Source organism: Polluticoccus soli, assembly GCF_029269745.1.
In the GTDB taxonomy this organism is placed as follows: Bacteria; Bacteroidota; Bacteroidia; order Chitinophagales; family Chitinophagaceae; genus Polluticoccus; species Polluticoccus soli.
On record NZ_JARJHT010000001.1, the window covers coordinates 1,956,169 to 2,071,511 of the forward strand.

At 46.7% G+C, this 115,343-nt stretch carries 111 protein-coding genes, 2 tRNA genes and 1 other RNA gene (2 of these 114 only partly in view); 65 read left to right on the top strand and 49 right to left on the bottom strand.

Features of this window, described 5'->3' with window-relative positions; genetic code table 11:
* From rnc to P2W83_RS08590, 4 genes are all read right to left on the bottom strand, one after another.
* Positions 1-589, bottom strand: the 5' portion of a protein-coding gene (rnc, locus tag P2W83_RS08575) for a ribonuclease III (RefSeq protein WP_276133305.1). 128 nt of this gene lie to the left of the window's left edge; the window shows 589 of its 717 coding nt (coding positions 1-589); its start codon is at positions 587-589; its stop codon lies off the left edge, out of view.
* Positions 590-592: 3 nt separating this feature from the next.
* The gene (gene fabF, locus P2W83_RS08580) at positions 593-1,852 is read right to left on the bottom strand and encodes a beta-ketoacyl-ACP synthase II (RefSeq protein WP_276133306.1); all 1,260 of its coding nucleotides are present in this window, start codon (positions 1,850-1,852) and stop codon (positions 593-595) included.
* A 30-nt stretch (positions 1,853-1,882) separates the two neighbouring features.
* The gene (locus P2W83_RS08585) at positions 1,883-2,119 is read right to left on the bottom strand and encodes an acyl carrier protein (protein WP_276133307.1); all 237 of its coding nucleotides are present in this window, start codon (positions 2,117-2,119) and stop codon (positions 1,883-1,885) included.
* A 110-nt stretch (positions 2,120-2,229) separates the two neighbouring features.
* Positions 2,230-2,901, bottom strand: a complete 672-nt coding sequence (locus P2W83_RS08590) for an ABC transporter ATP-binding protein (RefSeq protein WP_276133308.1) — start codon at positions 2,899-2,901, stop codon at positions 2,230-2,232.
* A gap of 214 nt (positions 2,902-3,115) precedes the next feature.
* On the opposite strand from P2W83_RS08590, the gene P2W83_RS08595 reads away from it, so the two are divergent.
* From P2W83_RS08595 to P2W83_RS08605, 3 genes are all read left to right on the top strand, one after another.
* A complete protein-coding gene (locus P2W83_RS08595; protein ID WP_086100095.1) occupies positions 3,116-3,337 on the top strand; it encodes a DUF2795 domain-containing protein in 222 nt (73 codons plus the stop codon).
* A gap of 445 nt (positions 3,338-3,782) precedes the next feature.
* Entirely contained in the window at positions 3,783-5,255 is a 1,473-nt protein-coding gene (locus P2W83_RS08600; protein ID WP_276133309.1) for a fatty acid cis/trans isomerase, read from the top strand.
* Between the two features lie 47 nt (positions 5,256-5,302).
* The gene (locus tag P2W83_RS08605; protein WP_276133310.1) at positions 5,303-5,500 is read left to right on the top strand and encodes a hypothetical protein; all 198 of its coding nucleotides are present in this window, start codon (positions 5,303-5,305) and stop codon (positions 5,498-5,500) included.
* Here P2W83_RS08605 and P2W83_RS08610 read toward each other — a convergent pair.
* The 3 genes from P2W83_RS08610 to truB all read right to left on the bottom strand — a co-directional run bounded on the left by P2W83_RS08610 (position 5,497) and on the right by truB (position 8,451).
* Positions 5,497-6,225 carry a phosphatase PAP2 family protein gene (locus P2W83_RS08610; protein ID WP_276133311.1) on the bottom strand — a complete coding sequence of 243 codons (729 nt, stop codon included), beginning with the start codon at positions 6,223-6,225 and terminating at the stop codon, positions 5,497-5,499. The genes P2W83_RS08605 and P2W83_RS08610 overlap by 4 nt on opposite strands.
* A gap of 67 nt (positions 6,226-6,292) precedes the next feature.
* Positions 6,293-7,309: a c-type cytochrome gene (locus P2W83_RS08615; protein WP_276133312.1), complete on the bottom strand. Its 1,017-nt coding sequence runs from the start codon at positions 7,307-7,309 to the stop codon at positions 6,293-6,295.
* A gap of 392 nt (positions 7,310-7,701) precedes the next feature.
* Positions 7,702-8,451 carry a tRNA pseudouridine(55) synthase TruB gene (gene truB / locus P2W83_RS08620; RefSeq protein WP_276133313.1) on the bottom strand — a complete coding sequence of 250 codons (750 nt, stop codon included), beginning with the start codon at positions 8,449-8,451 and terminating at the stop codon, positions 7,702-7,704.
* Positions 8,452-8,555: 104 nt separating this feature from the next.
* Between truB and P2W83_RS08625 the strand changes: the two genes are divergently transcribed.
* Together P2W83_RS08625 and P2W83_RS08630 are read left to right on the top strand one after the other, a co-directional pair.
* On the top strand, positions 8,556-9,653 hold the full coding sequence (locus P2W83_RS08625) for a bifunctional 3-deoxy-7-phosphoheptulonate synthase/chorismate mutase type II (RefSeq protein ID WP_276133314.1): 1,098 nt from the start codon (positions 8,556-8,558) through the stop codon (positions 9,651-9,653).
* Between the two features lie 25 nt (positions 9,654-9,678).
* Positions 9,679-10,473 carry a class I SAM-dependent methyltransferase gene (locus tag P2W83_RS08630; RefSeq protein ID WP_276133315.1) on the top strand — a complete coding sequence of 265 codons (795 nt, stop codon included), beginning with the start codon at positions 9,679-9,681 and terminating at the stop codon, positions 10,471-10,473.
* On the opposite strand, the gene P2W83_RS08635 is transcribed toward P2W83_RS08630, so the two are convergent.
* Together P2W83_RS08635 and P2W83_RS08640 are read right to left on the bottom strand one after the other, a co-directional pair.
* Entirely contained in the window at positions 10,455-11,201 is a 747-nt protein-coding gene (locus P2W83_RS08635; RefSeq protein WP_276133316.1) for a shikimate dehydrogenase family protein, read from the bottom strand. The two genes, P2W83_RS08630 and P2W83_RS08635, sit on opposite strands and share 19 nt — an antisense overlap.
* A 53-nt stretch (positions 11,202-11,254) precedes the next feature.
* Positions 11,255-12,049, bottom strand: coding sequence for a phosphosulfolactate synthase (locus tag P2W83_RS08640; RefSeq protein ID WP_276133317.1), 795 nt, complete (start codon positions 12,047-12,049; stop codon positions 11,255-11,257).
* A gap of 100 nt (positions 12,050-12,149) precedes the next feature.
* On the opposite strand from P2W83_RS08640, the gene P2W83_RS08645 reads away from it, so the two are divergent.
* Entirely contained in the window at positions 12,150-12,443 is a 294-nt protein-coding gene (locus tag P2W83_RS08645; RefSeq protein WP_276133318.1) for a hypothetical protein, read from the top strand.
* Positions 12,443-13,537 carry a lipid-A-disaccharide synthase gene (gene lpxB / locus P2W83_RS08650; RefSeq protein ID WP_276133319.1) on the top strand — a complete coding sequence of 365 codons (1,095 nt, stop codon included), beginning with the start codon at positions 12,443-12,445 and terminating at the stop codon, positions 13,535-13,537. The genes P2W83_RS08645 and lpxB overlap by 1 nt, the downstream gene beginning before the upstream one ends.
* Here lpxB and P2W83_RS08655 read toward each other — a convergent pair.
* Entirely contained in the window at positions 13,526-13,684 is a 159-nt protein-coding gene (locus P2W83_RS08655; RefSeq protein WP_276133320.1) for a DUF6728 family protein, read from the bottom strand. The two genes, lpxB and P2W83_RS08655, sit on opposite strands and share 12 nt — an antisense overlap.
* 76 nt (positions 13,685-13,760) lie before the next feature.
* Here P2W83_RS08655 and P2W83_RS08660 point away from each other — a divergent pair.
* The 4 genes from P2W83_RS08660 (at position 13,761) to P2W83_RS08675 (ending at position 16,090) form a co-directional block, all read left to right on the top strand.
* Positions 13,761-13,834, top strand: a tRNA-Ala gene (locus P2W83_RS08660).
* A 132-nt stretch (positions 13,835-13,966) separates the two neighbouring features.
* Positions 13,967-14,695: a MarC family protein gene (locus P2W83_RS08665; RefSeq protein ID WP_276133321.1), complete on the top strand. Its 729-nt coding sequence runs from the start codon at positions 13,967-13,969 to the stop codon at positions 14,693-14,695.
* 55 nt (positions 14,696-14,750) lie between these two features.
* Positions 14,751-15,302 (top strand): serine O-acetyltransferase, encoded by a 552-nt coding sequence (locus tag P2W83_RS08670; protein ID WP_276133322.1) that lies wholly within the window; start codon positions 14,751-14,753, stop codon positions 15,300-15,302.
* A gap of 83 nt (positions 15,303-15,385) precedes the next feature.
* Positions 15,386-16,090: an FkbM family methyltransferase gene (locus P2W83_RS08675; RefSeq protein ID WP_276133323.1), complete on the top strand. Its 705-nt coding sequence runs from the start codon at positions 15,386-15,388 to the stop codon at positions 16,088-16,090.
* A gap of 2 nt (positions 16,091-16,092) precedes the next feature.
* On the opposite strand, the gene P2W83_RS08680 is transcribed toward P2W83_RS08675, so the two are convergent.
* Together P2W83_RS08680 and P2W83_RS08685 are read right to left on the bottom strand one after the other, a co-directional pair.
* Entirely contained in the window at positions 16,093-16,758 is a 666-nt protein-coding gene (locus P2W83_RS08680) for a PspC domain-containing protein (RefSeq protein WP_276133324.1), read from the bottom strand.
* Between the two features lie 10 nt (positions 16,759-16,768).
* A complete protein-coding gene (locus tag P2W83_RS08685) occupies positions 16,769-17,101 on the bottom strand; it encodes a PadR family transcriptional regulator (protein WP_276133325.1) in 333 nt (110 codons plus the stop codon).
* A 144-nt stretch (positions 17,102-17,245) separates the two neighbouring features.
* Between P2W83_RS08685 and P2W83_RS08690 the strand changes: the two genes are divergently transcribed.
* The 7 genes from P2W83_RS08690 (at position 17,246) to hpt (ending at position 24,686) form a co-directional block, all read left to right on the top strand.
* Entirely contained in the window at positions 17,246-18,652 is a 1,407-nt protein-coding gene (locus P2W83_RS08690) for an FAD-binding oxidoreductase (protein WP_276133326.1), read from the top strand.
* A 95-nt stretch (positions 18,653-18,747) separates the two neighbouring features.
* Positions 18,748-19,392, top strand: coding sequence for a hypothetical protein (locus P2W83_RS08695; RefSeq protein WP_276133327.1), 645 nt, complete (start codon positions 18,748-18,750; stop codon positions 19,390-19,392).
* 69 nt (positions 19,393-19,461) lie between these two features.
* The gene (locus P2W83_RS08700; protein ID WP_276133328.1) at positions 19,462-20,931 is read left to right on the top strand and encodes a sodium:solute symporter; all 1,470 of its coding nucleotides are present in this window, start codon (positions 19,462-19,464) and stop codon (positions 20,929-20,931) included.
* A gap of 2 nt (positions 20,932-20,933) precedes the next feature.
* Complete coding sequence (locus P2W83_RS08705) at positions 20,934-21,632, top strand: LOG family protein (protein ID WP_276133329.1); 699 nt, start codon at positions 20,934-20,936, stop codon at positions 21,630-21,632.
* A gap of 2 nt (positions 21,633-21,634) precedes the next feature.
* Positions 21,635-22,288 (top strand): O-methyltransferase, encoded by a 654-nt coding sequence (locus tag P2W83_RS08710; RefSeq protein ID WP_276133330.1) that lies wholly within the window; start codon positions 21,635-21,637, stop codon positions 22,286-22,288.
* Between the two features lie 15 nt (positions 22,289-22,303).
* Entirely contained in the window at positions 22,304-24,145 is a 1,842-nt protein-coding gene (locus P2W83_RS08715; RefSeq protein ID WP_276133331.1) for a glucosaminidase domain-containing protein, read from the top strand.
* A 1-nt stretch (position 24,146) separates the two neighbouring features.
* Complete coding sequence (hpt, locus tag P2W83_RS08720; RefSeq protein ID WP_276133332.1) at positions 24,147-24,686, top strand: hypoxanthine phosphoribosyltransferase; 540 nt, start codon at positions 24,147-24,149, stop codon at positions 24,684-24,686.
* Here the strand turns inward: hpt and P2W83_RS08725 are convergent.
* Positions 24,665-25,507 carry a 1,4-dihydroxy-6-naphtoate synthase gene (locus tag P2W83_RS08725; protein ID WP_276133333.1) on the bottom strand — a complete coding sequence of 281 codons (843 nt, stop codon included), beginning with the start codon at positions 25,505-25,507 and terminating at the stop codon, positions 24,665-24,667. The genes hpt and P2W83_RS08725 overlap by 22 nt on opposite strands.
* Before the next feature lie 165 nt (positions 25,508-25,672).
* On the opposite strand from P2W83_RS08725, the gene P2W83_RS08730 reads away from it, so the two are divergent.
* From P2W83_RS08730 to P2W83_RS08740, 3 genes are all read left to right on the top strand, one after another.
* Complete coding sequence (locus P2W83_RS08730; RefSeq protein WP_276133334.1) at positions 25,673-26,416, top strand: nucleotidyltransferase; 744 nt, start codon at positions 25,673-25,675, stop codon at positions 26,414-26,416.
* 3 nt (positions 26,417-26,419) lie between these two features.
* Positions 26,420-27,160, top strand: a complete 741-nt coding sequence (locus tag P2W83_RS08735) for a metallophosphoesterase family protein (protein WP_276133335.1) — start codon at positions 26,420-26,422, stop codon at positions 27,158-27,160.
* Between the two features lie 360 nt (positions 27,161-27,520).
* The gene (locus tag P2W83_RS08740) at positions 27,521-29,413 is read left to right on the top strand and encodes a chloride channel protein (RefSeq protein WP_276133336.1); all 1,893 of its coding nucleotides are present in this window, start codon (positions 27,521-27,523) and stop codon (positions 29,411-29,413) included.
* A 52-nt stretch (positions 29,414-29,465) separates the two neighbouring features.
* On the opposite strand, the gene P2W83_RS08745 is transcribed toward P2W83_RS08740, so the two are convergent.
* Positions 29,466-30,731 carry a DEAD/DEAH box helicase gene (locus P2W83_RS08745; RefSeq protein WP_276133337.1) on the bottom strand — a complete coding sequence of 422 codons (1,266 nt, stop codon included), beginning with the start codon at positions 30,729-30,731 and terminating at the stop codon, positions 29,466-29,468.
* Positions 30,732-30,867: 136 nt separating this feature from the next.
* Complete coding sequence (locus P2W83_RS08750) at positions 30,868-32,196, bottom strand: DEAD/DEAH box helicase (protein WP_276133338.1); 1,329 nt, start codon at positions 32,194-32,196, stop codon at positions 30,868-30,870.
* Positions 32,197-32,287: 91 nt separating this feature from the next.
* On the opposite strand from P2W83_RS08750, the gene P2W83_RS08755 reads away from it, so the two are divergent.
* The 5 genes from P2W83_RS08755 (at position 32,288) to P2W83_RS08775 (ending at position 35,067) form a co-directional block, all read left to right on the top strand.
* Positions 32,288-32,364 (top strand) — tRNA-Pro (locus P2W83_RS08755).
* 73 nt (positions 32,365-32,437) lie between these two features.
* Positions 32,438-33,232: a HipA family kinase gene (locus P2W83_RS08760; protein ID WP_276133339.1), complete on the top strand. Its 795-nt coding sequence runs from the start codon at positions 32,438-32,440 to the stop codon at positions 33,230-33,232.
* Positions 33,210-33,593 carry a DUF3037 domain-containing protein gene (locus tag P2W83_RS08765; protein WP_276133340.1) on the top strand — a complete coding sequence of 128 codons (384 nt, stop codon included), beginning with the start codon at positions 33,210-33,212 and terminating at the stop codon, positions 33,591-33,593. Before P2W83_RS08760 ends, P2W83_RS08765 begins: the two co-directional genes overlap by 23 nt.
* A 60-nt stretch (positions 33,594-33,653) precedes the next feature.
* Positions 33,654-34,355: a BON domain-containing protein gene (locus P2W83_RS08770; protein ID WP_276133341.1), complete on the top strand. Its 702-nt coding sequence runs from the start codon at positions 33,654-33,656 to the stop codon at positions 34,353-34,355.
* Positions 34,356-34,425: 70 nt separating this feature from the next.
* Entirely contained in the window at positions 34,426-35,067 is a 642-nt protein-coding gene (locus P2W83_RS08775) for an START domain-containing protein (RefSeq protein ID WP_276133342.1), read from the top strand.
* On the opposite strand, the gene folE is transcribed toward P2W83_RS08775, so the two are convergent.
* Together folE and P2W83_RS08785 are read right to left on the bottom strand one after the other, a co-directional pair.
* Positions 35,064-35,660, bottom strand: a complete 597-nt coding sequence (folE, locus tag P2W83_RS08780; RefSeq protein WP_276133343.1) for a GTP cyclohydrolase I FolE — start codon at positions 35,658-35,660, stop codon at positions 35,064-35,066. The two genes, P2W83_RS08775 and folE, sit on opposite strands and share 4 nt — an antisense overlap.
* A gap of 28 nt (positions 35,661-35,688) precedes the next feature.
* The gene (locus P2W83_RS08785; RefSeq protein WP_276133344.1) at positions 35,689-36,099 is read right to left on the bottom strand and encodes a 6-pyruvoyl trahydropterin synthase family protein; all 411 of its coding nucleotides are present in this window, start codon (positions 36,097-36,099) and stop codon (positions 35,689-35,691) included.
* 67 nt (positions 36,100-36,166) lie between these two features.
* Between P2W83_RS08785 and mqnB the strand changes: the two genes are divergently transcribed.
* Together mqnB and P2W83_RS08795 are read left to right on the top strand one after the other, a co-directional pair.
* Positions 36,167-36,841 carry a futalosine hydrolase gene (mqnB, locus tag P2W83_RS08790; RefSeq protein WP_276133345.1) on the top strand — a complete coding sequence of 225 codons (675 nt, stop codon included), beginning with the start codon at positions 36,167-36,169 and terminating at the stop codon, positions 36,839-36,841.
* A gap of 184 nt (positions 36,842-37,025) precedes the next feature.
* Complete coding sequence (locus P2W83_RS08795) at positions 37,026-37,445, top strand: DUF3276 family protein (protein WP_276133346.1); 420 nt, start codon at positions 37,026-37,028, stop codon at positions 37,443-37,445.
* 71 nt (positions 37,446-37,516) lie between these two features.
* Here P2W83_RS08795 and P2W83_RS08800 read toward each other — a convergent pair whose 3' ends face one another.
* Together P2W83_RS08800 and P2W83_RS08805 are read right to left on the bottom strand one after the other, a co-directional pair.
* Entirely contained in the window at positions 37,517-37,804 is a 288-nt protein-coding gene (locus P2W83_RS08800) for a DUF3098 domain-containing protein (RefSeq protein ID WP_276133347.1), read from the bottom strand.
* A gap of 24 nt (positions 37,805-37,828) precedes the next feature.
* Complete coding sequence (locus tag P2W83_RS08805; RefSeq protein WP_276133348.1) at positions 37,829-38,686, bottom strand: cell division protein FtsX; 858 nt, start codon at positions 38,684-38,686, stop codon at positions 37,829-37,831.
* A gap of 747 nt (positions 38,687-39,433) precedes the next feature.
* On the opposite strand from P2W83_RS08805, the gene P2W83_RS08810 reads away from it, so the two are divergent.
* From P2W83_RS08810 to P2W83_RS08825, 4 genes are all read left to right on the top strand, one after another.
* On the top strand, positions 39,434-41,395 hold the full coding sequence (locus P2W83_RS08810) for a PKD domain-containing protein (protein ID WP_276133349.1): 1,962 nt from the start codon (positions 39,434-39,436) through the stop codon (positions 41,393-41,395).
* A gap of 343 nt (positions 41,396-41,738) precedes the next feature.
* Positions 41,739-42,872 carry a formimidoylglutamase gene (locus tag P2W83_RS08815; protein WP_276133350.1) on the top strand — a complete coding sequence of 378 codons (1,134 nt, stop codon included), beginning with the start codon at positions 41,739-41,741 and terminating at the stop codon, positions 42,870-42,872.
* Between the two features lie 65 nt (positions 42,873-42,937).
* Positions 42,938-44,125, top strand: a complete 1,188-nt coding sequence (gene hflX, locus P2W83_RS08820) for a GTPase HflX (RefSeq protein ID WP_276133351.1) — start codon at positions 42,938-42,940, stop codon at positions 44,123-44,125.
* Between the two features lie 139 nt (positions 44,126-44,264).
* Positions 44,265-44,510 carry a hypothetical protein gene (locus tag P2W83_RS08825; protein WP_276133352.1) on the top strand — a complete coding sequence of 82 codons (246 nt, stop codon included), beginning with the start codon at positions 44,265-44,267 and terminating at the stop codon, positions 44,508-44,510.
* Here P2W83_RS08825 and P2W83_RS08830 read toward each other — a convergent pair whose 3' ends face one another.
* Positions 44,511-45,167: a DUF2461 domain-containing protein gene (locus tag P2W83_RS08830; protein WP_276133353.1), complete on the bottom strand. Its 657-nt coding sequence runs from the start codon at positions 45,165-45,167 to the stop codon at positions 44,511-44,513.
* 151 nt (positions 45,168-45,318) lie between these two features.
* Here P2W83_RS08830 and P2W83_RS08835 point away from each other — a divergent pair, with 151 nt between their 5' ends.
* The 5 genes from P2W83_RS08835 to P2W83_RS08855 all read left to right on the top strand — a co-directional run bounded on the left by P2W83_RS08835 (position 45,319) and on the right by P2W83_RS08855 (position 50,313).
* A complete protein-coding gene (locus tag P2W83_RS08835; protein WP_276133354.1) occupies positions 45,319-46,485 on the top strand; it encodes a 1-deoxy-D-xylulose-5-phosphate reductoisomerase in 1,167 nt (388 codons plus the stop codon).
* Between the two features lie 56 nt (positions 46,486-46,541).
* A complete protein-coding gene (rseP, locus tag P2W83_RS08840; protein ID WP_276133355.1) occupies positions 46,542-47,885 on the top strand; it encodes an RIP metalloprotease RseP in 1,344 nt (447 codons plus the stop codon).
* Between the two features lie 111 nt (positions 47,886-47,996).
* Positions 47,997-48,367, top strand: a transfer-messenger RNA (tmRNA) gene (gene ssrA / locus P2W83_RS08845).
* A gap of 56 nt (positions 48,368-48,423) precedes the next feature.
* The gene (locus P2W83_RS08850) at positions 48,424-48,852 is read left to right on the top strand and encodes a thiol-disulfide oxidoreductase DCC family protein (RefSeq protein WP_276133356.1); all 429 of its coding nucleotides are present in this window, start codon (positions 48,424-48,426) and stop codon (positions 48,850-48,852) included.
* A gap of 129 nt (positions 48,853-48,981) precedes the next feature.
* Entirely contained in the window at positions 48,982-50,313 is a 1,332-nt protein-coding gene (locus P2W83_RS08855) for a T9SS type A sorting domain-containing protein (RefSeq protein WP_276133357.1), read from the top strand.
* A 48-nt stretch (positions 50,314-50,361) separates the two neighbouring features.
* Here the strand turns inward: P2W83_RS08855 and P2W83_RS08860 are convergent, their stop codons facing one another.
* Positions 50,362-52,053 carry a hypothetical protein gene (locus P2W83_RS08860; RefSeq protein ID WP_276133358.1) on the bottom strand — a complete coding sequence of 564 codons (1,692 nt, stop codon included), beginning with the start codon at positions 52,051-52,053 and terminating at the stop codon, positions 50,362-50,364.
* A 61-nt stretch (positions 52,054-52,114) separates the two neighbouring features.
* Here P2W83_RS08860 and P2W83_RS08865 point away from each other — a divergent pair, with 61 nt between their 5' ends.
* From P2W83_RS08865 to galE, 8 genes are all read left to right on the top strand, one after another.
* Positions 52,115-53,446: a dihydroorotase gene (locus P2W83_RS08865; RefSeq protein WP_276133359.1), complete on the top strand. Its 1,332-nt coding sequence runs from the start codon at positions 52,115-52,117 to the stop codon at positions 53,444-53,446.
* Positions 53,446-54,780, top strand: coding sequence for a MutS-related protein (locus P2W83_RS08870; protein ID WP_276133360.1), 1,335 nt, complete (start codon positions 53,446-53,448; stop codon positions 54,778-54,780). Before P2W83_RS08865 ends, P2W83_RS08870 begins: the two co-directional genes overlap by 1 nt.
* Positions 54,781-54,893: 113 nt before the next feature.
* Positions 54,894-55,778, top strand: coding sequence for a rhomboid family intramembrane serine protease (locus tag P2W83_RS08875; protein ID WP_276133361.1), 885 nt, complete (start codon positions 54,894-54,896; stop codon positions 55,776-55,778).
* Positions 55,779-55,795: 17 nt separating this feature from the next.
* On the top strand, positions 55,796-56,701 hold the full coding sequence (locus P2W83_RS08880) for a rhomboid family intramembrane serine protease (protein WP_276133362.1): 906 nt from the start codon (positions 55,796-55,798) through the stop codon (positions 56,699-56,701).
* A gap of 63 nt (positions 56,702-56,764) precedes the next feature.
* A complete protein-coding gene (locus tag P2W83_RS08885) occupies positions 56,765-57,859 on the top strand; it encodes an endonuclease/exonuclease/phosphatase family protein (RefSeq protein WP_276133363.1) in 1,095 nt (364 codons plus the stop codon).
* Between the two features lie 27 nt (positions 57,860-57,886).
* Entirely contained in the window at positions 57,887-59,377 is a 1,491-nt protein-coding gene (gene cysS, locus P2W83_RS08890) for a cysteine--tRNA ligase (protein WP_276133364.1), read from the top strand.
* Between the two features lie 6 nt (positions 59,378-59,383).
* Positions 59,384-61,183, top strand: a complete 1,800-nt coding sequence (locus tag P2W83_RS08895) for an ABC transporter ATP-binding protein (protein ID WP_276133365.1) — start codon at positions 59,384-59,386, stop codon at positions 61,181-61,183.
* Positions 61,184-61,215: 32 nt separating this feature from the next.
* Positions 61,216-62,256 carry a UDP-glucose 4-epimerase GalE gene (galE, locus tag P2W83_RS08900; RefSeq protein ID WP_276133366.1) on the top strand — a complete coding sequence of 347 codons (1,041 nt, stop codon included), beginning with the start codon at positions 61,216-61,218 and terminating at the stop codon, positions 62,254-62,256.
* 35 nt (positions 62,257-62,291) lie between these two features.
* On the opposite strand, the gene P2W83_RS08905 is transcribed toward galE, so the two are convergent.
* From P2W83_RS08905 to P2W83_RS08915, 3 genes are all read right to left on the bottom strand, one after another.
* Positions 62,292-63,287: a sugar nucleotidyltransferase gene (locus P2W83_RS08905; RefSeq protein WP_276133367.1), complete on the bottom strand. Its 996-nt coding sequence runs from the start codon at positions 63,285-63,287 to the stop codon at positions 62,292-62,294.
* 106 nt (positions 63,288-63,393) lie between these two features.
* Positions 63,394-63,777 carry a hypothetical protein gene (locus P2W83_RS08910; protein ID WP_276133368.1) on the bottom strand — a complete coding sequence of 128 codons (384 nt, stop codon included), beginning with the start codon at positions 63,775-63,777 and terminating at the stop codon, positions 63,394-63,396.
* 46 nt (positions 63,778-63,823) lie between these two features.
* Entirely contained in the window at positions 63,824-65,734 is a 1,911-nt protein-coding gene (locus P2W83_RS08915) for a menaquinone biosynthesis decarboxylase (protein WP_276133369.1), read from the bottom strand.
* Between the two features lie 16 nt (positions 65,735-65,750).
* On the opposite strand from P2W83_RS08915, the gene P2W83_RS08920 reads away from it, so the two are divergent.
* Complete coding sequence (locus tag P2W83_RS08920; RefSeq protein ID WP_276133370.1) at positions 65,751-66,497, top strand: C40 family peptidase; 747 nt, start codon at positions 65,751-65,753, stop codon at positions 66,495-66,497.
* A 33-nt stretch (positions 66,498-66,530) separates the two neighbouring features.
* Positions 66,531-67,028, top strand: coding sequence for a DUF4878 domain-containing protein (locus P2W83_RS08925; RefSeq protein WP_276133371.1), 498 nt, complete (start codon positions 66,531-66,533; stop codon positions 67,026-67,028).
* Positions 67,029-67,084: 56 nt separating this feature from the next.
* Here P2W83_RS08925 and P2W83_RS08930 read toward each other — a convergent pair whose 3' ends face one another.
* The 4 genes from P2W83_RS08930 to P2W83_RS08945 form a co-directional block, all read right to left on the bottom strand.
* Entirely contained in the window at positions 67,085-68,578 is a 1,494-nt protein-coding gene (locus tag P2W83_RS08930; RefSeq protein WP_276133372.1) for a nucleoside recognition domain-containing protein, read from the bottom strand.
* A 73-nt stretch (positions 68,579-68,651) separates the two neighbouring features.
* Positions 68,652-69,695: a serine hydrolase domain-containing protein gene (locus P2W83_RS08935; RefSeq protein ID WP_276133373.1), complete on the bottom strand. Its 1,044-nt coding sequence runs from the start codon at positions 69,693-69,695 to the stop codon at positions 68,652-68,654.
* 4 nt (positions 69,696-69,699) lie between these two features.
* Positions 69,700-70,320 carry a hypothetical protein gene (locus P2W83_RS08940; RefSeq protein ID WP_276133374.1) on the bottom strand — a complete coding sequence of 207 codons (621 nt, stop codon included), beginning with the start codon at positions 70,318-70,320 and terminating at the stop codon, positions 69,700-69,702.
* Between the two features lie 3 nt (positions 70,321-70,323).
* Positions 70,324-71,199 (bottom strand): GNAT family N-acetyltransferase, encoded by an 876-nt coding sequence (locus tag P2W83_RS08945; protein ID WP_276133375.1) that lies wholly within the window; start codon positions 71,197-71,199, stop codon positions 70,324-70,326.
* A gap of 112 nt (positions 71,200-71,311) precedes the next feature.
* On the opposite strand from P2W83_RS08945, the gene P2W83_RS08950 reads away from it, so the two are divergent.
* Complete coding sequence (locus P2W83_RS08950; RefSeq protein ID WP_276133376.1) at positions 71,312-71,569, top strand: autorepressor SdpR family transcription factor; 258 nt, start codon at positions 71,312-71,314, stop codon at positions 71,567-71,569.
* An 18-nt stretch (positions 71,570-71,587) separates the two neighbouring features.
* Positions 71,588-72,274 (top strand): SdpI family protein, encoded by a 687-nt coding sequence (locus P2W83_RS08955; protein WP_276133377.1) that lies wholly within the window; start codon positions 71,588-71,590, stop codon positions 72,272-72,274.
* Between the two features lie 19 nt (positions 72,275-72,293).
* Here the strand turns inward: P2W83_RS08955 and P2W83_RS08960 are convergent, their stop codons facing one another.
* From P2W83_RS08960 to acs, 6 genes are all read right to left on the bottom strand, one after another.
* The gene (locus tag P2W83_RS08960; protein ID WP_276133378.1) at positions 72,294-73,439 is read right to left on the bottom strand and encodes an acyltransferase family protein; all 1,146 of its coding nucleotides are present in this window, start codon (positions 73,437-73,439) and stop codon (positions 72,294-72,296) included.
* A 7-nt stretch (positions 73,440-73,446) separates the two neighbouring features.
* Positions 73,447-74,523: an alpha/beta fold hydrolase gene (locus P2W83_RS08965; protein ID WP_276133379.1), complete on the bottom strand. Its 1,077-nt coding sequence runs from the start codon at positions 74,521-74,523 to the stop codon at positions 73,447-73,449.
* A gap of 95 nt (positions 74,524-74,618) precedes the next feature.
* Positions 74,619-75,137 carry a 5' nucleotidase, NT5C type gene (locus P2W83_RS08970; protein WP_276133380.1) on the bottom strand — a complete coding sequence of 173 codons (519 nt, stop codon included), beginning with the start codon at positions 75,135-75,137 and terminating at the stop codon, positions 74,619-74,621.
* Between the two features lie 3 nt (positions 75,138-75,140).
* Positions 75,141-75,722: an LOG family protein gene (locus P2W83_RS08975; protein ID WP_276133381.1), complete on the bottom strand. Its 582-nt coding sequence runs from the start codon at positions 75,720-75,722 to the stop codon at positions 75,141-75,143.
* Positions 75,723-76,017: 295 nt separating this feature from the next.
* Positions 76,018-77,229, bottom strand: a complete 1,212-nt coding sequence (gene lysA / locus P2W83_RS08980) for a diaminopimelate decarboxylase (protein ID WP_276133382.1) — start codon at positions 77,227-77,229, stop codon at positions 76,018-76,020.
* Between the two features lie 75 nt (positions 77,230-77,304).
* Positions 77,305-79,215: an acetate--CoA ligase gene (acs, locus tag P2W83_RS08985; protein WP_276133383.1), complete on the bottom strand. Its 1,911-nt coding sequence runs from the start codon at positions 79,213-79,215 to the stop codon at positions 77,305-77,307.
* 123 nt (positions 79,216-79,338) lie between these two features.
* Between acs and P2W83_RS08990 the strand changes: the two genes are divergently transcribed.
* Positions 79,339-84,006: a PKD domain-containing protein gene (locus tag P2W83_RS08990; protein WP_276133384.1), complete on the top strand. Its 4,668-nt coding sequence runs from the start codon at positions 79,339-79,341 to the stop codon at positions 84,004-84,006.
* 18 nt (positions 84,007-84,024) lie between these two features.
* On the top strand, positions 84,025-85,080 hold the full coding sequence (locus tag P2W83_RS08995; protein WP_276133385.1) for a PorP/SprF family type IX secretion system membrane protein: 1,056 nt from the start codon (positions 84,025-84,027) through the stop codon (positions 85,078-85,080).
* 74 nt (positions 85,081-85,154) lie between these two features.
* On the opposite strand, the gene groL is transcribed toward P2W83_RS08995, so the two are convergent.
* The gene (groL, locus tag P2W83_RS09000) at positions 85,155-86,792 is read right to left on the bottom strand and encodes a chaperonin GroEL (RefSeq protein ID WP_276133386.1); all 1,638 of its coding nucleotides are present in this window, start codon (positions 86,790-86,792) and stop codon (positions 85,155-85,157) included.
* A 73-nt stretch (positions 86,793-86,865) separates the two neighbouring features.
* Positions 86,866-87,147 (bottom strand): co-chaperone GroES, encoded by a 282-nt coding sequence (locus P2W83_RS09005; RefSeq protein ID WP_276133387.1) that lies wholly within the window; start codon positions 87,145-87,147, stop codon positions 86,866-86,868.
* A 225-nt stretch (positions 87,148-87,372) separates the two neighbouring features.
* Between P2W83_RS09005 and P2W83_RS09010 the strand changes: the two genes are divergently transcribed.
* The 4 genes from P2W83_RS09010 to P2W83_RS09025 all read left to right on the top strand — a co-directional run bounded on the left by P2W83_RS09010 (position 87,373) and on the right by P2W83_RS09025 (position 90,718).
* Positions 87,373-87,843, top strand: coding sequence for a redoxin domain-containing protein (locus P2W83_RS09010; RefSeq protein WP_276133388.1), 471 nt, complete (start codon positions 87,373-87,375; stop codon positions 87,841-87,843).
* Between the two features lie 705 nt (positions 87,844-88,548).
* Entirely contained in the window at positions 88,549-89,493 is a 945-nt protein-coding gene (locus P2W83_RS09015; protein ID WP_276133389.1) for a ketopantoate reductase family protein, read from the top strand.
* 170 nt (positions 89,494-89,663) lie between these two features.
* The gene (locus P2W83_RS09020; RefSeq protein WP_276133390.1) at positions 89,664-90,197 is read left to right on the top strand and encodes a Riean_0653 family protein; all 534 of its coding nucleotides are present in this window, start codon (positions 89,664-89,666) and stop codon (positions 90,195-90,197) included.
* A gap of 5 nt (positions 90,198-90,202) precedes the next feature.
* Positions 90,203-90,718 carry a Riean_0653 family protein gene (locus P2W83_RS09025; protein WP_276133391.1) on the top strand — a complete coding sequence of 172 codons (516 nt, stop codon included), beginning with the start codon at positions 90,203-90,205 and terminating at the stop codon, positions 90,716-90,718.
* 362 nt (positions 90,719-91,080) lie between these two features.
* Here the strand turns inward: P2W83_RS09025 and P2W83_RS09030 are convergent, their stop codons facing one another.
* Both P2W83_RS09030 and P2W83_RS09035 read right to left on the bottom strand, forming a co-directional pair.
* Complete coding sequence (locus P2W83_RS09030) at positions 91,081-91,623, bottom strand: hypothetical protein (RefSeq protein WP_276133392.1); 543 nt, start codon at positions 91,621-91,623, stop codon at positions 91,081-91,083.
* Between the two features lie 313 nt (positions 91,624-91,936).
* Positions 91,937-92,395, bottom strand: coding sequence for a hypothetical protein (locus P2W83_RS09035; protein WP_276133393.1), 459 nt, complete (start codon positions 92,393-92,395; stop codon positions 91,937-91,939).
* A gap of 237 nt (positions 92,396-92,632) precedes the next feature.
* Between P2W83_RS09035 and P2W83_RS09040 the strand changes: the two genes are divergently transcribed.
* The 4 genes from P2W83_RS09040 (at position 92,633) to P2W83_RS09055 (ending at position 96,454) form a co-directional block, all read left to right on the top strand.
* Entirely contained in the window at positions 92,633-93,811 is a 1,179-nt protein-coding gene (locus tag P2W83_RS09040; RefSeq protein ID WP_276133394.1) for a murein L,D-transpeptidase catalytic domain family protein, read from the top strand.
* Positions 93,812-93,931: 120 nt separating this feature from the next.
* Positions 93,932-94,273: a PadR family transcriptional regulator gene (locus tag P2W83_RS09045; RefSeq protein ID WP_276133395.1), complete on the top strand. Its 342-nt coding sequence runs from the start codon at positions 93,932-93,934 to the stop codon at positions 94,271-94,273.
* Positions 94,273-95,379, top strand: a complete 1,107-nt coding sequence (locus P2W83_RS09050) for a hypothetical protein (protein ID WP_276133396.1) — start codon at positions 94,273-94,275, stop codon at positions 95,377-95,379. Before P2W83_RS09045 ends, P2W83_RS09050 begins: the two co-directional genes overlap by 1 nt.
* 136 nt (positions 95,380-95,515) lie before the next feature.
* On the top strand, positions 95,516-96,454 hold the full coding sequence (locus tag P2W83_RS09055; RefSeq protein WP_276133397.1) for a T9SS type A sorting domain-containing protein: 939 nt from the start codon (positions 95,516-95,518) through the stop codon (positions 96,452-96,454).
* 2 nt (positions 96,455-96,456) lie between these two features.
* On the opposite strand, the gene P2W83_RS09060 is transcribed toward P2W83_RS09055, so the two are convergent.
* Positions 96,457-97,098, bottom strand: coding sequence for a DUF47 domain-containing protein (locus P2W83_RS09060; RefSeq protein ID WP_276133398.1), 642 nt, complete (start codon positions 97,096-97,098; stop codon positions 96,457-96,459).
* Between the two features lie 213 nt (positions 97,099-97,311).
* Here P2W83_RS09060 and P2W83_RS09065 point away from each other — a divergent pair, with 213 nt between their 5' ends.
* Together P2W83_RS09065 and P2W83_RS09070 are read left to right on the top strand one after the other, a co-directional pair.
* Positions 97,312-100,128, top strand: coding sequence for a TonB-dependent receptor (locus P2W83_RS09065; RefSeq protein ID WP_276133399.1), 2,817 nt, complete (start codon positions 97,312-97,314; stop codon positions 100,126-100,128).
* An 82-nt stretch (positions 100,129-100,210) separates the two neighbouring features.
* Positions 100,211-102,085 (top strand): T9SS type A sorting domain-containing protein, encoded by a 1,875-nt coding sequence (locus tag P2W83_RS09070; protein ID WP_276133400.1) that lies wholly within the window; start codon positions 100,211-100,213, stop codon positions 102,083-102,085.
* Positions 102,086-102,242: 157 nt separating this feature from the next.
* Here the strand turns inward: P2W83_RS09070 and P2W83_RS09075 are convergent, their stop codons facing one another.
* The 6 genes from P2W83_RS09075 to P2W83_RS09100 form a co-directional block, all read right to left on the bottom strand.
* Positions 102,243-103,124, bottom strand: a complete 882-nt coding sequence (locus P2W83_RS09075) for a Ppx/GppA phosphatase family protein (RefSeq protein ID WP_276133401.1) — start codon at positions 103,122-103,124, stop codon at positions 102,243-102,245.
* Positions 103,121-105,196 carry a polyphosphate kinase 1 gene (gene ppk1 / locus P2W83_RS09080; protein ID WP_276133402.1) on the bottom strand — a complete coding sequence of 692 codons (2,076 nt, stop codon included), beginning with the start codon at positions 105,194-105,196 and terminating at the stop codon, positions 103,121-103,123. The genes P2W83_RS09075 and ppk1 overlap by 4 nt, the downstream gene beginning before the upstream one ends.
* An 83-nt stretch (positions 105,197-105,279) precedes the next feature.
* Positions 105,280-105,774, bottom strand: coding sequence for a D-glycero-beta-D-manno-heptose 1-phosphate adenylyltransferase (gene rfaE2 / locus P2W83_RS09085; protein WP_276133403.1), 495 nt, complete (start codon positions 105,772-105,774; stop codon positions 105,280-105,282).
* Entirely contained in the window at positions 105,746-106,756 is a 1,011-nt protein-coding gene (locus P2W83_RS09090) for a lysylphosphatidylglycerol synthase transmembrane domain-containing protein (RefSeq protein WP_276133404.1), read from the bottom strand. The genes rfaE2 and P2W83_RS09090 overlap by 29 nt, the downstream gene beginning before the upstream one ends.
* A gap of 18 nt (positions 106,757-106,774) precedes the next feature.
* Positions 106,775-107,119 (bottom strand): aspartate 1-decarboxylase, encoded by a 345-nt coding sequence (gene panD / locus P2W83_RS09095; RefSeq protein WP_276133405.1) that lies wholly within the window; start codon positions 107,117-107,119, stop codon positions 106,775-106,777.
* 61 nt (positions 107,120-107,180) lie between these two features.
* The gene (locus P2W83_RS09100; protein WP_276133406.1) at positions 107,181-109,286 is read right to left on the bottom strand and encodes a T9SS type B sorting domain-containing protein; all 2,106 of its coding nucleotides are present in this window, start codon (positions 109,284-109,286) and stop codon (positions 107,181-107,183) included.
* A 279-nt stretch (positions 109,287-109,565) separates the two neighbouring features.
* Between P2W83_RS09100 and P2W83_RS09105 the strand changes: the two genes are divergently transcribed.
* Positions 109,566-109,982 carry a VOC family protein gene (locus P2W83_RS09105; protein WP_276133407.1) on the top strand — a complete coding sequence of 139 codons (417 nt, stop codon included), beginning with the start codon at positions 109,566-109,568 and terminating at the stop codon, positions 109,980-109,982.
* Positions 109,983-110,069: 87 nt separating this feature from the next.
* Here P2W83_RS09105 and rplI read toward each other — a convergent pair whose 3' ends face one another.
* The 3 genes from rplI to rpsF are packed head-to-tail and all read right to left on the bottom strand — an operon-like array spanning position 110,070 to position 111,173.
* On the bottom strand, positions 110,070-110,516 hold the full coding sequence (gene rplI / locus P2W83_RS09110; protein WP_276133408.1) for a 50S ribosomal protein L9: 447 nt from the start codon (positions 110,514-110,516) through the stop codon (positions 110,070-110,072).
* 7 nt (positions 110,517-110,523) lie between these two features.
* Complete coding sequence (gene rpsR, locus P2W83_RS09115; RefSeq protein ID WP_276133409.1) at positions 110,524-110,790, bottom strand: 30S ribosomal protein S18; 267 nt, start codon at positions 110,788-110,790, stop codon at positions 110,524-110,526.
* Between the two features lie 20 nt (positions 110,791-110,810).
* Positions 110,811-111,173 (bottom strand): 30S ribosomal protein S6, encoded by a 363-nt coding sequence (gene rpsF, locus P2W83_RS09120; protein WP_276133410.1) that lies wholly within the window; start codon positions 111,171-111,173, stop codon positions 110,811-110,813.
* Positions 111,174-111,448: 275 nt separating this feature from the next.
* On the opposite strand from rpsF, the gene P2W83_RS09125 reads away from it, so the two are divergent.
* From P2W83_RS09125 to P2W83_RS09135, 3 genes are all read left to right on the top strand, one after another.
* Positions 111,449-111,820 (top strand): VOC family protein, encoded by a 372-nt coding sequence (locus P2W83_RS09125; RefSeq protein ID WP_276133411.1) that lies wholly within the window; start codon positions 111,449-111,451, stop codon positions 111,818-111,820.
* Between the two features lie 65 nt (positions 111,821-111,885).
* Positions 111,886-112,746: an AraC family transcriptional regulator gene (locus P2W83_RS09130; RefSeq protein WP_276133412.1), complete on the top strand. Its 861-nt coding sequence runs from the start codon at positions 111,886-111,888 to the stop codon at positions 112,744-112,746.
* A gap of 76 nt (positions 112,747-112,822) precedes the next feature.
* Positions 112,823-114,082 (top strand): T9SS type A sorting domain-containing protein, encoded by a 1,260-nt coding sequence (locus tag P2W83_RS09135; RefSeq protein WP_276133413.1) that lies wholly within the window; start codon positions 112,823-112,825, stop codon positions 114,080-114,082.
* A gap of 59 nt (positions 114,083-114,141) precedes the next feature.
* Here the strand turns inward: P2W83_RS09135 and P2W83_RS09140 are convergent, their stop codons facing one another.
* A protein-coding gene (locus P2W83_RS09140; RefSeq protein ID WP_276133414.1) for a T9SS type A sorting domain-containing protein crosses the window boundary here: on the bottom strand, positions 114,142-115,343 show its 3' portion. 184 nt of this gene lie beyond the right edge of the window; the window shows 1,202 of its 1,386 coding nt (coding positions 185-1,386); the start codon falls outside the window, past its right edge; its stop codon occupies positions 114,142-114,144.

Sequence of the window (115,343 nt, forward strand, 5' to 3'; positions counted from 1 at the left end):
AACCTTCTACTTTCTCATCCAGTGTGTCGAACGTGAGCACATAATTATTTTTCTGTGCCCAGCTCAATAGCTGGTTCTTGTAGTTGGTATCGGTGCTCTCCAGCGTTTCGATATCTATATAAGGTTTGATCACCTGTTTGAGGATGAACTTGCGTGTACGCGAAAATCCCTGGTCCAGGTACACCGCGCCTATCAAAGCTTCCAGGGCATTACCGAAGATGTGACTGCGGCTCAGGCCACGGTCATTTTGATTGTACTGTACCAGTTTGTTAAGGCCCATGCGTAGCGCTACGTTGTTCAACGTCTCGCGGCGCACGATGCGTGAGCGCATTTCTGTCAGGTAACCTTCAGGCTGCGTGGGATATTTTTTGAACAGGTATTCGGCTACAATAGAGCCTAAAATAGCATCGCCCAAAAATTCAAGACGCTCATTGTTTTGAGCCAGTTCTTCAATTTTTGAGCGGTGCATTAAAGCAAGCTGGTAATACGGTAGATGCTTGGGGGTGTAACCCAGCAAGTGCTCCAGTTGTAATACCAGCTGCTTGTTTGGAGAAAAAAAATGTAGTATCCGTGCCGTAAACCGACGCAAAGCTTAGTCCTCGTATTTTTTGAAGATCACAGATGCATTATGGCCGCCAAATCCAAACGTATTGCTGAGTGCCGCGCGTACTTTCTTTGGCTGTGCTTTATGAAATGTGAAGTTCAATCGTGGATCAAAAGCCGGATCGTCTGTAAAATGGTTTATCGTAGGCGGAATCAGGTCATTGACCGTTGCCATGATGGCGGCAATGGCCTCTATGGCTCCGGCAGCACCCAACAGGTGACCGGTCATAGATTTGGTAGAACTGATATTCAGGTTGAACGCATGGTCGCCGAATACACGTTGTATAGCGGTCGTCTCGCTGATGTCGCCCAGAGGTGTTGAAGTTCCGTGCACATTGATGTAGTCAATGTCTTCAGGTTTCATACCCGCGTCTTCCAGCGCGTTCTTCATTACATTATAAGCGCCCAGTCCTTCCGGGTGGGGAGCTGTAAGGTGGTGTGCATCTGCACTCATACCGCCACCAGCTACTTCTGCATATATCTTCGCACCGCGGGCCTTAGCGTGCTCAAGCTCTTCCAGTATCAGGCTTCCCGCACCTTCACCCATCACGAAACCATCCCTGTTCAGATCGAATGGGCGGCTGGCTGTTTTGGGATCGTCGTTGCGTTCAGACAGCGCTTTCATAGCATTGAAACCGCCAATACCTGCTTCTGTAACTACAGCTTCAGAACCACCACATACAATAGCATCAGCTTTACCCATTCTTACATAGGTAAAGGCATCTATGATACCGTTGGTAGACGAAGCGCAGGCACTTACAGTAGCGAAGTTGGGACCGCGGAAACCATACTTCATAGAAATATGACCCGGAGCAATGTCCAGGATCATCTTAGGAATGAAGAATGGGTTGAACCTTGGTGTACCATCGCCGGCGTTGAACTGGCGCATCTCTTCGATGAAGGTGATCATACCGCCGATACCTGATGCCCAGATGACACCAACACGGTCTTTATTGATACCTTCTCCGTTGATGCCGGAGTCGTTTACTGCTTCAGCAGCAGCAACCAGTGCGATTTGAGAAAAACGGTCGAGTTTACGAGCTTCCTTGCGATCCAGGTAGTCTTCCGGATTGAAGTTCTTCAGCTCGCACGCAAACCTTGTCTTAAACTTGCTTGCGTCAAATTGTTTAATGAAATCGGCGCCCGAAACTCCATTAATCAATCCTTGCCAATATTCGGGCAGCGTGTTGCCTAATGGCGTAAGGGCACCGATACCGGTAACGACAACGCGTTTTAACGGTAAATTCATTAAGTACAATTCAGAGTTAGTGTAGAAAAATTACTTTACGTGTTCTTCCAGATACGCGATAGCCTGGCCAACTGTTGTGATGGTTTCAGCTTGCTCGTCGGGGATAGAGATGTTGAATTCTTTTTCGAATTCCATGATCAGTTCTACTGTGTCAAGAGAGTCAGCGCCAAGGTCGTTGGTAAAGCTGGCTTCAGGAGTAACTTCTGATTCGTCAACACCTAACTTATCAACGATGATTTTCTTAACGCGATTTGCAATTTCAGACATGGCTATGCAATTTAATTTTATGGTGCAAAAATATACTTTTTGGTAAAAACGAAAAGATATTCTCAATAATCTCCTAAAATCCTTGTTTGATAAGGGTTTCGGGCTAGTTATTAGTGCTTATTTATATGTTCTTCCACAATGTTGCCATCCCGCATTTCCAGGGTCCGGTCGGTCATTTCGGCCAGTTCTTCGTTGTGGGTGATCATCACAAAGGTCTGCCCCAGCTGGTCGCGAAGATCGAGAAAAAGCTGGTGGATGGCCTTGGCATTGGCGCTGTCCAGGTTGCCGGTAGGCTCATCGGCCATTACTATCGATGGTTTGTTGACCAGCGCCCGGGCTATGGCTACCCTTTGCTGCTCTCCGCCCGATAATTCGGAAGGTTTGTTCTCCAGCCTGCCACCTAACCCTACGGTCTCGAGCATCTTGGCAGCCGCATCCAGGGCTTCTTTCTTGCCGCTTCCGCCTATCCACAGGGGGACGGCTACATTCTCTATAGCGCTAAACTCGGGCAGCAGGTGATGAAACTGGAATACGAAGCCTATATGCTTATTTCGGAACTGTGCCTGCTTTTTGGCCGGCAGCTTGAAAATATCGGTACCGTCTATTAATACACTGCCGCTGTCGGGTTTATCCAGCATGCCCAGCAGGTGCAGCAAGGTACTCTTTCCGGCGCCCGAGGGCCCCGTTACCGATACGATCTCTCCTTTGGCCACCTCAAGCGATACGTTATTTACTACAGTCAGCGTGGAATACTTTTTGATTAGGTTACTGGCAGAGAGCATAGTGTAAAAATGTCTCAATTTAACAGTAATACAAAATAGTTTGGCAGTAAGATTGTGGCTATGAGATTTATGAGGACCTCGAAAAATAGCCGGTTAGATTAAGCAGGTATTAACTATTGGACCATATACACACCGCAAAACCTAAAAAATTTGTATTTCTTGTTTGAAAACTTACATTTGCCAAAATTAACTATACAATAAAACGTTTTATAATATGTTTTGGACACTAGAATTGGCATCACACCTCGAAGACGCACCATGGCCTGCTACTAAAGACGAGCTGATCGACTACGCTATACGTTCAGGCGCTCCGCTGGAAGTGGTAGAGAACTTACAGGAACTGGATGACGAAGGAGAGATCTACGAAGGTATCGAAGACATCTGGCCTGACTATCCAACACAGGAGGACTTCTTCTTCAACGAAGATGAATACTAAAAGCACAACAATATTTTGAAGATCCCCGTTGCGATGCGGGGATTTTTTATTTTGTCACCCGATCAATCCCGCTTACAGGTGAAAACTCTATACCGTATTCTTACTATCCTGTTTTGGATTTCTGTTGTGTTCAGCACCATAATTTTTGTGCGCACTATATTGGGTGGACCCCAAACTTCCGATCCGGTTTTCAAAACAAGTTTTATTATAGGTGCACTTCTCGGCGCATTGTGTATGCCAATTGCTATTTGGTTTGTTCGGTATTTTGTGGGCAAGGCAATCGCTAAGCATGCAGCTAAATAAACCGAAGCGCATCATGGAGCCACTTGTCTATAGCTTAATTCGGAGATTTAAGTGTTGTCAAACATTTTATGTGCTGTCAGGTGTTCCACCTGACAGAGGATAACTTTTAAAATTTCGTATATTGTAGTATAACCTATTCTCTATGTTACTACGCCTTATCGTTTTCGGTGCCAGCTGCCTTCTTTTCATAGCAGCCTGCAAGCACAAATATCCCGTACCAAGAAAAAATCCCGTATCTATCGACACTACCACTTATGGTGGCTTCCCGGATGAGGTTGGGAAGATAGTCCGCTCTAAATGTGTGGATGGTTGCCACGATGCCGTCGCGCATCTAAGCGATCTGCGACTCGATACCTGGGACAACCTTTTTTATGGCGGCGCTCATGGAGCCTCGGTTGTACCTTACAGTACAGCATACAGCCTGTTGCTTCACTACATCAACACCAATCCTGCCAACGGCCCGGTGGCAACACCTGGCATGCCCTACGAACTACCACCCCTTAGCGATGAAGAATATAATACCATAAAAGAATGGATAGCCAAGGGCGCACCCGATCGCAACGGTAGGATCGCTTTTGCAGATAATCCCGACTCACGGCAAAAGATATACGTCACGCAGCAGTGCGACCAGCTAGCGGTGATAGATGCGGAACGTATGGTGGTGATGCGCTATATCCCTATTGGTAAAACACCCGGCGTTGCTGAGAATCCGCATTGTGTCAGGGTTAGTGAGGACGGGCGATTTGCTTTTGTAAGTTTCAGAAGTGGAACTTTTCTTCAAAAAATAGACACCCGCATAGACAGCGTAGTAGATGAAGTTGACCTCGGCGATGTGAATTGGGAGATATTATTGCCGTCGCCCGATGGAGATAGCGTAATGGTAAGTAATATGTCGGGAGGGTATACGAGCATCGTCGACGTTGTCGCTAAAAGCAGGATAAAGATCCCACAAGGTGGTGATCCACACGGACTGGCTGCACTACTTGGGTTTGACAAGTTTTTTATTGCTATTCAAACAGGTAATAAAGTAAAGAAGATATCGTTGCGCAATCCAACTGTCAATAAAGAATACACTTTGGACGGGAGGCCGCCGTCTGCAGTACCTTCTTATGATTCGCACGAGATAATATTGTCGCCAGACAATGATAAGGTGTTCATTACCTGCCAGGGCGTAGACTCATTAGCCGTAGCTGATACCTCGATGAATATCCTGAAGAAGATCAAGCTGGGCAACTACCCCCAGGAAATGGCTATTTCGAAAAAGCACAATTACCTGTTTGTTTCCTGTATGAATGATCCATCGCCAAAAGCAACGGCGCAGGTTGAGTATAAAGGCTCTGTGTATGTGTTCAATTATAGAACGTTTGAGCAGGTAGCTAAGATCGAATGGGCCTTTATGGATGTGCACGGCATTTCGGTTGATGACCGCAATGACAAGCTGTATGTTTTTAGTCGCAATATTGGTCTGAAAGGTCCGGCGCCGCATCATATCTATGGCTGTGGAGATAAGAATGGTTTCTTTCATGTGTATGACATGGCCAATTTTACCGAGCCCTTGCAAGGCAAGAGGGAATTGCTGACCAACCCTTATTCTACCGACGTGAGATTTAAGTAAAGCGTAGTCGCTACATTTGCAGCACTATGGGTGTTTATTTTTTATTGATGGCAGCTGCGGTAGCCATTGTTGCCTTGGTGGTGATCAGGGTGATAACTGTAATAGTCGCTTCTGTTCGCAAAAAGAAATACCTGAATGCCGTTATCACTACAGCTATTTTACTAGGTTTCTTTGCATTTGTATACTTTGTAGCAATTAAAATGATAGACCTCGCCGATAAAGTGCTTCATGAAGGTCTTCGTTAAGGAGTAACGATAGTTTCCTTGATCATAGGATCCACTTTGTGGCGGGTGTATTTTTCCAGCTTGCGCAACAGCTTGAGCGAAATATATAACCAGAGCACGCCCATACAGTATCCCGCCAGCACATCGCTGGTATAATGCACATGCAGGTATATCCGGCTGATGCCTATCATCAACACAATGACAACAAAGACTGAAAACATCAACGCACGGGCTGTATTGTTTTTCACGGTATGCCAAGTGATGTAGCCCATCAACCCATAAAAAGTGACTGCATTCAGCGCATGGCCGCTGGGGAAGCTTAAGCCCTTAGCAGCTTCAAGCAGCGGCTCCAATGGCCGGGTACGGCCGAAAAAACTTTTCAAAAGGAACATAAGCATCACACTACTCAGTGCTATTACACCGATCTTCAGCGAATGCCACCTGTGCTTGTGGATGAACAGGAAATATGTTACTAAAACAAGGTTGGCAGGTATCAAAAAATAGTGAGTGCCTAAAAAAGTGAAAAACAACATGATGCTGTTGGTAGTAGGATTAACGAATTGGTGCATGAATTCATACACCGTTTGATCGAATGTTGTATCCTTCAGTATGAATACCCGCCTTACGAGATAAACGAACGCGACCAGTGCCAGGTAGAACAAGGCGGTCACGATCACCATCTCAACGCCAAACAGCGCCAGCTGTGCCCACAATTTTTTGGTTTTGTCTCTTACTACCCTGATCATCTGCACATGAGATAAAAAAAGTATGCTAGCACAAAACAAAAGCCGGTTACTTGTAACCGGCTTTATGTTAAAATATTACGGGTAGGTTATTAGCCTTGTGATAATCTATTATTGGTTGATACGGACCGAACTTATGTTGCATTTCGGAGAATGTATCTCTGTAAGGCCCCGTACCATAATCAATAGGTTTTACATCAATGCGTGAATAATCGGGATAGACAAGCGTCCTGGGTTTACCTGGTCTGGGGTGTATCTGGTCATCATTTACAAAAGCTGCAACATCTATCGCTTCTTCGTCCGTAAGCACCGGCTTGTCCCATTTAGCAATGTTATGCGGCATGTTGGCTTTTACAAATCGAGCCATTTTCAATACACGGTGTGTACTGGACCCCGACTGGTACGAATTCATACCCCAAAGAGGCGGGTATTGGTAGCTCGACGAATCGGGTTTCAGTAGACCTTGTCCCTCGGGTTGGTGACACGACGCGCAGTGTTTTTGATAGATCACTCTGCCATTTTCAGGCGATGCAGGCCTGTTGGGATATTCCAGTTCCAGCGCGCCATCGCCGGGTACATGACCGCCAATAGGTACAGAGTTGCCCAGCCATTTGATGTAACATTCCATGGCAATGATCTCCCTGCTGTTGAGCGACAAAGGTTTGCCATTCAACGGACGCTCAACGCAATTGTTGATCCGCTGTCCAAGCGACAATATTTCGTTTTCACGGCCGCGGTATTGGGGGTAGTTGGCGTGCGTGCTGAAATAATTGAAGCCGAATGGCCTTGTTCCACCATCCAGGTGACAGCTGCCACAGTTCAGTTTATTGCCTGCGTATTTGCCCACAATACCATTTGGGCCTATATAATGCGCTGTGTTAACGATCAGCTCCCTGCCGTAACGCACCAGCTCGCCAAAGGGAGTATTGGGTATAGTGCTTGTGTCCGGAGGTGTGAAAACGGCCAAAGTATCTTCAGGCGTCCTAGCTGTAGTAGCCGGAGGCACAACCGAGCTGTTGCACGAGTATAGTATTGCGGCAAGACCAGTAATACAGATGCATAGGGCTATTTTGAATCTGGGTATCATTCTTCTGAATCGTAACTAGTTTACTAGCAAGGTGTTCGTATAGCAAATTACGAAAAACAACGAACAAATGCGATAAGGCAGGAAGTAGAGGGAAATGGACGTCCACGAACAGGGCAAATTAAGATGTTGTATTGTGGATATTTTTTAGTAAATTTGTTATTGTAAAAGCCTAAAGTTTTCTGCTTGGCTGTGAATTTTTTTAAAAAGCGCTAACAATGCTAACAAATGTTAACAGTCGTAAAGGACACAGGTTGACTTACCATGTGTTATGATTGTGCGGTCTTTTGAATATGTGTGAGGAAATGTCCAAAGTTGTTAGCAGTGTAAACAACGACCAGGTTGTTGCCCCCTTTAAAAGACCCCAATTCGGCAACAACCGGCAACAAAATTGATTACGGGCGCTTGTCGAAGTTCTTCCTTGGCTGGTTTTTCTGTTTGGGAGGTTTGGGGGGCAGAACGCCATCCGGGTACCATAGTTCTCTCCATTTCTCGGGCTCCATGGCGTTGACTACATCAAACTCGCCGATCTTGGTACGCCTCAGTTCCTGGAGGTATCCGCCGCATCCAAGGGCTTGTCCCAGGTCGTGCGCCAGCGAACGGATATAGGTGCCAGTGCTGCAGGCCACCCTAAAGTGTACCTCCGGCAGATTGACAGCGGTGATCTCGAACTCGGCAATGTGAATGCTGCGAGGCTGCAGTACGATCTCCTTACCGGCGCGTGCAAGCTCATAAGCCCTCTTGCCGTCTTGCTTGATGGCGGAGTGTATCGGCGGAGTTTGCAGGATGTCGCCGGTAAATGGAACAGTAGCTGCATTGATCTGCTCTTCCGTGATATGGTCGAATGGCTTTTCATCCTGCGGCTCGCTTTCCATGTCGTAGGTTGGAGTAATAGCACCGAGGCGAATGATGCCGGTATATTCTTTAGGCAGCTTTTGGTAGTCGGTGATCCTCTTAGTGAACTTGCCGGTGCAGCAGATCAGCAGACCGGTAGCCAATGGGTCGAGCGTGCCGCAATGCCCGATCTTCACGTGCAGCATTTTGCGCAGCCTGTTGATAGCATCAAAAGAGGTCCAGCGGTAGGGTTTGTCAACAAGTATTACGCCGCCTTCTTTCAGTTCGGCAGGCATCGGCAGTTGGCTCATGGCCGCAAAGGTAGCTTGATTGGCGGAATTGAGAGTTGGGAAGCAAGTGATTAGTGAAAGGCTTAATGTGACTGGGTTTTGCAGTACTCAAATACCCATTCGCAATGCCTAACTTTGCAATCATGTCATTCTTCAAGACGGCAGGCAAGCCGTTCATTATAGCAGGGCCGTGCAGCGCTGAGTCGAGAGAGCAGGTGATGGAGACCGCAGCAGCATTGAAAGACCTGCCTGTTCAGTTATTCAGGGGAGGGGTATGGAAACCTAGAACACGTCCGGGAAGCTTTGAAGGCAACGGGGTGGACGCACTGGACTGGCTGAAAGAAGCAAAGCAAGCTTACGGAACAAAGATAACCATAGAGGTAGCTGAGCCGCATCACGTGGAGCTGGCCTTACAATACGGTGTAGATGCAGTATGGCTAGGTGCCCGTACAACGGTAAATCCTTTCCAGGTGCAGCGCATAGCCGATGCACTTAAAGGGAATATCCTGCCGGTGCTCGTAAAGAACCCGGTCAATCCTGATGTTGATCTTTGGGAGGGCGCAATTGAGCGGATACATCGCGCAGGTATAGTAGACGTAGCAGCTATCCACCGTGGATTCTCTATTTATGACGCAGGTGCGGTGTATAGGAATTCGCCCAACTGGCCGGTGCCCATAGAGCTTAAACGCCGCAGGCCGGAGCTCAGCATCATCTGCGACCCAAGCCATATTACCGGCAGGCGGAATATGGTGGCAGAGCTGGCACAAAAAGCAATGGATCTTGGCTTTGACGGGCTAATGATAGAGACGCATCCCGATCCTGAAAAGGCATGGAGCGATGCTGCCCAGCAAATAACACCCGCCGCTTTGACGGAGTTGCTGCAACACCTTGTCATCAGGCATGAGTTCACCGCCGACATGGGAAAAAGCACCGAGCTGGAGTACCTGCGCCAACTGATGGACAGTATAGATGCTGAAGTGATCGACTTGCTCGCACGCCGCATGGAGCTGAGCGAGCGCATAGGTGCAGTGAAGAAGGATAGCAATATAACCGCCTATCAACCGGAGCGCTGGCGCGATATAGTAGCCAGTCGCGGTGAGCATGGTGAAAGGCAAATGCTGTCTAAAGAGTTCATCGTTGCGCTGTACCAGATGATCCACGACGAAAGCATCCGCAGGCAATTGGAGATACTGCGCAATGCAACTAAACCAGTAAAAGATTAATTTAACGGCTTAAAGTTTTATAAGAGTGGCCCTGAAACAACACAAAGACGCAGGCGTCAGGTACGACCAGCAAGTGGAGAATTCACGAAATTATGTTCTGCCCTTTATTGCCAACACCAAACCTTTGCAACCCGGTACCCGTGTATTGGAAATAGGAGCAGGTGAAGGCGGTGTGCTCGTACCGTTTGCTGAAAAAGGCTGTTATTGTGTTGGAGTTGACCTGGACAAAGTACGCATTGATATTGCCAATGACTATTTAGGAAAAGAAGTTGCCGAAGGCAAAATGACATTTCTGTGCAAGAATGTGTATGATGCTGACTTCCTGGAGAAGTACCGGAATTACTTCGATGTGATCGTTCTGAAGGATACCATTGAACATATCCCCGACCAGGAGAAGTTTATTCCTTACCTGAAGAATCTGATAAAGCCTGATGGACAAGTGTTCTTCGGATTTCCCCCATGGTATATGCCGTTCGGAGGGCACCAGCAGCTTTGCCAGCATAAGTTCCCGAGCATGTTGCCGTATTACCACTTGCTGCCACGCGGAATTTATAAGGCCGCGCTTAAAATGATGGGCGAGAGTGACGGTACTATCGAAATGCTGTTAGAGATCTACGACACGCGTATATCGATCGAACGGTTTGAAAAGATCATCGGCGAAAGCGGTTTCAAAGTGAAGAACAAAACTCACTTCCTGATCAATCCCATTTATAAATACAAGTTTGGCCTGCAGCCACGCAAACAATGGGGGCCGGTTACACATATCCCGTTCTTGAGAGACTTTGTAACGACCTGTGTGTATTACACGGTGGGATTGTAATGACCTGTCCATATTTGCCAAGAGGCTTCGGCCTGCAGGTGTAGCATTTCCATGCCATTTTTTACAGTAGCACCATTAGCTTTGCCTAAGGAAAGGAACCGTGTTTCGGCAGGGTTATATATCAGATCATACAACAGGTGCTCGGCGCCTATTGCATCATAAGGTATTGGCGGGAAAGAATAAATATCCGGGTACATGCCCAGTGGGGTGGTGTTGATGATGAGCGTATGTGCAGATATTAATTCAGGCGTAAGATCATCGTAAGATACTACCTCCGGCTGGCCGCTTCTTGACACTTTTCTATAGTCAATGCCAAGCTTATTCAGCACATAAGCTACAGCCTTGGCGGCGCCTCCTGTGCCCAGTACTAATGCGCGCCGATGATGCGGTTGCAGCAATGGCAAAAGGCTTTGTTCAAAGCCAATGATATCAGTATTGTACCCTTTGGTGTTACCATCTGTTATGTGAATGCAATTGACAGCGCCAACTGCTTTAGCAGCAGCATCGGTCTCGTCAAGGTATTGCAATACAGCTTCCTTATAGGGTATGGTAACGTTGAGTCCGCGCAGTTCGGTTTGCTGTTGTAGTAACTCAGGCAGTTCAGTGATCTGTTCCAGCGGAAAGCTTTTGTATACGGCGTCAATGCCTTCGTCGGCAAACTTCTTAGTAAAGTATCCCGGCGAAAACGTGTGCCCAAGCGGATAACCTATGATACCGTAACAGTCCATAGCTTAAGATAAATAAAAAGCCGGGATAACCCGGCTCTTATGTATTGCAATGATTAGATGAGATTGGTAGAGGCAGGAGTTTTGTTCTCCTTGTTGAGGTAAAGGAAGAACGTATCTCCGCGCAGGCCTATTCTCATAGCTTCCAGTGGCAGCATTTCATTTGGTGCCAGGTTGCCGAGGTTTACATTAGCACCCAGCAGCTCCAGGAAGTATACTTGCTGTGCCTTTTGAGGGGCTTCCCAGATGATCTTCTCAGCAGGTATCTGCGTGAGGATCTCCTGTACCAGGCCTTCACGAACCTCGCCAGTGCCGCGGTAGATGCCGACGTTACCGGCTTCACGTGCTTCAGCGATCACGTAAGTAGAACCGGCTTCCAGTTCTGCACGCATCAGCTCGATCCACTTATACGGAGGCATAATGTGGGTCGCATCTTTAGAACCTACTTCAGATAATACAGTTACTTCTTTAGCCAGTTTTTCGATATAGCCACATTTTTCGATGTGTGGTATGTCGATCGAACCATCAGAAACCTCTACATAGTCCAGGCCGTATTCTCTGATCACGTCTACGTAGTCATCAAACTGGTTGCGGACCAGGAAAGCCTCGAACAGCGTACCGCCGAAATAAACAGGTATATCGTAAGAACGATAGATGTCTATCTTTTCGCGCAGGTTGTTGGTCACGAAAGCTGTACCGAAGCCCAGCTTTACGATGTCTACATAAGGAGCTGCAACTGAAAGGAAGTTCCTAACCTCGTCGTGGCCCATACCTTTGTCCATAACCATTGTAAGGCCATGAGCACGAGGCTTTTGTGTACGTATTGGAAGATTATTGAGTAAAAAGTTCATGTATGAAAGATTTTTCAAGCCAGCACAAAGGTAAGGCATTCAGTCTACTATGCGTAAAAATGCAGTTTTCGCTTGTATCTTAGCACCTAATATACTGTCTATGAAGCGTAATGTGCCAATTTTCGGTCTTGCTATAGGTATTCTGTTCCCGATGATCGGCGTAATCGTCATGTATTTCGTTAAGTTCAAAGGTGTGCCTTTTGCCGAATACATCGTGTCTCTTTTTAGCAATGGCAAACTGGGATCTATGGTACTCAGCCTCAGTGCCCTGCTTAATATCATACCGTTCCTGTATTATACCAATAAGCGCCTCGATATGACGGCGCGTGGTATTATGGTAGCTACCTTGCTGTATTTTGTGCTTTTCGTATTGATCAAGTTCGTCTGGAACTAATGAAATACTACATCATAGCTGGTGAAGCCAGCGGTGATCTGCATGGCGGCAACCTCATTAAAGAGTTGCGTGCTAAAGATGCCGCGGCCGAGATACGTTGCTGGGGCGGTGACCGCATGCAGCAGGCGGGTGCAACATTGGTAAAGCATTATCGCGACTTGGCTTTTATGGGATTCGTGGAGGTGATCAAACACCTCGGTACTATCCTGGATAACCTTAAGTTTTGCAAGCAGGATATACTCAGTTTCAAGCCCGATGTACTTATTCTGATCGACTACCCGGGATTCAATATGCGGATAGCGGAGTGGGCCAAAAAAGAGGGAATCAGGATTGTCTACTACATATCTCCGCAGGTCTGGGCCTGGAAAGAGAGCAGGGTGAAAAAGATTAAGCGTGATGTAGACCAGATGCTGGTCATCCTTCCGTTCGAAAAAGATTTCTACGATAAATGGGATTATAAGGTTACATATGTAGGCCACCCGTTGATACAGGTGATCGACGAGGAGAAGCGCCTTCCAGCTCAGTCGTTGTCAGATAAGCCCGTTATAGCACTGTTGCCAGGCAGCAGGAAGCAGGAGATACAGCTGAAGTTGCCGGAAATGCTGAAGATGGTCAAACACTTCCCCGACCATCAGTTTGTGATAGCTCAAGCTCCTTCGCAGCCTGCAGAACTATACAAGGAAATGATTGGCCATAAACCTGTACTATTGGCTGAGGGACAGACCTACAATATACTGAAACAGGCTAAGGCTGCATTGGTGACAAGTGGTACCGCCACATTGGAAACTGCGTTGTTCGGTGTGCCGCAGGTAGTTTGCTACAAAGGCAACCAGGTATCGTATTGGCTGGCCAAACAACTCATCAAGGTCAAATACATTTCGCTGGTCAACCTCATCATGGATAAGCCAGTGATACCAGAACTTATACAGGCCGATCTGAATGAAGAAAACCTAAAAGAGGCTCTGACAAGGGCTCTGTATGATGAGAAATGTCTCGCCCATATAAAAGCAGATTATGCCAACCTCTGGCACAAACTCGGCGCCAGCAATGCTTCAGAAAAGGCAGCTGCTGAGATCATAGCCTCAATGGCGTAACATACGCACGATCATCACAATGATCGCAATCAGGAACATAAAAAGCGAGATGCGGTTCATGCCATGCATAGCCTTTATGCTCATGTTTTTCGGGTCTTTTGGGTCGCGTTTGCGAATGTACAAGTACGTCAGTATCTGGTTCCACATGGTAAAAAGTGCTTTCCATAAAGTTACCTAGAAATTTGGAGAAATCTGGGCTTTTCTGCTATCTTTGCTGCCCCATGGGGAATTAGCTCAGCTGGCTAGAGCGCTTGCATGGCATGCAAGAGGTCATCGGTTCGACTCCGTTATTCTCCACAGCTTTAAGTCGCCCTCGGGCGGCTTTTTTCTTTCCTGGCATTCTGTAGCAATCTCAGCGTTTCAAGTTATTGGATTGATTTTTTAGCGGCTTTATTGGCTATCGTCTGTCCGTGTTCTAAAACGGCCATCATGAAACATCAACATATCTTTTGGGCTTTCGGTATTTTTTGTTTGCTGGTACCAATTGCCGGGTTTGCGCAGGCGGCTACAGCAATTGCAGCGGGTGAACCGGTCAGCTTTTCGCTTGATATGGTTTTTACCTTTCTCTTTCTGACGTTAGGCCCGCTTAAGATCATTCAGCCCTTCTGGTTACTAACAAAAGACCGCAATGCGGCTTTCCGGCGGAAATTGGCTTTGAGTTCATCGGTCATAGCCTTGATTGCTGCTATCCTCGCTGCCACTATTGGTGCCAAAATATTGATGAAGTGGCACATACTGCCGGCCGCCGCGGCACTTACTGCAGGGATCCTGTTATTTCTCATCGCACTGAAAACCGTCATGCAGCAATATGGCTCAGCTAAATCTGAAGCTCCAGAAAAGTCCGATACACAAGCGCCATCAGTAGCTCAGCTGGCATTTAGTCCGCTAGCCTTCCCGACCATCGTTACACCCTATGGCGCTGCCCTGCTCATAGTGATGGTGACAGTAAGCAATGGGCAAATGGTTGAAATATTAAGTATCACCGCGATCATTTTTGGTCTCAACTTCCTCACGATGCTTGTTGCACGGCGGATCATGAAATGGTCGCCCGCCGTTGCATTATTGGGTATTCTGGGATCAGTGATGGGCGTGTTGCAGGTTGCATTGGGCGTGCAGACTATTCTTAAGTCGCTATATATATTGGGGCTCAAGGTGTAGTAAAAACCAGTTCTACCAAGGCTTTTTCCTATCTTAGAGCTCATCGGTAATCGTGATGGGTACACAGCTCAGGTATTTTTTCCAGGATGTTCGCAGCTTGCTGGGCAGGCATAAACGCCGGATAATTATTGTCTGGTTTACGCCTGCGTTCGCAGGCATATGGTGGTATCGGCTGGAGCGTAGCCTGTACCTGTTGTTTGGAAAAGCTTACAGTGTGATCCGAATACCGCTTCTTCCCATTAATGCACTCATTTTAGCGTACTCTCGGCTCGACATTAACTATAAAGCCGACATTGGCCCCGGCCTTGCCGTTAAGCATCCGTCTTTAGGCGTTGTGATATCCGGATATGTGATTGCAGGGCAGAACTTATCGTTGGTAGGCGGCAACGCTATAGGCGTCGCAAAGAGATGTAAGCAAGGTGAGTTCATTATAGGCGATAATTGTACACTCAGCGCTAACGCTGTGATATTAGGTCCCCTTACACTGGCTGATAACGTGCTGGTTGGGGCAAGCAGCTGCGTGGTGAAAAGCTGTCTGACTGATGGTGCTGTACTTGCAGGAGTGCCTGCCAAACCTATTGTTAGAGAAACCGAGCTCGCAGACTGAAGTATTCACCATATCTTACACGCTGCACGATAGCCATGCTTCAAAACTTTCATTATTTAAATAAACTTCGCCGGTACTTGGGCATGAAAGATGCACTGGGAGCTTTTGCCGCGTTACGTCTGAAAAAGAATGGGGTTATTAATCTTGGCTTTCTGAAATATCCGTTCCGTATCAGGGTGAATAACATAGCTGACAGTGCTACATTCAATGAAGTGTTATTGCGCAAGGAATACACAATACAACTTGATTTTGTTCCTAAAACCATAATAGATGGCGGAGCTAATATCGGGCTCACGTCTATATTCTTCGCCAATAAATATCCTGACGCCAGTATTGTTGCAATTGAACCTGACAGTAACAACTTCAATTTGTTAAGGGAAAATACGTCGCACTATCCGCAGATAAAGCTCCGGCGCTCTGCAGTGTGGAGTCATAATGCGCATTTGAAAGTGTATGATCCGGGTCGTGGTGACAACTCATTCAGGGTAGAAGAAACTAGCCAGAATGATCCCGCGGCGTTTACTGCAGTAGGCATTGCCGACATCATGCGCGAACAGAACTGGCCCGTTATTGATATTCTGAAGCTGGATGTTGAAGGCGCGGAGAAAGAACTGTTTACTTCCGGATACGGTGCATGGCTGCCGAGAACACGTGTGCTGATTGTTGAGACACACGACCGTTACATCAAAGGAACGTCCAAGGCTGTATTTGCGGCTGTGAGTAAATACAACTTCTCCTGCAGGCTGCAGGGTTATAATCTTGTGCTATACAATGAAGATCTAAATTGATCTTACTTCTTTTTACTGAAGAAGTCTTTAAGCTCCCTGCTCATTTGTTCGCCTTTTATCTTCAGGTCCTGCAGCTCGCTACCCATATTGCGTTTGATGGTGTGGAAATCCATTGGACTTCCGCCCGACATGTATTTCAAGTCTTCCGGCGTGGTGGCCACTGGTATAATGATCCACGCCAGAATATAGGCCAACAAACCAATACCTGCTGTCAGGAACATGATGGCAAATACCAGGCGAACGATCACGGGGTCGATATCGAAATAGTTAGCGATACCACTACACACACCACCCAGCATTTTGTCGTTGGGGTTGCGGTATAGCCGGCGGCTCGAGTACTGGTTCTGTTCCTGTGCTACATAAGGTGCTGGGAAATGACTAACCGGGTTACCCGCTGCATCCATTCCTCCATTTAACGCGCTGGCCGGGCCAAGTGTTTCGATCACCTTTACTACATCCGATTTATCAACTGAGTATGCACCTGACTGTAGCCTTGCTGAAAACAACTCGGCTATTCTGCCTTCGATGTCTTGTATGATCTCCTCTTTTCCTACTTCGCCGTTGAAATGACGCTCCAATGAGCTGATGTAATCTTTCAGAAGCAGGAAGCCATCTTCTTCTATAGAGATCAATCTTCCAGCGATCGTTATCTGTATGATACGTTGCATAATATGGTTTTTATAATGAAGTGGTTAAATGATTAACAGCATTGCTCAACTCGTCCCAAGTTGTTCGAAGTTGTGCATAGAACTTCAACCCTATTTTTGTAAGCGCATAATATTTGCGCGGCGGCCCGCTCGGCGATTCTTCCCAACGATAGCTCAGCATCCCAGCATTTTTAAGGCGCGTAAGCAGCGGGTACAGTGTCCCTTCCAACACCACCAGCTTCGCTTCCTTCAGCTGCTCCAATATATCACTTGGATAGGCTTCTTTCTCTTTGTGAATTATGCCTAAGATGCACAGCTCCAGCAGCCCTTTCCGCATTTGCGATTCTGTATTGTCTATCGTCATTATGGCCGTTTTACAGAGCAAATGTAAGCGGTTTTATAATACTATGTATTGCATAGTACCTTTTTATGGAAAATATTTTGTTAAGGAAAGTACCGGGTAATGGTTGAAAGATGCGCTGTTGACTGAAATAGATACCTTTGTATCATGGATTTCAGAAAGATATCTGAGCAGGACATTGCTTATTTCCGTTCTGTAGGCGGCATCAAGAATATTTTTACTGACAATGAGAATTTGACCGTTGCCGCATCAGACCAAACGGAAGACCTGCATTATTTGCCCGAGGTAGTATTGCAGCCGGAAACCGTGGAGGCCGTAAGCGCCATCATGCGTTACTGCAATGAGCACCGCCTGCCTGTAACCCCGCGGGGTGCAGGAACTGGCCTGAGTGGAGGTGCTTTGCCAGTATTTGGTGGCGTGGTGCTCGATATGAAGCGGTTCAATAAAATACTGAACGTTGACAAACGCAATCTACAGGTTGTTGTAGAACCCGGCGTGATAACACAGGAATTGCAGGACCATGTGAAAGCTGAGGGACTGATGTATCCTCCCGATCCCGCGAGTAAAGGTTCGTGCTTTATAGGTGGTAATGTCTCTGAAAATTCTGGCGGCCCACGAGCTGTGAAATATGGTGTGGTGAAAGACTATGTGCTCAACCTTGAAGTAGTGATGCCCAATGGCGATGTGATGTGGACCGGCGCTAATGTTTTGAAAAATGCAACCGGTTACAATCTTACACAGCTCATCGTGGGTAGCGAAGGTACACTGGCCGTCATCACTAAAATCGTTTTGAAACTGATTCCGGCTGTAAAGCATGACTTGCTGATGCTTGTTCCCTTTCGGTCTGCCATCGACGCGTGCGCTGCAGTGAATGCTATTTTCATGGCTGGATATCTGCCGTCGGCGTTGGAGTTTATGGAAAGAGATGCGATAGAGTGGTCTATGAAATACGTTGAATCGGCAGGTATTTCGCTGCCCGAGGATATACAGGCACACCTGTTGATAGAAGTAGATGGCAATAATCTCGATCAGCTGTATAAAGAAATGGAAGCGATAGCAGAAGTAGTGCAGCAATTCGACATCGATGAAATATTATTTGCCGACAGCCATGAGCAAAAGCAAATGTTATGGACCTTGAGGCGTAAAGTAGGCGAAGCTGTAAAGGCCAATTCCATCTACAAGGAAGAAGATACCGTTGTGCCACGCGCAGAATTACCCGAACTGCTACGCGTCATCAAAGAGATCGGCAAGGAGTATGGATTCCATTCTGTGTGTTACGGACATGCCGGCGATGGCAATCTGCACGTCAACATAGTAAAGGGAGACATGAGCGATGATGACTGGAATAACAAGTTGACTGAAGGTATCCGGAAACTATTTAAAGAAGTGGTGCGAATGGGAGGCACGATTTCCGGTGAACACGGAATTGGCCTGGTGCAGAAGAACTATATGGATATTGCCTTCAATGCCGCGCAAATGCAACTGATGAAAGAGATCAAAAAAGTGTTCGATCCTAATGGCATTTTGAACCCCGGAAAGATATTTGCAGCCTGATTTTAAGAGAACTTTTACAGTTTTATAAAACCTTTGGCAGAAAGGACTCAAAACATGCATAGATTAATGCATAACTTCGCATGAGATTGTTTTTTATGAAGAAATTACTGTTGATCGTATTTTTTATACCGCTGGCGTTAAGTGCAATGGCGCAGGATACCGTGTACAGCAGTAGCGGAAAACCGATCAGCCAATACAGGCTGAAGGAACAGGAGAGAGAACAGGCGCGTGGTTTCGACAAGAATAAACTGATCTTCGGTGGTGGATTTACGTTTGGGGCGTCTGGTGGACTGCTGGTAGCAGGTTTATCCCCTGTCGTAGGATACAGAATAACTGATAATTTTTCTGCGGGAATAGGACTGAGTTACACATACTATCAGCAGAAACTTGCTTATTCCAACAGGTCTGGCGGAACAAGCATTTACAAGTTTAAAACCTCTTTCTATACCGGAAGTCTTTGGGCGCGATATCTCATCTGGCAAAACGTATTTGTTCACGCAGAACCGCAAATATCAAGCTGGCAGCGGGTTACCCGCGATCCATACCTGGATCCTAACGGTCAGGTGCAGGTTGAAAGAGAGCAAGTGCTTGGGCCAGCTCTTTACCTGGGTGGAGGGATCAGGCAGCCACTTAGCGAGCGCATGTCGTTTGTTGGAATGGCCTTGTATGACGTGCTCGGCAATAAAAATAACCCTTATAACAGATTCGATATCCGCTTCGGCGTGAATGTCGGCTTTTAATACGGTTTTCCTAACATATGTTGAGAGCTTTTTCCAGGGAAAGCTCTCAATTTATTTATATTCACATTTATGGGATCAGCAGTTTTGCTCTACATAGTACTGGCTTATTTTGCTTTGCTGTTAAGCATTGCCTTTTATACCTCTCGCAATTCCAACAATGAATCCTTTTTCATCGGTAACCGCAATAGTAAATGGTGGGTAGTTGCCTTTGGTATGATCGGTACCTCACTGTCTGGAATGACGTTTATTTCCGTACCCGGTACTGTTGGCAAATCAGGCTTTGATTATTTCCAGGTGGTGATAGGGTATTGGATCGGATACTTTGCCGTCGCATTTATCTTGTTGCCCATTTATTATAATCTGCGGTTAACTTCTATCTATTCCTACCTGGATAAACGTTTGGGAATAATCGCTTACAAAACGGGAGCTCTATTTTTTATCCTGTCGCGCACATTGGGTGCCACACTCCGCCTTTACCTTGTGATAAAGGTCCTGGAGCTCTTCGTCCTGGAGGACATGGGTATTCCGTTCGAAATAACATCGGTTCTTATACTCGCATTGATATTGCTCTACACCTACCGTGGCGGCGTGAAGACAATTGTTTGGACAGACACGCTGCAAACTACTTTCATGTTATTAGGGCTGATAGTGTGCGTGGTCTACATTATGAACTCTCTGCACCTGGACCTCAGCGGAACCTGGGCGGCTATGCAGGAGAAGGGATATTCAAAAATGATTCATACAGACCCGCTGGCGCCCAACTTTTTCCTGAAACAAATACTCGGTGGCGCTTTTATCACTATTGCTATGACCGGTCTTGACCAGGAAATGATGCAGAAGAATATCAGCGTGAGCAACCTGAAAGACTCCCAGAAAAACATGATCACCTTCTGCTTTACACTGCTGGTGGTGAATTTTATTTTCCTTTTGCTGGGCGGATTGTTGTACTTGTATGCAGATGCTAACGGAATTACTGCTACCGGAGATGATCTATTTCCGACGATTGCTGTAAAAAGTGGGTTGCCCTTCTTTATCACAGTGTGTTTCTTGATAGGACTCGTTTCGGCGCTGTTCCCAAGTGCAGATGGTGCGTTAACAGCCTTGACGTCTTCGTTCTGCATCGACATTCTGGGTATGAAAAGAAGGACAGACTGGGATGAAAAACAAAAAGCACGTGTACGCCTCATCGTACACAATGTGATGGCTATAATTTTCCTGGGGTGTGTATTCTTCTTCAGAGAGGTGGATAATGGATCTTTGATCCAGACCCTGCTGGTGGTAGCGGGATATACGTATGGCCCGCTATTGGCGCTGTTTGTTTTCGGGATATTCACCAAGCGAAAATTGATAGACGGCGCTATACCAGTGGTATGCCTGCTGGCGCCTATAGTATGTTATGTATTAAAGCAGCACGATAAACAATGGCTAAACGGTTATGCCATCGGCACAGAACTGCTAATAATAAACGCTTCATTGACCTTTTTGCTACTATTTTTGTGCTCAAAGAAGGGAAATGCAGTAGAATTGACCGCTGATTAATTATGAAAGAAAAATTAACCAAGATAAAACTCCGCGACTGGACAGAGACAAGAGCTCACTCCAGCTGGCAGGTGTTCAAGATAATGGCGGAGTTTGTACAAGGCTTTGAGACGCTAGCCAAGATCGGACCGTGTATCTCTATTTTCGGCTCTGCCAGAACTAAGCCTGGTACAAAATATTATGAGCTGACCGTTGACGTGGCCAGGCGTTTGGCAGACGAAGGTTTTGGTGTGATCACAGGAGGCGGCCCCGGTATTATGGAGGCCGGTAACAAAGGTGCGAACCTTGCCGGCGGCCGATCCGTGGGACTAAATATCGAATTGCCATTTGAGCAACATAACAACCCATATATTGACGCAGATAAAACTATCAATTTTGACTACTTCTTTGTTCGCAAAGTAATGTTCGCCAAATACTCGCAGGGCTTTATCATGATGCCCGGCGGATGGGGAACGATGGATGAATTCTTTGAAGTAGCCACATTGATACAGACACGTAAGTTCACCCAAACGCCAATGATCTGTATGGGATCGAGCTATTGGAATGGCCTGTTCGACTGGATGCGTGAAACAATGCTGGAGGTAGAGGGTAACATTAGCCCGGGCGATCTGGATATGATTAAGATATTTGATACGGCCGATGAAGTAGTAGCTTATTTGCACGAGTTCTATTCACACAACAAGCTGCAGCCTAATTTCTAATTATGACGCAATTGTTTTTGCCGGTTGCTATTAATGACTACGCCGAGGCTTATACCACCCCGGAAACAGCTGCTTTGGCCTCTTTGAATCGTGAAACAAATGTGAAAGTTGAACTGCCGGTAATGCTTTCAGGGCATTTGCAGGGCGGCCTGTTACAAATGTTTAGCCATATGATCAAGCCAAGGCGTGTATTGGAGATCGGAACATATACCGGTTATTCGGCTATATGCCTGGCGCAGGGGCTGACCGACGATGGTATTTTGCACACCATTGACATCAATGAGGAACTGGAAGAGATGTGTTTTCGTTATTTTTGCAAAGTAGGATTAGAGCAAAAAATAGTTCAGCATATAGGCAAAGCGGCGCAGATCATACCGGAGCTGGAAGGACAATTTGACCTGGTTTTTATTGATGCTGATAAGCAGAATTATAGCCTGTATTACGACCTGGTTTTTGATCGCGTACCTGTGGGAGGATATATTTTAGCGGATAACGTGTTGTATGATGGAGAGGTGATAAACCCCGCCAACGAGCAAAGTAAGAATGCGCGCGCCATTCATGCCTTTAACGAAAAGGTGAAGAACGATAAGAGGATTGAACATGTACTCTTGCCTGTGCGGGATGGAATAATGATCGTTAGAAAAACAACTGACTAACCTAATAATTTATATATGCTGAAGATCCGGATCGTGAGCATCGCATCGATGCTGCTTCTAAGTACAGGGATATACGCACAAGGAGATTATGCCACACGTGCGAAAGTTTACGTAGAGCAATTTAGAGATCTTGCGATCGCTGAACAAAAGCGCAGCGGTGTACCAGCAGCCATCACACTGGCACAAGGTATTCACGAAACAAGCGCTGGTAGCAGCGAACTGGCTACGAACGCCAATAACCACTTCGGCATTAAATGTAAGAAGAGCTGGCAGGGCGAGAAATATACATACACTGACGATGCCCCCAATGAGTGTTTCAGAAAATATGGTTCTCCGATAGAATCATATAAAGATCACTCAGATTATCTCGCCAGTCAGCCACGCTACGCTTCGCTCTTTAAGCTCTCTCCTACAGATTATTTTTCATGGGCTGTTGGCTTAAAACAGGCAGGCTATGCAACCAATCCACGTTATGCCCAGGTGCTCATAAAGTTGATCGAAGACTTTAAACTGCAGGAATATACCTACGCAGCGCTTGATAACCGGCTGCAAGAAAAAGTTGTAGCTGAAGTAGTACCTACAGAAGATGCCGTGCCGCAGCGAGAAGCGAAACCCGTTCATAACAAAGAGGACGTATGGGCAAAACAATCTGGCAATATTAAGATAGCAGAATTAGCCCCGGAGCCTACAGCAGTAGTTGTGGAACAACCCGAGAGCTTTCCGCCGTACGGTCAGTTGGTGAAGGTGAATGGGCTGAGAGCTGTTTATGCTAAGAAGGGCGATATGCCGCTTGAATACGCGATCACTCACAACATACGTTATGAACGCATACTCGAAATAAATGAGATCCCTGACAAACCTCTGCAAGGCGACATGTATCTCTATCTGGAACGTAAGCGTTTCAAAGGTCTTAAGCCGGCGCACACCGTAAAGGCCGGAGAGACACTCGCAAAGATCGCGCAGTATGAAGGTATACAGCAAAAATACCTGCGTACGTTCAATCATTTGCTCGATGGCGAAGAACCTGCTGAGGGTGAAGCGTTGCATTTGCAGGATTATGCTATTGCTAAACCGAAGCTGAGAGGTGCTGTAGTAGCAAAGGCTGTTGTTCCCCAAACGCCAGCTAAAGTTGAGGAGGTGGTAGAACGGACGCCAGAATCGCCGGAAGTGGTTGCTGAAGTAGACAATGCAATTCCAACAACACATTCAAAAGTTGAGCGCGTTGCACAGCCTCAACCTGAACCGCAATATGTGGCTACCGGAAACACGCCAACAGGTAAACCTGATGTTCAGTATGCGGCAGTTAAGGAAGCCGTTGTTGTCGAGCAACCCAAAGAAATGGGTCCTGTTCCAACCCAGGAAGTTGCGAAGCCAAGTGAACCAGTTGTGGCTGCAGAACCTGCTGGAGCTATGCCTCCTGCACCGGGCGATGCACCTGACGAAGACAGAGAAGAAGAGCCTGCTACAGTTAATCCTCCAATAAATATTGCAAACGAAAAAGCCGTAGAGGAGGAGATCGCCCAAACAAAAACGAAAAAGCAGCAACAGGAAGAAGAGCCACAAGATGAGTTGGCAGCGCTCAAAGCGAAGTTTGACAAAGTAGTTTATGCACCTAAATCAACACCAGCAGCTGAACCACAAACTGAGTCTAAAGTTGAAGAGCCAACATCATCATCTCCAGTGAAGGAAGATGCTCAGCCTATAGCAAATGGGGCACGATTTTACGTAGTGAAGAAAGGCGATACCGCTTTTGGAATAGCCAAGCGAAATAATATTACCGTAAAAGAGCTGATGGATTGGAACACCCTGAGCTTCGAAGGCATCAAGGTTGGCCAGAAGCTGCGTGTAAAACCATAACATGCAAAAGATACAGGTACACGATAAATGGTTTGAACCTTACATCTCGAAGGAAAAGATCTCTGCTCGTGTAGCCGATGTTGCAACGCAGATCAGTATTGAACTGGACGGGCTAAATCCCTTGTGTATTGGCATCCTCAATGGCTCTTTCATATTTGCTGCTGATCTGTTTCGTTCTCTTTCAATCGACGCGGAGATATCTTTTATTAAACTGGCGTCTTATAAAGGCACGTCGTCAACGGGTAGCATCGTTACTGCTATAGGCCTTGATGAGAATCTATACGATAGGCATATCATTATCATAGAAGACATCATCGACACTGGCAAAACACTGAGCGCGTTTCTTCCAGAGATCATTCAACGCCACCCTGCATCAATACGCATCGCTGCATTCCTGACTAAGCCAGAAGCATTGCAGCATGATATACACGCAGACTTTGTTGCTTTTGAAATACCTGATCGTTTTGTAGTGGGTTACGGCCTCGACTATGACGGCTTGGGAAGAAACCTGCCTGAACTCTACATTCTTTCCGAGGAATAGAAGATCGACTCCGGCATTTTATCAATGATGCCGGCTTCTACCGCTTTTTCAAACAGCGTATTGATCGCTTGCCTGCCATCAATTCCCAGATCATCCGTGTATTCGTTTACATACAGCTTAATGTGCTTGCGCATCACGTCTTCATCCATTTCCTGCGCATTGTTCGTTACAAATTCACTCAGCCCAGGATAACAATTCCAAGAATAAGCTAGGCTGCGTTGTATGATATCATCAACCAATGCACACACTTCCGGAGAGAAATTTCGTTTGATGACGATGCCACCCAATGGTATAGCCGCATGCATATTCTGCTCCCACCAATCACCAAGGTCGGCTAGTTTTAACAAACCCTTCTGTTGGTAGGTAAACCTGCTTTCGTGAATGATGAGCCCCGCGTCATATTTACCGTTGAGTACAGCCTCTTCGATCTCGCTGAAGACGATCTCTTCTTTATTCCTGGCTTTGGGGTAGGCTAGTGATAGCAAAAGATTAGCTGTTGTGTTTACACCGGGTATCGCAATCCGCATGTCTGCGATCTCGGCAGTATTGGCATTGGGTGCCGTTATTAGCAGAGGTCCAACACCTTTACCGAGTGCACTACCGCTGTGCAGTAGCGCATACTTGTCAACCGTATGTAAAAACGCATTGTAGCTGAGCTTGGTAACGTCGAGCTTGCCTTCGGCAGCCCATCGGTTTAGCGTCTCCACGTCTTCCAGAACATACTCAAACTCAAGTCCTTTCGTATCGATCTTTCCATTGATCATGGCATCGAATATGAACGTATCGTTGGGGCAGGGACTAAAGCCGATGGTCAGTTTCATGCATGCAAGTTAGACCAACCATGCCGATCTCTTAATACCTTTTAACAATAATGTTATCTGTCAATTATCTTATTGTTACTGGCATGTTTTTTACACCTGCAATAAATGAAAAGAAGAATGGATTAAAAGGCATTGATATTGAACATTTGACGAAATTGATGATGTATGGCAATGACAGAAGAACAAAAGGCGAAAGCCCAGGCTTTCTATACGGAAGCGCTTGGGTTGCTCAACGAAAGCGGCGTGGATTACTTATTAGGTGGTGGATTTGCAATGTTTCATTACACTAGGATATACCGGGATACTAAGGACCTGGATATATTTTGTAAAGCGAGCGACTGTCCCAAGGTCATTAAGTTTTTTGCCGAGCGCGGATACAAGACGACCTTGCATGATGCCCGATGGATAGCGAAGGTCTTTAAGGATGAGCATTATATCGACATCATCTACGATACGGTGAACAACATCTGTACTGTTGACGACTCCTGGTTTGAGCACGCGGAAACAGGCGAGTTTGCTAATATGCCCGTTAAGTTCATTTCCGCCGAAGACTTGGTATGGTGCAAATGCTATGTACAAAACCGTGAGCGTTATGATGGTGCTGATATCAATCACATACTGCTGAAGTATGGTAAGCATATGGATTGGAAACGCTTGCTGAACAGGGTAGACCGGCACTGGCAACTCTTACTATCGCACCTGGTGATGTTCCAGTTCGTTTATCCGTCAGAGTACCAGGATATAATACCAAGATGGTTGTTTGAAGAACTGCTGAGCCGAGCGAAGGACCAATATGAACTGCCATCAGCGCAAGAGCGTGTATGCCGTGGCCCGATTGTTGACAACACACAGTATTGTGTTGATATTAAAGAGTGGAATTACAAATCGTGTACTATAATGACGATCTAACCAATGTCAGACGAGAACCGTAAAGTCAGAATTGCAGCTGTTGGTGATATCCATGTCCGCGAAAGTGATAAAGGAAAATGGGCGCCACTTTTTCGTGAGGTGTCCAGGGTAGCCGATGTATTACTCATATGCGGCGACCTTACCGATACCGGGGATGAGGGCGAAGCCCAGGTGCTTGCAGAAGAACTGGGCTCATGCACCATACCGGTAGTAGGTGTGTTGGGAAATCATGACCACGAAAAAGGCCGCCACAAGCTGATACGGCATATAGTGCAGAACGCTAAGATGCATGTGCTGGATGGCGAAAGCGTTGTAATTGAAGGTATTGGTTTTGCGGGTGTTAAAGGCTTCGGTGGCGGTTTCGACAACTACATGCTGTCTATGTTTGGCGAAGGGGCCATGAAAGCTTTCGTGCAAGAAGCTGTGGATGAAGCACTTCACCTGGAGCGGGCGCTGGCACGTTTAGACCAGGAGTATGGCGTTGAGAAGAAGATAGCAGTAATGCACTACTCACCTGTAAAAGAAACAGTTGTAGGCGAGCCTGAGGCTATTTATCCTTTTCTTGGGTCTTCACGTTTGGCTGAGCCTTTGATACGCCGCAAGGTAATTGCCGCATTTCATGGGCACGCTCATGTCGGCACTATTGAAGCTGAATTGCCGGGTGGTACCAAGGTTTATAATGTTGCCAAGCCGATCCTGGACAAGCTCGGTTACGAGCATCCCTTCTTTCTCTTCGAGGTCTGAAAAATTGTTACAACAACGTAGGTGACTTTGAACGAGAGCCTTTTCTGCATTGGTTTTGGCAGCCAAATTGTTTCAATTTGTAACAATACGGCACCTTGTTCTCCTTGACATTCTCATTGGGTCGCAGGGTTTATATATCAAAGAGCTTTATGACCAGACTTGCATTTTATAGCAAATTTACGTCATTTTAATATTAAATAGAAAGTTGGTATCTATATTTTGTGCATTGGTTACTCTTTATTTTAATGAGGTTTTAAGGTCATAGCGGCAGTTATGACGCTATACCTCCTCCGTAGGGTCTAACTTTGCAGCGCCGATGCACCGCTTCGATCGGTGCGTGAAAAGTTGGTCTTGAGAGATATGTCTAAACCATTGGTTACTCACGATAACCGGGGCGGTATCCCGGTTTCTCCTTCGCTTACAACAGAATTTGCAGATGAAGAACTTTTGGCTGAAGACCAGCCGGTCAGCAAGCGCGTATTTTTTCTTAGCCTGCAGGCGATCATCAACGCGGTCGTTATTGGATTGGTCGCGAAGGTGTTGGTAATGTTGATATCGTTGTTTACCAACCTCGCATTTTATCAGAAATTTTCATTTGAAGAAGTATCGCCCGCCGGACACTCTCTCGGCATGCTGGTTGTTGTTGTGCCAATAATAGGTGGACTTATAGTGGGCATAATGGCGCGCTATGGGTCTGCTGCCATACGAGGCCATGGTATCCCCGAAGCTATGGAGCAGGTGCTGGTCAATGAAAGCCGCATCAAACCTGCTATTACTTTTCTTAAGCCGTTGTCTGCTGCTATTTCCATCGGTACAGGTGGGCCATTTGGAGCCGAGGGCCCGATCATTGCAACGGGCGGCGCTTTTGGTTCTCTTACCGGGCAAATAAGGCGCGTTACTGCCAACGAGCGCAAGGTATTGCTTGCAGCAGGCGCTACAGCAGGTATGTCGGCGATATTTGGCACCCCTGTCGCTGCAGTGTTGCTTGCTATAGAATTATTGTTGTTCGAATTTTCTCCGCGTTCTATCATACCGGTTGCACTGGCCTGTGTTACAGGATCAGCCATGCACTATGCCATATTTGGTACAGAGCCGGTATTTCCTATGCTGGCCATTCCGGAACCCGATGGTATAGCAATGGTTACCTACGTGGTTTTGGGTGCATTGGTTGGTGTGGCTGCATCGTTTGTGTCAAAAGCAGTTTATGCGGTGGAAGACCTGTTTGAGCACCTGCCGATACATTGGATGTGGTGGCCTGCTATAGGAGCCATTGCTGTCGGAGTCGTAGGGTATTTTGCACCCCTTACGCTAGGCGTTGGTTATAGCAACATCACCTATATGCTTTCAGGCAATGTTCCGGTGACCATTATGTTGTCACTATGCCTGTTGAAATTCACCTCCTGGGTTATATCATTGGGTAGTGGTACATCGGGAGGTACGCTTGCGCCCTTACTTACCATCGGTGGTGCTTTGGGTGGACTACTCGGCGTAGCAACACTTGCGGCAATGCCAGGCAGCAACATCAATATCGCTACCTGTGTTTTGATAGGCATGGCTGCGATGTTCGCGGGAGCGTCGCGTGCATTGCTTACTTCTGTTGTGTTTGCTCTTGAGACCACCATGCAGCCGCATGGACTATTGCCGTTACTGGGCGCTTGTACAGCTTCTTACTTCGTCTCGTTCTTCTTAATGAAAGGCAGCATCATGACCGAGAAAATAGAACGCCGCGGAGTATTCGCACCTAACTCGTATGAGCCGGATATACTGCAGAAAGTGAACGTGAAGCAAGTATATAGCGAGGATGTTAATGTTCTACTGAACACAAATACGTTGAAGCAAGTACGCGAATGGATAAAAGAAAGAGCAACCGAAGGCGAACCCGCTATGGCTTTTATAGTTGTAGATGAAAATGGAAGGTTGACAGGCATCGCACAACGCGCAGATATCTTCAATAAAAACCTACCCGATGATATGGTTGTGCAGGAACTCGCGCAGAAGGCTGCTCCGCATGTTTATCCTGAAAACAGGTTGAGCCTTGCAGTGGATATGATGGATAAATACACCTGCGATATTTTGCCGGTAGTAAAACATGGAGCAGCAAAACAGGTACTAGGTGTGCTGACGCACAAAGAGATATTTATGGCCTACAGGCTGCGCCGCGATGAGAATGAATTATACAAGCGCGCGATCTCAATAAAGCGCAGTGGTATAAAGATCATCCTGAGAGGGAAGCAGTTGCTTAATAGGGATTAGTTTTGTCAAAACATGCTAACAAAAAAGGCTGCATCTATTGATGCAGCCTTTTTTATGAGGGTTTCTTGCCCGATCTGTGTTTATTAAAATGCCTTTGTGGTCGTTGTTGTGAAACAATGTTTGCATCTGTCCTCTTCACCACATCTTTGCCCTTAGGCAGTCGGATGTTCACCATGCCTGGTTCAGGCATTGGGTAGGGATGATCTTTGATCACCGGGATCGTGAGGCCTATAAGCTTTTGGATCGCTTTCAGGTCATCAAATTCTTCCGATGTATCGCAAAACGAGATTGCTGTACCGCTTGCGCCGGCCCTTCCTGTTCGGCCTATACGGTGTACATATGTTTCGGGCACATTAGGCAGCTCATAGTTGATAACATGCGATAGCGCCTCGACATCAATACCACGCGCAGCAATATCGGTGGCAACCAATACGCGGGTAGCGCCTGATTTGAAATTGCCCAGCGCACGCTGGCGTGCACCCTGCGATTTATCGCCGTGTATGGCTTCGGCAGGCACACCTGATTTGTGCAGGTCGCGTGCTACGCGATCGGCACCGTGTTTTGTACGGGTAAATACAAGAACGCTTTTTATGGCATCATTGCGAAGGATGGAAACCAGCAGTTTTTTCTTGTTCGATTTTTCTACGAACAACATGTACTGTTTGATCTTCTCCGCCGTAGACGAAACGGGAGTCACTTCTACTTTTTCCGGATTGACCAGGATCGTATCAGCCAGCTTTTGTATCTCTGGGGGCATGGTGGCCGAGAAGAACAATGTCTGCCTTTCTTTTGGCAGGCGCGCTACAACTCTTTTCACATCATGAATAAAACCCATATCGAGCATCCTGTCGGCTTCATCCAACACGAATATTTCAATGTCATTAAGGTTGATGAATTTCTGGTCCATTAGGTCGAGCAGGCGGCCCGGGGTAGCTACCAGTATATCAATGCCGTCTTTCAGCGCTTTGGTTTGTGGTCCTTGTGGTACACCTCCAAATATCACAACATGTTTCAGCGGTAGTTTGCGGCCATAGGCTGCAATGCTTTCACCTATTTGTATAGCCAGCTCACGTGTCGGCGTCAGTATCAATGTTCTGATCTTTCGGTGGCCTTGTTGTGGGGCTTCGTTCAGCAATTGTAATATGGGAATCGAGAAAGCCGCTGTTTTACCGGTGCCGGTCTGGGCGCAACCCAACAGGTCTTTACCTGCCAGTGCTATGGGAATTGCTTCCTGTTGAATAGGGGTTGGTGTGGTATATCCTTCTTGTTGCAATGCTTCCAATATGGGCGCAACAAGGTTTAAATCTTGAAATGTCATTGTTTCATTAATGAGCTGGGAAAACTAAAAGGTAGGAGACTCAGCGTGTATATAATTTGCAAAGATACGAAAACGCAGCCAGCTGCAGGCTTGCTGATATGTTAAAACGCTTTATGGACAGCCATTTAGGCAGAAATTACCTCGCTACCTCGATCCTCACCTTCTTACCTTTGATCTTTTCGGGTTTGATAAGGTGCAGGGTATTGGTGGCCTTGGAGCGTCGAATAGCTACAAATGAGAAAAAGTCTTTGACATCTATCAGCCCGATGTCTTCTTTTTTCAACTGTCCTTTATTGGACAGGAAGCCTACGATGTCGATCTTATTCACCTTGTCCTTTTTGCCAGCTGCAATAAAGAGTGTTACCCAATCTGGCTTGGCAGGAATGGGGCTGTTTTCTTTTAGTTGTATTTCCTCAACTTCTTCGGTGATGTATTCTGGCACTTTTTCCTCCTGCGACAGAATAAGTATGGCTGTACCGCTGGCATCCATACGTGCCGTACGGCCATTGCGGTGGGTGAATATTTCCGCGGTGTGCGGCAGGTGGTAGTGGATGATGTAACGAATGTTGGGTATATCCAGGCCGCGTGCTGCAATGTCCGTGGTCACCAGGAAATTGACGCTGCCATTGCGGAATTTGCTAAGAGCGCTGTCGCGTTCACGCTGTTCCATCGCGCCGTGGTAAAACTCGTTGAGAATGCCTTTTTCGGTCAGCATCCTACTGGTACGCTCTACCGACTCGCGGTGGTTGCAGAAAATAATGCTCGACCTGTTGCCGATCGAACACAACAGCTCGAACAGGGTTTCGACCTTGTCCTTATCGGCCGATTGAATGGTTTTGATATCCAGTCCTGCGGATTCTTCATTTTTCAGGTGCAGGAAGTTGAGAATAGCATGTTCTTCCAGTCCTACAAATTCGGGTACCTCCACAGCTTCGGTGGCCGAAGTGAGTATACGTCGGTTGATATTGGGCAGCGAGCTGATGATGAATTCCATCTCTTCTGTGAAACCCATGTCCAACGATTTGTCGAATTCATCAAGTATCAGCGTTTCTATAGCATCGACAGTTATATTCTTACGGCGTATGTGATCACCCAGGCGGCCGGGCGTGCCCACGATGACAACAGGCGCCTCTACTAGGTTATTCTCTTCGGTCTCGCGTTTATGCCCACCATAGCAGCTTGTTATCTTCAGGCCAGTGCCCATAGATCGGAAAACCTGCTCTATTTGTTGCGCCAGCTCGCGCGAAGGCACCACGATCAGCGCCTGCGTTTTACGGGCTGCGGGGTCAAGCGATTCCAGCGCCGGCAGCAGAAAAGCCAGCGTCTTGCCAGATCCCGTAGCTGATAACAACACAATGTCGTTGTGCTTTTCGTGGGCTACGAGAGATGCTTCCTGCATTTCGTTGAGGGCATCGATCTTCAGGTTGGCCAGTATTTTGTCGAATGAGAATTTTTTCTGCTGCATGCCTCGCAAAATTAGGCTTCTTTATCGGGACCACCCGTATTAAGTAGCTCAAAAACGAAAATCGTATTATCTTTGCCATCCCCAATCGGTTCGGGAAGTGGCGCAGCCCGGTAGCGCACTTGTATGGGGTGCAAGGGGTCGCAAGTTCGAATCTTGTCTTCCCGACCAAACGAAAGCTCGGCAGTAATGCCGGGCTTTTTTGTTTTCGAAAAACAGGCAACCTATTTTTGAACCTCCCAATATGGCAACCAGGCAACCAGAACTCAGAACTGTCAACGTTACCCGTTATGTAACGCCGCTGCGCGAAGGTGGGTCGCTGCCTGCTATTGCCGAAGCTGACGATGACTTCCTGTATGTGCTTAAATTTCGTGGAGCGGGACAGGGACCCCGGGCGCTGATAGCGGAACTGATAGGTGGCGAGCTGGCACGGGCGCTTGGCCTAAAAATGCCGGAACTGGTATTTGCCAATCTCGATGCCGCTTTTGGGCGTACAGAGCCAGATGAGGAGATTCAAGACCTTCTGAAGGCAAGCGTAGGACTTAACCTTGCCGCGCATTACTTGCAAGGGGCTATTACCTACGATCCGGCAGTAACGACAATCGACACTGAATTAGCATCGAAAATTGTATGGCTGGATTGCCTGCTGATGAACGTAGACCGCACCTGCCGCAACACCAATATGTTGATGTGGCACCGCGAGCTGTGGGTGATTGACCATGGTGCATCGCTGTACTTTCACCATTCATGGTCTGACTGGCAGGCCAAGGCCAAACTGCCGTTTATTTATGTGAAAGACCATGTACTGTTACCTCAGGCTGCTAACATGGAGGATGCTGATAAGATATGTCACTCGTTAGTGAGCGCTGAGTTGATACGCGGCATTGTTGCGTTAATTCCCGATGAGTGGCTTACAGAATCGCCCTTCTCATCGCCGGAAGAACATAAAGCAGCCTACGCAGAATTTTTAGAGACCAGACTGGCTCATTCGGATATTTTTGTAAAAGAAGCACAACATGCAAGAGCAGCACTTATTTGAATACGCCGTCATCCGCGTAGTTCCGCGGGTAGAACGTGAGGAATTCCTCAACGTAGGTGTAGTGTTGTATTGCGCCGGGCAGAAATTTCTGAGCTGCAGGTATATTGTAGACGAAGCAAAACTGAAAGCCTTTGGCTGCGAGCCCGACTGCGAGCAACTGAAACAATACCTTTCTGCTATGCAACGCATATGCGCCGGTAGTCCGGATTCCGGTCCTATTGGCAAATTGGGCATTGCAGAACGTTTTCGTTGGCTGACCGCTATCCGCAGTACGATAGTGCAAACCTCAAGAGTGCACACAGGTTTTTGTCACAATGCGGGAGATGAACTGGCGAAGCTGTTTGAGCAGCTGGTGATGTAGGGGAGACCCAATTTCGGCTGGTACAATTTTATTGCCTCTAGTGTAATAATATCCAGCACTATGGCATACGACTATCGAAACCATCCGCATCCCCGTTTCTCCAACTGGAGCGAAGACCCAAACTACCGCAATGAGCGCAGGGAAGGCCGCGGGCAAAATATAAGCGGCGATAATAACTACGGCATTGATAATGACCTTGATTACCGCTTTCGCGAGCAGTCATGGCGTCCTGATCTGCCGGCACACTATCCTTCTGAACCTCACCCCATCAATGCGGCCTTTGGCACCCGGATGGGCAATTTTGGCCAGATCATTTACGATCCTACATATGGCATCGACAGCTTTGGCTACCACAATGATGTGAGAGGGCCCGGCTATTATCGTGATAATGTATCAGCAAGCAACCGTGAGGCTCCACAGGATCACCGGGGCAAAGGACCTAAAAACTACCTACGTTCAGATGAGCGTATCAGTGAGGATATTAACGACCGGTTGCACGACGATCCCTATGTTGACGCCTCAAACATAGAGGTCGAGATCGACAAAGCTGAAGTGATACTCAGTGGTACGGTTAACGATATCAATGCAAAACGCCGGGCGGCCTATTTGGCTGAGGAAGTGCGTGGTGTACGTAATGTGGAGAATCGCATCCGGGTGCGTAACGGAGACGAACAGGAATATAAATACCCAACGGCCACCACCACAGGCGGTGCAATTAATACGGACAGCAAAGCCGAGCGTGACCCGCGGGACAAAAAATAATCTGATAATAAAGCCTTTAGTATTCTAAAGGCTTTATTATTTCGTAACTTCAAAACGAAGGTAAATGAGTATGAAAAGGATATTATTGTTGGTTTCTATTTGTTATTCGATGGTCTCTACTGCGCACCAGCATAATTGGGAATTGAAAAAGCAGGACGGTGCGCTTAAAATATATACCGGTACAGCCGAAGTGTCTAAGGTAAAGGCACTCAAGGTTGAATACATACTGAATGCATCCTTGTCAACATTTGCTGCAACCTTGCTGGATGTTGAGGGGCAGGCTGCATGGGTGTATAGCACTAAGTCGTCTTCGCTGCTGAAGAGAGTAAATGACAGCGAGTTTATCGCTTATTCTGAAAAGGTGATGCCTACGCCGTTCTCTAACCGCGACCTGATCACTAAGGTGCACATGCACCAGGATCCTGCGACAAAAGTTCTAACCATTAATGTATTGGGGTTGCCCAACTATATTCCTGAAAAGGATGGGCTGGTGCGCGTACCTATGGCAAGAGCGCGTTGGACGCTTACGCCAATTAGTAGTAACCAGGTAAAGGTAGAATACATTGCAGAGGCTGAGCCTGGAGGCTCTATACCTGCATGGGTTGCCAATCTCTTCCTGCTAAAAGGGCCTACAGAAAGCTTCAAACGACTGAGCGCAATAGTGCAGCAGCCCAAATACAGGAATGCTACCGTAAGTTTTATAGAAAACTAGTTCAGCTTCGCTGTTATCAGCCTCAGAAATTCTGAGCGTGTTTCGTTCATTTCAAACTGGCCACTGAAAGCTGAAGTTGTTGTAACGCTATTCTGCTTAGATACACCACGCATCATCATGCACAGGTGTTGCGCTTCGATAACTACTGCCACACCTAATGGATTCAGTGTTTCCTGTATCACATCCAGTATCTGGTGCGTCATGCGCTCCTGCACCTGCAGGCGGCGGGCATAAGTATCTACTACGCGTGCTATCTTGCTGAGGCCTGTGATGTATCCATTGGGTATATAAGCAACATGTGCTTTCCCGAAGAACGGCAGCATATGGTGCTCGCACATAGAGTAAAGTTCGATATCCTTTACGATCACCATTTCGCTATACGACTCATGGAACTTGGCTTGTTCCAGGATAGCTTTCGCGTCGGTTTTATAGCCCTGCGTGATATACAGCATGGCTTTGGCAATACGCTCTGGCGTTTTCAGCAGGCCTTCGCGTTCTGCGTCTTCACCTAAATTTTCAATGATGGAACGGTAATGTTCCTTCATATTGTCAATTGTCTCTTCGTGAAAATGCTCAGTCTTTTTGTATGCCACCGGATATCAGATTATAGATTAGTAAGGACTAGCCGAAATATTCGACATATATGCGAGGGGTTTCATACAACTTCACGCAATGAAGCTGCGCCCCCTGTTTCTCGATGTGTGGTTTCAGCTCGTTCCAGATACCAATAGCAAAATTCTCAGCGCTGGTCAGCTTGCCGGTCATGAAATCAACGTCCAAATTCAGGTTACGATGGTCAACGCGTTCTACGATCACGTCTTTTATCAGGTCGCCCAAGGTCTTTGCGTTGAAGATGAAACCGGTCTCTGGATGGGGATTGCCTTTAACGGTTAGGTGCAGTTCATAATTGTGGCCGTGCCAATTGGCATTAGCGCACTTTCCAAACACTTCACGATTTTGATCTTCGCTCCAGTTCTCGTTATACAGTCGGTGGGCAGCATTAAAATGTTCCACACGTGTCAGGTAAACCATTTTCTTGAATTATCGTGCAAAATTAGCTTTACATAATGGTTTGGACAAAAATGCGCTATTTTGTAGTATGAATATCCTGCTCGCAGCAGCCACAGAAGCCGAAATAGCCCCATCGATACAACAAATAGCAACCAGCTGGCAACAGGTGGACCCGAGGGTTTTCCAGCGGCAGGGCAAGAGGCTGACGGTTTGCATTACGGGTGTTGGTATGATGGCAACTGCCTACCATTTGGCCAAAGCTTGCTCAGCGACCCGCTTCGATATGGCCCTGCAGGCGGGCATTGGAGGGGCTTTTCACAGGCAGATAAACCTCGGGGATCTCGTTTTTGTGCGTTCTGAACAGCTGGGCGACCTCGGCGCTGAGGATGGCGAAGCTTACCTGGACATTTTCGAATTGGGTCTTTTGCAGCACAATGAGCTGCCGTTTACGGGAGGACGTCTGGCGGCTCCCACTGCGGATTTCCATAAGTTAATAGACCTCCCACCGGTAGATGGCCTTACAGTAAACATGGTGAGTGGTAACGAGGCATCGATCATCAGGCTGGCCGAGCGGTACCAGTGCGGGGTGGAGAGCATGGAGGGCGCTGCCTTCCATTATGTATGCCTGCAAGAGGGCATACCCTTTGCCCAGGTGCGCGCAATTTCCAACTACATCGAGCGCCGCAACCGCGCCAACTGGAAAATAGGCGATGCAATTACCAATCTTAATAGCTGGCTGGTGTCATTTGTCGGGCGCCTGTAAGAAAATGACAAAAACCATTAAATGTTGGATAAAATAATGCGTTGTGTGTTGGAATTGTAGGAAATTGCTATATCTTGTGTCCCATTCATTTATAACTCATTAGTGTGGCCAATTAATTTGGATAAGTCGCTTTCTTAATTAATTTTGCCAACGTTAAAAATCACAAATAAAAAAACACAGAACTGTGGCGTACGACAACAAAAATTTTAACGGCGATAACCGCAATAACTTCAACGGCGAGAATCGTAATAACGAGAGCATGTTCAGCAAGCGTATAAAGGCTGGCAAGAGAAGGACTTATTTCTTCGACGTACGTGCTACCCGCGGTAACGATTATTTCATCACTATCACCGAAAGCAAAAAACGTTTCGACGACAACGGTTACGACAGGCACAAAATGTTCCTGTACAAAGAAGATTTCAACAAGTTCCTGAATGCACTGACTGAAACTATCGGTTATGTGAAGACAGACCTGATGCCTGATTTCGACTTCGACGCTTACAACCACGACCAGGATAGCGAAGAAGGCGTGCCTGCTTCAGCTTCTATCGAAGCTTCTGAAGAAGGAAGCAGCAGCGTTAGCGTTGACGACTGGAAAATGTAATCGGTAACACACGATATAAATAATAAAGCCTTCCATTTGGAAGGCTTTATTATTTTATGCTTTAGCCGGTTTTATTCGGCCGAATCAGAAGCTGGTTTTTTCATGATAGCATACACTTCTACACCAAATCCGATCAGGATCAGCAGCGGAGCCAGCGTAATACGGCGGAAGCTGTATATCTCATCATAGTTGAACTGGTGCGGGTCAGGGCTTTTGCCACCGCTCATCAGCAGGAAACCTAAGAGGATCAGCGCCACGCCGCCTATCATCCACATGTAATTGCTTTTATCGAATAGAAACGTCTGGTGCCCGGTCGTCTTTTTTGTTGTTGTAGTAGTGGTTTTGGTTGTAGTAGCCATAAAACAATATTATCGAAAAGAATTTTAATAAAGGTCGTCAACGTGCATTTTGAGGTATTTCACCACCGAGCGGTGCGTGCTCACCACTGAGATGAGGATGCCCATCAGCACCATGCCTACCATCAGTACGGTCAGCAGAATAGGATCGTTCAGTGCCTTTAATGAAGGCAGCTGGGTTTGTGCGAACGAAATAACCATCCAAAGACCTATAACTGAGATCAGTCCGCTGAGCAGGCCATTGATAATAGCGCGGCGATCGAACGGGCGGGTGATGAACCAGCGTGTAGCGCCCACCATCTGCATGGTTTTGATCAGGAAACGATTGCTGAACATAGCCAGGCGAACGGTGTTGTCAATAAGTATGATCACTACGCCAAACAGCAGCAGCGAGATAGCGCCCAGTATCAATCCCAGTTTCTGGAAATTGCTGTTCATTTTCTCTACAACCGTATTGGGGTAAGTAACGTCGCGAACAATGTTGCTCTGCATTACGAACTTACCGATCTTTTCCAGGCTGTCCTTGTTTACATAGTCGGAATGCAGGTTGACCAGTATAGAAGAGTACAACGGGTTGAAGTCTAGCAGTTCCTTGTAATCCTCACCGCCGTCCTGTACAAAGCGCGCTGCAGCCTCTTCCTTTGTCACGATCTCGGTCTTTTTCACCCAAGGCTGCTTGTCCAGGATATTCTTCAGGGCCTGTATATTCTCAGGGCGGGTGTTATCGTGTACGATAACATCTACCTGGATGTCTTCGCGGAAGGCGCGGCTAAGTGAGCGCCCGTTGAGGACCAGCCAGCCAAGCGTGCCCAGCAGGAATAATACCAGCGATATGCCGATGACGGCATACACGTAGGATGGTTTTGCTTTTTTGTTAGTTGACATGGATATCGTTAGCGCCCAAAAATATAAAAAACAGATAGAAATGGCAGATGGTTCAAAATAATAAAGGGATTATTTAACAATCTAATATGTTGATAGCATTTGTTGCCGCTTTTGTCATGAGTTTTTTGTTTGGTGGCTTGTTGTTGCGACAGGGTAGAGCCGTAATGCAGGCCTGTAATGGGTTTTGGTTGAATAGGGTGTATTGATAGGTTGCAAATTTGTTGCCGGATGGGGCGTTTTGTTGTCGTTTACTGCCTGTTTGGGCTTTGGGAACAAATAAAAGAGAACAATTTGCTGCTGAGATAGATCTTCGGGCGCTGCTTGACTGAATGTGGTATGGTTTATAGTTTTCATTACTACAAATATACAATAATTTATTGATTTTTGGATGGCGCACGATACGAGAATTCCCCTCCTTAGTTAAGGAGCTTTTCCATTGAAATAGTCATCAATTTAAAGCGGGGGAAGTTTGCAAAGAGAGTGAAGGCTCTTTGCAAACCGGGGTGGTTGAAACGCTGAGAAATGTTCCTTCAGCTGAAGTTTAAGTCCGCAGCTTTTTCAACCACCCCGACCGGCAACGGGCTTGCGCCCTCTGCCGGTGTCCCCTCCTCATCTGAGGAGGGGAGTTGCGTTTTATTTTAATTGCTCCGTCATTTTTTTGTTAACCGGGACGGTCCCCGTGTTTTAACGGTACCAATAATAAGCCCTGGTTGCTATTTTTATAGGTCTGCAATCCTAAACCTATAGATGACCAAATATTTACTTCTTGTTAGCTTCTACCTCTTACCCTTTAGCCTGACCGCGCAAGATTGGCGCTGGACAGTAAAGGGCGGCAGTATGGACCAGAACCCAAGCAACCCACCCGAAGAGGAGGTTGTGGATATGGCTACAGACCCCAATGGTAATGTGTATGTGCTGAGCCTCGTCAACCAAGGCAATGCTTATGTGGCAGGGATGAATAAGCAAAGCTATGGTTCGTCAGACTGGATGCTGGCTAGTTTTAAGTGCGATGGGACTTTGAGATGGGCTAAGGTAATTGGTGGGCCCAAAAGCGACTATCCCGCAGCTATGGCCATTGACCACAACGGGGGGGTCTATGTATCGGGGCAAATATCGCTAAATGGCGGGGGAAGCTTTGTAGGAAACATAGATGCGGATGCAACTGTTCCACAAGGTGCGAAGGGGCTTTATCTTATAAAATATGATACCTCTGGTAATTACCAATGGTATAAGACTCCACAAGCCGATACGGTGACGCCACAGGCTACGCAGTATACCTACTCTATCGATATGGCAGTCGAACCTAATGGCGCTTTACACTGGTTTTGCAACCTTCCTAAAGGCGAATTTGGAGGACCCGGCGGCTTTGTTTCTAATGCCCTTGGCGTCTATATGTTGAAGTATAATGCGGCAGGCAATTTTGGGGGTGGAATGAACTTGGATATATCATTTGCAGGCACTTCAGCTACAGGCGCTAAGATGGTAAGGAATCATAAAAGCGGCAGACTTTACTTTGCGGGAAATACCGGCCTCTCGACAAATGTCGTTAAAGTAGGCAGTGCTACTTTGTCGGGAACGATGTATGTAATTTGCTTGAACAGTTCTGGACAGGTAGAATGGTACCGGCAAAATACAGATCCTGATTCGTATTCAAGATTTACAGGCCGACCTGTTCTTGACGAAGCTGGTAACCTATATCTAACTGGTGAAGGGAGACCTTCTGGTCAAACGTCGCAAGCTACATCGTTTAATGGATTTGTAATTCAGGATAATGGCAACGCCAGCATGCGTCCGTTAGTAATTGCGTTAAACCCCGATGGCAACAATATTTGGGCAACAGCAGCCACCAATGTAAATGCAGCAGGAGGTGGAACGAACATCGCATTACGTAATAGTGGCGAGGTATGGGTAATATCATCTTTTACCGGCAGCATAAAATGGCTCTACTACAACACTACATACAACCTGCCCGGTGCTAACTATAAAATACTTATCACGCGTTTCCATACCCAAACAGGTAAAGTGTTGGGTATGGATACTATAATGGGTAACAGCGGTACGAAAGTTTATCCTACGGCTATAGCGGCAACACGGGACAATGTGTTTATCGGCGGCAAGATGGAAGGTAGTGTAACCAAGGGAGGTAATACAGTGACCAAAACAGGCGGTCTCTATGATTGGTTCGTAACAAAATATGGCTATGGCTGCAACTGTAACAATATACCCGAGCCTAAGTTTACCTTCACCCGTGTAGGCGATAAACAGGTGAATTATACCTATACCGGCAGCGGCCAAACCAGCCTGACCTGGGATTTCGGGGATGGTACCAGCTCAACTCAAACCAGCCCCAGTCATAACTACAGCCAAAACAGCTTTTACCAAACCTGTGTAACAGTAAGCAACAGTTGCGGAGATAATATCTACTGCCAGGATATCTTTCTATGGCCTGTAGGCACCAAAGAGGTAGAGACGACTGCTGGTGAAGTAAAGATTTACCCAAACCCTGCTAATGAATATTTGTACGTTGAAGGTGCTGCAGCAGGGATGCAGCTGTCCATACAGAACACACTCGGCCAGGTATTGCATAGCAGGGTAGTGAGCAATAGCAAAGAAGCGATTAATATTTCGCAGTACGTACCGGGTAGTTATGTGGTGTTGCTGACCGCAGGAGATGGTAACAGGAGTGTTGTGAAGGTGACGAAACAGTAAAAAATACGAGAACTCCCCTCCTCAGATGAGGAGGGGATGTTTGCGGAGAGTCGGAACGACTCGTAGCAAACAGGGGTGGTTGAAGGCTGAAGATTGTTCCTTTCAGCTGAAGATCTAATTCTCAGCTTTTTCAACCACCCCAACCGGCAACGGGCTTGCGCCCTCTGCCAGTGTCCCCTCCTCATCTGAGGAGGAGAGTTTGAAGGCAATGACGTTTGGTGGGCTGCCGGCATAAAATATCAAACGAATTACAATATCAGGTCGCAGGCAAGCGTTATTGGCTGAGTATATGTGTATAATGCGTGTGGGGATTTGATTACTTTAGCCGCTACTAACAGTATTTATGCAAGATCTGAGGCCTTTTTTTACCCCGGGGCACTTTATTGAAACTAAAGGTCCGGGCACTTATGAACCCCTGCAATGGGGGGCAAACATCCAGTGTTTTACCAGCGATCAATTTAACTGGGAAGATGCTGATATCATCATTCTCGGCTGCGGCGAGCAGCGAGGTGACGATCCCGAAGCTAACTATAGTAACAGTCCTGATGCCATCAGGGAACAGCTGTATAATTTATACTCCTGGCACTCTGCGGTAAAGATCGCCGATGCCGGCAACATCCGGCAGGGTGAGACGGTAGATGATACCCGTGCTGCTCTGCGCATAGTGCTGGAAGAGCTACAGCAGGCAGGCAAAACTGTTATTGTGCTGGGTGGCTCACACGACCTTACTTTCCAGCAATACGAGGCTTTCAAACGTACCGGCAAGATGATCAACGCATCGGTAGCCGATATGTTGATAGACCTGGATGAGACCGAGGCTATGACATCGAAGAGCTTCCTGATGGATATGCTGACGGCGCAACCCAACTTCGTGAAGCACTACAGCCACATTGGTTTCCAGAGCTACTATGCACACCCGCGCATGCTGGAAACACTGGATAAGCTGCGCTTCGATTTCTTCCGCCTCGGCAAGGTGCGCGATCATATAGAAGATATGGAACCCGTGCTGCGCAACAGCGAGCTGTTTAGCTTCGATATGAACGCGATACGCTACAGCGACGCGCCTGTCAATGTGAATGGGTCGCCTAATGGTTTTACTGGCGATGAAGCATGTGTGCTGACGCGTTTTGCAGGTATGAGCGATAAGCTGAGCTCGCTGGGTATTTATGGTTATGATGCGGCCAATGACACGCACAACATGACCGCCCGCCTGATATCGCAGATGATCTGGTATTTTATTGACGGCTACCTGGTGAGAAAAACCGAAGCTGAGCTGCATGAACATGAAGAGTTTGTGGTGTTCCACGTCAGCTTTACCGACAACGATACTACCTTCCTGAAAAGCAAGCGCACCAACCGCTGGTGGATGAAGTTGCCTAACCAGGCGTATGTGCCCTGCTCGTACAAAGACTATATGCTGGCCAGCAGCGACGAGATACCCGAGCGCTGGTTGCGTGAGCAGGAAAGGTTGCTATAACCGATAATTCGTAATTTTGCATAGTAAACCATCCCTTTGGGATGGTTTTTTTACAGTAGAAGTAAATGATCGAGAACAAAAATATTATTCAGAACGAGGAGCGCGCTGTATTGGTGGGCCTGGTACACAAGTTGCAAACGGAAGACCAGCTAAAAGAGTACCTCACAGAACTGGCTTTTTTGGCAGAAACTGCCGGCGCAGTAACGGTGAAGAACTTTATGCAAAAATTGCCGAAGCCGGACAGCAAGACCTTTGTGGGTAAGGGTAAGCTGGAGGAGATACGAGATTATGTGCAGGCAAAGAATATTAACCTGGCCATTTTTGATGATGAGCTTACAGGTTCGCAGATCAACAATATTGAAGAGGTTCTGAAAATAAAGACCATAGACCGCAGTGATCTTATCCTCGACATTTTTGCGCGAAGGGCTAAGACCGCTCAGGCCAAAGTACAAGTAGAGCTGGCGCAATACCAATATATATTACCACGCCTGCGAGGTATGTGGAAGCACCTTGAACGACAGGGTGGTGGTATCGGTTCGCGTGGACCGGGTGAAACGGAAATTGAAACGGACAGGCGTATCGTTAAGGACAAAATATCGCTGTTGCGCAAACGCCTTGGTGAGATCGATAAGCAGGCAATGACACAGCGTAAAGAGCGCGGTACCTATATACGCGTAGCCCTTGTGGGTTATACCAACGTAGGCAAGAGCACGCTGATGAACTTGCTGACCAAGAGTGAAGTGTTTGCAGAGAACAAACTCTTCGCCACGCTGGATACTACCACGCGCAAAGTGGTGTATGAGCAAACGCCTTTCCTGTTGAGTGATACAGTAGGGTTTATCAGGAAGTTGCCACACCACCTTGTGGAAAGTTTTAAGAGCACACTGGATGAGGTGCGTGAAGCAGATTGCCTGCTGCACGTGGTAGACATATCGCACCCTGCGTACGAAGACCAGATGGGTGTGGTGAACAAAACACTGCAGGACATCAAAGCATTCGACAAGCCGGTCATTACCATCTTCAACAAGATGGATCTATACGAAGAAAGAACGTTCGACCCTTGGCTGGACAGTGAAGTGAAACAGGATCTGCTGCTCCAGCTGAAGAGCAGGTGGGAGCATGTTACACACAACAACTGCGTATTCATTTCTGCAACTGAGCGTCGCAATATTGACAAGCTCAGAGGCACCATATTGGATAAAGTAAAAGACTTGTACCAGGAACGTTATCCATATCTGACACAGTTTTACTAAGCGGTATTATCAGGCTATTATATATGAGGCAAAAATTTTTGTAAAAAGGCCTCACATATAGTTTATTGCTATTCCATGAGGCGATAAAATTGTTTACCTTTCTATAAACAATTTTTAAACCACTCTAAAATAGGCCCAAATGAAGCAGAAGACCCGTGAATTACTAGTAACAACCAAGGTGGCTCAAAACTGGCAGGAAGATTTTGATCAGAAAGTGGAAGAGTTGATGGACATTGTCAGCAAAGTGGATAACGACAACAAAATGCAGCAGTCAACTGAAATGCTGGATGTATATCACACCTCTACACAAAAATCAAAACCCAGCAGGAAGAAGAAAATAGTGCAGAAAGACCGTCCGTTCGAGTTTCTTGTTTTTTGTAACTAGCTAATCCAATCCTCTATTCAGAAAATCTACTAAAGGTTTCATTACGGAAAACAATTTCACTACTTTAGGAACAAACGTTCTTGAAGTGATGTCTTTATCATCTATTGGCGTACTGACGATAAAGCTCTTCATCTTCAGGTAGTCTATAGCCGGGTTATCGGCAGTATATCCCTGGGGAAGCGTCTTCAGTTGTTCGCCTTCCAGTTTCTTAAAGTGTTTTTTGAACGTCGGCTGTTTAAGTATCGATTGTAACTCATCCAGGTTATAGTCTATTTCCTGCCGCGTTGCTTTCAGCAGAGGCGCCTCAGGCATCCAGAGCCCACCTGCCACGAAGGCTTTGCCGGGTTGTATGTGTATATAATAACCGGCATCAGGCGCCTTGCGGCCAGCCCGGCTGAAGTACGCACCAAAGTGATCTTTGTATGGGGTTTTGTCTTTCGCGAAGCGCACATCCCTGAATATCCTGAAAATGCTGTCCTTAGCCCGCTGTTCAGCCATACCCGGCTCAAACTTGCTTAATTCTCCGTGCAGCTGGGTTACCATCTGTTCAAAATCCTGTTTGGCGGCTTCGTATTCTTTGCGGTGGTCGTCAAACCAGTTCTTATTGTTGTTCTTGTTCAGTTTGGTAAGAAAGCTGATGGTTGCAGGCTGCAGCATGTGTGTTAAGATTTTCAGAAAAACCAAATGTGAGAACGAATATACAGTAGTCTCATTTAGCTTTGGGGCGCAGGCTGTATAATTGTTCCACGGGTTTGAATACCTTTGAATTGTGAAGCAGGAATTGCAGGGATAAAACGAAAAAAAGATAATGAAGCGATTAGCCATATTGGGTTCAACGGGGTCGATAGGAACACAGGCCCTTGATGTTGTTGCCGCGCATCCGGAGATGTTTGAGGTGGAAGTACTGAGTGCACATAGCAATTCTGCATTGCTGGTGCAGCAGGCGCAACGGTTCAATCCCAATGCGATTGTTGTAACCGACAATTCAAAATACCAGGAAGTAAAAGATGCTTTATCGCACCTGCCTATCAAAGTATTCAGCGGTGCTGAAGCACTTAATGATGTAGTGCAGTGGGATACGGTAGACACCGTGCTCGCCGCTATAGTAGGTTTTGCAGGTCTGTCGTCTACACTGGCCGCCATTAATGCCGGTAAACGTGTAGCGCTGGCCAACAAGGAAACATTAGTAGTGGCAGGTGAGCTTGTAATGCAGCTGGCACAGGAAAAAAAGGTGGAGATCATTCCGGTAGACAGCGAACACTCGGCGATATTTCAATGCCTGGTAGGCGAGAATCCTAATAATATTGAGAAAGTAATCCTCACGGCTTCGGGCGGACCATTCCTTGGCCGCAAGCCAAACTACCTGGTGAATGTAAAAGCCAGCCATGCGCTGCAGCATCCCAATTGGACGATGGGCGCCAAAATAACCATCGACAGTGCTACGCTGATGAACAAAGGCCTGGAGATGATAGAGGCCAAGTGGTTGTTTGGATTGCAGAACGACCAGATAGAAGTGATCGTGCATCCTCAGTCTATCGTACACTCGCTGGTGCAGTTCACCGACAGTTCGGTAAAGGCCCAAATGGGTCTACCGGACATGAAGCTGCCCATCCAGTACGCTATTGCTTACCCGCATCGTATTCACAACGACTTTAAAAGGTTCAGTTTCAGGGATTTCGCTAAGCTAACGTTTGAGCAGCCTGATTATAAAACTTTCCGTAATCTTGCACTCGCGAAAGAGGCTATGTACCGAGGTGGGAACAGCCCCTGCGTATTGAACGCAGCGAACGAGGTAGTGGTGCACTCATTTTTGCAAAATAAAGTTAGCTTTATAGAAATGAGCGACATTATAGAAAAGGCAATAGAACATGTTGCCTTTGTCGAACATCCCACCCTGGAAGACTATAAGCATTCTGATGCAGAGGCACGTATCTATGCAACAGAACTTGTAAAACAAAGCCAGCTTTCGTACTAATAGTTTTTTGTAACAACCACATGCAGTTAAATTCAGTTTTACTTATATCTGGTGGCATGGTGCAAGCTTTGCAGCTTCTTGCCGCTCTTTCCCTATTGATCCTTCTTCACGAATTTGGTCACTTCTTTTTTGCGCGCCTGTTCAAAACACGCGTAGAGAAATTTTACCTGTTCTTCGACTTCCTGTTCCCGTTCCCTAACGTGCTAAACTTCGCCCTTTTCAAAAAGAAGAAAGGCGATACAGAGTACGGTCTTGGCTGGTTCCCGCTGGGTGGCTATGTGAAGATCTCGGGTATGGTGGACGAGAGCATGGATAAAGAACAAATGGAAGCGCCACCGGAGCCATGGGAGTATCGTTCTAAGAAAGCCTACCAGCGCCTGTTCATCATGCTTGGTGGTATCATCATGAACATCATTGTAGCTATTGGTATATACGCACTGGTATTTGGCGTATGGGGCGAAGAATACCTGCCAACGCAGAATGCGAAACACGGTATCATGGTAGATAGCACTGCAGAAAGTATTGGTCTTCGCAATGGCGATAAGATACTGGCTGTTGATGGTAAACCGGTTCCTCGCTTCAGGCAGATCATGTCTGAATTCATTTTCAGCGAAGCCAAGTCATTTACTGTTGAACGCAATGGCGCCAATGTAGATGTACCAATACCTTCAGGAACTATCCGTAAGATCATCAAAGGCCAGCGCAGCACATTTATCCTGCCACGCGTACCGGTTGTTGTATCCAATATTGCAGACAAGAGTGAAGCTGAGCGCATGGGTCTGAAAGAAAATGACAGCATCGTTGCGGTTAACGGACAAGCTGTACGATTTGTTGATGAATTTGAAACGATCAAGAAAGCTTCTGTAGGCAAGCCTATAGCGCTGACCGTGTATAGAAAAGATGTGTTCGTGTCGCTGAAGGGAACGGTGCCTGAGAATAAGATACTCGGCTTTGCATGGAAAGGCCCTGAAAGCTTCTTTGCAATGGATAAGATCAAATACAACCCGATAGAGGCAGTAGGCAAAGGCTTTTCTTTCACCGGCGAACAGATCAGCAACTACTGGGCGCAGCTGAGGATGATCTTTACATCGAAAGAAATAAAGGCATCTGAAAGCCTCGGCGGTATCATCAGCTTCGGTAAGATATTCTCTCCGGTGTTTGACTGGCAGGATTTCCTGATGCTGACAGCGTTTGTATCTATCATCCTTGCAGTAATGAACCTGCTTCCTATTCCAGGTCTGGATGGTGGCTATGTGATCTTCCTGCTGTTTGAATTGATAAGTGGCAGAAAAGTTAGCGACAGGGTGATGGAAAAAGCGACAACAGTAGGCCTGGTCCTGCTGCTCGGCCTGATGTTATATGCTAATGGTTTGGATATATTCAGGCTATTTAAGAATTAAGGTTTTAACAGATCTTAAGGTTGATATTTCGTAAATTTGCAATAGTTCTTTGATATTTTACTTTTTACGCGGCAATGCCCATTGCCGTTTGTAAACTGCAAATACTATACTGGGGCCGACTGGTTTTGACAGCATAGGGCAGGGTAAGTAAGCATGTCGTGCGTTGGATAATTAGCACGTAAATCTGAATATTCAAACCAATAAATGGCGAATCTAACTACGCCATGGCTGCCTAATTAAATTTAGAGCAACCATTTTGGCCGCCGGGGTCGTTGTCCGTTTCTGCCCCCGCCGCCTAACTCAAACCGAACACGGAATAAGCTTTGCAGGGTCGCGATGCAAGGACGAAAAATTTAGCGTCTAGGGAAATTGTAGGTTCGTCCGGCTCCGGCAATTTTCCGAAATCAAATTCCGGAATACACATGTAGAAAGCTTATCGGGCATATGTTTGGACGCGGGTTCGAATCCCGCCGGTTCCACAAGCTTTAAATCGCCTTAGGGCGATTTTTGCGTTTATAGAAGTACCTTTCCGTAGCAAATGAAATTGCAACACCGTATCCCTGGATTAGAAGGCAAGACCGTCATTTTTTTCGATGGTGTATGCGATCTGTGCAATGGCATGGTACAGTTTGTTATTAAGCGGGATAAAGACAAGCGTTTTCATTTTGCCTCTCTTCAGTCTGAAACAGGACGACGTGTTTTGCAAGCGTTGCCGCCTGAATTAAAAGGTATAGACTCGATTCTGCTGTATACCAATGAAGAGGTATATGTTGAATCTACCGCGGCCATAAAAATAGCGGCGATGCTGCAGGGCCTGTGGGCAAGCACAAACGCGCTCATGATCATTCCCGCAGGTATCCGAAATATTTTCTATCGCCTCATTGCCCGCAACCGTTATCGCTGGTTTGGGAAGAGAGATCTGTGCATGGTGCCAACTCCAGAGCTGAAGGCACGCTTCCTTGATTGATGTGCTGAGTATAGCTTCTCGTCTCTTGCCCCCATCAGCTTTTTTTACTTTGCATATCAACACCGGCCTCTTCCATAAGCCAGGCACGAATAGGAGGTAGCTTTGTGTAGTGTTTTAAAAGTAACCCACATGAAAGCGCTACTTCTCCTCGCTGTGAGCCTGCCGCTATTTATAAACGCTCAAACCATTCACAACAACAGTTTCGAGAACTGGTACATCGTTAACTACAACGTGCTGGCAAATTGGATGACATCGAATGAGATCACCATTCCGCAATATGGTGCACCAAATGTGACTAAGATCAGCCCGGGAGTTACCAATTCATCTTTAAGGCTGGCAACGATTGCAGTTGGACTCGATACCATGATCGGGTTTATCACTAATGCCGCGGGGCTAACTACAGGAGAAGGGGGAATGCCTTATTCACAGCGGCCAACTGGATTGCAAGGTGATTTCAGGTATAACATAGCACCTCACGATACTGCACGCATCCTGGTATCGTTCAAGCATTCGGGGGTAGTGTTTGCCACCGATATGATCTCTATATGGGGTGCGCAACAATCGTTTGGTCAAAAAAACTTTTCCCTGCCTGTTATGACAGCATCGGGCCTTACACCTGACTCGGTTGTTATTGCAATAACCTCCGGCGATTTTCTTAACTCGCCTGCGGCAAACAGCTATATCGAAATAGACAATCTTGTATTTACAGGGTCCAATCTTACACAGGGCATCAACGGCGATTTTGACAACTGGCTACTCGAATCTTTTGTTGATCTTAATGACTGGGCGCCTACAGGTTCTGTATTTCAAACGAGCGATGCATTTTCCGGTAACTATGCTGCGAAGCTTATGTCGAAAAACAATGGTGTTGTTATAGAGGCAGCAAGTATTAAGCAGAATTTTGTTCCATCCAAAACCATAGATACATTGATCGGCTGGTATAAGTACACATCAAAAACTCCGGATTCTGCCAGCGTCGAGGTCAATATGGTCGGTATAGGTGGGCCTTCTGCAATAATTACGAAATTCCTTCCCGCCGTAGCCGGTTATACGCAATTCAAAATACCGTTAGTGGGCGCAAACAGTTCAACAGTGAAGGCAACGATATTGATCGGGTCGTCAAGGTTGAGTCCGTTGATGGGCGATAGCAGTACACTCTATCTCGATTCGCTTGTGATCAAGCCGCAGGTTGTAGAAGTAAAAGAGGTGGCGAATAATACCAGCGTTCACGTTTATCCTAACCCGGTAAAAGATGTTTTGACTATTGCGATGGACGACGACCTTGAAACGAAAGCGGCAGTCGCAGTATATAATTCTACAGGTACCAAAGTGTATTTAGGTATGGCAATTATTCAAGGTGGTAGAGCTGCGATACCTGTAAAGCAGCTTGCTACCGGTATGTACATTTACGAAGTAAAGCTAGACGAAGCTGAATACAAAGGCAGATTTATGAAAGAATAGCATTGAAAAGTGGAATAAAAAAGGATGAGCGCCGCTCATCCTTTTTTACTAGTAGAAGTTGTAATCCCGTTTGACAAAATTCAACCGAATACCTGCCTGGATATAACTGGTGGAGGTAGTGGCAGCGGTACCGGAATATGTGCGGTGTGTAAACCCAAGGTCGATGAACAGGTTTTCTTTTAGCTCGTAAGAACCATTAAGGCTTACCAGCGCACATTTTGTTTTTACACCACTTATCAGGTCGTACCCGTGCGATACGTCTCCGTCTATGGCGGGGGTACGTGTGTCGTAATCTTTAAAGATGTTGTTACCGAAGTTACTCGATGCGGTATCTGCGCCTTTTTCATAGTACATGCCTTTCAAGCTCAGGTATAGGTTCCTTACTGGTTGATAGCGTACTATACCAGTGATCTCTGCAAAGCTGGCGCCAAGCGGGTGCGCGAGGGGCTGGTTGTAATGCGTATAGTTGGCTATGCTATCAAAGTGCGCGTAGGTGAATGGACGTACCATATTGATCTCACCCTGTACGTCGAGATTGTTTACGCCAAATGCGTCGAAGTATTTTCCTCCAAACTGGATGCCGAATTTGTTAGCCCAGTAACCATCGCCTGCCGCCAGTTCTTTCGAGGTGAATTCGTCTAGGAAGAGCTGACCGTAGAATTGGAGGTGCTTTGCAGCTAGTGCTTTGGCATTAATACCCAGCACCACGTTGTCGGGGCTACCCAATGCACGCTCAACCTGGCGATACAGTATGATCGGAACCATGTAACCAAACTCGTACCTGTTGACACGATGGAAGATAACGCCTTCAAATAAACCCAGGTTCAGCCATTTGGTGGCGTTCACGCTTAGGTAGTGCATGGTAGCATACTTGTGCGGAAGCTGTTGGTTGATGCTATTTGTCAGCTGTGGCGTCAACTCCATGTACAGGTTCTGGTAGTTCAGTTTCCAGATGCGCGTATTGAGCCTTAGGAAGGCATAGTTGGCACCGAAGTCGCTGAGGAAAAGGCTGCGCATGCCATCGCCATAGTTATTCTTGTCGTAACCGAAGGTGATGTTGATGTGCTCTTTTATTACAGAGAAATCAAGATATCCCTTTGCCAGCAGGTAATCGTAAGTATTGCCGTGGCGAGTAAAGAAGTCAGCACCTGGCACAGCCCTGAAGGTATCTACCCAGTCTGCTACATAAGAGGGCGCCTGCTCCTGGTTGTCGGTGAAGTAAGTATAGAACCCCAGCTTCTTGCAGATCCAACCCCGTGCTTCAAGCCCACGGTTGCTGGTGAACAACATGCCATCAGGGTTGTTGATTTCATGTATGCCGCTGGCAGTAAGTACCGGGTTAGCTGAAAGAAAGAAATCTTTGGTCTTTACATATACCAGGTCTGGCTGTTTTTTGTACAGCCTGTTATTGAACCACGGCCTTTTCGAGTCAATTGCTCCATTTTCATCTTTCGCCCACTCGCCGCTTACCGATATGGCATGGCGTATGTTGTAGCGGTCAAGATTTGAAAGCGATAGCTCCTGGTTTTCCTGCTGTTTCTCCAGGAAGCGGACCATATATTTTCGGGATACGGGCTTCACGCTTAGAAAGAGATCAGGAGATAACTCGCCCGACCGGGTTTCCAGCCTGTCCAGTAGGTTGTAATCCTCAGTGCCCGTAGGCAGGTACGTAGTTTGCGCCGATGTAGTCATACTAAGCGTGGTGGCGAAGAGTGCGAGGTAAACTGTATTTTTAAGCATAGGTCAGTTTCTAAAGGTGGTAAGTGGTAACTTGCCCCAAAATTATTCACTTATTCTTATTATGAACAATCTTATTATAAAAGGTGCGACAATAATTAACGAAGGAAAGGAAGAGCTTAAAGATGTGTTGATAAAAGATGGGCGTATTGATCAGATAGGTGAGCACATCAATCCGCAGGGTAATATACGTGAGATAAACGCTGAGGGCTTGTATCTCCTTCCCGGTGCTATTGACGACCAGGTGCATTTTCGCGAACCAGGGCTAACGCACAAGGCCACAATCGCTTCTGAAGCACGTGCAGCCGTTGCAGGCGGCGTTACCTCGTTTATGGAGATGCCGAATACAAACCCTGCAGCGCTTACACAAGAGCTGCTGGAAGCAAAATACGAGATCGGTAGAAACACATCAGTAGCCAACTATTCGTTCTTTATGGGTGTGGCCAACGATAATACAGATGAGGTGCTGCGCACCAACGATAGGAAAAAAGATGTGTGCGGTGTGAAAATATTCATGGGCTCCAGCACCGGGAATATGCTGGTGGATAACTACATAACATTAAACCGTATTTTTTCGGAGTCTGAACTGCTCATTGCGACACACTGTGAAGATGAACGGATTATCAAAGCCAACAAAGAAAAATATCCTGATGCGAATGATGCCTCCTTCCATCCATTGATACGCGACGTGGAAGCTTGTTTTGAGAGTTCGTTCTCAGCGGTACAACTTGCAAAGAAATACAATAGCAGGCTGCACATACTGCATATCTCAACTGCGAAAGAGCTGCAGTTGTTCACCAATATGTTCCCTTTGGAAGAGAAACGCATCACTTCGGAAGTCTGTGTACACCACCTGCACTTTACGGCCGATGATTATGCACGTTATGGCAACCTGATAAAATGCAACCCAGCTATCAAGGCTGCGGAAAACAAGAATGCGCTTTGGGACGCGTTGCTGGATGACAGGCTCGATATAATCGCTACCGACCATGCTCCGCATACCTGGGAGGAAAAACAACTTCCTTACCAGTCTGCACCATCAGGAGTTCCGCTGGTACAGCACTCTTTACTGCTCATGCTTGAGTATGTAAAAGCTGGAAAAATATCGCTGGAGAAAGTAGTGGAGAAAATGTGCCATGCACCAGCAACCTGCTTCCAGCTGGCTGAACGCGGATTTATTCGCGAAGGTTATTTTGCCGACCTGGTATTGGTCGATCTCAACGATACAACCGCCGTTAGCAAAGACAATATTTTGTACCACTGTGGCTGGTCTCCGTTTGAAGGACACAGTTTCCCCGCACAGATCAAATACACGCTGGTAAACGGTAATGTAGTATATGAGAATGGCAGAATTAACGATTCAGTAAAAGGACAAAGGCTTAGCTTTAACAGGTAATGCAGAATGATAAAACTACCCTGAAAGACCTCTCGGTATTCACGGCCGAGATAGGGAGTGGAGTATTTGGGCTTTTGCAGCATACCACCAGCACTGTTGGGCAGGATATGTTGAAAAAACAGGTGCTCAATCCGCCGGGTAGTTTTGAAGCATTGCAGGCTGTTCAGGATACTGTAAAATTTTGGGCAAAGAATGTTGATCAGTGGCCACAGATAATATCAAACGGTACGCTGGTAATGCTGGAGAAATTTTTCGAATCAGCAGATAACAGTAGTGCACCGCCTTCGGGTTTTGCGCTGATGATGAGCAATTTTTTCCAGAAGCTGCTAAACCGTGGACAATACTTCTTTACCCAATTCTCTATCTCCCATCTTTCCGATTTCCTAAAAGGCTGCCTGAAGTTTACAGAGCTCTTGAAGCGCGATGACCTACCTGCATTACTCCGCAGTGAACTGGAGGCTATGCAGGAAGAATTGCAGCACAGGTTAACTAATGATATTGTGCAGGTAGACCAACGTACGCGGTTCAAAGACCTGAGCCGCCTGAGCTTTCATGCGCGTAGGGAGATGAAGAACCCTGTGTATCGCCTGATAGATCACTATGCGCGGATAGATGCGTGGCGATCGCTGGCGCTGGCTACGATAAAAAACAAGTGGGTATTCCCCGAATTGTTGCCTGCGTCCCCGGTACATTTTGAGGCAAAAGGCTTGTACCATCCATTGCTGCAGGTACCGGTTGACTACGACATAACCTTCAGCGATCAAAAGAATTTTCTCTTGCTCACCGGTGCCAACATGTCTGGTAAAACAACCTTCATGCGTGCTATGGGTGTCGGGGCGCTATTGGCTCATTTGGGTACTGGCGTTCCAGCATCGGCAATGCGCATCAGCTTTTTGCAGGGCATTATTACCAACATGCATGTCGAAGACAACATCCTTCGCGGCGAAAGTTATTTCCTGGCCGAGGTCCACAGGATGAAGCACACATCCGAAAGGCTCTTGCAGCCAGCCCCGCACCTGGTGCTGATGGACGAACTATTTAAAGGCACCAATGTGCACGATGCCTATGAATGTACCCGGGCGGTGGTTGAGGGCCTGCTGAACCGCCCCCATCACCTGATGATCCTGTCTACCCACTTGTACGAGGTAGCACAGCACTTCAAAGAAACTACGGGCATCCAGTTTGCCTATTTCGTTACCGACCTGGCCAGCGATGGCAGCTACGAGTTCCGCTACGAGCTTCGCGAGGGCATTTCCAACGACCGCATTGGGTACCGCATACTCCAAAAGGAAGGAGTGTTGGACCTGTTACGCAGGTCGCCGCGCCAAGGCTAATAGGTCTATAGTTTTAAACAATTTAAAATATGGTGGCAAAGCGGCTTTTCCTTTAATTTTGAGGCGTGAGTTATGGCACCGACCGGAAAGAGAAAAAGTAAGAAATTTATAACATGACAGATTTCAGGCCCAGCCGTTTCCAGATACTTCCTACTGTTGTCAAGAACCTGATCATTATTAATTCGCTCATTGTCCTGGCCACATTTGTGCTGGGCAAGGCGGGTATTGATATAGCCGACTATTGTGGATTGCACTACTGGCGCTCACATTACTTCAAGCCCTGGCAGTTTCTTACCCACATGTTCCTGCACGGTAGCTACAATGATGTGAACGGTACGATCGTCCACTTGTTCTCAAACATGTTTGCATTGTGGATGTTTGGCAGCATACTGGAAAACCTTTGGGGACCTAAGCGGTTCCTGATATTTTACCTCGTATGCGGATTGGGTGCTGCAGTGCTGCACCTTGGTGTGGTAGCTTATGAATTCAAAGCTATCGAGCATGCTTTTATGGCCTATCAACAAGATCCGGGAGTTAACCAGTTCGACCTGTTCCTGAAACAGCACGTTAACCTCCGCGGAGGAAATCCATTGAGTGTTCAGCTATACCGCATCAATGAAATATGGCAGAACGACCCATCGGCTAGTTTAGGCCGTGAGTCGGTATCAGCTATCAATCAATACTTGTTTGGCACTACCTATCAGCAAATGTACCTGCCGGGTATTTATGACGAAGCCACGGTAGGTGCCTCAGGTGCAGTATTCGGCATACTGTTCGCCTTCGGTTATCTGTTCCCTAACACCTTGCTGTATCTCTATTTCCTTGTACCGATAAAAGCGAAATACGTTGTGGGTGCTTATGCCCTGTTCGAGTTGTATGCGGGTATCCGTAACTCAGCGGGTGATAATATTGCGCATTTTGCTCACCTCGGCGGTATGCTCGTGGCATTTATATTGTTAAAGATCTGGAATAAGACCAACCGGAATCATTTTTATTAAATAACTTAGAAAAGAGTATGAAGACAGTGCCAAGGCGTTCCCTTTCATCGTCCATTCCTGGATACGAGCAAAACGCGGTTCTCCAGCTGATAATAGCCAGTGGTGTAGGGTACGTGATATATAAGCTAATTGAGGTGATACTGATGGTGGTTGATGCCAATCCTGTCACTTTTTCTACACTTTTTACGCAAAACATCGGCCTGCCGGCTGTTCATAATTTTCCGGCAAAATTCTGGACACTGTTCACTTACGGCTGGGTACACGGCGGTTTTTGGGAATTGTTTACCAACATGATCTGGCTATATGCTTTTGGCAGCGTAGTGCAAATGCTGGTGGGATACAGGCAGGTGATCCCTTTGTTTATCTATGCTTTGGTAGTAGGAGGTGTGTTTTATGAACTTGCCCAGCTCCTGCCTGGTGGATTCTTTGCTTCCAGGCCGTTTGTTTTTGGTGCCGCGGCTGCGGTAGTTTCTATGGCAGTAGCCGCACTTACCATTTCTCCAGGTTACAGGTTCCACCTTACACCAACCTTTAGCGTGCCGCTGGTGGCGTTGGTTTGCATCTTCCTGTTCCTGATCGTTATTAGTTCGAATCTTGAAGGTCCTTACCTGTTTTTGCTGGCTGGGGGTGCCCTTACTGGTTATGGTTATGTCAAACTGCTACAGAGTGGTTACAAGCCCGGCGGCTGGATGTATGGTATGATGGATAGTATGAACCGCATGGTTACGCCCGACGAAACCGATTGGAAAAAGCCCGGCAAAAAGCGCAACGAAGTATTGACCAAAGTAAAACAAACCCGCCAGGATAATTTACAGAAGCGTGTTGATGAAATACTCGACAAGATCAACCAGCACGGTTATGATTCGCTAACTACCGAGGAGAAAGAAATATTGTTAAGGGCAGGGAAGGAGGATAATCTCTAAAACTTTGCAGTGAGCAATAATGATCGAAGTCTCTTAAGCAGGCTATTTAGTAATACAGTTTTCATGGTCAATGTACTCGCCGCCATATGGCTGGCATTGTGTGCATTGGCTGCTATTGTAAGTCCGGCCAGGTTCTCCTGGCTTGCTTTATTTAGCCTTACCACGCCGTTTGCAGTGGCGGCCAATGTATTTTTCATGTTCCTGTGGCTGTTTTCGTCAAGGAAATTCCGCTCGGTGCTTTCCCTTTCTGCTCTACTCGTTTCCTACAAAGTGGTGATCACCATTCTTGGCTTCAACTATTTTGGAGAAAACGACATGGTGCGTAGGCCCAGCACTATTAAGATCATTTCGTGGAATGCGCATGGTCTGGGCATCTTCAACCGTCCACAAAACAAAGAGTTCAATAAACGCATACTGGAATACCTGAAGGAAGAGAATGCGGACATTCTTTGTATCCCCGAGTTCTCGGTAACGAAGAGCAATATAATGAAGCCGAATGCCGAAAAGATCATCGATAATGGTCATTACATCGACTACCGGTTCAATCCCGACAATAGTTTAAACAACAAGGTATATCTCGGAACCGCAGTATTCTCAAAATACCCTTTCCGCAATTACGAGAGCCACCAGCTGGCCGAGCTCATTTACATGATGCAGGGCGATATTGAGCTACCTGCAGGCAAGATCATCCGTGTGTTCTTTGTGCACCTCACTACCTTCGGTCTTAGCGATAAGGACAAAGAATATATTGACGATGCCAAGCAGAACCGTACCATGTTCGAAGATGATCTGCAGGTGTCGAAATCGTTTGTAGAGAAATTCCGTAATGCTTACGCAAAGAGAGCAGTTGAGGCCGAAAAGGCAGCCCGGATCATTGAAGCCAGCCCATATCCCGTGGTCATATGCGGCGATCTGAATGATCTGCCCGGTTCTTATACCTACACGCGGTTGCGTGGAAAGTTGAACGACGCCTTCCTGGATAAGGGCAGAGGTTTAGGTAGGACATATAACCGCATTTCACCAACATTACGTATCGATCACTTCTTTTACGATGCAAAAGCGCTGAAGTTGGTAGGCTTTGATTGTCCCACTACGGCGCTTTCCGATCATAACCCGATCATTACGAATTTTGAAATAAACCCCAAGCCTCGCAACTAAGCCTTATTTTTGCGCTTATTTTGCAATATGTCAGATCTGTTTGTATATAACTCTTATACCCGTCAGAAAGAGAAATTCGAACCAATAACCCCCGGTTACGTTGGTCTCTACGTGTGTGGTCCTACTGTGTCGGGCGAATCGCACATGGGCCATGCCCGTCCTTATATTACTTTCGATATAGTGTATCGCTACCTGACTCATCTTGGCAACAAGGTGCGCTATGTGCGTAACATAACTGATGCTGGCCACTTTGAAGAAGAAGGCCGCGAAGCTGAAGATAAAGTAGCTACCAAAGCCAAGCTGGAAAGGTTGGAGCCTATGGAGTTGGTGCACAAGTACACCAACATGTTCCATTGGGCTATGCGCCTGTTCAACTGCATAGATCCCAGCATCGAACCTACGGCTACTGGCCACATCATTGAGCAGATAGACATGATCGAAACGATCATTAAGAAGGGATATGCTTATGAGAAGAATGGTTCTGTTTATTTCGATGTAAAGAAATACGCACAGGATCATCCATACGGCAAACTTTCCGGTCGCGTGCTGGAAGACCTGCTGGAAACCACGCGCGACCTGGATGGGCAGGATGAGAAAAATAACAAAGTGGATTTCGCTCTTTGGAAGAATGCGCCACCTGAACACATCATGCGCTGGAAAAGTCCATGGGGCGAAGGCTTCCCCGGCTGGCACATCGAGTGCTCGGCCATGAGTAGCAAATACCTGGGTGAGACCTTTGATATTCACGGTGGTGGTATGGATCTCCAGTTCCCGCACCACGAGAGCGAGATCGCACAATCTACCATAGCTCACGGCCATCCGCCGGTACGCTACTGGATGCACAATAACATGATCACCATCAACGGCAAGAAGATGGGTAAGAGCTATAACAATGTGATCAAACTGAGTGAGCTCTTTACCGGAACACACCCATTGCTGGAGCAGGCTTACCACCCAATGGTGATACGCTTCTACATTCTGCAGACACACTACCGCAGCACGCTCGATTTCTCTAACGAGGCCTTGCAAGCTTCTGAAAAGGCACTGCGCCGCTTGTGGGATGCTTATGAAGTGTTGCAAAAGCTACAGCCGAATACAGGAGCGGCTACTGATGCTGCGCTTGACGCACAAGTGAACAAATGGTGTGCCGAGTGCGAAGAGTTCATGAACGATGATCTGAACACTGCAAAAGTGATAGCTAACTTGTTCGAGATCGCGCCGGTGATCAATGGCATCAAAGGCGGACAGGTAGCAGCTAATGCGCTTTCCGCAGAGACATATGCTACACTTCGCACTACGTTCAAAACTTACCTGGAAGACATCATGGGTCTGCAGCCAATGCAAGTACAGCAAAGCAATAAGCTGGACCAGGTGATGCAGCTGCTGGTGGAAATAAGGAAAGAAGCACGTACAAGAAAAGACTTTGCAACCTCTGACCAGATACGTAACAAACTGGCTGAGGCAGGCATACAGCTGAAAGATGAGAAAGACGGCAGCGTCTCGTATACAATTGAATAAACTTAGATGAAGAACCTTTCAAAAATGCTGCGCTATCTGGGCGATTACAAAGGCCAGATAGCGCTCTATTTTATAACCATACTGCTATCCGTTGTTTTTGCCCTGTTCTCTTTCGGTATGCTGTGGCCGGTGCTGCAGGTGCTGTTTGTAGGCGAACAAGTGGTGAATGCACCCAACAGCATCGTTGGGAAAGTAACGACCTATGTCAATAAGGTGATACTGGACCACGATAAACTCACGGCTCTTACTTATGCCGTGATCATAGTGGTAGCATTTACCATTCTGAAGAACCTGTTCATTTATCTGTCGTTGCGCATACTCAACCCAATACGCAACTCGATACTTCGCCGTCTGCGCAATGAGATGTTCACCAAAGCTCTGTCGCTGCCCATCGGCTTCTTTACCGAAGAGCGTAAAGGCGACCTCATGTCACGGATGACCAACGATATTACCGAGGTGGAGATCTCGGTAATGAGCGTGCTGGAAACTATCATACGTGAACCGCTCACCGTGATACTCACGATCACGTCGATGCTCCTGATCAGTCCGCAGCTTACGTTGTTCATGTTCATCTTCCTGCCTATCGCGGGTGTGGTGATCGGCCGCATCGGCAAGTCGCTTAAGAAACCATCGAACATGGCGCAGGAACGCCTTGGCGAAATGCTGGGTGTGATAGACGAGACACTTGTGGGCATGCGGGTGGTAAAAGCGTTCAATGCAGAAAAGCATCAGCACCTCAAGTTTACACAGATCAACAATACACTGATGCGCTTGCGCAACACCATATCTGCAAAACGTGAACTGGCTTCTCCGCTTTCTGAAACGATGGGTATCCTTGTGGTGAGCATCATACTATGGTATGGAGGTAAGCTGATATTTGCAGGAGATTCTGCTTTGACAGGCCCTGCCTTCGTTGCCTATATTGGTTTGTTCTACCAGATCATCAATCCACTAAAGAATCTTTCTACAGCACTATATAATGTTCAAAAAGGCGCTGCTGCGCTCGACAGGATAGAATACTTCCTCGGTGCCGAGAATACAGTAAAGGAATTGCCCAACGCAAAGCCTATCAAAAACTTTGAGCGTGCTATCGAGTTCAGGAATGTACACTTCAGTTATGGCAACAAAAAGATACTGAATGGCATCGACCTGACGATTGAAAAAGGAAAGATGATAGCCCTGGTAGGCGCGTCGGGTGCAGGTAAATCTACCTTGGTAGACCTGATACCGCGTTTCCATGATGTATCTGCTGGTGAGATACTGATAGACGGTGTGAACATAAAAGATTTCAAATTGTACGAGCTGCGCAGGCTCATGGGCGTAGTAAGCCAGGAGCCTATTCTTTTCAACGATACTATTTACAATAACATTACTCTGGGCACCGGTGGCGTGACGCCACAACAGGTAGAAGAAGCTGCACGCATCGCACATGCACACAATTTCATCACAGCGAAAGCCAGCGGTTATGAGACCATAGTGGGCGACCGAGGTGCCAAACTCAGTGGCGGTGAACGTCAGCGTACCACCATCGCTAGGGCCGTATTAAAAAATCCACCGATCCTGATCCTTGACGAGGCAACGTCGTCGCTGGATACCGAAAGCGAGCGCATTGTTCAGGATGCCATTAACAAGCTGATGGAGAACCGTACCTGCATAGTTATTGCACACAGGCTTTCTACCGTTCAGCACGCCGACGAGATCATCGTCCTGGAGCGTGGAGAAGTAGTGGAAAGGGGCAGCCACAGCGAACTTATAAGCAAAAACGGGGTATATAAAAAACTCGTGGAACTGCAGCAGGTCAAATAGTTACGGTATATTTGCATTAATAATAACTGTGCATGAGCAAGATCCTTGTTACCGGAGGCTGCGGATATATTGGGGGGCATACCATTGTTGACCTTATCGCAAACGGATTCGAAGTAATTTCTGTCGATGATCTTTCGAAAGGTTCGCTGGTGATGTTGGGCGGTGTTGAGCGTGTGGTAGGCCGACCGGTAAAGAATTACAGGGTCAACCTCTGCAACCTTGATGATACCGAAACTATCTTCATTGAGAACCCGGATATTGTAGGCATCGTTCATTTTGCGGCGTACAAATCGGTGCCTGAATCTGTACAGCAACCACTCAGGTATTTCGAGAACAATATCAACTCTCTGGTTAATATCCTGAAGTGTGCAAAAGAATATAAAGTAAATCACTTCGTATTCTCTTCGTCTTGCTCTGTGTATGGTAATGCTGACAAATTGCCAGTAGACGAAAATGCGCCGCTGAAGGAACCCGAATCGCCTTATGCACGCACCAAACAGATGGGCGAGGCTATCTGTCGCGATTTCGCTAAGATCAATCCTGACTTCAACGTTACACTATTACGATATTTCAATCCGGTAGGTGCACATCCAACAGCACTAATAGGTGAACTGCAGGAAAAGCCTGAAAACCTGGTTCCTGTCATCACGCAAACTGCCATCGGCAAACGCCGCGAAATGCAGGTATTTGGTACGGACTATCCAACACGTGATGGCTCTTGCGTGCGCGATTATATTCATGTCATGGATATTGCCAATGCGCACACCAAAGCATTGCAATACACTATGTCGGGCGATAACGAAACGAACTGCGATGTATTCAATCTCGGCTCTGGTAGTGGCGTTACGGTGTTAGAGCTGATCAACGCTTTCGAGAAAGTGTCGGGAGAAAAGCTGCATTACAAACTCGGCCCGCGCAGGCCCGGAGATGTAGTAGAAGTATATGCAAATAACAGCAAGGCTCGCTGCCTGCTCGATTGGGATATTAAATACTCGCTGGAGGATATGATGGATACTGCGTGGCGCTGGGAACAGAATATGAAGCGCGAAGCTGCCCGTATCAAACTGAATTAATACAAACTAAAAGCCCCGCACTGCGGGGCTTTTTATTATCCAAGATCTATTTCTGTATTATCACCAATATTCAGGCTCTGACTTAGTCCCCGTACAAAGGCATCGCTGCCTATGATAGACGAGTGAAGCACCACTTCTTCCAGCTCAGCGTAAGAACCGATGATGGTGTCTTTAATAATTGAGGCATTGATGTTGGTATGCTCACCAATCGTGACATTCGGCCCAATGATCGAATTGTGGATCTTGCAACCTTCGGCAATGCTTACAGGAGGTATGATCACACTTGTTTCGTGCTTAGGGACTGGAGGCAGGCCTTTATCGGCCATTTGCTTCAACAGGATGGCATTGGTCGACAGCAGTGTTTCTTTCTTACCACAGTCAAACCAGTTGTTTACTCTGAAGGCCTTGAACTCGATGCCATGTTGTATCATGTGCTCCAGCGCAATGGTCAGGTGGTATTCTCCCTCTTCAAACTCGCGGCTATCCAGGTTTTTCTCCAGCGCGTCAAACATCGCCGCTGTTTCTTTGATGTAGTAAACGCCTACCATGGCCATATTCGACTTTGGAATTAGCGGTTTTTCTACCACACGCATCACGATATCGTCGTCGTCCAATTCTGCAACGCCGAAACCACGTGGGTCATCCACCTTGCGCACACCGATCTGTGACACCGGGCTGCTTAGGATCTCTTTTACGTTGTAATCGCAGATGGTATCGCCCAGTACGATGAACACCTCTTCATCGCCTACCAGATCTTTGGTCAGCGAAATGGCATGGCCTGTACCGCGCCTGTCGTTTTGTGTAACGAAGGTGCAGGAAAGCTTGGGGTATGTTTTGTCTATGTAGTTCTGAATTTTCTCTCCGAGGTAACCGATCACGAAAACAAAATCGGTAACGCCTGCATCCAGCAGCTGATCGACAATAACACTTAAGATGGTTTTGCCCGCTATGGGTATCAACGCTTTAGGTTGGGTATATGTTAGCGGACGTAACTTGGTTCCTGCACCGGCAACTGGTATGATTGCTTTCACAAACTAATTTTTTGTATTCAGATCGGCCTATTTCAGCGCGACGAAGTTAAATAAAAAGGAGGGTACTAAGCCCCTCCTTTCAAAAATCTGATAGCTATCAGCGGTATTACATTAAAGCCTTAAAGGCTGTGAATTTGTTGGTTATAGCCACCGAATTGCCCATGATGTTGCCTTGCAGAGCCAGCAGGTCGGTCTGTACCTGGCTTTGTGCAGTTATTTTGGCCTGGATGATCGCTTTATTTGCTTGCGATGAAGCCGCATTCATCTGCTGCTGCAGTTGGCTGATGCTGGTGCTAATGACATTCATGGCGCTGGTAAACCCGGCATTAGCCAGCGTTTGATTGGTGCGCTGGATACCTGCCTCATATTGACTCACACCTGAATTGAATAATATTTTCAGGTCGGTCTGTGTGGTAGGGCTGGTGGTTTGTGCCGTGGTAACTACGCACGAAGCAAAAGCTAAGAAGCACAAAAGAAGTAGGCGTTTCATCAGTATTTTTTTTAAAGTTAATGATTTTCCAGATATAAAACCGGGTTTATTCATTATCTAAGACAGCTGCCTCCTCCCCATATAGTTGGGTCTTATATTTCAAAGATGGCGAAATTATCAGCTGACCGAGTCCAAGCTCTGCCCATTTTGCGTCCACTGATCGTATCGTTTGGTCGTCAGAAGCCAGCACATTTGGCCATGGGCGGGTAAACCCGTCAAAGGCTTTGGTCTTCCGCGTGCCATCCAGTCCAAGGATATTTTTGCGGGCTCCGCCGTAAAAATGATCGCGTTTCGGGTCAAGGTTGTTGCAAAAGCGCCAAAGTGCGTCGGCAATGTCGTCAGCATTTACAGTGTGCTCTACATACAGGATCATTTTGATCCCCAGTAATTCCGGCAATGCGGCAAGGTTGCGGTGTAGTTCTTCCACATGCCCCGGACGATCTTTTTCAACAGACACGAACAGCACAGGTATTTCCCAGTTAGCAGCCAGCTTGTCATTGATGCCTTTTATCTCGGGGAATTGCTGTTGTAGTGCGGCTTTTGAAAAGCCTGAAGCTAATTTGAAAGGCGTAAGCGGTTCTGTTATCTCTTCTTCCCACTTAGCAGTACCATCTATACACATCTTACCGCCAAAACCTAGTTTCGAGCAGCTGTGGTCCAGCACATCCATTGGTCCCTGGCTGAAGTATACATCGGTAGCCGGATTTAGATTATTGAATACATATTTAGCCAGTGCCTTGTAGTCGTCGATCTTCACGTCGCCATCGGCCAGCACCAGTATTTTGTTGAACATCATCTGCCCTGCTCCCCACATGGCGTTCATCACTTTTTGTCCCTGGCCCGCGTATTCTTTATGGATGGTAGTGATAACAAGGTTATGGAACACACCTTCTACCGGCATGTTCATGTCCTTTATCTCTGGCACCATGGTCATTTTTATCGGTGCCAGGAAGATACGTTCGGTGGCCTTGCCGAGCCATGCATCCTCTTGCGGTGGTATACCAACGATGGTAGCAGGGTAAACAGCGTCCTTGCGGTGTGTGATGGCAGTGATATGGAAACGTGGATACCAGTCAGGCAGTGAGTAATAGCCGGTATGATCGCCAAAAGGTCCTTCCCAGATCATGTCTTCGTTTACGTCTACATAACCTTCAATGATAAAGTCAGCATCTGCCGGTACTTCTATTTCCGGTTGTGTGATACACTTCACCAGCTCCACGCGCTTCTTGCGCAGGAAGCCAGCCAGCATGTATTCATCTACATTCTCAGGAAGTGGAGCTGTGGCAGCGTAAGTATAAATAGGATCGCCACCCAGTGCTACTGCGACTGGCATGCGCTTATTCAGTTTTTTGTACTCATTGTAATGGCGGGCCGACACTTTGTGTTTATGCCAGTGCAGGGCCGTCATATCAGGGGTGAATACCTGCATGCGGTACATGCCGATATTGCGGATGCCATTGTTGGGGTCTTTTGTATGAATGGCCGGAAGCGTCAGGAAGCGTCCACCGTCTTTTGGCCAGCATTTTAATATCGGAAGCTTGTCGAGATCCGGTGTTTGCATCACCACTTCCTGGCAGGCACCACGGCCGCTGACCACCTTCGGCATCCACGACGCAAATTTGCCCAGCTGCGGCAGCATCGCTAGTTTCTCGATCAGTCCGTTCTTAGGTGTAGATAGTTTTTTGAACAGCTCTTCGATCTCTTTGGCCACATCGTCCAGTTCGTTCACGCCCAGCGCCATGCACATACGGCGCTCGTTGCCCATGCCATTTATCAGCAGGGGAAACTCAGTGCCCGTATTTTCAAACAACAGCGCTTTGTTCCTGTCCGGAGTTTTCGATACCCTGTCAGTGACCTCTGATATCTCCAGCACAGGGTCAACGAATGTTTTGATCCTTACCAGTTCTCCTGCTTTGTCCAGGGCGTCTATGAATTCCCGCAATGATCTGTATGCCATATTAGCTGAGCTATAAATGAATGGCAAAGGTACTGCTGTGGCGCTTAAATCGCTTAAATTTGCAGGCTTTAAGGCTATAGGCAATAGATATATGAGGAATTATTGGAAGGTGGTAGTTGCAGTGTGTGTTTGGGTCATTTCATTGGGCCTGGCAGGTTGCGGCAATAACGAACCGGTGAACAAGGCGCTGCTCGATGGCATTATGGCGCGGAAGAATAATCCATGGAATCTCCATTCTGTCGATTCAGCCGTTCAACTGCTGCATTCGGGAGACATAGTGATGCGTACCGGTAACGATGCAACCAGCTATATGCTCTGCCAGCTCAATACCAAAGACAAGACGTATTCGCACTGCGGTATCGTGATGGTGGAGAATGGTTATCCTTTTGTGTACCACAGTATTGGCGGCGAGGCTAACCCGGATGCCAGGCTGCGCCGCGACTCTGCTAACTTCTGGTTCTCGCCCGCTAACAACCTTGCGTTTGGTATAGCGCGTCTCGACATGCCTGCAGGAAGCGACACTGCACTGCATCGTGTTGTAAGAGGCTTTTATAAGGAACGTAAAAAATTTGACATGGACTTTGATATCGCAACCGACGACCGCTTTTACTGCGCCGAGATGGTATACAAGTCTGTAAATCAGGCAGTGGGCGATAGCAGTTTTTTGCAGCCCATTAGTTTTCTTGGTTACACCTTCGTTGGTATCGACGATATCTTCCTGAGCAGGCATGCACGCGGCATTTGTCAAATTAGATTTAAGTGATACCTTTGCCAACAAATCGGAAAAAACTTAATTATGAAAAAACTTTTGTTATCGTTAGCTGCTACTTTCGTTCTTGCCATTGCACTCACTTCATGCAATACCAACAGCCCTAAAGCTGCTGCTGATAAGTTCCTGACCAACTTATACCACATGGATTATGATGGTGCTAAAGAAGTAGCAACCGAGGATACAAAGAAAATGCTGGATATGATGGCTCAGTTCTCGAGCATGATGCCTGATTCAACTAAAGAGAACGCTAAGAAGATCAAAGTTGATATCAAAGACGTAAAAGAAGAAGGTGATAAAGCAACCGTTATCTACACTACTTCTGAAAGCACCGGCGAACAAAAAATTGACCTAGTGAAACAAAACGGCAAATGGCTGGTTCAGTACAACAAACAAGATACAGGTGGCGATATGACCGAGCAACCTGCTGAAGAACCAGTAATGACCGATACAACAGCTGCTCCTGTTGACGGAACAACTAATACAAATCCTTCTTCTGCAGATACTGCTGTAAAAACGCACTAAGCAGAATAAAAAACATAAAAAATAAAGGGCGCCATCAGCGCCCTTTATTTTTTTATCTATCCGAAGAACATGTAACAAAGTCCGATTGAAGTAAGTATCCCGACAAGATCAGCCAGCAGCATAGTACCGATGGCGTAGCGTGTGTTCTTAATGGCTACTGCTCCAAAGTAAACAGCAACAACGTAGAACGTAGTATCAGAAGAGCCCTGTAATATTGAAGCCAGTCTACCCGCAAACGAATCTGGCCCGAAGGTCTTCATTGTATCCACCATCATGCCGCGTGCGCCGCTGCCGCTCAGTGGTTTGATGAGCGCCGTGGGCAGGCCATCTACAAAGCGGGTATCTGCACCCAGGCTAGCAAAGAAATGTTTCATGCCGTTGATGATGACATCGAACGTGCCGCTGGTACGCAACATGCTGATAGCTACCAGCATGCCCACCAGGTAGGGAATGATGCGGATAGCAGTTTCGAAACCGCCTTTAGCGCCATCAACAAACGCATCGAATACGTCTACTTTTTTATACAGCGCACCAAAGATGATCAAAAGGAAGATGACCAGTATCAAACTGTTGCTGAGCAGGGCAGAGAATGACTGCACTTCGTCGGCACTGAGTGAGTTGACGTATATGACCAACAAAGCGATCAGAGCACAGATACCGCCTACCCACGCCAGTATGGCTGTTTGAAAAAGATTAATGCCCTGCCTGATGGCCACTAATATCATAGCTGTAATGGTAGCCACAAAGGTCGCGATCATACAGGGAATGAAGATGTCCGTGGGACTGGCTGACTTAACTGCAGAGCGTGCCGCAATGATCGACACGGGTATCAGCGTCATACCAGCCGCATGCAGGCAAAGGAACATGAGCTGCGCATTGGAGGCTTTCTCTTTGTTCGGGTTCAACTCTTGAAGACTTTCCATTGCCTTAATGCCAAATGGTGTTGCCGCGTTATCCAGGTTCAGCAGGTTGGCTGCGAAGTTCATCATCATATGCCCCATGGCTGGATGGCCCTTCGGCACTTCAGGGAATATCTTAGAGAAGAAGGGCCATATCATTCTCGACATCAATCGCACACCACCAGCGCGTTCAGCAATGCTGAGAAACCCCATGAACAGCGCCATCACACCTATCAATCCAATACAGATGTTCACGGCGGATTTACAGGTCTCGATGATGCCATCCGTTTTCTTCACCAGTTTGTGTTGGATAGAGCGAAAGGTATACACCTGCGCCGTAGGATAGATCGAACTTAACGTAACAACTGAATCGGCGGCAGCATGACGGGCCAGCAAAACAGTGGGAGGGTGAGCTGAATCTGCCGGAACATATCCATATCCCGCAAGGTAGGCGGCAAAATCTTCTCTCGATCGGAGGCCCGCTTTTTCAGGTTCGCCCACCATCTGGTAGTACACCGTCTCGTAAGCTTCGTCGGCTTTACCGATCACCATGCGGCTGAATATCTGGTCGTCGCCGGCAAAAAAGCACCGGTAACCGGCAACGAGAATCGCCACAATGATAAAGCCCGACCAAATCCTGCTTAATGCCATACGCTGTTATTATGGCATTGAAATTAGTGTAAAGTTGTTGATTAATAGAAACAGGCAGTAATTGGCGCGCTAGTTATTGGTTTCTATTTGCTAACAAATACTGGCGCACTATATGCTGAACGCCCGTGTGATAATAGAAGCTTTTCTTAAAATCAGATGGGGCATATTCCATGTTATTGAACACGATCATGCTGGTACCGCTTTCCGGAAAAAAGAAATTGATAGAATTGTAGCCTGATAGTTTACCTGTCTGACCCACTTGCAACAGTCCATCCTTTTCGTCGATAGTAATGCCGTAGCCGTACTGCGTTAGTCCGAACAGCTGGTGGTCTCTAACTGCGCCAGGATAAGCGGTCATCATTAACTTATAAGTGCTATCTGCGAGTAGCTTTCCTCCATGCAGGCTGGTATTCCATTTTACCATGTCTGCCGCTGTGGAAATAAAACCACCCGAAGGCGTGATCTTTTTCGCGTAGTCTAACGCAATAGTTACTTCATCGAGCACTCCCTGCGGATTTTGCCAATATCCTTTTACCAGCCGCTTGTGTTTGTTAGAGGCAGGATGAAAAGTGTTCTTCATACCACACTCCTTAAACATGTCTTCAGCCATAGCTGCATAACTTTTTCCCGAAGTATGCGCCACCACATCACCTAGCAAAACGAACCCTGTATTGGAATAATCGAAACGGCTTCCCGGTGCAAACACCAGCGGCGGTTGCAGATCCTGGCGCACGCCCGACATGTGGGTGAGCAGGTGGTGTATAGTAATTGAATCGGCCCAGGCATATTTCAACTCTGGTAAGTACTTGCTAAGTGGCGCATCAAGACGAAGGTTGCCCTTTTGGTATTCGCGCAGTACTAATACGGCGGTAATTTGCTTGCTTATAGAACCAATGATAAACTGATCGTCAGGTTTTACGTTGGCTTTTGTTTGCAGGTCAGAATAGCCGTGAGCGCCTTCATACAGTTTTTTCCCTCGTTGCGTTACCAGCACCACGCCATTGAACTCGTTTTCTCCCGAGCGCAATAAGGAGTCTAGCTGCGTTTGCAGTTTTGGTTGTGCAAGTGACTGCAATGAATATGCTAGGACGATTGAAAGAGTAAAGAGGTATCTCATGTGGTTATTTGTATTCTTGTTGTGCCCATTTAGCTGCGGGCTCTATCCATTGGGGCATGGCCTTATACAGGTAGCCGTGTTTCAGGCCGGTATTTAACTCTATCTCTTTATAACGCGTCACTTGGTTGCCCTGCCTGTTCTTCATTTTTTCGCACGAAAGCCACATGTCAGTTTTTTCGTAGATGGACAGTACATTGCCGTACCACTTCACATCGGGCTCTTCTTCCAGGTACTCACCGCAGCTGCCTATGAAAACATAATTGACCTTATCGTTCTTCAGAATATTCGATGTGTATTGTGCGATATAGCCACCTTTAGATGTGCCGATCACGGTAATATTCCCCGGCTTAACTCCTTTCTTAATGAGGCTGTCAACCTTTTTTGCTGTCTTCTGTGCATAAGCCGCGCCGTCGGTACCTTTTGGTCTTACTGCGCTAATAACTACAAACCCTCTATTGCGGAACGAATCGAGTATGGCCTTGTATTCTACTTTGCCGTATTCCGGATGAACGCCTTTAAGACCTGCATCCTCAAGAAACATGTTGTGCAGAAAAAAGACGTAGCGTTGTGCCTGCGTTTGCAGTGTCAGGGCAATAAAACACAGAAGTAAGGTTGCCGTTTTCATATACTACAAGTTACGTATCATTTCGTATTGACCGTGACCGGGTTTTAAGCCTATGCTTGCCATAAACTCACGGAAGGACGTATAAGCCGCGTCTGCATTGATAACCCGAACAACTTCGCTTTCCGAATATTTAAGCAGCTCGCTTACCAACGCTGTCGCTAGCCCATGGTGGCGATAGTGCTGCATAACAGCGAGTTGTGGAATGTCGCCTGTACCCGTTTCAACAATGCCGTAGCCAGCTATAGTATTTCCATCGAACACGCCGAGTATCTTAAAAGAAGAACGCTTCCGGTTAATTGCATCAATGGAGTTCTGCCAGCTAGGCTCAAATTCCCAGAACTGCTGAAGAAGATCCCAGTCTGGTTTATCCAATGGTTTTATCGTTAAGCCGGTAGTGTTGTTCTTTAAAGTCAGGTCTTTTTTTGCCCCAATGTAATAGTCCAGTTCCCTGGTCACCTTGAAGTCCTGCTTCTGGTATAATTCAAAAGCGCCGGTATTTACTTTGATAACTTCCAACAGGTATTGATGAACTCCTTGCTGCTTCAATGCGGGAACAGATTCGTTAAATATCCGGGCAGCGAGACCTTGTTTCCGATAAGCAGGTAACGTGCCGGTGCCAGTGTCATATGCGGTCAGTTGGCCATTCCACGTGCCAATTCCATTTAGTGTAAAGCTGATAAGCATCCCGTTGTCGAAAGTACCAAACGATAACGTGGGATCAAATCCTCGACGCTTTAGTAACTGCCGCAGTTCGTCAAGGGTTTTGTTCCAGGCTTCCGCATAGTCTGAAAATGCCTGCTGGAAGGCAGCATGTATTTGTTCCATGCTGGCACCAGCGAGGTTGCTGATCTCCATCTCAGGATTCTTTGTAGTAAACATAGCTAAGTGACATTGCATCCCTGCGATATGCTACAGAAATACCTTCATTTTTCACCCTAAAAGAATAATTAAATATTTAGACAATTATCTAAATGCTTCCTACCTTTAGGTTGTGAACAAGTTATTTAAGGCGCTGAACGACGAAACGCGCCGGGAAATATTAGAACTGCTCAGGGAGAAAGACCTGACTGCCGGCGAGATCGCCGACAAGTTCGATATCTCCAAGCCCAGCATTTCGCACCACCTGGACATTCTGAAACAGGCCGAGCTGGTAAACGCTGAAAAGCAGGGGCAGTTTATTTATTACTCGCTCAATACAACAGTGGTCGATGAAATATTGAAATGGGTGATGCAGTTCACGAAAAAGTAGACTTAAAAATTCACGAATATGAACAGGAATTTTTTCAAACATGCTTTCTTCACTTTGCTTGCGCTTACACCTGCGTTGTACCTGCAGTTGAACTGGGGTCGGATGCCCGAACAAATTGCTACGCATTTTGCCGCCGATGGTACCGCCAACGGCTTTACGGAAAGGTCATCGCTTTGGGGGCTTGTGTTGTTTCTGTGCGGCATTGCTATCGCCAGCTATTACCTGATGCAATTCATCAATAAGGTAGATCCAAGAAGAAGAGGGAATCCTGTTTCGCCTATGTTCAACAAAATGGCGATCACAATTGTGTTGTTTTTGACTAGCATCAACCTGCTCACGCTGATTTCGGCCGTATACCCCGAAGCAAACATTATGGGCAAAGCCATAGTGCCGATAGTTGGTTTGCTGCTGGCTGTTATAGGTAATTACATGTACAACGTAAGGCAGAACTATTATGTGGGTATCAAAGTGCCCTGGGCGCTTGCCAGCGAGTATAATTGGCGTAAAACGCATCACCTGGGAGGACGGCTATGGGTTATTGGTGGGATTCTGATAATCATCACCAGCCTGCTGTTGCCGCGTGAGATCGCTTCGGTAACCTTTAATGTACTCATTGGCATCATGGTGCTGGTCCCAATCGCTTATTCCTTCATTCTTTTCAGGAAAGAAGGAAATATGCCACACTACTACGATAAAATGAACTGATGTTAAGAGGCCGGCTTTGCTATTTCTGAATATATACTTCTTCCACGGCCAGTTTGGGCTGTTCAGAATAACGGCGCACCAGTCCTTCCTTTATTTTCAGGAACGGCTTTTCAACAACATAATGGAGTGCCAAAGCTCCTGTCACTGCACTGCCGGCGCATAACAGGAACATCAGGTTGCTATCGGCGGGTATGCCGAATGCGGCTAGTTGCTCCTGCGTAATATGATTGGTTGCTTTGTGCACCAGGTAGATGGCGTACGATAACGCAGCTATTTTCGAAATGAACCCTGAACGGTGCTTGTTCACAAGACTATAAGGACTGATGGCTGCTAATGTAAGTGCACCGAAACCCAGGGCAATAACAGGATATCCGAAAATGGACGCGTAGAACGATAGCTGCTCAAGGCACAAAAAATAGGCGCCCGTCAATAAAGCCAGCCCGGCGATCACCAATATATTCACTCGCTTTAGCAGCAAATTCGTTGCATTTGGTGCCACATGAAACAGCCCCGCAATGCTTACGCCTGCCAGTATCCCATCGAGTCTGTTGTAGGTCGGGTAGTACATACGTTGAGCCCAGGTAGCGCCAAAGTCTTGCGTTCCTATCGTGGGAATGATCAAAAAGATCCAGCTGGCCAGCCTTGCTGCAAAACCTGCCATAAATAAAGCTGTCAGCAATGCTATTGCAGGTTTCACCGATTTGAATCGGCTGAACAGCAAAGCTGTTAGTGGCAGCAGCAAATAAAATTGTTCTTCGACACAGAGCGACCATGCATGGGAAAAAGTTCTGTTAGTCCTGAGATCAAGCCCGAAATTTTGTGTGAATGTCAGGAATTTCCAAAGTGGGGGTAAGCCCTCCCATTCCCTGATCGCAGGCACCGCGAAGTATAGACTGAGTACTACCCAATAGGCCGGTAATATTCTTAATGCACGTTTCAAGGCAAACAATCCCGGTGAAAAGTTTCCCTTTTCTATATCGGAAAATACATGATTGGCTATCAGGTAGCCGCTAAGCACGAAAAAAAGATCCACGCCTGTCCACCCGAAGCTAAAGAGATCATCAATCCATGCGGGATGCGCAAAAGACCTGTAGTGGTACAGGAATACGAGCGTTATTGCTAACGCCCGCAAGTAGTCTAAGCCAGCGATCTTTTTTTGTGTCAAGGTGTGCTTAGTTCTTTACTGTTTTTAAGAATTCCGCCATGTCGCGGACAAACTCCTGGGGGTGTTCCATTTTTACCGCATGGCCGGTGTTCTCATACACTTTATGTACTATGAGGTCAGGATGGCTTTGTTGTAGTTGCGTATTCTCTTCTTCAAAATCAAACCAGTCCTCATCGCTTACCGGGTCGAATATCAACATGGGTACATCGAGGTTACGGTAGATCATCTTAGGATAGATAAGGTGGGTGGATGCACCGAACATGTTATTGGCGGCATACGGTCGGTGCACGGCGGTGATCAACTGTTCAGCCGTATGTTCGCAAACCAGGTCGTCAACCCCGGGATTCATTTCCCATTTGCCTTCATTGTTTTGTTTCAGGCGGTTAAAGAACGTAAATGCTATGCGCGTGAAGTCGGCCTTCTGGCCGTTGTTATTATACAAACGTGTAAAGGCCTCCAATTCGGTATTGTATACAGGTGCCGGGGTCCTCATTTTGTAGTTGTTAATAAACTCGTTCGCCATTTCTTCAGTGGACTTTTTATGTCCGTTTACATCCCATGCTACCGATCCGCCATCTTCCAAAACCAAGGCGCGGACTCTATTAGGATAGCTGTCATAAAAAGCTGTTGTGATCGAACCGCCTCTTGAAAAACCGCCGATCACCGCTTTTTTTATCTTCAGCTCGTCCATTAGGGCCTTTATGTCGTCCGCTACATGATAGAGCGAAACTTCTTTGCCGGGAATTGCCGTAAGACCGTGACCATAAAAATCTATTGCTATAAGATAATATCCGGCTGCTACCAGGCTGTCTGCTACGCCGTATACTTCGTATGCATTACCAAAGGTGCCATGGCTCCATATTAGTGGCATGCCCGATCTTTTGCCCCATGTCAGGTAGTGCATATTCACATTGGGTGTCTGGACCCAATGTCCATGCTTTAGCTCAAAATCAGCCAGCTCTTGTTTATACTGTGCCAGCAGGCTATCCATATTCGTTTTCGGGAGGGCAGCACTATCCGTTTGGGCATATGCAACAGAACGCGAAGTGACTATTGCCAGCAGTAAAAAGAAGATGGTACGCATGAGGTAGAGATGAGAACTACAGTATGAAGTTCGCCATTTCGAAAATAACTGGCTGAGGTATTTTTATTGACTTTGACGAAGTAGCCTGCCGGGCTTCACGGCAATAAGAGGCCTTTTATTTCCAGCCAGTCGTTTACCCTTTTATGTCTGCCAAGATCGACAAGGGCGTTGTGGGGTTCTGTAAACAGGTAGGTTTCACCTTCAAAGCTATCCAGGTTTCTTAAATAGTCGTCTATCATGATGTCGGCCTTGATGATCTCTTTCGAGCCACAGAAGACCCGTTGTCGCCAGCCGATGAATGGGAAATGCCTGTCCAACCATTGTTGCTTTTCACTCAAGCTCAGCGGGAACTCCATAGCTGCAGATACGACAAACACCTTATAGTGTTTGTTTAGCTCTTCCAATATCTCCTGGCTGTTTGCGACAACCTGGATATCATCAAAGAAGCCTTTTGTGGTGATATGTTTTCTGCCGTGTGGGAACACCTGGCCTTCGCTCAATCCGGTCATGCTATTCAGTGATAACCACTCGCCGGTTTCTTCATGGTGCTTCTTTATAAACTGGCTGTATACATCAGCCAGAACACCATCCATATCTACAGCCAGGCGTTTCATAAACTAAGTTGTTCTTTTAGTGACCCACTGTGGCACATCGGGTGCTACATAGTTTTCCATTAGGTCCAGTAGTTCTTCTATCGAATCGCTGAACAATAACATGTCACGTATCTCCTGTTTCAGAAAACCCTCGCTCACCATGGTGTCTGCCAAAACTTTTAAGCTGTCGTAGTAACCGTTGATATTGAGCATGCCCATCGGTTTTTGATGCAGGCCAAGCTGGCCCCATGTCAGCATCTCGAACATTTCTTCCATAGTGCCCCATCCGCCCGGCAAGGTAATAACGCCATCACTTAGCTCATGCATTTTCAGCTTGCGCTCGTGCATGGTATTGGTCAGTATCAGCTCGGTCAGGCCTTCATGTGTCACTTCTTTAGTACGCAGGAAATGCGGTATCACACCAATTACATCGCCGCCTTTGTCCAGCGCGCCATCAGCTACAGCACCCATCAACCCTATTTTGGCGCCACCATATACTACGCGGTAACCGCGTTCGGCAAGCATGTTGCCTAGCCCATAGGCAGTTTCTCTATGGCACTCCTGGTAGCCCTCACTCGATCCGCAGAATACTACGATACTGGTCATTAAAGCAATTTATTAGGCAAAGTACTCTTTTAATTTTTAATCAAACAAGCCGCAAATATTATTTCTTTGTTTCTATAAATTGATGTATATTTGTTGTTGTGTTTTTGTCGATTGTCATGTTGATAAAATTCAACTCAAAAAAAATCATTAACAACGTCAACAAATGTTAACAATCGCCTGCACATTTGCTTTGACTGTCAAGCGGTTAGATTTTTGGAAGAAGCTGACTTCCGGTTAATAAAAAAAGAGACCGTTAACAACGTTAACGGTCCCGGATTGATAGAATATCTGAAATTTAGATCTCGATCTGGTTGCGCAACAGGTCTTCGAACTCATCACGTTTGCGGATGAGGTATACCTGGCGGTCTTTTATCTGTACTTCTGCAGGTTTTAACCTTGAGTTGAAGTTGCTGCTCATCTCGAAGCCATAAGCACCAGCATTGTAGAACACGAGGTAATCGCCTTCGCGTACTTCGTTCAGCTTGCGGTCCCAGGCAAAGGTGTCGGTCTCGCAAATGTTACCTACTACGGTATAGATACGCTCTGCGCCATTGGGATTCGAGATGTTCTCGATACGGTGGTAAGCATCGTAGAACATTGGGCGGATCAGGTGGTTGAAACCTGAGTTTACACCGATGAACACCGTAGCCGGAGTTTGCTTGATGACGTTTGCCTTAACAACAAAATAGCCAGACTCGCTTACCAGGTATTTACCGGGTTCGAACCATACTTCGATAGGACGTTTGTATTCGGCTTCAAATTCTTTTACAGCTGCGGTCAGTTTCTGGCCCAGGCTTACTACATCGGTTTCAGGGTCGCCTTCTTTATAAGGAACTTTGAAACCACTACCAAGGTCAATGAAATCAAGCGTATCGAAATGACGTGCGATCTCGAACATCACCTCAAGGCCGCGAAGGAATACTTCTACGTCCTTGATCTCGCTACCTGTGTGCATGTGAAGGCCATGAACATGGATGCCTGTTGTTTTCACCACGCGCTCAATATGGCGCATCTGGTGAATCGAGATACCAAACTTGCTGTCGATATGGCCTGTAGAGATCTTGTAGTTGCCACCTGCTTCGATGTGCGGGTTCAGGCGGATACAAACCGGGTAGCTGTTGCCGAATTTGTTGCCAAATTGTTCCAGTATCGAGATGTTGTCGATGTTGATGTTAACGCCCAGTGCAGTGCCTTCAACTATCTCGTTAAAGTCAACGCAGTTGGGAGTGAACAGTATCTGTTTCGCTTCGAAGCCAGCCTTCAGGGCTATCTTCACTTCGTGTATGCTCACACAGTCAACTGAAGCGCCGAGGCTCTTCAGGTGCTTGAGGATGTTGATGTTGGTCAGTGCCTTGCAGGCGTAGAAAAAACGGGTGGGATGCGCCGCAAAAGCATCTTTCAGCTTATTGTACTGCTGGGTGATCTTTTCTGCATGGTACACGTACACCGGGCTGCCAAACTCGTTGGCCACAGCTATCAATTGTTCGTTCGATAATGGCTGGTACATAAATTTTTAAAAGTCTGCAAAGGTATGAAAAAGCAGGTATCATGGATACCTGCTATATATGCGGTATGCCTAGTATTACAACTTTCCGTTCTTTATTTCGTCTACTATAGTGGGATCGAGCAGGGTAGAGGTATCTCCCAGGTTCTCGGTTTCGCCTTCGGCTATCTTACGCAGTATGCGCCTCATGATCTTACCACTGCGGGTCTTGGGCAGTCCTGTTACAAACTGTATCTGGTCTGGTTTGGCAATAGGACCTATTAGCCGCGACACGGTCTGATTGATATCCAGCCGGGTCAGTTTCTCATCATGATGGTGGCTATCGAGAATGACATAGGCGTAAATACCCTGCCCTTTGATATCGTGCGGGTAGCCAACTACCGCGCTTTCTATAACGCCGGAGTGCATGTTGATGGCGTTCTCTACTTCGGCGGTGCCAATGCGATGACCACTTACATTCAGCACGTCATCAACCCGGCCCGTGATGCGGTAGTTTCCTTCAAGATCACGCAGGCAGCCATCGCCGGTAAAGTATAGGCCGGGATATGTAGCAAAATAGTTCTGCCTGCAGCGTTCGTGGTCGCCGTAGGTAGTACGGAGAATTGACGGCCATGGAAATTTGATACATAGGTTGCCCGCCACTCCGTTGCCTGTTATCTCGTTGCCCTTATCATCAACAAGTATTGGCTGTACGCCTGGCAGTGGCAGGGTAGCATGGGCAGGCTTGTGCGGGGTTACTCCCGCCAGGTTAGATATCAGGATGCCCCCGGTCTCTGTCTGCCACCATGTATCAACTATGGGGCATTGGCCTTTGCCAATATTCTCGTAATACCACTGCCATGCTTCTTCGTTAATGGGTTCGCCAACAGTGCCAAGCACCTTCAGGCTGCTCAGGTCATGCTTTTCTATAGGTCCCGTGCCGTGAGCCATCAGGCTGCGGATGGCTGTAGGTGCGGTGTACAGGATGTTTACTTTGTATTTATCTACTATTTCCCAGAACCTGTCTGCTTCCGGCCATGTGGGCACCCCTTCAAACAATACAGTAGTAGCACCCGCACACAGCGGACCGTATACTATGTAGCTATGTCCCGTTATCCAGCCTATATCGGCTGTGCAGAAGTACACATCTCCGGGATTATACTGAAATACATTTACAAAGGAATAAGTAGCATAAACCATGTATCCTCCTGATGAATGCACCACCCCTTTTGGCTTGCCGGTTGAGCCGGAAGTATACAAGATGAACAGCGGGTCTTCAGAGTCCATTTCCTCAGCGGGGAAGTCTGCGTATCCAGCATTATGGACATTCTCCAGTTCGTCATCCCACCACACATCCCTGCCCTGTATCATGCTCACCGGTGTATCGGTCCTGCTGTATACGATCACTCGTTTTACAAAAGGGCATTGCTCCAGTGCATCGTCAACTACAGACTTTAGCTCAATTACTTTCCCACCGCGAAAAGCGCCATCGGCTGTTATGACATATTCGGCACCTGCATCCTGTACCCTGTCCGCGATGCTGCGGGCGCTAAAGCCGCCAAAAATGACAGAATGTATAGCGCCGATGCGTGCGCAAGCTAGTATAGCAATGGCCAATTCCGGTATCATACCCATATAGATACACACCCTGTCGGCGCGGCCCACGCCGTTGTTTTTCAGCACGTGGGCAAACTTGCAGACCTGCGCGTGCAATTCCCGGTAGGTAATAGTACGGTTCGCCTGGGTGGGATCATTCGGTTCCCAGATGATGGCAGGCTGATCCCCTCTATCGGCCAGGTGGCGGTCCAGGCAATTCTCGGTTATGTTCAGGCGTGCGTTGCGGAACCACTTAATATCAGGCTGTTCGAAATTCCATTCCAGCACTTTGTCCCAGCGCTTTCGCCAGGTAAAATGACCGGCAATGTCACTCCAGAAAGTTTCCGGGTGCTCAACTGATTGTTGATACGCTGTTCTGTACTTGTCAGCATTTGATATGCGATAAAAAGACATGCAAATTAATTTTTAATTAATATCTCCCTCACTTTTAGTGTTAAAGCATTGTCTATAAAAGTGGAAATTCTTAAGGATTCTTTAACTTTATACACATTTGCCTATCTGCAATTTAAAATACCTATGCCTAATTTACGAAATCTATTGACCGCTGTCGTATTGCTAACCAGCTTTCAAGTGTTTAGCCAGGTGCCGACAGCCAGTTTTACCTATACAATGATCCCTGCTTCGGGCTGCCCACCGGTTCAGGTAGTATTCAGTGCCGGTACGGGTAGTGCTTATGGAAATCCAACTAGCTTTAACTGGATCGGTATCCCTAACGCCGGAACCACCAATCCAAATCCCTCAAGAACTTATCTTGGTGCTGGCACATATACTGTAACGCTTGTTGTGGCTAATGCCAGTGGTCAGTCGCAACCGGTTACAAAAACTATTACCGTTCACGATACACCGACAGTCGCGTTCACAGCTTCTCCAGTTACAGGATGTCCGCCGCTTAATGTTACACTCAATTCTGCAGGTACTAATCTCGGTGCTCCGGGAGCTGGTACTTTTACCTGGATCAGTAGCCCCGGCATTGCTTCTGGTGCTACGACCAATATAGTTTTCCCAACAGGTTCATACGATGTAACGCTGCAAGTAACAAACAGCAAAGGCTGCATGCGCTCGCTGAAGAAGAATGCTTACATCAATGTATCGCCGAAGCCAGAGGTAGACTTTACAGCGTCTGCCACACAGTTTTGCGATGCGCCGACACCTAACATCAACTTTACAAGCTCTATACAGCAAACTACCACCGGTCCATACACATACTCATGGAACCTGGGACAGGCACCGAACCAGTTTCAAACCACGCAGAATGCTACTAAAATATATGGCCCTCCGAAGCCAGGCTCTTACCCTGTAACGTTGGTGCTGACCGATGCGAACGGATGTAAGGATACAATGACCAAACCGTCTTACATTAATATACTCGATGTACAGGCAAATTTTACAGGTCCATCCAGTGCCTGTATCTTAACGCCAGTAACATTTACCAGCAACAACTCGCCTTCAAGCTCCATATGTGATTGGTACTATGGTCCGGGTGAAACACCCGACATTGGGGTACAGCCTTCTGTGATACATACTTTTGTAACTTCTGGTACTAAGCAAGTCATGCTGGTGGCAAAATATGGTCCTTGTAGTGATACAGAATACAGGTCCATTACTATTAATCCCCAGCCAACGATCAACTTTACATACGCACCCAATCCACCCTGTCCACCACCAACTACCCTGACATTTACAGGAACTGGAGCAACAAGTTATCAATGGAATTTTGGAACAGGAACAGGTATACAAGCTACTGGTAATGGTGTTACGCATACATACAACACATGCGGGTTTTACACGCCAACACTCATTGCTACCGATGCAAACGGTTGTAAAGACACGCTGGAGAAAACCGAGTTTGTTCAGGTCTATTGTGGTGAGTACAAGATCAAAACAGCTAAAGAGCCAGAAGGCTGTGCGCCGCTGACGGTGAACTTTTCGTCTACAAGCTCAAAGTGGAGGTATGTGCCGTTTTACGACATATCTATGCCATATGTTTCTCCGCCAGTTCAATATGAGTGGAAGTTTGGTGTGCCCTTATCGCCTACATCAAATGCTGCTACACCCACATACACTTATACTACCGCAGGTGTGTATCAGGCTACATTGAAAATCACAACCGCTAGCGGCTGCATATTTTATGACACGCTGGAAGTGAGGGTGGGTGTGCCGCCGGATGCTAAGTTTATGGTTGATACCGTTGTCTGCGCCAATGCGGATCTGAAATTTTTCAACCAGACCACGGTGCCTGGATTTAATGGAGGCATCATTGAATACGAATGGATATTCGGCGACGACAAAGGCTTTACATACGTTTCCAACCCAACATACAAATATGATACTGCAGGCGTATTCTGCGCACGTCTTATAGCAAAATACAATGGCTGCCCTGATACCTTTATACGGTGCAACATACGCGTTGATTCACCAGTTGCCAAAGCACAGGTCGTGTTGAATTGTGCCAACAGGCTTACCGTAGGATTTACTAATAAGTCGTACGGATTTACATCACATACATGGTATTTCGGTGATGGTCCAACCAGCACGAGTACGCAGCTGCATCCCACGCACGTGTACCCTGGATACGGCACGTATAACTGGAAGCTGGTAACGTTCAATTCTACTTCAGGGTGTACTGATACAGCAGAAGGTACCTTATACTTAATGAAGCCCGATGTGGTGCTTACGGTGTCGGACTCGACCATATGTAAGAATGAGACAGCGCGGTTTAACGCAGTTTTTATCAATCCCTCCGTCAGTTCCGGGTCCTATAAATGGTATCTAAATAACGTATTGGTTGATAAGGATAGCGCAGTTAACTATACACATTTGTTCCCTAACGAAGGCTATCATACTATGATGGTGGTAATGACAGACCAGATGGGTTGTCCGGATACGGGAAAGAAAACTAACTGGATGCTTGTCTCTAAGCCTGCTGTCAACTTTGTAGCAAGTCCATTATTAGGTTGTGTGCCGTTAACAGTCACGTTCACCGACAATAGTGTCCAGGTGCCTGCGCCTGCCGCACCGCTTTTAGGCGCTGCACTTTCCAGCAGACGTTGGGAGTTTGCTTCTCCGTCACTTACTCCGGGCATAACAGTACCGGGAGCAACAACTTCATACACTTACCAGGTGGCAGGCACTTACGATGTGAAGGTTGTGGTAACCGACGCTAGCGGTTGTAAAGATTCAATGACAAGAGTAGGGTACATCAATGCTCATAAGCCCGATGCAAATTTCACAGCCGACGATACTGCTGCATGTCTGAACCAGACAATTACCTTCACCAATAATACTGGCACAGCTGTTTCTGCAAAATGGTATTTCGGTGATGGCGATTCGTCGCTGGTTATGTCTCCTACACATGGATACAAACAGCCGGGTGTCTATACGGTTACTATGATCGCTACCGATGCCTATGGTTGTAAGGATACGATCATAAAAGCCAATCATATTGGTATCACCAAACCGAATGCAGTATTCACTATCAGTCCTGATTCGGTTGCTGTTTGTCCGCCTTTGATCGATACGTTTAATGCGGCTCCATCTGGAGGTGGCTTGTCTTATTTATGGAGTTTCCAGGGAAGCAGTAATAAGCCAACTTCTGTAATGACAGTTGAAGCGTTTACTAACCCAGGCAAATTTGCCGTCACCCTTATCGTGACAGATGCAGCGGGCTGTACGGATACGGCTGTTTCTAACCTGTATATACTTGGGTATGATGGGGCCTTCAGCTACGCGCCTCTTACGGGTTGCGAACCTCTGGATGTGAACTTCACACCTTCGATAAATAACATTCCGAATATCATCTGGGATTTCAATGATGGTAATACTATGGCAGCTGGTGGAGGAACTGTGACGCACACCTACACCACACCGGGTAGTTATGTACCTAAGATCATTATGACTGATGGGAGTGGCTGCTCGAGTGCCAGTCTCGGTAAGGATACGATAAAGGTGGATGGTGCTAAAGCCGACTTCTATCATTCGCCGGCGTGTGAAGGGTACAAAGTAACATTTACCGATACGTCAACGGGCTTTTTCAAGCCGATCATTAACTGGGCATGGAAATTCCACTCTGGCCAAACCGGGTCGGCAAAAACAGCTACTCATTATTATCCAGCTCCAGGTACCTATTCTGTACAACTTATAGTGACTAACGGCAATGGCTGTAAAGACACCTTAATACGTGATATCGATGTTCATGAGCTGCCAACGATTAGTGCTGGTAACGACACCGTGATATGCTTGAATGATGCAGCGCAACTAATGGGTTCAGGCGGTATTTCTTATGTATGGTCACCGGCCAGTAGCCTGAGCTGCACCACCTGTCCTAATCCCTTGGCTTCACCAACTGATGCTACTATTTATATGGTGATCGGTACTGATGCCAATAAGTGTAGCGATACAGATCGGGTTGTGGTAGCACTGAAGTATAAAGTAGAAGGAACGATAGGTGAAGGCGATGAGATATGCCTGGACGAAAGCATCATGCTAACTGCAGGCGGGGGACGCACCTACCAATGGTCGCCAGCAGATGTGCTGGATGACAGCAAGCTGTCCAATCCGACAGCCAAGCCCCGTAATAACACCAAGTTCATGGTCATATCCAAAGAAGGCAGCTGTATCCCTGATACCAACTATGTAGACATCGTCGTACACCCGAAACCCACGATACAGGCAACAGGTGATGCCACGATCATTGCCGGTAAGGATGCTCCTTTGAACGCCGCAGGTGAACTGATCAAGAAGTTCTCATGGTCGCCTACTGGTACACTTGATTGTGATGACTGTCCGAACCCAATATCAAAACCAATTCGTACAACTGTATATACCGTAACCGGTACTACCGAGTTTGGCTGCCAGGATTCTGATCAAGTGACCATCGTGGTTCTTTGTGATCAGAGCCAGCTGTTCATACCTAATACCTTTACACCAAACGGAGATGGGCAGAACGATGTGTTCTATCCGCGCGGGGAAGGGTTTGATAAGTTAAGGTCTATCAGGATCTTTAATCGCTGGGGCGAGATAGTCTACGAAAGGAAAGGCTTTGCCCTGAATGAAAAGGTTAGCGGTTGGGATGGTACATTCAAAGGAAAGCAGCTACCGCCTGATGTATTCATGTACCTGATAGAAGCAGACTGCGATAACGGCGACGTGATCCAATGGAAAGGCGACATAACACTGATCAGATAACAGTTCAATTGTAAAACGATGATCAAACGAATATTGAAGAAGGCTGCATTTGCAATTGCCGCTGTTGCTATGTCTGGTGCAGGCTTTGCGCAAGACATACACTTCTCGCAATTCTATAAGACCTCTATACTGCGTAACCCTGCGCTTACTGGTGTGTTCTCAGGCGACTACAAGGTAGGTGCTTCGTTCAGGAGCCAATGGAATGCTGTGAGCAATAAAGCCTACCAAACAGGCATGGTATCTGCTGAAACTCGGTTCCCGGTCAATGACCGAATCAACGACTTTGTGAGCGTGGGTCTGCTGTCGTACTACGATAGGGCGGGCAGTGTAGGCCTGCAGACATTGACTGCTTACCCCGCTATCAACTATAACAAGTCGCTGGAGGATGAGAACAGCTCGTTCCTGTCAGTTGGCTTTACTGGTGGGTACATCCAGCGCAACTTTGATGTGACCAAGATAACGGTGGACAACCAGTACCAGGGTGGTCAGTTCAATGCTGCCAATGGTACGGGTGAGAATATACCCAGCCAGCAGGTGACCATGTGGGATCTGGGTGCTGGCGTTACCTTTAGCAGTAACAGTAGCGGCGCTGACAATGCTACTACATATTATATTGGCGTTAGTGGTTACCACTTCACCAAGCCGCGCAACTCCTTCTTCGGCAATAACGACATCAACCTGAACGTGCGCTGGAATGGTACTGCCGGCATGAGCATGAAACTGAATGAAGACTATGGGGTGCAGTTCCACGCCAACTACAGCAAGCAGAGCAGCTATTCAGAATTGCTGGCCGGCGGTTTGATCAACTGGAACAAGCCCAATATCGCAACCGAAGGCGTCCTGTTCTCACTGGGTTTTGGTGCCTTCTACCGATTGGGTGATGCCATTATACCGGTTGCCGAAGTGAAGTATAAGGACTTCTCCATCAGTGCAAGCTATGATATGAATGTGTCTAAGTTCAAAGCGGCTACCAACCTGCGTGGGGGCATGGAGCTGTCGCTGTTTAAGACCGGTTTGTTCAACAACCCGAACATGCAGAAGAGCCGCACTATCTGTCCGCATTCATTCTGGTAGCAGATACCAACATCATAAAATGAAAAGCGTCCCGAATTGTTCGGGACGCTTTTCATTTTCTATATGGTTGTTGATTAATAACCCATATCCATACCGCCTGGCATACCACCGCCCATTGGAGCAGCAGACTTAGGCTCTGGTTTGTCAGCTATAACACACTCCGTGGTCAGCAGCATGCTAGCGATAGAAGCAGCGTTCTCAAGAGCTACGCGGCTAACTTTAGTAGGATCGATAACACCTGCAGACAGCATGTTCTCGTAAGTTTCAGTGCGGGCGTTGAAACCGAAGTCAGCTTTGCCTTCACGTACTTTCTGTACGATGATAGAACCTTCCATACCAGCGTTAGCTACGATCTGGCGCAGTGGCTCTTCCAGTGCACGGCGAACGATAGTGATACCTGTGTTCTCGTCGTTGTTGTCGCCTTTTACATCTTTCAGAGACTCGATAGCACGGATGTAAGCAACACCACCACCAGGTACGATACCTTCTTCAACGGCAGCACGTGTAGCGTGCAGTGCATCGTCTACGCGGTCTTTCTTTTCTTTCATTTCAACTTCAGTAGAAGCACCTACGTACAGTACGGCAACACCACCGCTCAGCTTAGCAAGACGTTCTTGCAGTTTTTCGCGGTCGTAGTCGCTGGTAGTTGTTTCGATCTGAGATTTGATCTGGTTAACGCGGGCAACGATGTTGTCTTTTTCACCTTTACCGCCAACAACTGTAGTGTTGTCTTTATCGATGGTGATGCTTTCTGCCTGACCGAGGTAAGACATAGAAGCGTTCTCCAGTTTGTAACCTTGTTCTTCGCTGATAACGGTACCGCCAGTCAGTACAGCGATATCCTGCAGCATTTCTTTACGACGGTCGCCAAAGCCCGGAGCTTTTACAGCAGCGATCTTCAGAGAACCACGCAGTTTGTTCACTACCAGTGTAGCCAGTGCTTCACCATCTACATCTTCAGCAATGATCAACAGCGGGCGGCCGCTTTGTACAACGCTTTCCAGTATTGGAAGGATGTCTTTCAGCGTGCTTACTTTCTTTTCGTAGATCAGGATGAATGGGTTCTGCAATTCAACCTGCATTTTTTCTGTATTAGTTACGAAGTACGGGCTCAGGTAACCGCGGTCAAACTGCATACCTTCTACTACTTCTACAGTAGTGTCTGTACCTTTTGCTTCTTCTACAGTGATAACGCCTTCGTTACCAACTTTAGCCATTGCCTGTGCTATCAGCGTACCGATAGTGCTGTCGTTGTTGGCAGAGATAGTAGCAACCTGCTCGATCTTTTTGTTGTCGTTGCCAACTTTTTCAGATTGTTTTTTCAGGTTCTCAACAACAGTAGTTACTGCTTTGTCGATACCACGCTTCAGGTCCATTGGGTTGGCACCTGCAGCTACGTTCTTCAAACCTTCGGCGATGATAGACTGTGCCAGTACAGTTGCAGTAGTAGTACCGTCACCTGCAACGTCTGCAGTTTTAGAGGCTACTTCTTTCACCATTTGAGCACCCAGGTTCTCGATAGCGTCTTCCAGCTCAATTTCTTTAGCTACAGACACACCATCTTTAGTAATACCAGGAGCACCAAATTTTTTCTCGATAACTACGTTACGGCCTTTAGGACCCAGTGTTACTTTTACTGCATCAGCCAGGATGTCAACGCCGCGCTTCATTTTGTTGCGCGCTTCTATATTGAAGAATAATTGTTTTGCCATTATGATTGTTTGTTTTTATTAGTATTTGATGACAATTGTTGTTCCCGCATGTGCGGGATTGTCCGGGTGAAGATTAAACTACAGCTAGGATATCGCTTTCGCGCATGATCAGGTAGTCAGCGCCTTCCAGGCTGATCTCAGTACCTGCATATTTACCATACAGTACAGTGTCGCCCGATTTTACGGTCATTGGTTCATCTTTTTTACCAGGACCTGCAGCTACTACGATGCCGCGTTGTGGTTTTTCTTTTGCTGTATCAGGGATGATGATGCCGCCTGCAGTTTTTTCTTCCGCAGCAGCTGGTTTAACGATCACCCTGTCGTGAAGTGGGGTAATGTTTACATTGTTTGCCATAGACTCGATTATTTAAAGATTTAGATTGAGTGTTTGTATCTCCCTCTGCATCATGTTTTATGCCATAGCCGGGAGGGGGCACGAAGTTCAGTCATTTTTGCAGAAAAACAATCAAAGCTGCCGTGCGGAGCGGGTTTCATGTCGGCCAAATTTGCAGGGACTTGACAATTTTTTCACTTTGCTGTCAGTTGGCGGGCGGCTATCTTTGCTGTCAAATACTGGAAAATGCCAATACAAGCCGGCCAGCAGGCCCCCGATTTTACACTGCGCGATACTGAAAAGAATAAGGTGACCCTGAGCGAGCATAAGGGTAAGAACGTGGTGCTCCTGTTCTTCCCCCTGGCTTTTACAGGCGTGTGCACCAAAGAGTTGTGCTCGGTGCGCGACAACCTGTCGGTATATAACGGACTGAACGCCACAGTATATGGCATTTCGGTAGACTCGCTGCAGGCGCTGAACCGCTTCAAGGCCGACCAAAGCCTGAACTTCGACCTGCTGAGCGATTTTAATAAAGAGGCGTCTACTGCTTTCGATTCTATCTACGAGGTATTCTCTAACGACCAGCGCGGGGTGTCTAAGCGTTCTGCCTTTGTTATTGACGGCGAAGGGGTGGTGCGCTATGCCGAGGTGCTGGAAAATGCCGGCGAGCTGCCCAACTTCGATGCGATACATGCTACGCTGCAGTCGCTGAACTAGACTCCCCTCCTGATTTTCCCTTAATACCCCTCCCGGCCTCCCCTTAAAAAAAGGGGAGGTGACCTGTGGTTTGAAATAGCGGGTAATTTTCATGTGATAGTGTTTTAGGCTATTGCAAGGGATTGTATTGTTGCAGATTGTTGGTCTGGGTGTTGGTTTTACCCCTGTCCCCTAAAGGGGAACCATAGATTGGGCTATTCCTACTATTTATTGTCATTCTTTTCATGTGTTGATAGCTTTTGTTGTCGGTTTTGTCATGGATTTTGTTTTCCTGTGCCCTTGTTTGAACGAAGGGGTTGAAAAACAAGGGGTTGCGGGAATGGGGTGTCTCATGGCTTGTTGTTTTTGTTGCTGAGGTTGCATGTTTTGTTGCCGTTCTGATACGGTTCTACACTGAGAACAAACAAAGCGGAACAATTTGTCGCCCAATCCAACCTGTCATTTCGAACGGCGTGAGCGATAGCGAGCAGAGAGAGAACTTTTCTCACCGAAGGTAAATCTCCTGAGGTGCGGCGATGTGGCTTGTTGCAAGTGCTCGGGAGATCTCTCCTACGTCGAGATGACGGCCTTGATTTATTGGAAAGATGGAATATGATACTTGGAGTGCTTTTCATCTGATAGGGTTTTATTAATAGCAAATATACTATATTTTATTGATTTTCTTCGACCTGATATTTGGAATGCTATTATAATTAACTTTAGCATATGACTACAAAGTACAGGATAGCAATATTGGGTATAGGTGGCGTTGGCGGTTTTATCGGCGGCAGGCTGGCTGCATGTTATAGTGGCGGCGGGGCTGTAGAGGTGGTATTTATTGCCCGGGGAGAAAACCTGGAAGCCATTAAGAAAAACGGCTTGCAGTTAACAACGGCGTATGGTGAGGATACTGTTCATCCGGATATCGTTACCGACAATGCGAATGAGATCGGTCCTATAGACCTGTTGATATGCTGCACCAAAACCTATGGACTGGAGGAGAGCCTGGCTGCAGTAAAGAACGCTGTTACAGAAAACACGGTGATCCTGCCATTGCTGAATGGTGTAGACAACGCGGAGCGGGTAGCCGCTATTTTTCCGCAGGCCAAGGTGCTGCACGGCCTTATTTATATAGTGTCCAAACTAGTAGCGCCGGGTGTGGTGCAGCAAAAGGGCGAGTTTCATGCGGTACATACGGGAAGTGATTCGATCCCCGCCGGTGAGCTCGGTTTCATCCACGAAGTTTTGGACCAGGCTGGTATCAACCATGTACCTGAGAAAAACATCGTTGAGAAAATATGGTCGAAGTTCTCTTTCATCTCGCCGGTTGCCAGTTATACTTCTGCCTACAATATCAGCATAGGCCAGATACTGGAAGATACCGCACATAGTCATGCCGTAACACAGTTGATGAACGAAGTGATAGCGTTGGCGGGAAGCACCGGCATTCAATTGCCCGCCGACACAGTAGCCAAGAACTTTGAGGTGATGAGCAAGCTGCCTTACGAAGCTACCTCTTCTATGCAGGCAGATTTTGCAGCCGGGCGTAAAACGGAACTGGAAAAGTTAACTGGCTATGTAGTGAAACAGGCGGCTGCACATGGGTTGATATTGTCCGGTTATGCTGTGCCATATGGCTTGTTGCAAAATGTTGCGGGTAAGCAAGACTAATTCAGGACTTCAGTTTTCGCGGAACCGCAGAAATTGCAAATGACTTATTTGTTTTGGCAGTTTTTGCAAGAAATAGCTACGCCTGTGCTCGTCATTGACGGAATATCCTAAACTCTACACAGACGACTTTTTGCGGGAGATGTAACTTTATCAGACCTAAAAATCTGCTGATGAGATACTTTGTACTTGCAGTGTTTTATTGTTTGCTGATAACCGGATGTAAGAAGGCGGATGAGCCTGTAGTTCCTACAGGGCCACAGATGCCCGAGCGTACTGAAAAAGGCGCCAATATTTTAGCCTGCAAGGTAAACGGTACGATTCATGTTTACAGAGGTGAGTTTTCCTGGAATCATCCGGATGGAGTTTCGTTTGGTCAGTATGATGCTGGCGGTTATACATTCATCAAAGCCAACGAGGATAAGAAGTATATTGATAATATCGGCATACTGATTTACTCTTTAGATATTGTGGTTGGCAAAGAGTATAAGTTGTTTGACGAAAATTCTGAGGGCGCAGCAGAATATTACCCGGCTGAAGGAGCTAACGGAAATATCTACCTTACTGAATATGGAGGCGGCGTCGTGAAATTCACTCGCTATGATAGCCTCATTGCAGCTGGGACATTTTCCTTTAATGCGGGTAAGAGTTCTGGCGAAGAGGTAAAAATAGCCGAGGGCTTTTTTGATATCTCGTTAAAAGAATAACAATCATGAAATATTTGCTAGTGATGATGATAAGCTGCCTTGCGATAACGGGCTGCAAAAAGGATAGTGAGAAAATGCCGAAACCAACTCAATCAGGCAAAAACATACTTGCCTGTGAAGTGAATGGGAAAGTGCACATTTATGAGGGTAAGAGATCGTATCTCAATAGTAATGGAGTGGATGCAGCGCGGATAATAACGGGCAACGACGTTTTTATTGAGATTCATGGCGACAATGCTGACTATGATGATGATATAGAAATGAGAGTTGTTGTTTACCAGCCCGAACTCAACAAAGAGTATATTTTTTCAAAAGTGGATTCTAAAGACTGGGCTGAATACTATGTGGGACAAAATAGTGATATCCGCTACAAGACTCAAAACAGTTCAGGCTTTATTAAGTTTAGCCGATTTGATCCGTCATCGGTAGCGGGTACGTTCATGTTTACGGGTTATAACCAGCAAGGTGAAAAAGTTGAGATCACTGAAGGATTTTTTGATATTGTTCCGGAGAATCTATAAACCCCAAACGTTTCAACTGCCGTCGTTCACTGGTTTAAGTGTTAAGCGCAGCGTCACTTAAATCTGAAAAATGGAACGCAGGTCTCTGACCGGCAAATAAGCAATGCAGCCTCATTACCGCGCTACTGCCAGACGAAGTCTTGCGTTTTATTGGAAGGATTTAAGTCTCCCTCTGGAAGACTTAAACCAGTAGGGATTTAAGTCTCCCTCTGGAAGACTTAAACCAGTAGGGGCCGTACGAGTTGCTGAGGGAAACCCAAACCAATAGCAAGATCAAGGAGGTAGCCTTGATGCCGCCGAATCGCTATGCAGGAGACTCGGCGGTGACGTAAGTTGGGACAATGCTAAAGGAGCATTATTTATCACTGGCCCCGTGTGGATCGCATTTGCAGAACCATTTTCTGCAATTTGCTAAGAAATCGTTTTTCTTCTTTAGTCCAGGAATTAATTGAGGGCTTAGTAATTAAAACGCCCGCCTCTTTAAAATTCACATCGTAGCTCGCCCAATACTTACTGTCTAATGGGAAAGTGCATAAGTTGTAATCACAGCTTAACAACTTAATTTGAAAGAAAATTTCTTTCGTTTTATAGGTTATTTTTTTTGAAGGCCGTTTAGACAACAGTTTATCATAGTTAAACTTAACCGATTTGGGCACGACACAATTTTCCTGCGAATCATTGTCTTTATCAAGTGGCAAACCTATTGCAGCTAAAATTTTCCGCTCATTAATTGTATCAATAGAATGCAGCTTGTTGTATAACTGATTGAGATCATTGGCGGCATAGTACATGATCACCCAGTGTCCTACCCATAGATTATTGGCAAAGTCGACCCGAAGAAGATAGTCTGCCTTTGCGTTATGCATGGCCAACAATGACGTCAACAATAAAAACAACTTTTTCATATAATGCTTTCGTCGCCATTCAAGCGTTCTTTCTGAACGGTTTACTAATTCTAGATGTGCAGACTAAGCAAATATACTGGTGAAAATGTACATCGCCAGCTTGTTCAAGCGTCCTTGCTTGAACAAGCGAATACTCTTACTGGTTTAGTGTTAAGCACAGCGTCACTTAAATCGGAAAATGGAACGCAGGTCTCTGACCGACAAAAAAGCAATGCAGCCTCATTACAGCGCTACTGCCAGACGAAGTCTTGCGTTTTATTGGAATGATTTAAGTCTCCCTCTGGAAGACTTAAACCAGTGTGTGGGGAAATTGCTATTGAAAGATCGCCTGCTCTTCTTTCTTCACAAACTTGTATAGCCGCGATAAATAAACAACAAACATGTTTTCGTTGTCCTTGGTATCGGGCAATACAAAATTACCTGTGGGTACTACAGTAAATTCGAGGTTAGGTATCAGTTGTAAACCCATTTTATCTTTTGTCTTATCGTCCGGGATAGCCAGGTAGGTTGTCAGCTTGCCCAGTCTTGATGCATCCATCAGCGACGGGATAGCATGTACGACAAAATTGTATCGGCCTACGTCAAAGCGCATTTCGTTATTGTCGTTGGCAAGTTTTACGGTTTCTGGATTCAGATAGCTCAGAACTGCTCCGATCTTAGTGTCGTTATCAGGGTTAAGGATATGGTTGTCGATGGATAGCGTTTTCTGCAACCGGTCGAGTGCTGCGTGAAGTTTGCCGGAGTCGTGCTGGTATTCTTCATAGCTTTTCATGTGCGGGCATTTAATATTCTAATGTAAGGATTTTTCAGGTGCAGCGGGCTTACAGCAGAGCCTGCCCAAAGGTCCAGGTGGGGATGCGTGAACCGGCAGATAATTAAGATTTTGTCTAAGACTTTGGATGTATTGAAGTTGTAGGTCAATAACACCAACAACAGGGAAACTAAGCACAGCAGGGCTTGGACTTGGCCTAAAATTAGTACCCTTTGATATTGACGCTAAATGATTTTTATGAGAAAGGTGATTGTGACGTTGGGGATGGGTATTGCTGGGCTTACCGCTTGTAAAACAAACATTGAACATGCAAAATCGGCTGCTGCTGAGAAGGCTTATGTAGCCAAGGCAAGTAAGAAGTACCATAAAAAGAAATCCGACGGTGCCGAGGCTGAATCGGAGATCGACATCAATACCGACCTCGGCTTTTACAGGGCCATGCTCAGGGACCTGGACATAAGAGAAACCCCGGAGAAAATTAAGTTTCTCCATGCCTGGCAGCAGCGCGAAGATAGCACGGCGCAGAACAACCCCTTCAATGCCACAGCACATATACCGGGAACCAAAGACTCGAATTATAATACGGGCGGTGTAAGGAACTACCCGACTCGCCAAACTGGCCTGGATGCGACCGTGGCTATGCTGAGGTCGGGGCATTTTAAAGAGATCTTATCGTTTCTGAAAAAGGATAATGTTACGGCCAACGAGATCACTCATGCTAAAGCGCTTAAAAATTGGGGCACAGGTCTTGATGAGCTGGTCCAGTCAGCGTACAATAAGATCAATTTTAACACTGCTGCCAAACTGAGCTATGATGTGTTCAAGAAAGCCTACACGGGTTATATGAACCTTAAAGCAGCAGGTAAAGTACCCTCGAAAAAAGATATCCTGACTGTGGTCGATTTTTCTCAGCGTTCCAGTGAAAAGCGCCTGTGGGTTATTGACCTGAACAATAACAAGATCGTGTTCAATGACCTGGTAGCGCACGGACAAGGTTCGGGTGATGCCATGGCAACAAAGTTCTCTAATACCAACGAGTCTCACCAGAGCAGCCTGGGTTTCTATGTAACAGATGATACCTACATTGGCAAGCACGGCAGGTCTCTCCGCGTGAATGGGATGGACCAGGGGTTTAATCACTCTGCCCGTAGCCGTGCGGTGGTAGTACACGGAGCGAAGTATGTAAATGCAGCCCGTGCTGCTTCAGGTAGCATTGGCCGTAGCTGGGGTTGCCCCGCAGTATCTGATGCACTTATTCAGCCGTTGATCAACACGATCCAAGGGGGAACTGTGCTGTTCCTTTATGCACCACAGGAAGATTACCTGAAACACTCGGCTTGGTTGAACAAGAAACTGGATGAAGGAAAACTGGCGATGCATGCACCGGCACAGGGTAGCAGCGTAGCCTATGCGTAACAATTGAATAGTCTCGATTTTTTATAAGGCTCTGCAGTAATGCAGAGCCTTATTTTTTATTTACCTAAGATTTGGATACATCGGAATCTTATGTATCTTTAGGTAAGTAAAAGGGGCATTATGATATTTTCGTCTGAACTGATAAAGGGCACGCTGAAGACCATTGTGCTGAAGCTACTGGCCGACAACAAAAAGATGTACGGCTACGAGATAACGCAGAAGGTAAAGGAACTGACCCTTGAGAAGATACAGATAACCGAGGGGGCGCTGTATCCCACGCTGCACGCGCTGGAAAGTGAAGGCCTGCTGACCACCGAGGTGGAATATATAGGCAAGCGCGTGCGCAAGTATTACAGCCTTAGCCCCTCGGGCAAGAGTAAGGCCAAAGAGCGCGTAAGCGAGCTGGCTGAGTTTATGGAGACCATGCGGTTTTTACTGGACATAAAACCAAGTACCGCCTGATGTACCGCCTCACAGATGAACAAGTAGACTATGTACTCAACGACATAAGACGTCGTGGCGTTGGGCTGGAGGACCTGCAGTTAAACCTCCTGGACCATGTCTGCTGCATACTGGAGCAGGAGCTCAAAGACGGCGACGAATTTGAGCGCGCATACCAACAAGTGATCCGGCGCTTTTACACCAAAGAGCTAAAAGAGCTGGAAGAGGAAACCATCCAATTGTTAACCTTCAAAAACTATTATGGAATGAAAAGATCGCTGATAGGAAGCGGGGCATTCTCCGCTATAGTATTTTTCATCGGGTCTATTTTAAAGATCATGCACACGCCGGGTGCAGCTATATGTCTGGTATCGGGCATGGCTGTATTCAGCCTGGTGTTCCTGCCGCTGGTGTTTTTATTAAAAACAAAAGAAACAGGAAGCACCAGGCAAAAGGTGATCATGGCCGTTGTAACATTAGTAGGCATACTGTACGTATTATCGGCGATGTTCCTGGTGCAACACTGGCCGGGCGCACGCATCATGTGGTTCAGTACACTGCTGATATCAACGTTCGTGCTGCTGCCGTTGTATTTCTTCAGCGGCATCCGCAAGCCTGAAACTAAGATGAACACCATTGTTACCACCATCATTTTGCTGGGCGTGCTGGGGGTGCAATTTACCATTACTGCTATTCGCCCCTCGCCGCAAACAGAAGGTAAGGTATTTACCTACCTGCAAAGCGAGCAGCTATTGGCTCAGATGCAGCACGATGGCGCCGCGACGGACAACGTGGCTAATGACATACAGGCTATTTGCTCGGAAATGAAAGGGCTCATAATGCGCGACATGGGTCTGGAGGAACTATCTCCTGGTTTTGATCCGCGGGCGATAAGAGAAACCGGGCCAGAGCGTAGCGTTTTTGCCTATGGTAAAGGGCATGACATGCTGCTGACGCTGAAGGAAAAAGTGCAGGAATACAACAGCAAACATGCAGACCGGCAGATACCCGTTGCCAATACGATTCTGGATGAGTCCTTTGCACGACAAAACTTTTGCAGTAACCTGTTCGCGCTGAACAATATCACGCAATTGCAATTGTTCGTAGCCAGTGGCAAGAAAAGCTGAGCAATAATAAAACCCGATAACAAAAGCCGGCTGATGCCGGCTTTTATCTTTTTTAGAAATACAACATTGATAATTTTTTATGCCTGTTAAAAAAACATATAGCAACGGGTAAATTGTTATGCCTTATTTTTAGCATATGAAACGACTTATTACACTATTCTCACTATTAGCTATCACCGGTTTAGCTAACGCCCAAAATGTGCAGGGCACCATGGAAACCTGGCAGAATTATAATGTTGGTCTCACCTCTTTGCAAAAGCCGGCGGGCTGGCGTGGCGTAGACTCATTGATCTTTGCGCTGGGGCCATTTGTAAGCCCCGGAACTATTTTTGAAAGGCAATTGTTTCAATCATCGACGGTGCACGGCGGCGCGTATGCGGCCCTGTTGTATAATGCCGACCAGGGACCAGATCTAGGCATAGTGCCCGGGTTGATGACCAATGCTAAAGTAAATGTGGACATAACCAATCAAACTTTTACCATGACAGGTGGTACGCCTGTCAACATACGTATTGATACTGTAAAAGCGTGGGTGCGCTACCTGCCAAGAGGTTTGGATGAAGGAGCGATGACAGCTCTTGCCGTGATAACAGGCGCAGGTGCGGGTGGTGCCGATTCAGTAGTGGGAACAGGCTTTGCTCCTATTATGGCAAGCGGTACATACACCGAAATAATGGCCATTCTTGCATATCCTGATGGCCTTACGCCTAACGCATTGCAGATAACTTTCTCGGGAAGTTCGGATTTTACCAACGCGGCTGATAGTTCGGAGCTGTATGTAGACGATGTGACTGCTATTGGTCCGGTGGGTATTAAGGTGCAGCTGTTTAAAGAGCCAGTGGTTGAAGTGTATCCTAACCCGGCGAAAAACATTGTTTTTATAAACAATCTGAAATCGGAAGCCGTAACCTTCGAACTGTATAATATCACAGGTGCAAGGGTAATGCGGACGAATGCTGCTAAAGGAAAAACCGAGGCTGATATTTCTACGGTAGCAGGTGGCACCTATTTCTTCCAGGTGAAGAACAAAGCCGGTGATATAGTGCAGACAGGTAAGCTGAACGTAGCGAAGTAATATCAGCTGTATTTTATCAGCATGGTCTCGATGGTATTCACCGCGTCACTGCTTTTATTCAGCAGCTCTTGTAGCGTATCGTACTGATCGATGCGTTTGATGGCAAGAATAACATCGGGGGTACCAGAAAATAAATTTGTAATTGCGGCGTCCAGCAGGTCGCCGCATTTGCTTATTATGGACTGCATCTCGTCGCAGGCGTCTGTAAGTCGCGCAAGACCTTTCCTGTTTTTTAGCTGAGAGGTCGTTTCTGCCAGCAGCTTGATGAACTTATAATGATGGTCGGAGATGACCTGTATATGCCGGTCAGGTTCCTTCATTGCATAGGTGTGCATTTGCTTACACAGCTTCCAGGTGAAATCGGCTATTTTGTTGAGGGCAGCCGCGAGCGAGTGTATATCCTCGCGATCGAAAGGAGTGATGAAGTTGCGGCCCAGTTCTGTATTTAGTTTGTGCGTGGTGTATTCGTTCTCTGTTTCCAGCTCATTCAGTTGCTTCACATATGCATTCAGTATGTGGCGATCCTTTTCATGCGCAGCATGCAGAAACACGCGACTCATCTCTGTAGTAGTGATGGCCATATCGTTGAACAGCGCATAGAACTTGCTGCTGCCAGGCGAAAGCAGTGTTGCAATTAAGCTCATGGGCGAAGCGTTGCGACAAATGTAGCGGTGGCGTTATTCCATTGTATAAACTGCGGCGATAGTTAATATAGACATAATCGTGTGGTAACATTACGGCGTGCCGGTAACATTGCGGTAATGTTTTGATAACCTCTGCTATACATTTTCATAACACAACCGATACGGTTGCTGGCAAGAGCTGATTCTACCTTTGCAAGTGCTAATCAGCCCAGTATGAATAAACATTTACTCTTCTTTCTTCTCTTTATTTCCTTATCGATGCCAGCGTTTGCAGCTAAGGTATCGGGTGTAGTTACCGATGCATCGACAGGTGAGCCACTGCAAGGCGTGTTGGTAGTGATCAAAGAACTGAACAGGCCTGTAGAAACAGATGATTCAGGACGCTACGAAATTGACAACGTACCCGGTGGTACTTATGAAGTGCTTTTTAATTTTCTTACCTACAAACAAATGCTTCAGACCGTAAGCATCATCAATAATAAAGATGTAGTACTGAACATTAAACTGAAACCAGAAGGCAATACGCTGAAAGACGTAACTGTAAAAGCCGCAAGGACAACGAACACGGAGAATGCGGTGCTGATGGAGATCAAAAAGAGCTCGCTTGTGGTGAGTGGTATCAGCGCAGCGCAAATACAAAAGACAGCAGATAGAAATGCTGCTGACGTAGTAAAGCGTATACCGGGTGTCACTGTTATCGATAACCGCTTTATCATGGTACGTGGTTTGATAGACCGTTACAACAGTGTATGGCTGAATGATGCGGGCGCGCCAAGCGCTGAAGTAGATAAGAAGTCGTTTTCGTTCGACCTGGTACCTGCCAGCTTTATCGACAGGATCATGATCTATAAAACACCTGCACCGGAATTGCCCGGAGATTTCGCCGGTGGTATGGTGAAATTGTACACGTCTTCATTGCCGGATAAGAATGAAGTTTCAGGAGGTTTTGATGTTTCTTATCGCAGCAACAGCACGGGTAAGCCTTTTTATTATAATACGCCATCTTCGACTGACTGGTTAGGCTATGATGACGGTAAGAGGCAACTGCCTGATGGAACGCCTGCATATATTAATAAGAATGACTCGAACAGTAAGGAAGTAACAAGAGCATTTAGTAAGAATGGCTGGGACATCAATAAAAAAACTACTCCTGCCGATTATAGGTTCAATCTGAATGTGGGAAATGTATTTAGCCTTGGCAAGGTGCGTTTGGGTAACAGGCTGGGTGTATCCTATTCTAATATACATGCTGATACGATGATACACCGCCAGAGCTGGGATTCGACCGAGACACTGGATTTTGATTATATGGACTATCGGTCGGTAAACAACGTGAGCGTCAGCCTGATGGACAACGTGCTCGCAGTTTTTGGTAACTCGAAGATAGAATTCAAGAACCTGTATAACCAAACTGGTAAATCGTCAGTGACCATGCGGACCATGTCAGCAGACTCCAGTTATAACTTGGGGGACGAACTCGCCTACCAGATAGGGTATGATAGCCGCGCTGTGTACTGTTCGCAGTTGTTGGGTTCGCATAAAACACGGTCGGGCAATACCTCATATAACTGGGCTGTTGGTTATACCGACCTGTTTAAAAATACCCCGGACTTAAGGCGCATTCGCTATACAAAACAACCATCGGATGATGATACCATGTACTCCGCGGCTGTTGCTAATACTGTAGACCCTGTAAATGGCGGCGGAAGGTTTTTCGCAGAGCTGTATGAGAATGTGTACAGCTTCAACCATCATTTTACCCAGAAGATAAACCTCGGTAAGCTGAATTACTCATTCGAAGTTTCGGCAGGCAACTATATAGAATATAAAAGCAGGTTTTTCAATGCGCGTGTGTTAGGATATACGATCCGATCGGGCAGTCGTGCTCAGCAGATGAATCGCCTGCCCCTGAGCGAGATATTTGCTGACAGCAACCTGGGAGATAAAACAAACTACAGGATAGATGAGATAACAGCTGCGAGCGATAAATACAATGCAAAGAATACCCTGGTAGCTAGTTTTGTGTCGGCGAAGTTCCCCATCGGTGATAAGATTACCGTATCAGGTGGAGCGCGCTACGAAGACAATGTTCAGGAGTTAAAGGGCTATATCAACCTTGATAGCGTTCAGCCCAAAATAGCAACGAAATTCCTGTTGCCATCTGTTAATGCATCTTACAATTTTAATGACAAGATGCTACTACGCCTGGCATATGGTAAAACGCTCAATCGCCCTGAGTTCAGGGAGTGGGCCCCTTTCTATTTTTATGATTTCGACAGTAAGACGGGAGTGTATGGATCACTATTCCCGACCATCTTCCCAAGCGATACGCTGGATGTCGCTGAGATTGATAATATAGATGCACGCTGGGAATGGTATCCTTCTTCGGGCGAAATGGTGCATGCTGGCGTGTTTTACAAGAAATTCAAGAATCCCATTCAGCAGGTTATCCTTAGTCCGGGTATCGATACCCGTTCTATGGGCTTCATGAATACGAAAGAAGCATACAGCGCAGGAATTGAAATTGAGGCCAGGAAGGACCTGTCGTTCGTTGACGATTGGTTCAAGACAAGTTTCTTTAAGAGCTTCACCTTTGTGGGCAACGCTGCATTCATCAAAAGCGAAATGACCATTGATGATACGCTTACGCAACAGTTGGCAGCAGTACCCCTGCAAGGTCAAAGTCCCTATATGTACAACCTTGGCATGTTTTATCAAAGCGATAGATTAGGTATGCAGTCTTCGTTGTTGTACAATGTATTTGGACCACGCCTCGTATCGTTGGGCAGCCAGAATATTGAAAATATTGGTGAGATGCCATTCCATTCACTGGATTTTAGCTTATCAAAGACATTCTTCAAGCATTATATACTAACTGCGAGTGCGCAGAACCTATTGGATAGCAGGTCTATGACTATTCAGGATGCTAATAAGGATGGTAAGTATACGCCAGGCAACACAGTCGACAGAGATTTTTATTCTTTTAAACCAGGTCGTTATTACACTGTAGGTGTTAAAGTTAAGTTCTAATTAACGTCATGATTACATAACATCGGCGTAACGATGTGGTAATAGAGTGATTATACTTTCGTGAAAATTTTAAAACAAGCGTATGAAAAAACTTATCCTCTCAGCTTTGTCGATGTTTGCACTTACGCAGGCATTCGCATACAACACGCAGACGGTAAAAGATAGCATCTCTACCAGCACTACGTGGGAACCTACACAACAATACCTGCTGAAGGGCTGGGTATATGTTACTTCAGGTACTACTCTTACCATTAAACCAGGCTGCATCATCCGCGGCGATAAAAATACCAAAGGTACCCTGATCGTTGAACGCGGTGCTAAGATCATCGCAGAAGGTACTGCCAGCTTGCCTATCGTATTCACTTCGGCCGAAGAACAAGGTGACCGTTCTTATGGCGACTGGGGTGGTGTTGTTATTTGCGGACAAGCTCCTACTAACTGGACAGCCGGTGAAGCGCAGGTAGAAGGTGGTCCTCGTTCTAAATATGGCGGTAGCGATCCTAACGATAACAGCGGTATCCTTCGTTACGTACGTATCGAGTTTGCAGGTATCGCTTTCTCTCCAAACAACGAGGTGAATGGTTTGACACTGGCCGGTGTTGGTGCTGGTACACAGATCGATCACGTACAGGTGTCTTACTCTGGTGACGATGCTTATGAGTGGTTTGGTGGTAATGTAAACTCGAAATACCTGGTATCAATAGGTACATGGGATGATGATTTTGATACGGACGCTGGCTACGCCGGTAAGAACCAGTTCATTTATAGCCTTCGCGACTACCAATCTGCTGACGTGAGCGGTTCAAAAGCTTTCGAAAGCGATAGCTACCTGGCCGGTACTGTTTCTGGTATTGGGGATAACTCAAAAGCTACCCGCGCTGTATTTTCAAACGTAACAGTGGCTGGTCCTCTGAATACCCCGGCTTTTACTGGTGCAAACTCTCAGTTCGTAGCTGCAGTACACCTGCGTCGCGGTAGTGCTCAAAGCCTGCTGAATAGCGTATTCCTTGGTTATCCTGCAGGTCTGCTGATAGATGAGTCTTCTTCTTCTTATGGTTCTACTACAGCAAACATCCTGGATAACTCACTGCAATTCCGCAGCAATATCATAGCAGGTATTCCTACCAACGCTACACCTGCTCAGAAAGAGATCATCTATGTAAAAGACGGTGCTCGTAACCTGACTCCAACCAATGCATATGCTGATACTACAACCGGCAGCCCATTTGGTTCTTTCAACGGTCCATGGAATTGGCTGAAAGCTTCTGCTAACAACAACTGGATCTTCGCAACTGAGAACAATGGTGTTCGCCTGTTTGCTCCTTTTAACCTGAGTAACCCTAATCCAGTTCCGCAAAGCACTTCACCTATTTCTTACAACGCTAAAACATTGCCTGCATACATGACGCCGGGCGGTTCTGATCCGTTTGCTAATGGCAAGGTTTATCCTTTCAATCCTGCCAAAGCGATCAATACCGATACTTCTGGCATGTTTGTTAACTATAACGCTCCGCAGATCGTTCCTGATTTTACCACTACAAAGGCTAACGATGCATTCTTTGATAAAGTAAACTATGTAGGTGCTTTTGCCGGTACACAAACTACATCCGACAACTGGATGAAAGGTTGGACGAACTTCGATCCGAACAATACTTTTTATGACATTGTTAGTGTAAACGTGAACGAGGCTCAAAACAATGAAGGTAATGTAGTTCTGTTCCCTAACCCTGCAAGGCAAGCAACAACCCTTTCGTTTGATGTTGCTGAAACTGCTGATGTGCGTGTAATGATGGTAGATATGGCAGGCAGAGTGGTAAAGAAAATGTACGAAGCAACAAACGCTAAAGGCGCCCAAACTGCAACAGTAGACCTGAGCGATGTTACACCTGGTGTATACTTCGTGTCAATCATCACTGGCGAAAAACAGAAAGTGGTTAAGCTTTCTGTGATCAAATAAGAAGGTTTGATTCTAGTAGTATGATTTAACCAAAATCCAAGCCGGCTGCTCTGTAGGCAGCCGGCCTTTTTTTATATCTTAGAGATATGACGAATACCCCGCAAATTACTTTTGTTCTTCTTTGTATTATTTATGCGCTGTTTATCTACAGCCTTATTTAGGTGGTCATTTCTTTGTACAACATCTTTACCAGACCGTCGGCAAGACCTATTTTGGGGACGTAGATCTCTTCGGCATCGGCCCAGCGCATTACAGAGGTATAGATATGCAACGCCGGTACGATAACGTCGGCGCGGTCGCTACGCAGGTGGTAGATGTGTTTTCTTTCTTCTACGGTATTATAGCTTAGTTCCTTGTAGTAGTCTTTTAGCAGCTCCAGTGGGAGTGGTTTCCCTTCCTTGCGCTTAGAGATAGAAAATATCTTGTTGATGTTGCCGCCGCTACCTATCGCTTCTATGGGCTGGTAATCTTTTACATTGGTTTTAATGAACCACTTCATGTGTTCCCATTGCTCCTCGGTAACCTTGTCGTGCAGCAAGCGTATGGTGCCAATGTTGAAAGATTCTTTGAAAACGACTTTGTTATTTGAGAATAGTGTGATCTCTGTGCTACCGCCACCTACATCTATGTACATGTACGATTTCTCGGCGTTCAGGTTCTCGGCAATGTGTGTTTCGTAAATGATATTGGCTTCTTCCTGGCCGGTGATGATATTGATGGTGACACCGGTCTCACGTTTGATCTCCTCTAGTACTTCCTGCCCGTTCACAGCATCGCGCATGGCCGATGTAGCACAGGCCTTCAGGCCCTGCACGCCGTATATCTCCATCAACAGTTTATAGGTCTTGATGGTATTGAGCAGTTTACGGCGTTTTTCCTCAGAGATGGCTCCTTTGTCAAATACGTCGAAACCCAGGCGTAGTGGGATACGTAGCAGGTTAAGTTTAGTAAAATCGACCGAACCGTCTGTATAGACCGAGGCTTCGTTTATGAGTAAGCGGGCTGCATTGGAGCCAATATCGATGGCGGCTAGTATCAATCCGTATAATGTTTACCCTGCAAATATCCGTAAATGGCGATTTGCGAGCGCACTTCCGGCTCGTTTTTTTCCCGGTGCACGTAGTTATTGCTCTGCTCGTTGTCCAGCACGCGGCCTTTTACGTTTTCAGCCAGCTGTATCTCTATTATATCGATCAGCTCCTTTTTCAGCGCAGGGTCGTCAATCGGGCAGGCCGCCTCCACCCTGTGGTCAAGGTTGCGCACCATCCAGTCGGCCGAGGAAATGAAAACTTTAGGGTCGCCTTCGTTGTGGAATACAAATACGCGCCCATGCTCCAGGTACTCGTCTATGATGCTGATGGCGTAAATGTTGTCCTTGAAGGTTTTTTGCTGCGTGTAGGCACAGCTGGCACCGCGAATGATCATTTCCACTTCAACGCCCGCTTTAGCGGCAGTGTATAGCTTGTTGATCAGTAGCTGGTCCGTCAGGCTGTTGAGCTTAACGATAATGCGGGCAGGTTTTTTCTTTTTGGCTGCTTTTATCTCTTTATTGATGAGATCCATAAAGGTCTTACGCATGCTGACGGGCGATACCGGCAGTGTTTTGCAATTGCGTAGTACTTCGATCCTCGGGGCAGCCGATTGAAGGAACGTGAAAATACGATTAATGTCGGCGAGTATATTCCGGTTGGTAGTGAGCAGGCAGTGGTCTACATAATACTTAGCTGTATTCTCGTTCAGGTTGCCCGTTGATACAAAGCCATACTGCCTGGTTTTGTTCTGCACGCGTTTTTTGATCACGCAGACCTTCGCATGCACCTTCATATCGGGCAAGCCGTGAAGCACCAGTACACCTTCTTCTTCCAGCCGTCTTTTCCAGGCAAGGTTGGCCTCTTCATCAAACCGGGCGCGCAATTCCAGTACCACCGTTACTTGTTTACCATTACGAACCGCGTTGATCAGCGCATTGACGATCTTAGAATCTTTTGCAAGGCGATACAGGCATATCTTGATGCTCTGTACATACGGGTCGATGGCGGCCTCACGCAGCAGGTCTATAATAGAGTCGAACGAATGATAGGGGAACTGAAGCATCACATCCCGTTGGTCGATCACATCCATAATGCGGCATGGTTGGCGCAGCAGGGGGTGCACCATTGACTTCGTCCGCGGCTTCAGGTCATTAAATACCGAAGCGGGAAAGTTCATGAAGTCTTTGAAGTTGTGAATGCGGCCACCTGGTATCAGATTATCCTTCTTAGATAGGTTCAAACGCTTGATCAAATAGTCCAGCAATCCATAGTCTATCGTGCGATCGAAAACAAAACGAGTGGCTCGGCCGCGTTTGCGGTTTTTCAGTCCTTTCTCCAGCTCTTCTATCACATTCGTGGTCACGTCGTTGTCTATTTCCAGTTCGGCGTCGCGAGTCACCTTGATGATGTAGCCCGAAAAACTATCGAAACCGAAAGGTGCAAACAAGTGTGGCAGGTTGGCGCGGATAATATCCTCCAACAGGATAACATCGTTAGCGCCATCTTGTGAAGGAAGTATCACAAAACGCGGTAGCACCCTGCTAGGTATTTCTATCAACGCAAAACGCTTTACGTCATGATTTTCGGAGTTGCCCAACACGCAAGCCAGGTAAATGGACTTGTCGCGCAACAGTGGCATCTGCGAGATACTTTCCAGCATCAGCGGTATGATCTGCGTGCGGATATTGTCCTCGAAGTATTCGGCAATAAATTGTTTCTGCGAATCGCTGAGCTGCTTTTCGTTCTTGATGAAGATGTTCTTCTTTTCAAGCTCGTGTATGATGTCGCTGTAGATAAGGTCGAACGCATTCTGCTGAATGATGACCTGGTGCTGTATCTGGTCGAGGATCTTTTCAGGGTTGGCCTCCAGGTGCATACGGGCTGTTTTGCCCAGGCGCACCATTTTATGTAGTGTAGCAACACGCACCCTGAAAAACTCGTCGAGATTATTGGAGAAAATACCTAAGAAACGGAGCCGGTCGTACAGATGGTTGGATGCATCTGCAGCTTCCTGTAATACCCTTGCGTTGAATGATAACCAACTAATATCGCGTGCAATGGTATGTTTCGTAGATTTCAAACCGGGGCTTTTTAAGACAGCAATGCAAATGTAGCTGCTGGGCTACAACAGAGTTAGCTTCCCTAAGGTAGGAAACAAAAACTTTACAATTTCTTAATACTGTCGATCAGCGAGGAAGTGGAGTATCCTTGAACAAAAGGAATCACTTCAACGCGTCCACCATTTGCTTTTACAAACGGAGCGCCAACGATCTTGTCTTCAGTATAATCGCCTCCCTTTGCAAGTATATCAGGATTAACGAGTTTGATAAGATTTTCAGGGGTGTCTTCATCAAACAGGCATACCGCATCAACACACAACAAAGCTGCCAGCTGGAACGCACGGTCGGTTTGATTATTAAGCGGCCGTTCAGCGCCTTTAAGGCGTTTGACAGAAGCATCGGTGTTCAGCCCTACCACAAGTATGTTGCCCATATCTGCAGCGCGGGCCAGGTAGTCGAGGTGGCCGTGGTGCAGGATATCGAAACAGCCATTGGTGAAAACGATCTTTTTACCGAGGTCACGCCACATGTGTGCATGGCGGGTGATGGTTACCTCATCGGTAAATATCTTATTCTGTATCCACTCGATCTTGTGCATGATGGTGATGTTCGTTTGATCTGTTATAAATAGGCAGAAGTATCAGCGACCCAATACCCAGTATTAAAACTATGCCTGTTTGGGCCAGCCACGACACCCAGCCAAATGCCTTGCCGTCAGCATCATCAATATTATAGAACACCAAGATCTGCGCGATAAGTGCAGGGTAGGCGCCGAGACCACCGGGTGTTACGATCATTCCAATGCTGCCAAATATGAGGACAACCAGAGCAGCCAGCAACGACAGCTCATCGGTTCCCGGCATTGCCCAAAAACCAATCACCACCTGCGACCAGTATAATAGCCAGATACACACGGTGTATACAAGGAACTCGCGGCGTTCTTTCAGCTTGAAAATCGCTGCGATACCGTCTCTCATACCGAGTATGAACTGGCCGATCCTTGAGTGTTTATCGCGTCGAACCAGGAAGATCAGGAACAGGATAATGAAGCCAATGGCAGTGAGCACGCCGAAGAACAATGTCTTTTTGGACGCCAGTTGGGCAAACATGTTTGCGGCATATTCGCCTATTACGCTGGCTTGCAGCACAAACGCTAATATAGTCACAAGGATCAGGCACACGACATCAAAGGCGCGCTCGGCAACGATGGTTCCTACCATTTTATCGGCGGGTACGTGTTCATAACGGGCCAGCACGGTACACTTTGCTACCTCGCCCATACGGGGCAGAAGCAAATTCACCAGGTAGCCTAAGAGAACAGCGAGCGTAATATTAGTAGTTCGCGGGTGAATGTGAAGCGGTTTAAGCAGCAGTTTCCAGCGCAGGGCGCGGAAAAAATGCGAAAAGAAACCAAGTACAAGTACAGGTGCGAGAACCCAGAGCCTTGTTTGTTTGATCGAGTGCATCATGTCGGCCTTGTCTTGCGGAGACATTTGGTCGAACATGCGATAGATGATAAATATACCCAGGCCAAGAAAAATAACGTACTGTACGGCGGTGATCAGTGTCCGTTTCTTCATCCGGGTAAAGATAACGTATTACAGCGTATTATCTTCTTTAGGGAATATTACCGTTGGCTTGTATTGTTTAGCTTCTTCGAAATCCATGCTGGCATAAGAGATCACAATGACAGTGTCGCCAACAGATACTTTGCGCGCTGCAGGGCCGTTGAGGCAGATCATACCCGAACCACGAGTGCCGCGGATAACATAAGTTTCGAGACGTTCGCCGTTATCAATATTCAGTACCTGCACTTTCTCATTTTCGATGAGGTTGGCTGCGTCCATGAGGTTTTCGTCGATAGTGATACTGCCGATATAGTGCAGGTTCGCTTCGGTTACTTTTACCCTATGGATCTTTGATTTCAGTACTTCAATACGCATAGCGGCGCAAAGGTACGAAACCTGTATAAAACATAAACAAAGGCGATATAAAGTAGTTTTATTATCTGATAATGGTCACATTGCCGCTCTGGTGTACTTCCCTGCCGTCAAGCATGACGGCATTCAACAGGTAGCCAACTGCGTCCAGACCCTGCTGCTGACCATCGTAAGTGCCATCCCATCCCTGGTTGATATCATTGGTTTCAAAAATCTTTTGACCCCAGCGATTATACAGCACTAAATGAATTGTTTTTACCGCGCCGCCCCGCACATAAAGTATATCGTTTTTGCCATCGCCGTTAGGGCTGAAACCAGTTGGCACACCGACAGCAGGCTCCGCTATTGCATCAACTGCATGGCATACTTTGGCAGTACATACTTCATTATAAATAGTTAGGCAGACTTTGTATGAGCCGGATTTCAGGTACATATGCTCGGGATCCGCTTCCTCAGATGTACTACCATCGCCAAAATCCCACGTCTGTGCCAGGGCACCTTTTGATTCATTGGTGAAATGCACTGGCTCATTTTCGAGAGGTTTTGAATTGCTGAATGCGGGCCGGAGTAAAGGAGAGGCGATCGTTAGATCCACAACGATGGCAGTGTCCCCCCTGAATACGCCATAAACTCCTGTTTCAAACATTGACACTTCCTCCAAAATATAAGGGGTGTCACATGCTACTACTACAGTATCTTTTAGCGGAAGCCCCTCGCGCGCGCAATCCCATTTGTATTTTGCAAACAAAATATCTTCTTTCCCATTAGCAGCTATCTTCTTTTCGTTTTGGGAAATGTCAAAATCGGCGTCGTTGGAATATCCGCCGGTTAAGTAAAGGTCGCCAACTGGTGAAATGAGTACATCCCTGCCGACATCGTTGTCCGAAGAGCCGATGGTTAAATGGCATTTATAATTTCCGGCTGAGTCGTATTTTACAAGGTACAGATCCATTAAACCTTTTGAGTTGACCTCTACGGGAGAGGCATTAGGATTAAGATCTAAGGGGCCGCTGAAAAAGCCTGTGTTATAGATGTATTCTCCGGATACGCGTAGAGACCAGCTCATATCCATGCCTACACTACCCATGACCTTACCCCAAATATAATTGCCGTTAAGATCGTATTTGGCAATGAAAATATTTGGATTGCCGTTGCTATTCGCCAAGGTCTGGATTCCGGCGGTGGTTCGCGGGTCAAAATCAACTGTATCACCATACACATTGCCGCAAACGTATAGGTGGCCAGACTTGTCCAGCTTAATATCCAGGGCATCGTCCGTAGACTCGGACTGTATGTTGATAGCCCACAGATAGTTACCATCCTTGTCGTATTTGGCTACCAGTGCATCGTATTTCCCGCTTGCAGACAGGGTTGCAGCATTAGCTGGAGAAGGATCAAAGTCATTATTGACACCCTGAAAAACACCTGCTACATATAGATTTGATTGAGCATCTATCGCGATCGCCCGTATGAGATTATCGGTCATGGTAATGCCGGGCTTGCCAAAGGTATGCGCCCATTGATACTGACCGTTGGTAGTATATTTAGCCAGGAATGCCGTGCCATCATTCACTGAATTAAACGTTGCGGTTGCAGAAGGCGAAGGATCAAAATCGACCAGGTTTTTGAACTGGCCGCCTATGTACACATTTCCCTCAGCATCAAGCGCTACCGATTCCACTTCTTCGCCATAATCGCTTTGTATAGGTACCACCCAATAAAACGCACCAGCTGACGAATACTTAGCTACAAAACCATCGCCGCCATATTCATCTGTAGTGGTGCCCGTATATCCCAGGCAAGGGACCTCGGCCGTGTCTGATGATGGGTCAAAGTCCATTTTGTCTTTAAAGTATCCGGCTATATAAATATCGTTGTTGGGCGCTATGGTCATATCCAATACGCCGTCAGCCTGTTCGCTGCCTATCGAAAAAGCCCAGTTCAATTTGCCGGTCTGAGTATAAGATGCAAGAAAAATATCGCGGCTGTGATCATTGCTGATTAGTTCGTAGGCAGAAGGGCCTGGGTCCAGATCGATAGTATCATGAAAGTACCCCGCCAGGATTATATTGCCATTGGGAGCGAGACGTATCAGCCGGCCTTCATCGTTTTGAGAACCGCCTGTATGAAGAAGCGATACCGGGCTTTGCGCAAATACGATCGCGGGCATGAAAAAAAGAAGCAGCAACAAGAGTTTGCCTCTAAGGGTCGCATAGAACATAATGGTAGTGTATAGGTTGAGTACTAAAGTTATATAGAAAACAGCACATCTAAAAGAGATTAGCTTACCCTGAATGGGGCTAGCTTAGTATCCGAGACCCTGTTTGAGTTTATTTAAAAAGCAGGTAACATTGTAAAAGCCAGTTTCGTGGTACAGCGTTTGTGTGAAGTCTTGGAGGCTAGACAATGATCATTTAACCATCAAACTAAAACAACAAAAATCTGCAACATGGGACAACACTCGATCTACCTGATGTTCAACGGTAACTGTGAAGAAGCATTGAATTTTTACAAAGACAAGCTAAATGGCAACATTGAATTTGTGCAACGTTATGGCGAAGCACCTATTGACACGCCGGAAGAGCAAAAAGCAAAGATCATGCATGCTTCGTTGGACCTGCAGGGGTTCAAAATAATGGCATCAGACAGTGATGGTAAGCGCAATGTAAGTTTCGGTGACAATTTTTCTATCGCCTTGAACTTCAAATCGGACGGTGATATAGAACGTGCGTTTGATGCGCTGCAAACAGGAGGGCAGGTGACTATGGCACTGCAGGATACCTTCTGGGGGGCCAAGTTTGGCATGTGTACCGATAAGTTCGGTATCAACTGGATGTTCAACTATGATAAGAGCCCACAGAAATAAAGCCTGAACACAGATCGATCATGATATAAAAAAGGAAAAGGATCACGTTAGTGATCCTTTTCTATTCAGTAGTATCTGAGATCCAGATTATTCGCCTACCACTTCAAATTCCATTTCAACTACATTGTCTTTACCGAAGTCGATAGAAGCTTTGTGTGTACCAACTTCTTTTACTTCGTCAAGCAGTTGAATGCGACGACGGTCGATATCATATCCTTTTTGTTCGCGGATAGCGCGAGCCAGTTGGATAGAAGTAACCGAACCGAAGATCTTGCCGCTGGTACCGATCTTAGCGCCCAGTTTTACAGGAGATGCTTTCAGCACTTCTGTTACTTTAGCTATTTCAGCCATCAGCTTTTGCTCACGCTTTTCTTTTTGCTTACGGCGTTCTTCCAGGATCTTCATGTTAGAACCGCTAGCTTCGATAGCGTATTTCTGAGGTATCAGGTAATTGCGGGCATATCCCGGCCTTACTTCTACCAGTTCATGGGCACCGCCCAGGTTATCTACGTCTTTTATAAGAATTACTTGCATGACTATTTTACTTTAAAAGGTCAGTAACATAAGGTAACAGAGCCATTTGGCGTGCCTTCTTAACAGCCTGGGCTACTTTGCGCTGGAATTTCAGCGAGTTGCCGGTAATACGGCGAGGCAGCATCTTACCTTGTTCGTTCAGAAATTTTTTCAGGAATTCCGCGTCTTTATAGTCAACATACCTGATCCCCATTTTCTTGAAGCGGCAGTATTTTTTCTGGCGCTTCTCTACGCGTGTAGAGGTCAGAAACTTAATATCGTTTTGTTTAGCCATTGTTCAGATTTTTTAAAGGATTAAGCAGTAGTCGCTTCAGCGAGTTTGTTGCGTTTTTTAGCGTTGTATTCCACTGCATATTTGTCAAGACGGGTAACCATTTGACGCATAACGTTCTCGTCGCGGTTCATTTGGATCTCCAGCTTGGCGTTTACATCCGTTGTAGCCTGGTAAGAAAGTAACCAGTACAAACCTGTGGTCTTTTTTGCAATTGGGTAAGCCAGTGAACGAAGGCCCCATGCATCCTGGTGAACGATTTTGCCACCATTCTCTGTGATGAAGTCTGCAAACTTCTTCTGAGCTCCTTTGAAGTCATCTTCAGCCAGAACCGGCGTAAAGATCACCATCAGCTCGTAATTCTGAAGGTTGTTGTTTGTTGCCATAAAAAATTATGTTGTTAATAAATGATCCCATCAGCCCGGCAGCAACGCTGGACATCCCGCGGAACGGAATGGCCGGACATATTTTGGGACGGCAAAGGTAGTGGATTTATCTAAAACAGACAAATCATTGTGCGGAAAACTATAATATATGGCTGAGGGCTATATATTATTATAAGTAAGCAGCCTATTCTAGCCTCAAAATTACTGATTTTCAGCCGTTTAACTGGGTTGTCGGCCAATCTGTATTAAGGCTTATCTTCACCCAAAGCAAAAGAATGGAACAGTATAAACAAGGAGATATTGTCTGGACAGACCTTACGGTGCCCAATGCCAAACAGGTGAGAGATTTTTATAAAGCGGTGACCGGGTGGGAGGTCCAGCCGTTGAGCATGGGAGAATATGATGACTATGTAATGAAAACGGCAGAGGGCACGGCAGTGGCCGGGGTATGCCATACAAGAGGCAGCAACACGAATATGCCACCTCAATGGATGGTATACGTGGCCGTGGAAGACGTAGCGGGTGCTGCAAAACAATGCACCGAGATGGGAGGCAAGGTGCTGGATGGCCCACGGAAGATGGGCGACAAAGACTTTGCCTGTATTCAAGACCCGGCAGGCGCGGTGTTGGCTCTTATATCGATCTAAGAAATATTGCGGAACTATGGCCGTTGCCAGCCAACGGCTATAATTCGTTTTAAGTCTATAACCATATGCCCCTACAGAAAGAGATACCCATCCACGATTTTTCGCGGGATACGAAAGACAGCGTACCCTTCAGGTTTGTGCAGTTGGGGGCACTGACTGAATATGACTATTCCCGGCCGCACCGCCATAATTACTACGAGATCTTTTTCTTCAATAAAGGCGGCGGCGAGCACCTTATTGATTTCAAGAAATATCCCATCAGGGACAACGGTATTCACTTCATATCACCCGGGCAGGTGCATTGCCTGCGTCGCGAAGAGGGTTCGCATGGGTCTATTATCCTGTTCTCCCGCGATTTTTTTCATTTTGGGTCTGAGGGCTCAAACACGCTTTATAACTTCCCTTTCCTCAACAGTGGCGCATATCCTGTATTGGATGCAGCTACAGAAGAATTTGCCGAGTTTCTTCCTTTACTCTTGCAGATGCAGAATGAGAGCCTGAAAGGGGTAGATGTGTTTGCGGAGATATTGCGTTCTTATCTGAATATTGTGCTGCTAAAAAGTTTGCAGCTGTTCAACGGGCGTTATCCTGATCATCAAATGAAGCAAGGAACTGTCTTCAATAAATTTCGCGAGCTGGTGGAGAAGGAATACCGTGGCAACCGTCAACCGGCATACTATGCATCTCAGCTGAACATTACGGAGAAGAAGCTGAACGAAGTGTGTAAAGAGAACAGTGGCGAGAATGTAAGCGACTACATAAAAGATCGCGTGTTGCTGGAGGCCAAGCGATTGTTGCACAACACTGACCACAACATCAAAGAGATCGCCTATTTCCTTGGGTTTGAAGATCCCTCTTATTTCAACCGCTTCTTTCGTGTGAATACGGGTGTGACCGCTGGTGATTTTCGTAAAGAAGGAAATTAGTGCCATAAAACAGGCGTTTTGTCCATTGATAACTGCGTTATTATGATGGAGCTTTGGGTAAACAAACCCCAGGCGTATGAAAAAACTATACTTGTTCCTATCCGTCCTGATACTATCAGCGAGCCCTGCCAAAGCACAGTGGCAACTGATGGATTCAATTGATGCAGGCAATTTCGTCAACATCCATTTTTTTGATGCACACAAGGGGATCATCTCAGGAGAGATGGATGGCCGGTTTTTGTTAACGAACAACGGCGGACTTTCGTGGGACACTATCAAGGTTCCCTTCCTGGATATGTACACCGACTTTCTAACCGATATGCAGTTTGTAACCGATGATATTGGTTTTGTGTGTGGTGGCTCAGGCTTTTCAATGATACCTAATATCTTGATGACAACGAAGGACGGAGGTCATACGTGGGACTCGGTAACAGTTACGAATGCCCCCGTATATGAGTTTACTGGCGTAGACTTTAAACAGACCACAAATGATGTTGAAGGAGTGGTTGTTAGTTACAGCAATATATTCCACGTTACAGATACCGGTAGAACATTTCAAAGTATGGTGAAGCCGACGTTTAATTTCACCATCACCGATGCAGTGTTTACAGGCGGTAGCAGGGTGTTGTTGCTTGGATATGATTTTGCTTCAAAAACTCATCGTATCTATTCAACCGATGATTGGGGCATAAACTGGGACTTGAGGTACCAGGATACCCTGGCTGTGACTTCTATCGGTTTCGCAAGCGTATATGGATTGGCCGGCTGCGGCAAGGGCACTATTCTAAAGAGTTCCGATGGAGGCAATAACTGGGCAAAACAAAAGATCGCACCCGATACGATCACATTTAACAAGGTGAAGTTTGGCAATAATGGTTTTGCTTACTTGCTAGGGTATAAGACAATCGGAAATGGCGGAGGCTATATATACGGTTCGGAGAACTTCGGGCAAAGCTGGCATTCGGTGCAGGTGGATCCACAATTCTGGTTGTCCGACCTTGCAATGCCTACAATAGCGACGGGCTATGTTATTTCGAACAGGAAATTGTACAAAACAACAACAGGCGGTGGTCTTGGACTTAGTGTGGCGGATGTCGACGGGCTGGCAGATGGAATAAATGTTTATCCTAATCCCGCAAGTAAGGTAGTGCACATTGAGGTGCCGCTATCAATGCGTCTGGTGTCTCTTGCCGTGTACGATGCTACTGGCAAATTGGTAAAAAGCAATAGTGAGAACACACACGAACTGGATCTTTCTCATTTATCGCGCGGTACTTATTTATTGGAAATAAACACTGGGCAAGGGGTGTATAAGAGGAAGCTGCTTCTGCAGTGATCATAGGTAAGTAAAACCCCGCTGGAGAGCGGGGTTTGTTTTATTCAACACATCCTATGCTATTGCTTAACTACTGTCTTTGTTTCGAGTACTATACCTGTATTGTTGTGTACAGAGAGCAGGTAAGTACCGGCAGGTAATTGGTCTATTTGTACGGACATTGATGAGCCGTTTACGGGCTGATTCGTTTGATATACTTGCTGGCCCATCATATTTGTCAGCGATATTTTTGCATCATGTAACGGTTGTGCCCATTCCAGGTTGATGATATTCGTTGCTGGGTTGGGATATAAGGACAGTGTACTTGTCTTTTCTTTTGTATCTCCGATATGCAGGTCGTTGTACTGCTCATAAAATACGTTGACGTTGCCCACTTCAAAAGGAGTTCCGCCAAAGTCTATGCTGATAACACCATTGGAAGGATGGCCCATGGCTGTGTACGCCCACTCAATTACAGCGTTGTCCTCCCATGTGCTTGTCTGCGCGTCCCATTGTTTCATGTCCTGGATCATTACGCGATCGCCGGCGGCATTTAGCGTACGCAGCTCGCGGGTTGTATACTCCCAGCTGCTGGTGGTTGTGTTCCAGAACCAGTTTTCTGTAAAATGATATACGTGGTGGTTGTTGTAGGCAAACGTGTCGAACGAGTTGTCTACCCAGGAAGACGTTGTTTGATCGTATTGCTGGCCATAATTTGTGGTCAGGTTGTTGAGTGCGTCATAGGTGTGCTTTTCAAGGTATTGCGGTATCCAGCTACCCGATTGGCGTTGGAAAAGCGCAATTTCAACCTGGTTGCCGTTACCATCCAGTGAATATTCGGTCCTGTTCATAAAATCGGCCGATGAGTAGACGTAAATGCTATCAGCAATAAGCTGGTTTTGGCCGTTATACCCATAATGTTTGCGCGTAAGCGTATCCCAGGCGTTAGTAGAATTATTCCAGCCAAGTACATATTCGATCGACAAGTTGCCATTAGCATCGTAAAATGCTCTCCTGTCCCTGAAATTTTCTGGTTGGGGCGTAAAGTCAGGCCTCAGTTCGGTGCGTGTAAGACGTTTGTTGGCATTGTCGTAAGTGCTTTTGAGTATGTGGTCTAATTGAAAACCCGATCCGAAATCAACAAAGTAGGTTGCAGAATCAAACTGGATGGTTTCATCGTCCAGGAACATGCTGTTAGGATTGAACTGAAAGCCTCTTGCATTGGAATATTTGAAGTTAGAGGAATCCTGTATGTTCATAGAGCTTCCGTCAAATACGTATA

What these genes read in the sequence shown, in the direction of transcription:
- P2W83_RS09010 (WP_276133388.1), top strand. Translation starts at nt 87,373, where the DNA reads ATGCCAATACAAGCCGGCCAGCAGGCCCCCGATTTTACACTGCGCGAT.
- P2W83_RS08705 (WP_276133329.1), top strand. Translation starts at nt 20,934, where the DNA reads ATGAAAGAAAAATTAACCAAGATAAAACTCCGCGACTGGACAGAGACA.
- P2W83_RS08815 (WP_276133350.1), top strand. Translation starts at nt 41,739, where the DNA reads ATGCAAGATCTGAGGCCTTTTTTTACCCCGGGGCACTTTATTGAAACT.
- fabF (WP_276133306.1), bottom strand. Translation starts at nt 1,852, where the DNA reads ATGAATTTACCGTTAAAACGCGTTGTCGTTACCGGTATCGGTGCCCTT.
- P2W83_RS08995 (WP_276133385.1), top strand. Translation starts at nt 84,025, where the DNA reads ATGATCAAACGAATATTGAAGAAGGCTGCATTTGCAATTGCCGCTGTT.
- lysA (WP_276133382.1), bottom strand. Translation starts at nt 77,229, where the DNA reads ATGTACCAGCCATTATCGAACGAACAATTGATAGCTGTGGCCAACGAG.
- P2W83_RS08860 (WP_276133358.1), bottom strand. Translation starts at nt 52,053, where the DNA reads ATGCTTAAAAATACAGTTTACCTCGCACTCTTCGCCACCACGCTTAGT.
- P2W83_RS08945 (WP_276133375.1), bottom strand. Translation starts at nt 71,199, where the DNA reads ATGTTTACTACAAAGAATCCTGAGATGGAGATCAGCAACCTCGCTGGT.
- rplI (WP_276133408.1), bottom strand. Translation starts at nt 110,516, where the DNA reads ATGCAAGTAATTCTTATAAAAGACGTAGATAACCTGGGCGGTGCCCAT.
- P2W83_RS08885 (WP_276133363.1), top strand. Translation starts at nt 56,765, where the DNA reads ATGGTCAATGTACTCGCCGCCATATGGCTGGCATTGTGTGCATTGGCT.
- P2W83_RS08990 (WP_276133384.1), top strand. Translation starts at nt 79,339, where the DNA reads ATGCCTAATTTACGAAATCTATTGACCGCTGTCGTATTGCTAACCAGC.
- rpsR (WP_276133409.1), bottom strand. Translation starts at nt 110,790, where the DNA reads ATGGCTAAACAAAACGATATTAAGTTTCTGACCTCTACACGCGTAGAG.
- P2W83_RS09070 (WP_276133400.1), top strand. Translation starts at nt 100,211, where the DNA reads ATGAAAAAACTTATCCTCTCAGCTTTGTCGATGTTTGCACTTACGCAG.
- P2W83_RS09040 (WP_276133394.1), top strand. Translation starts at nt 92,633, where the DNA reads ATGAGAAAGGTGATTGTGACGTTGGGGATGGGTATTGCTGGGCTTACC.
- P2W83_RS08895 (WP_276133365.1), top strand. Translation starts at nt 59,384, where the DNA reads ATGAAGAACCTTTCAAAAATGCTGCGCTATCTGGGCGATTACAAAGGC.
- P2W83_RS09025 (WP_276133391.1), top strand. Translation starts at nt 90,203, where the DNA reads ATGAAATATTTGCTAGTGATGATGATAAGCTGCCTTGCGATAACGGGC.
- truB (WP_276133313.1), bottom strand. Translation starts at nt 8,451, where the DNA reads ATGAGCCAACTGCCGATGCCTGCCGAACTGAAAGAAGGCGGCGTAATA.
- P2W83_RS08875 (WP_276133361.1), top strand. Translation starts at nt 54,894, where the DNA reads ATGACAGATTTCAGGCCCAGCCGTTTCCAGATACTTCCTACTGTTGTC.
- P2W83_RS08740 (WP_276133336.1), top strand. Translation starts at nt 27,521, where the DNA reads ATGTCTAAACCATTGGTTACTCACGATAACCGGGGCGGTATCCCGGTT.
- P2W83_RS08910 (WP_276133368.1), bottom strand. Translation starts at nt 63,777, where the DNA reads ATGAAACGCCTACTTCTTTTGTGCTTCTTAGCTTTTGCTTCGTGCGTA.
- P2W83_RS09005 (WP_276133387.1), bottom strand. Translation starts at nt 87,147, where the DNA reads ATGGCAAACAATGTAAACATTACCCCACTTCACGACAGGGTGATCGTT.
- P2W83_RS09055 (WP_276133397.1), top strand. Translation starts at nt 95,516, where the DNA reads ATGAAACGACTTATTACACTATTCTCACTATTAGCTATCACCGGTTTA.
- P2W83_RS08850 (WP_276133356.1), top strand. Translation starts at nt 48,424, where the DNA reads ATGAAATTGCAACACCGTATCCCTGGATTAGAAGGCAAGACCGTCATT.
- galE (WP_276133366.1), top strand. Translation starts at nt 61,216, where the DNA reads ATGAGCAAGATCCTTGTTACCGGAGGCTGCGGATATATTGGGGGGCAT.
- P2W83_RS08880 (WP_276133362.1), top strand. Translation starts at nt 55,796, where the DNA reads ATGAAGACAGTGCCAAGGCGTTCCCTTTCATCGTCCATTCCTGGATAC.
- P2W83_RS09050 (WP_276133396.1), top strand. Translation starts at nt 94,273, where the DNA reads ATGTACCGCCTCACAGATGAACAAGTAGACTATGTACTCAACGACATA.
- P2W83_RS09130 (WP_276133412.1), top strand. Translation starts at nt 111,886, where the DNA reads ATGCCCCTACAGAAAGAGATACCCATCCACGATTTTTCGCGGGATACG.
- P2W83_RS08770 (WP_276133341.1), top strand. Translation starts at nt 33,654, where the DNA reads ATGGCATACGACTATCGAAACCATCCGCATCCCCGTTTCTCCAACTGG.
- groL (WP_276133386.1), bottom strand. Translation starts at nt 86,792, where the DNA reads ATGGCAAAACAATTATTCTTCAATATAGAAGCGCGCAACAAAATGAAG.
- P2W83_RS08730 (WP_276133334.1), top strand. Translation starts at nt 25,673, where the DNA reads ATGGCAATGACAGAAGAACAAAAGGCGAAAGCCCAGGCTTTCTATACG.
- P2W83_RS08735 (WP_276133335.1), top strand. Translation starts at nt 26,420, where the DNA reads ATGTCAGACGAGAACCGTAAAGTCAGAATTGCAGCTGTTGGTGATATC.
- rpsF (WP_276133410.1), bottom strand. Translation starts at nt 111,173, where the DNA reads ATGGCAACAAACAACAACCTTCAGAATTACGAGCTGATGGTGATCTTT.
- P2W83_RS08665 (WP_276133321.1), top strand. Translation starts at nt 13,967, where the DNA reads ATGAAACATCAACATATCTTTTGGGCTTTCGGTATTTTTTGTTTGCTG.
- P2W83_RS09065 (WP_276133399.1), top strand. Translation starts at nt 97,312, where the DNA reads ATGAATAAACATTTACTCTTCTTTCTTCTCTTTATTTCCTTATCGATG.
- P2W83_RS09015 (WP_276133389.1), top strand. Translation starts at nt 88,549, where the DNA reads ATGACTACAAAGTACAGGATAGCAATATTGGGTATAGGTGGCGTTGGC.
- P2W83_RS09035 (WP_276133393.1), bottom strand. Translation starts at nt 92,395, where the DNA reads ATGAAAAGCTATGAAGAATACCAGCACGACTCCGGCAAACTTCACGCA.
- P2W83_RS08835 (WP_276133354.1), top strand. Translation starts at nt 45,319, where the DNA reads ATGAAGCGATTAGCCATATTGGGTTCAACGGGGTCGATAGGAACACAG.
- P2W83_RS08825 (WP_276133352.1), top strand. Translation starts at nt 44,265, where the DNA reads ATGAAGCAGAAGACCCGTGAATTACTAGTAACAACCAAGGTGGCTCAA.
- P2W83_RS08865 (WP_276133359.1), top strand. Translation starts at nt 52,115, where the DNA reads ATGAACAATCTTATTATAAAAGGTGCGACAATAATTAACGAAGGAAAG.
- P2W83_RS08750 (WP_276133338.1), bottom strand. Translation starts at nt 32,196, where the DNA reads ATGCAGCAGAAAAAATTCTCATTCGACAAAATACTGGCCAACCTGAAG.
- rfaE2 (WP_276133403.1), bottom strand. Translation starts at nt 105,774, where the DNA reads ATGCACAAGATCGAGTGGATACAGAATAAGATATTTACCGATGAGGTA.
- P2W83_RS09020 (WP_276133390.1), top strand. Translation starts at nt 89,664, where the DNA reads ATGAGATACTTTGTACTTGCAGTGTTTTATTGTTTGCTGATAACCGGA.
- P2W83_RS08970 (WP_276133380.1), bottom strand. Translation starts at nt 75,137, where the DNA reads ATGAAACGCCTGGCTGTAGATATGGATGGTGTTCTGGCTGATGTATAC.
- P2W83_RS09030 (WP_276133392.1), bottom strand. Translation starts at nt 91,623, where the DNA reads ATGAAAAAGTTGTTTTTATTGTTGACGTCATTGTTGGCCATGCATAAC.
- acs (WP_276133383.1), bottom strand. Translation starts at nt 79,215, where the DNA reads ATGTCTTTTTATCGCATATCAAATGCTGACAAGTACAGAACAGCGTAT.
- P2W83_RS08715 (WP_276133331.1), top strand. Translation starts at nt 22,304, where the DNA reads ATGCTGAAGATCCGGATCGTGAGCATCGCATCGATGCTGCTTCTAAGT.
- P2W83_RS09045 (WP_276133395.1), top strand. Translation starts at nt 93,932, where the DNA reads ATGATATTTTCGTCTGAACTGATAAAGGGCACGCTGAAGACCATTGTG.
- P2W83_RS08870 (WP_276133360.1), top strand. Translation starts at nt 53,446, where the DNA reads ATGCAGAATGATAAAACTACCCTGAAAGACCTCTCGGTATTCACGGCC.
- P2W83_RS08805 (WP_276133348.1), bottom strand. Translation starts at nt 38,686, where the DNA reads ATGTCAACTAACAAAAAAGCAAAACCATCCTACGTGTATGCCGTCATC.
- P2W83_RS09090 (WP_276133404.1), bottom strand. Translation starts at nt 106,756, where the DNA reads ATGAAGAAACGGACACTGATCACCGCCGTACAGTACGTTATTTTTCTT.
- P2W83_RS08690 (WP_276133326.1), top strand. Translation starts at nt 17,246, where the DNA reads ATGGATTTCAGAAAGATATCTGAGCAGGACATTGCTTATTTCCGTTCT.
- P2W83_RS08955 (WP_276133377.1), top strand. Translation starts at nt 71,588, where the DNA reads ATGAACAGGAATTTTTTCAAACATGCTTTCTTCACTTTGCTTGCGCTT.
- mqnB (WP_276133345.1), top strand. Translation starts at nt 36,167, where the DNA reads ATGAATATCCTGCTCGCAGCAGCCACAGAAGCCGAAATAGCCCCATCG.
- hpt (WP_276133332.1), top strand. Translation starts at nt 24,147, where the DNA reads ATGCAAAAGATACAGGTACACGATAAATGGTTTGAACCTTACATCTCG.
- P2W83_RS08775 (WP_276133342.1), top strand. Translation starts at nt 34,426, where the DNA reads ATGAAAAGGATATTATTGTTGGTTTCTATTTGTTATTCGATGGTCTCT.
- P2W83_RS09060 (WP_276133398.1), bottom strand. Translation starts at nt 97,098, where the DNA reads ATGAGCTTAATTGCAACACTGCTTTCGCCTGGCAGCAGCAAGTTCTAT.
- P2W83_RS08700 (WP_276133328.1), top strand. Translation starts at nt 19,462, where the DNA reads ATGGGATCAGCAGTTTTGCTCTACATAGTACTGGCTTATTTTGCTTTG.
- panD (WP_276133405.1), bottom strand. Translation starts at nt 107,119, where the DNA reads ATGCGTATTGAAGTACTGAAATCAAAGATCCATAGGGTAAAAGTAACC.
- P2W83_RS08685 (WP_276133325.1), bottom strand. Translation starts at nt 17,101, where the DNA reads ATGACGATAGACAATACAGAATCGCAAATGCGGAAAGGGCTGCTGGAG.
- P2W83_RS08855 (WP_276133357.1), top strand. Translation starts at nt 48,982, where the DNA reads ATGAAAGCGCTACTTCTCCTCGCTGTGAGCCTGCCGCTATTTATAAAC.
- P2W83_RS08595 (WP_086100095.1), top strand. Translation starts at nt 3,116, where the DNA reads ATGTTTTGGACACTAGAATTGGCATCACACCTCGAAGACGCACCATGG.
- rseP (WP_276133355.1), top strand. Translation starts at nt 46,542, where the DNA reads ATGGTGCAAGCTTTGCAGCTTCTTGCCGCTCTTTCCCTATTGATCCTT.
- P2W83_RS09135 (WP_276133413.1), top strand. Translation starts at nt 112,823, where the DNA reads ATGAAAAAACTATACTTGTTCCTATCCGTCCTGATACTATCAGCGAGC.
- P2W83_RS08675 (WP_276133323.1), top strand. Translation starts at nt 15,386, where the DNA reads ATGAAAGATGCACTGGGAGCTTTTGCCGCGTTACGTCTGAAAAAGAAT.
- P2W83_RS08800 (WP_276133347.1), bottom strand. Translation starts at nt 37,804, where the DNA reads ATGGCTACTACAACCAAAACCACTACTACAACAACAAAAAAGACGACC.
- P2W83_RS08745 (WP_276133337.1), bottom strand. Translation starts at nt 30,731, where the DNA reads ATGACATTTCAAGATTTAAACCTTGTTGCGCCCATATTGGAAGCATTG.
- P2W83_RS08640 (WP_276133317.1), bottom strand. Translation starts at nt 12,049, where the DNA reads ATGAACTTTTTACTCAATAATCTTCCAATACGTACACAAAAGCCTCGT.
- P2W83_RS08590 (WP_276133308.1), bottom strand. Translation starts at nt 2,901, where the DNA reads ATGCTCTCTGCCAGTAACCTAATCAAAAAGTATTCCACGCTGACTGTA.
- P2W83_RS09125 (WP_276133411.1), top strand. Translation starts at nt 111,449, where the DNA reads ATGGAACAGTATAAACAAGGAGATATTGTCTGGACAGACCTTACGGTG.
- P2W83_RS09100 (WP_276133406.1), bottom strand. Translation starts at nt 109,286, where the DNA reads ATGCCCGCGATCGTATTTGCGCAAAGCCCGGTATCGCTTCTTCATACA.
- P2W83_RS08585 (WP_276133307.1), bottom strand. Translation starts at nt 2,119, where the DNA reads ATGTCTGAAATTGCAAATCGCGTTAAGAAAATCATCGTTGATAAGTTA.
- P2W83_RS08725 (WP_276133333.1), bottom strand. Translation starts at nt 25,507, where the DNA reads ATGAAACTGACCATCGGCTTTAGTCCCTGCCCCAACGATACGTTCATA.
- P2W83_RS08655 (WP_276133320.1), bottom strand. Translation starts at nt 13,684, where the DNA reads ATGTGGAACCAGATACTGACGTACTTGTACATTCGCAAACGCGACCCA.
- P2W83_RS08625 (WP_276133314.1), top strand. Translation starts at nt 8,556, where the DNA reads ATGCCTAACTTTGCAATCATGTCATTCTTCAAGACGGCAGGCAAGCCG.
- P2W83_RS08680 (WP_276133324.1), bottom strand. Translation starts at nt 16,758, where the DNA reads ATGCAACGTATCATACAGATAACGATCGCTGGAAGATTGATCTCTATA.
- P2W83_RS08600 (WP_276133309.1), top strand. Translation starts at nt 3,783, where the DNA reads ATGTTACTACGCCTTATCGTTTTCGGTGCCAGCTGCCTTCTTTTCATA.
- P2W83_RS08635 (WP_276133316.1), bottom strand. Translation starts at nt 11,201, where the DNA reads ATGGACTGTTACGGTATCATAGGTTATCCGCTTGGGCACACGTTTTCG.
- P2W83_RS08645 (WP_276133318.1), top strand. Translation starts at nt 12,150, where the DNA reads ATGAAGCGTAATGTGCCAATTTTCGGTCTTGCTATAGGTATTCTGTTC.
- P2W83_RS08810 (WP_276133349.1), top strand. Translation starts at nt 39,434, where the DNA reads ATGACCAAATATTTACTTCTTGTTAGCTTCTACCTCTTACCCTTTAGC.
- P2W83_RS08920 (WP_276133370.1), top strand. Translation starts at nt 65,751, where the DNA reads ATGAATGGCAAAGGTACTGCTGTGGCGCTTAAATCGCTTAAATTTGCA.
- P2W83_RS08765 (WP_276133340.1), top strand. Translation starts at nt 33,210, where the DNA reads ATGCAAGAGCAGCACTTATTTGAATACGCCGTCATCCGCGTAGTTCCG.
- P2W83_RS08710 (WP_276133330.1), top strand. Translation starts at nt 21,635, where the DNA reads ATGACGCAATTGTTTTTGCCGGTTGCTATTAATGACTACGCCGAGGCT.
- P2W83_RS08670 (WP_276133322.1), top strand. Translation starts at nt 14,751, where the DNA reads ATGGGTACACAGCTCAGGTATTTTTTCCAGGATGTTCGCAGCTTGCTG.
- P2W83_RS09105 (WP_276133407.1), top strand. Translation starts at nt 109,566, where the DNA reads ATGGGACAACACTCGATCTACCTGATGTTCAACGGTAACTGTGAAGAA.
- P2W83_RS08925 (WP_276133371.1), top strand. Translation starts at nt 66,531, where the DNA reads ATGAAAAAACTTTTGTTATCGTTAGCTGCTACTTTCGTTCTTGCCATT.
- P2W83_RS08940 (WP_276133374.1), bottom strand. Translation starts at nt 70,320, where the DNA reads ATGAAAACGGCAACCTTACTTCTGTGTTTTATTGCCCTGACACTGCAA.
- P2W83_RS08930 (WP_276133372.1), bottom strand. Translation starts at nt 68,578, where the DNA reads ATGGCATTAAGCAGGATTTGGTCGGGCTTTATCATTGTGGCGATTCTC.
- P2W83_RS08615 (WP_276133312.1), bottom strand. Translation starts at nt 7,309, where the DNA reads ATGATACCCAGATTCAAAATAGCCCTATGCATCTGTATTACTGGTCTT.
- P2W83_RS08605 (WP_276133310.1), top strand. Translation starts at nt 5,303, where the DNA reads ATGGCAGCTGCGGTAGCCATTGTTGCCTTGGTGGTGATCAGGGTGATA.
- P2W83_RS08975 (WP_276133381.1), bottom strand. Translation starts at nt 75,722, where the DNA reads ATGACCAGTATCGTAGTATTCTGCGGATCGAGTGAGGGCTACCAGGAG.
- P2W83_RS08830 (WP_276133353.1), bottom strand. Translation starts at nt 45,167, where the DNA reads ATGCTGCAGCCTGCAACCATCAGCTTTCTTACCAAACTGAACAAGAAC.
- P2W83_RS08610 (WP_276133311.1), bottom strand. Translation starts at nt 6,225, where the DNA reads ATGATCAGGGTAGTAAGAGACAAAACCAAAAAATTGTGGGCACAGCTG.
- P2W83_RS08965 (WP_276133379.1), bottom strand. Translation starts at nt 74,523, where the DNA reads ATGCGTACCATCTTCTTTTTACTGCTGGCAATAGTCACTTCGCGTTCT.
- P2W83_RS08915 (WP_276133369.1), bottom strand. Translation starts at nt 65,734, where the DNA reads ATGGCATACAGATCATTGCGGGAATTCATAGACGCCCTGGACAAAGCA.
- cysS (WP_276133364.1), top strand. Translation starts at nt 57,887, where the DNA reads ATGTCAGATCTGTTTGTATATAACTCTTATACCCGTCAGAAAGAGAAA.
- P2W83_RS08760 (WP_276133339.1), top strand. Translation starts at nt 32,438, where the DNA reads ATGGCAACCAGGCAACCAGAACTCAGAACTGTCAACGTTACCCGTTAT.
- P2W83_RS08785 (WP_276133344.1), bottom strand. Translation starts at nt 36,099, where the DNA reads ATGGTTTACCTGACACGTGTGGAACATTTTAATGCTGCCCACCGACTG.
- P2W83_RS08935 (WP_276133373.1), bottom strand. Translation starts at nt 69,695, where the DNA reads ATGAGATACCTCTTTACTCTTTCAATCGTCCTAGCATATTCATTGCAG.
- P2W83_RS08695 (WP_276133327.1), top strand. Translation starts at nt 18,748, where the DNA reads ATGAAGAAATTACTGTTGATCGTATTTTTTATACCGCTGGCGTTAAGT.
- lpxB (WP_276133319.1), top strand. Translation starts at nt 12,443, where the DNA reads ATGAAATACTACATCATAGCTGGTGAAGCCAGCGGTGATCTGCATGGC.
- hflX (WP_276133351.1), top strand. Translation starts at nt 42,938, where the DNA reads ATGATCGAGAACAAAAATATTATTCAGAACGAGGAGCGCGCTGTATTG.